The organism is Mesorhizobium sp. DxT (assembly GCF_058448885.1).
This window is the reverse complement of sequence record NZ_JBZFLJ010000005.1, coordinates 56989-169387: the sequence shown is the minus strand read 5'-3', so window position 1 is coordinate 169387 and position 112399 is coordinate 56989. Positions and strand designations below refer to the sequence as shown.

Sequence of the window (112399 nt, the reverse complement as noted above, 5' to 3'; positions counted from 1 at the left end):
GAAGCTGGTCGTCGATGCGGCGACGCGGCGCGTTGTCGGCGCCCACATCCTCGGCGTCGATGCCGGCGAGATGGCACAGCTTCTGGGCATCGCCGTCAAGGCGCGGCTGACCAAGGACGCTTTCGACGCCACCATGGCCGTGCATCCGACCGCCGCCGAGGAACTGGTGACGATGTATCAGCCCACCTATCGCGTGAAGAACGGCGAGCGCGTCTAGGCCGCCCTGGTGCGGCCCAGCGTCATCTCTTCGCCTTGCAGCAGCCATCGGATCAGTGGCGGCCATAGCGTTTCGGCGAAGCGGGAGCGGAAGAAGCCGAGATGGCCGACGCGCCCGCCCGCTTCCTGCGGCGTAATCCAGCGTTGCTCGACCGGCGCGTTGGTGTGGCGCGCCATGAAATGATCCACCGCCCGGGGCGTCGCCCATGGATCGTCGGTGAGGCCGATGGCCAGGATGGGACGCCGCACCTCGGCGTAGCGCGCAGTCTCGGGCAAATCCGGATCGTCGAAGAAATAGTTCTCCATCCGGCACCAGCGCGCCCAGTCGCGGAAGCAGGAGGAGGGCATCGGCTCGCCGATGCCCATCCAGCGCGGCGTGTCGCGGAAGCAGAGCGAGACCGGCACGCCGACAAGGTTCATCCGCGCCCACGCCCAGCGGTCGTCGAGCAGGCCGAGATAGCCCGACATGGTGGCGACCATGGCGTAGCGCGAAAAACGGTCCGAGACCCCGGACAGGCCGAACGCGTGCCCGCCATGCGACTGGCCGACCCCAACCATCTCGCGGCCAGGATCGACCGCAGCCAGCGTCCGGCAAGCGGCGGGAAAATCCTTGAGCGCCCATTCCTTGTAGTCGATTCGCCGCGACCAGCCCTGGGGCCGGGGAGACAGGCCGGTGCCGCGATAGTCGTAGGTCAGCACAGCAAGCGCGCCTGCCTCCATCAGTGCGGTCGCGAAGCGTGCATAGAGGCCTTGCGGCACGGCGGTGGCGGAAGAGATCAAGACCAGTGGGCCGTCACCATCGCCTTGCCACAGCGTGCCGCCAAGCGGAAAACCGTCCTCCGTGCTGATCGTGACAGGGTTTTTGGTGGCATCCACATGGACAGGTTCGGACGGCTGGATCACGCGGGCTGGTTTCTGCGACATCGGATCGTTTCCGGTTATGGAGCGGCTCCGGCTGCAAAGCCGAACAATGCATAACCGTAGCATTGACGTTAACGTCAAAATCAACAGAAAATGTTCAAGCCTGAACGGAAATGCCTGTGCTTGCGGCCAGCCGTCGGGACAGGCTAGCCTCCGGCCATGAATGACAACGCAATCGATGCCTCCGAACTTTCCGACAACGCCGTCGTCGCTTATTTCGGTTACGGTTCGCTTGTCTGCCGCGCCACCCACCGCACCGATATTCTGGCGGCCGTGCCTGCGCGGCTTAAAGGTTGGCGGCGGCACTGGCGGCCGCGCCCCGATATGCCGGGTTTTCCGGCAGCACTTCTTTCGGTGCGGCAGGATGAGAGTTCCATATGCGATGGACTGCTGGTCTTCGACCGCATGGAGAACCTCGCAGCCGTCGACGCGCGTGAAGCGCGCTACCGGCGCATCGAGATTGCCGACGGCGATCTCGAGCTCCTCGCTCCGGCTCCATATCGATGCCTGACATATGTCTACGTCGCTGAGGACCATCTGCCGCCGCATCCCGAGCCGCCACGCATATTGCGGTCCTATCTCGATGCCGTACTGCTGGGTTTCTTGTCCGAGCATGGCGAAGAAGGGTTGGCGCGTTTCCTGATGGAAACCGAAGGGTTCGAGGTGGGCATCCATGATGACCGAGCTGAGCCGATCTACCCGCGCGGGGTCAGCCTCGACGACGCGCAGCGGCGGCGGTTCGACGGCGTACTTTCAGGTCGCGGCTTGATTGCGGTCGAATCGCAGACGAATGCGGGGTAGAATAAACATTAGCTCTAGTGTAAGGAGCCGCGTTCCCGAAAAACCGGGCTCCCTGCGGGCGTAGGCCGCCCGCGCATGATGTAATGGGTGCGACGATGACGACGAAATGGTCCCCGAATTCCTGGAGAAACAAGCCGATCCAGCAGGTTCCGGCTTATCCGGACGCCGCTGTGCTTGCGGAGACCGAACGGCAGCTCGCCACCTATCCGCCGCTGGTTTTTGCAGGTGAGGCGCGCAAGCTGAAGCGCCAGCTCGCGGCCGTCGCCAATGGCGAGGCCTTCCTGATGCAGGGCGGAGACTGCGCCGAAAGCTTCGCCGAGCATGGTGCGGACAATATCCGCGACTTCTTCCGCGTCTTCCTGCAGATGGCCGTGGTGCTGACCTATGGCGGCGCCCAGCCTGTGGTGAAGGTCGGCCGTATCGCCGGCCAGTTCGCCAAGCCGCGCTCATCCGACAACGAGACCAAGGGCGACGTGACGCTGCCGAGCTACCGCGGCGACATCATCAACGGTATCGAGTTCGACGAGAAGTCGCGCATTCCCGATCCCGCGCGCCAGGAGATGGCGTATCGCCAGTCGGCGGCCACGCTGAACCTGCTGCGCGCCTTCGCGCAGGGCGGCTTCGCAAACCTCGAGAACGTGCACAAGTGGATGCTCGGTTTCGTCGCCGACAGCCCGCAGGCCGAGCGCTACGAGGCGCTGGCGACGCGCATTTCCGAGACGATCGACTTCATGCGCGCGGTCGGCATCACGGGTGACAGCCATCCGGCGTTGCGCGAGACGGATTTCTACACCAGCCACGAGGCGCTGCTGCTCGGCTACGAGGAAGCGCTGACCCGCATCGACTCGACCTCCGGCGACTGGTACGCGACCTCTGGCCACATGATCTGGATCGGCGACCGCACGCGCCAGCCGGACCATGCGCATATCGAATACTGCCGCGGCATCAAGAACCCGCTCGGCCTCAAATGTGGCCCGTCGCTGACGCCGGACGGGCTGATCGAGCTGATCGACCTTCTGAACCCGGAAAACGAGCCGGGCCGGCTGACGCTGATCGCGCGCTTCGGCGCCGATAAGGTTGGCGACCACCTGCCGAAGCTGGTGCGCGCCGTGCAGAAGGAAGGCCGCAAGGTCGTCTGGTCGTGCGATCCCATGCACGGCAACACGATCACGGCCGCCGGCTACAAGACGCGGCCCTTCGACCGTATCCTCAAGGAAGTGCAGAGCTTCTTCGAGGTGCATCGCGCCGAGGGCTCGCATCCGGGCGGCATCCATATCGAGATGACGGGCAAGAACGTCACCGAATGCACCGGCGGCGCGCGCGCCATTCGCGACGAGGAACTGCAGGATCGCTACCACACCCATTGCGACCCGCGCCTCAACGCCGATCAGGCGATCGAGCTGGCTTTCCTGGTGGCGGATCTGCTCAAGCGGAAGAACGCTGGCGAGGCTCCGCGACAGGTCGTCAACGGTTGATCGACCTGCCTTCATGACAATCGGACGGGCGCCTTTCGGCGCCCGTTTCCGTATCAGGCTAGGGGGCGAAGACTTCGATCGCCTGGGGTAGCACCTTGAAATGCGCCGGGGTCGAGGTGACGATCTCGCCATCGGCATTCACCGGCATTTCAGTGTCCGTTTCCACGTCGAATTCGATGCAGCGCGCGGTGCGCACCTCGCTCCATGCGCCGTGCGTGCCGGAGCGGAACGAGCGCATCATCAGCGCGAGCTTCCAGACGTTCTTCATTTCGAGGCTGTAGAGGTCGAGATGGCCGTCGTCGATGCTGGCAGAGGCCTCGATCACGTTGCCGCCGCCGTAATGGCGACCGTTGCCGACCGCGATCTGGTACGTGGACGTCTCGATCTGCTGGCCTTTCTCCGTGATCCGGGCAACGAAGCGGTCGGCCTGCCGCATCACCCGAGCGGCGGCGAGCGCGTAGCCGAAACGGCCGAAGCGCCGCTTGAGGGCGGGATCGAGCCCACGCGCGAGTGCGGCGCTGAGCCCGATGCTGGCAACGTTGAAAAAGGCGTGCCCGTTGACGGTGCCGACGTCGATACGCCGGGTCTGGCCGTTCGCGATGACGTCCGCCGCCTGCGCTAGGTCGACAGGAATGTTCAACGTGCGGGCAAGGTCATTCGCCGTTCCCATCGGAATGATGCCCAGCGGCAGCCCGCTCTCGACCGCTGCGAGCGCCGCAGACGAGACAGAACCGTCGCCGCCACATACGATCACGAGATCGGCGGTTTCGCGCAGGCGCACGATGTCGCGCGCGATTTCGGGCAAGGCCTCGAAGGATTCCACAGTCACCGAAAGCCCGCCAGCCTCGAGCCTGCCGGTTACCGGGCCGATGGCCTCGCTACCGCGCCTTGCCTTCGGGTTGACCAGCAGCAGCGCTCTTTTCGTCCCGTCTTGCATGGAGATACGACCATTTGGATTGCGCGTCGCACATAGGCAGGTGAAACGGGCATTGCGATGCCGCGCCGGGCGAAAAGCGACGTTCTTCCGTTAATTCTTGGTAATGTTGCGCTGCGTGATGCTGATCGTGTTTCGCTGAAAGAGGCGTCAAAATTCCGCGATGTTCCGTCCGATGGAGTCATGCGAGATGGGGCGGGAACAAAGCAGGGAGGAGATCATGAGCGAAACCCATACAGGCGCGTGCCTTTGCGGCTCCGTGCGATTCACCGCCAGGGGATCGTTGCGCGGCGTCGTCTATTGCCATTGCTCGCAATGCCGCCGCCAGACCGGGCATTATTACGCGGCGACCAACGTGTCGAACGAGAACCTGGAAGTCACCGGCGACGAAAATGTGAGCTGGTATCGTGCATCGGACTTCGCGCAACGCGGCTTCTGCAGGACCTGCGGCTCGGCGCTGTTCTGGAAACGCGACGACGCCGACTATGTCTCCATCATGGCAGGCAGTTTCGATGCGCCGTCCGGCCTGGAGGGCGAGGTCCATATCTTCGTCGCCGACAAGGGCGACTATTACGAGATCGCCGACGGATTGCCGCAGAGAAGCTAGGCGTGCGGGTTTAGGTGCGACCGTGAACGCATCGTTGATCGGCGTTCATCATTGCTGAACGAAGAGTCGCTGGTGCCGCATCTGCCGCCGGATCGTGCAGGGGCGTATATGATGGGAAAGGAGATTTCCCATGGCTTCGATGCCCACGCTCTTCATCTCTCATGGCGGCCCCGACATCGTCATCAACGACAGTGCAGCCCGCGACTATCTCGAAACGTTGTCGGAGCACCTGCCGAGGCCCAGGGCGATCGTGATCGTCTCCGCCCATTTCGAGACCGACGGCGTCGCCGTCGTCACCGATCCGGCGCCGGGAATGATCTATGATTTCGGTGGCTTCGCACCGGAGCTTTACGAGATGGTGTACCCGGCACCGGGCGAGCCGCGCCTTGCCGAGCGCGTGTTTGCGATGCTGGACGAGGCAGGCCTGGAGCCGAGCCGCCTTGCCGAGCGGGGATATGATCACGGCGCATGGACGCCGCTCAAGCTCGCGTTTCCGCAGGCCGATATTCCGGTGGTGCAGGTTTCCGTCGATGCTTCGCGCGATGCGGCGTGGCATTATGCGCTCGGTCGCGCATTGGCGCCGCTGCGCGAGGAAGGCGTGCTGCTGATCGGCTCCGGCCACATCACCCACAACCTGCGTGAACTGTTTCCGGTGATGCGCGGCGGCAAGCAGGCCGATCCCGAACTGGCAGCTCATGTCGATGCCTTTGTCGAGTGGTTTGCCGACAAACTGGCGGAAGGTAACCGCGATGCATTGCTCGACTGGAAGGCGCAGGCGCCGTTCGCCAGCGAAAACCACCCGACTGACGAGCATCTGATGCCGATCTTCTTCGCATACGGTGCGGCCGGCGAGGCGCCCCACGCAGAGCGCGCCCACGCGTCCCGCCAGCTCGGGTTCTTCGCCTACGATTCCTACCTGTTCCATTGATGGCAGGCTGTTCGCCGGGCATCGCTTTGGCTATGAGAAGCCGAAAGCGACAATTCAAGAACCGGCCTGCCGATGGAAAGACTGATCAACGCGACGAAGAATTCGGCCCGGGCTTGGGGGGTCCTTATCCGCCATGAAGCCGCTTTCCGCCTGGAAACGATCCTTCTCGGCGTTGCTTTGCCGGTTGCTTATGTGATCGCAACGACTTGGCGCGGCTTCGCGCTGCTGATCGGCGTCATCCTGTTCGTGATGGTCGTTGAAGTGCTCAACACGGCGGTCGAAGCGGCCTGCGACGCCTTTTCGCGTGAATTCAACACCGACATCCGGCTTGCCAAGGACTGTGGTTCGCTGGCGGTCGCGCTGTCACTCGTCATCGCCGGAGGTGTCTGGCTGCTGGCCTTGTGGGAGTGGATCGCCGGCGCGCCGGTTTGAGCATTTAACGCTTGCCGCGTCTGGAGAAATGATGTGCGGCAAGACCGGCGGCAACGGTGGTGGCAAGCCCTATCGCCAGTGCGGCGAGCAATCGCTGGTGGTTTGCGAGCTCCTTTCCGAGGAAATGTTCCACGCCCGCTCCGAACAGGTAGCCCGCGCCAAGAAACACGATGGCCCAAAGCGCTGAAGAAAGCGCGTTCACGGCGGCGAACTTGCCGGCGGGGATCGAGGAAAGACCTGCGGCTATGCCGCCGACAAGGCGAAAGCCATAGGCATAGCGGTTGAGCATCACATAGGCGACCGGCCGCTTGGCGATGAGGTCCAGCGCACGGCCGAAGCCGGGGCGCGCTGCCAGCCGCTGCACGAACGCATATGTGCCGAACCGTCGGCCGGCGAAGAAAAACAACGTATCGCCGAGGAAGGCGCCGGCAAAGGCCGCGAGAAATGCGCCCAGTGCCGGAAACACGTGCTGGTGCACGAAAAAACCCGCGAGCACCGCAGCACTTTCGCCTTCCGCGACGCAGCCGAGGAAGACGGCAAGCAATCCGTATTTCTCGATCAGCAGATGGATCGTCTCGGTCATTCGTCGGTTTTCCGGCCTGTCATCAGCGTCTCCAGTCTCTCCAGCCTTTCAGCGATCGCCCGGACTTCCGAATGCATGGCGACGATTTCGCTCTGCCGCAGGGCATCCATCTTTTCGTGCAGCGCCATGATCTCGATCTCGGCCTTGAGGTTGACCTCATAGTCATGCGCTGCATCGAGCCGGTCTCGCTCGGTCTGCCGGTTCTGCGACATCATGATGACGGGAGCCTGGATGGCGGCAAGCATAGAAAGCACGAGGTTGAGGAAGATGAACGGGTAGGGATCGAACGCGTCACGCGTGAGCAACCACGTGTTGGCAAGCGTCCAGACAAGCAGGAAGGCCAGAAAGCTCAGGATAAAGCTCCATGAACCGCCGATCCGTGCGATCGCGTCTGCCAGTCTCTCGCCGAAGCCGGCATGGTCGGCAATATGCCGGTTCTGGTCTCTGGCCAGCGGACGCCGGGCCGCGGTGCTTTGAAGAACACGGTGTTCGGCGTCGCCGAGCTTTTTGCCCGGGAACCAGCGTGACGCAAGTTCCTCGACTGTCTTTGCCATGCCCATTCTCCTGCTTGGCTGGAACGTTCCGGTGAAGCATGATCGCAACGATTCAGGGAGGCCGCCATGCTTTCATTCAAATCTATCCGCGCCCGCGCGGCAGACCGCAAGGGCGGTGATGAGGTGCTGGATTCTCTGCTGGGGCCGGTGCCAGACAATGCGGCACTCGCGGCCGTGCCGGACGACCGCATCCTGTCCACCATGGCCAGTCGCGTGTTCTCGGCCGGCTTCGTCTGGTCGGTGATCGAGCAGAAATGGCCGGGCTTCGAGGAGGCGTTCCTCGGCTTTGAGCCGAAGCCGCTTCTGTTTCAGCCGGAAGACTTCTGGCACGATCTGGCGAGCGACAAGCGCATCGTGCGCAACCCGCAGAAGATCAAATCGGTTCGCGACAACGCAGCCTTCGTCGACCGCGTCTCGGCCGAGCACAGCGGGTTCGGCAAGTTCCTGGCGGATTGGCCGGCCGACGACCAGGTCGGGCTGACGGCGTATTTCGGCAAGCACGGCAGCCGACTTGGTGGCAATACAGGGCAATACCTGCTGCGCTGGCTGGGTTGGGATACGTTCATCGTCTCCAGCGACATGGCCGCTGCCATGCGTGATGCCGGGCTGGAGATCGCCGAAAGCCCGACTTCCAAGAAGGACCTCGCAGCCATTCAGGCGCAGATGAATGCCTGGGCTGCGGAAACCGGTTTGCCGCGCGCCCACATCTCGCGCATTCTTTCGATGTCGATCGGGCCCAATCGATCGGTGGAAGAGTTGCGCGGCTATGTCAGCGACTAGGCTGCCCCTGCGCCATTGCGATGCGGCAACCGCCGCGCTACAGGCTTTTGCATGACCAGCAAAGCTCCAGACATCCTCCGCATCGCCGTTGCGCAGCTCAATCCGGTCGTCGGCGACGTTGCCGGCAACCTCGCCAAGGCCCGCGAGGCGAGGGCGGATGCAGCCCGCCATGGCGCGGACCTCGTCTTCTTTACCGAGCTCTTCATCGCCGGCTATCCGCCGGAGGACCTGGTTTTGAAGCCGGCCTTCGTGGCCGCCTGCGAACGTGCTGTCGCGGAATTCGCTCGGGATACCGCCGACGGCGGGCCGGGGGTCATCATCGGCACGCCGCTGCGTCGCGACAGCGGCCTGCACAACGCCGTCATGGTGTTGGACGGCGGCAAGGTCGTTGCCGAACGCTACAAGCTCGATCTGCCCAACTACGGTGAATTCGACGAGAAGCGTGTGTTCCAGTCCGGCCCCGACGTGCCCGGTCCGGTCAATTTCCGCGGTATCCGGCTCGGCATTCCGATCTGCGAGGACATCTGGGGCGAGCTTGGCGTCTGCGAGACGCTGGCCGAGAGCGGCGCCGAGATGCTGCTGGTGCCGAACGGATCGCCCTATTATCGCGGCAAGGTCGATGTTCGCCATCAGGTCGTGCTGAAGCAGGTCATCGAGACCGGCCTGCCGCTGCTCTACGCGGCGCAGCTCGGCGGGCAGGACGAACTCGTCTTCGACGGTGCAAGCTTCGCCTTCAACGCCGACAAGTCGCTGGCCTTCCAGATGAGCCAGTTCGAGGAAGCGGTCGTCGTCACGACCTGGAAGCGGGAAGCAGACGGCTGGCGCTGCACCGACGGCCCGATGTCGAAGATCCCGGAAAAGGAGGAGGCCGATTACCGCGCCTGCCTGCTGGGCTTTCGCGACTATGTGAACAAGAACGGCTTCAAGAATGTCGTGCTCGGCCTTTCGGGCGGCATCGACTCGGCGATCTGCGCGGCGATTGCGGTCGATGCGCTCGGCGAGGAGCGGGTGCGCTGCGTAATGATGCCGTATCGCTATACCTCGAAGGATTCGCTGAAGGACGCCGAGGATTGCGCGCGCGCACTCGGCACCCGCTACGACATAGTGCCGATCTTCGAGCCGGTCGATGGCTTCTCCAACGCGCTCGGGCAGATGTTCGCGGGCACCAAGGAAGGCATCACCGAGGAGAATTTGCAGAGCCGCGCGCGCGGCACGATCCTGATGGCGATCTCCAACAAGTTCGGTTCGATGGTGGTCACCACCGGCAACAAGTCGGAGATGTCGGTCGGTTACGCCACGCTTTACGGCGACATGAATGGCGGCTTCAATCCGATCAAGGACCTCTACAAGATGCAGGTCTATGCGCTGGCGCGTTGGCGCAACGACAATGTGCCGCCCGGCGCGCTCGGCCCCTCGGGCGAGGTGATCCCGCAGAACATCATCGACAAGGCGCCGTCGGCCGAGCTGCGGCCGGACCAGACCGACCAGGACTCGCTGCCGCCATATCCGGTGCTGGACGACATTCTGGAATGCCTCGTCGAAGGCGAGATGGGCGTCGACGAGATCGTCGCGCGTGGACACGACCGCGAAACCGTGCATCGCATCGAACATCTGCTCTACATCGCCGAGTACAAGCGCAGGCAGGCCGCCCCGGGCGTGAAGATCACCAAGAAGAACTTCGGCCGCGACCGCCGTTATCCCATCACGAACCGGTTCCGAGATCGGAGCTGACTGTAAATGGTTCGCGCGCGGGCCGTTGACGGTTGCAAGAAATTCTCAGCGTGATTTTTCGCGACCATTCCCCGATAGATTAGCGGAAACGCAACGGTTTCGTGCTTGATACGGACAAGTACGATCGCGAGGGAGGTTGCTCGTTGCCTGTCGCTGTCGGCCATCGACAAATCTACGGATCGTTTCGCGAGGCGATGCTCGCTGTCAGCATCGTCATGGCCGCGGTTTTCGCAGCGTCCCTCTTCGGCATACTCACCCGTCCCGTCGGCTTCCTCGCTGCGTTCTGGCCCGCGAACGCGATCCTGTTGGGGCTGATGGTGCGTTATCCGCGGTTCTCCACCCCTTGGGGCTGGGCCGGCGCGACACTTGGCTATCTGGCTGCCGACCTGCTGACCGAGGGCGATCTGGGCCTCACCATCTGGCTGACGATGGCCAACCTTATCGGCGCGATGACCGGCGTCCTGCTTTATCGGAGGCTACGAGAGGAGGACCGCCGTCTGCGGCGGCCGCAATCGGTGCTCTTTCTTTTCGCGGTGTGCGTGGCGGCGGCGGCGGTTGCCGCGGTGGCAGGCGGCGGCGCTGCAAGGATCGTCTTTGGGCGCGACTTCCTCAGCGGGCTGGAATTCTGGTTCGTCACCGAACTTGTGAACAATCTCGTCGTCCTCCCATCGATCCTGACCTATCCGGGCTGGCTGGCGGTGCGCCGCGAATTGTCGGGGATGCGGGCCGATTACACGACGTTTCTGCACAAGGTGGCGCCGGTGGTGGCGTTGGTGCTTTCGGCACTCGCCGCTTCGTTTGTCGGCGGGCCTGGAGCGTTAGCGTTCCCTGTACCTGCGCTTTTATGGTGCGCCCTGTCATACAGCGTCTTCGCAACTGCTGTCCTGACCATGGTTATGGGCGGCTGGCTGCTGGTCGCCGTTTCGACCGGAGCGGTGCAGATTCCCGCCGTCGCCGACTTCTTCTCGGCGTCGACATCAGTCCGCCTGGGCGTAGCGCTTCTGGCGCTTGGGCCGCTCACCGTTGCCAGCATCAATTCCGCCCGAACGGAACTGCTGGCACGACTCACCTACACAGCCAGTCATGACTCCCTTACTGGCGTATTGGCCCGTCAGGCCTTCATGTTGCTCGGGAGACAACTTGTCACGAGGAGCCAGGCTGCACCCATCTCCGTTCTGATGCTCGACGTTGACCACTTCAAGGAAGTCAACGACCGCTTTGGCCATGCTTTTGGAGATAAGGTGCTGATCGAGTTTTCCATGACGGTGAGCGACAGCTTGCGCCCGACAGACCTGCTCGGTCGCACCGGCGGCGAGGAATTCGCCGCGGTGCTTCCGGATACGGGACTGGCGAGCGCCGAACGCATTGCGGAACGTGTCCGCAGGGCAGTGGAGGGCACGATTGTCGTGAGTCCAAACGGGGAAGGCCACGCCGTCACCGTGAGTATCGGCGTGGCCGCTGCCGAAAAAGGTGATAGCAGTACTCTCGAAACACTTCTTTCAACCGCAGATGCTCGGCTCTATCGCGCCAAGGCTGAGGGCAGGAATCGCATCGCGGCCTAGCGGGCGCTGAGGCCGGTGTACCTCAGCTTGCGCCGTTCTGGTTCTCCACGATTTCCCGCTGGTCGTAGACGTGGTCGACAAGCCCCCATTCCTTGGCTTCCTGCGCCGTGAAGAAAAAGTCGCGGTCGAGCACGCGTTCGACCTCCGCTTCGGTCTGGTTGCAATGCTGCGCATAGAGGCTCGTCATGCGGCACTTGAGTTTCAGGATGTCCTCGGCATGGCGTTCGATGTCCGAGGCCTGGCCGCGAAACCCGCCGAGGGGCTGGTGGAGGACGACGCTGGCGTTGGGCAGGGCGATGCGACGGCCCGGCGCTCCCGAGGCAAGGAGGAATGACGCCATCGATCCGGCCGTGCCCATGCAGAGCGTCGAGACCGGGCTCGTGATGAAACGCATCGTGTCGTAGATCGCAAAGCCGCTTGTCACTACGCCGCCCGGCGAATTGATGTAGAAGGAGATTTCCCGCTTGGGGTTCTCAGACTCAAGAAACAGAAGCTGCGCGCAGATCAACGAAGCGGATGCGTCGTTGACTTCGCCATTGAGGAACACGATCCGCTCGCGCAGCAACCGTGAGAAGATGTCGAAGGAGCGTTCGCCGCGCGGCGACTGCTCGACGACCATGGGGACGAGATTCATCGTTTCGCGCATCGCGCGATCCTCCTTGTTTGGATGTGAAAGGTTTTGAAGCTGCCGTCAGGCGGCCATGGCCGTCGGCGGACGGTTGGAGTTGACCGCAACCGGTATCGCGCGCTCGGCCACGCTGTGCGTCAGGCGAAAACGGGTGCGGCCGTCAGGCGCGGGTGATAGGTCTATGGTGACGACCGTATCGGGCTCGCTCGCGGTCTCGTCCCGCCATGCGTAGCGCACGCGGTTGCAGGGTTCTGCCTCGATGAGGGCGTAGCTGCGTTCACCGGCGGCGTTTTCTCCCGCGCGATCGGTTTCCAGCCATTGCGCGGCAAGCTCCGGCACGGTGAGCGCCCGCCAGACCTTTTCAGGTGCGGCGTCGAGCTCGCAGTCAACCATCACCTCGACGGTGCTGTCCGCGTCGTCCGAAAAACCGTCGGTCATTGATCCATTTCCTTGAGGAGTGTCTTGAGCCTTTCGACGCGCGTCGGCCAGAAGGCGCGATAGCGGACGAGCCAGTCGAAAAGCGGCGTCAGGCCATCAGGGTTGACGCTGTAGTTTACGTGACGGCCGGCGCGGGTTTCGTTGACGAGGCCGGCACCACGCAAAACGGCGACGTGCTGCGAGATGGCGGGTTGCGAGATCGCCAAGCCCTCGCGCAGCTCGGTCGCGTTCTTCTCACCGGCAAGAAGTCGCTCGAAGACCGCGCGACGCGTCGGGTCGGCAAGGGCGCGAAAGATGTCAGATTCGTTCATGGGTTGAGATAAGCACAGACTTATCTTTTAGGCAAGCGTCGCTTTGGCCCCCCAGGAGAGATGGTCAGTGCCATTGCGGGCCGACGAGAGTCGGATAGAGTGCGCGGCATTCCAAACGCAGGGCCCCGCATGCCCCGGCGGGGTCGGCAAAAGAGCGGCTTTCGACCCCCATGAATTTCCTTGCCTTTATCCGCAATAACGCGCGCTGGCTGGCCGGCGGCTTCCTGCTGACGTTCTTCTCGTCCTACGGCCAGACATTTTTCATTTCGCTGTCGTCGGGGCATATCCGCGCCGAATACGGGCTGAGCCATGGCCAGTTCGGCACGATCTACATGCTGGCGACGCTCGCCAGCGCCGCGACGCTGACCTATCTCGGCCAGATCGTCGACCGACGCTCGCCGCGCGGGGTGACCTTCATCATCGTTCCGATACTCGCCTTCGCCTGTGTGCTCATGGCGTTTTCGCACCATATCGTCCTGCTGCTGCTCGCCATCTACCTGCTGCGCCTGTTCGGGCAGGGCATGATGAGCCAGAACGCATTCACCGCCATCGGGCGCTGGTTCGTCGCGCAAAGGGGCAGGGCGACATCGCTGACGGCGATTGGCGTCAATGCCGGCGAGGCATCATTTCCGCTGCTGTTCGTGCTGGTGGCCGGCGCGCTCGGCTGGCGCAACGCCTGGCTTGCCGGCGCGGTTACGCTGCTGGTTGTCGCGCTGCCGCTGATTTCCTGGCTGGTGGCGAAGGACCGGATGCCGCAGGCATCCGACCCAGCCGCACCTGTCGCTGCGGCGCGCGACTGGAGCCGGGCGGAAGTGCTGCGTGACCCGCTGTTCTACATGGCGATGGCCGGTGTGCTCGCGCCGGGCTTCATCGGCACCACGGTCTTCTTCCACCAGATCTATCTGGTGGAGCTGCGCGGTTGGTCTCTGGAAGCCTTCGCCGCATCCTTCGCGTTCATGGCGGCGACGGTCGTCGTGTTCTCGCTGGTGGCCGGCCAACTGGTCGATCGCTATTCGGCCAAGGCGATGCTGCCGACTTTCCTGATACCTCTCGGTCTCGCCTGCCTTGTCCTCGGCTTCGTTGAGGCGCAATGGGCGGCCTTCGTTTTCATGGGGCTGATGGGCATCAGCTACGGCTTCACCAACACGGTCTTCGGCGCGCTGTGGCCGGAAATCTATGGCGTGCGCTATCTCGGTGCGATCCGCGCGGTGACCATGGCGCTCGGCGTGTTCGCAACGGCGCTCGGTCCTGGCCTGACAGGCTACCTGATCGACGCGGGTGTGAGCTTTCCGGCCCAGGTCGTCGTGATGGGCATCTACTGCCTTGCCGCCTGCGTGATGTTTGTCGGCGTGTCGCGCAGGCTTTTCGCGCGCAGTTTGCCGGCTACCGCCTGACCCAACGGAATCGGCCGATCTGGACTTGGCAGGAACAACTTCCGCGATTATAAGCGCGATCCTTGCCATCCCTGAGGAGGTTCGAATGCCAGCATTCTCTTCTACGTCCCAGGGCAGCGCCATGATCGCGGGTCGCAGCGCCTAGGTTCGATTTCGAACCGGTCCTGACCCCGCCTTTTCAAGGCGGCTGCCACCGGTTTCCGTTCCGCTCGTGCGGATCAGGGGACCGTGTCCGGCACCGTCAATCCGCGACGGCAAGACCGTCGCCGGCGCCGAACTTTTCCTGATTTCATATTTTGGGACCGGAGTGCTTAGCCGCCTCCGGCGATTGACATGACTCCTTTTCCCAAGTCGCGGCGCGGCAATGCCTTCCGTCGCGTATTCCAGTTCACCGGCGCACACTGGCGCCGCCAGCCGGTCAGGCTGACGCTGATCGTCATTGCCGTGCTGGCTTCGACGGCGGCTGACGTCCTGACGCCGCTCTATTCCGGCCGTCTCGTCGACGCGGTCGCGCGCGGCGCGGCAACAGACGAGCTTGCCTGGAACGCAGCGATCGCGGCGTTCTCGATGCTGATCGCGCTGTCCGCGATGGCGATCACGCTGCGCCACGTCGTCTTCCAGGCGATCGTGGGGCTGACGCTGAGGATGATGTCGGACATTTCCGCCGACGCGTTCGCACGTGTGCAGCGCTTTTCGACCGACTGGCACGCCAACAGCTTCGCCGGCTCGACAGTGCGCAAGGTGACGCGCGGCATGTGGGCGCTGGATTTGTTGAACGACACGATCCTGGTGGCGCTGCTGCCCTCCACGGTGATGTTGCTGGGCTCGACGCTGCTGCTCGGCTGGTACTGGCCGATGATGGGCGTCATCGTGGGCACGGGGTCGCTGATCTATATCGCGATCACGGTGTCGCTGTCGCTGTGGTATGTTGCGCCGGCTGCGAGCCTTGCCAACGCGTGGGACACCCGGCTGGGTGGCGCGCTCGCGGATGCGATCTCCTGCAACGCGGTGGTGAAGGCTTTCGGTGCCGAACAGCGCGAGGATGCGCGGCTGGCCAAGGTCGTCGACAAGTGGCGCCACCGCACCCATCGCACGTGGACGCGCGGAACCGTCAACGGAACGACGCAGGGCGTGACGATGCTGTTCCTGCGCGCGGCCGTCATCGGCTTCGCCATCGTGCTGTGGAGCGAGGGCAGAGCGAGCGCCGGCGATATCGCCTTCGTGCTGACCTCGTTCTTCGTGCTGCAGGGCTACCTGCGCGATGTCGGCATGCATGTGCGCAACGTTCAGCGTTCGGTCAACGACATGGAGGAACTGGTCGATATCCACGCCCAGCCCGTCACCGTTGCCGACCTGCCGGGCGCGCCGCCGATCGTCATCGAGGAAGGTCGCATCGCCTTCGAGAACGTGACGTTCCACTATGGCGGGCATATCGAGCCGCTCTACCGCGATTTCTCGCTGGAGATCCGTGCGGGCGAGCGGGTCGGCCTCGTCGGCCATTCGGGTTCGGGCAAGACGACCTTCGTCAAGCTCATCCAGAGGCTGCATGACGTCACCGGTGGCCGGATCGTGATCGACGGGCAGGACATATCGGCGGTCCAGCAGGCATCTCTGCGTGCGCAGATCGCCATCGTCCAGCAGGAGCCGATCCTGTTCCACCGGTCGCTGGCGGAGAACATCGCCTATGCGCGGCCGGGTGCGAGCCAGGCGGAGATCGAGCGGGCGGCGAAGCTTGCCAGCGCGCACGACTTCATCGAACGGCTACCGAAGGGCTATGCGACGCTCGTCGGTGAGCGCGGCATCAAGCTCTCGGGCGGCGAGCGCCAGCGCGTGGCGATTGCCCGTGCGTTCCTTGCCGATGCGCCGATCCTGATTCTGGACGAGGCCACGTCGAGCCTCGATTCGGAATCCGAGGTGCTGATCCAGCAGGCGATGGAGCGACTGATGGTCGGCCGCACGACGCTGGTGATCGCCCATCGGCTTTCGACCGTGCGCGCACTCGACCGTCTGCTGGTGTTCGACAAGGGCGAGGTGATCGAGGAGGGCGACCACGTCTCGCTGATCCGTCTCGAGGGTGGCATCTACCGCCGCCTGTTCGAACGCCAAGCACTGGAGCTGACGAAGGGGTTTGTGTGAACCGAACCCCTCACCTGGGGTCGCGCATAGCATACCCCCACCCCTTACCCCTCCCCACAAGGGGGAGGGGCATTCTGGAACGGGGATGCTCGGGGTTAACATATCCGAAGATTGCGGGACGCCAAGGTCTCCCTCCCCCTTGTGGGGAGGGTAAGGGGTGGGGGTACGAACGCGCCGCGGCGTTGCCGTTTCATATGCGCTACCCTTCCCATCAAGGGAGGAGCGAAGGTGCGGCGCCTTGCCAATGCCTGACCCTTCGGCTAGGCGAACAGCCATGACAGTCACCGTTCGTTTCGCGCCGTCGCCGACCGGCCATATCCATATCGGCAATGCCCGGACCGCGCTGTTCAACTGGCTGTTCGCCAGACAGCGCGACGGCCGCTTCATCCTGCGCTTCGACGACACCGACACAGCGCGATCCCGGCAGGAATATGCCGACCAGATCCAGACGGACCTGCACTGGCTCGGAATCCGCCCCGACGTGACGGCGCACCAGTCGGCACGCTTCGATACCTATGCGGCAGCCGTCGAAAGGCTGAAGGCCGCTGGGTTGCTCTATCCTTGCTGGGAGACTTCAGAAGAACTGGAGCGGCGGCGCAAGATCAGGCTCTCGCGTCGGCTGCCGCCGGTCTATGGCCGCGAGGCGCTGAAGCTCGATGAAGCCGACAGGAAGGCGTTCGAGGAAGAGGGCCGCAAGCCCCACTGGCGCTTCCTGCTGCCCAACTTTTCCGACGATCCGTTTTCGCCGCATCGCACTGAGGTGCAGTGGGACGACGTGGTGCGCGGCACCCAGACCGTCGACCTCGCCTCGATGTCCGATCCCGTGCTGGTGCGCGAGGATGGAACCTATCTCTACACCCTGCCGTCCGTTGTCGACGATATCGACCTCGGCGTCAGCCACGTCATCCGCGGCGACGACCACGTCACCAATACCGGAGCGCAGATCGCGCTGTTCCGGGCGCTCGGTGCGCAGCCACCCGCGTTTGGCCACCACAATTTGCTGACGACCTCTTCAGGTGAAGGGCTTTCCAAGCGCAGCGGGGCACTGTCGATCAAAAGTCTTGCGGACGACGGCATCGAGCCGATGGCGGTCGCCTCGCTGGCGGTTCTGATCGGTACGTCGGAAAGCGTGTCGGCGGCGCGCTCGATGGACGAGCTTGCCGAGCGCTTCGACCCTGCGGCGACGTCCAAATCGGCCGCGAAGTTCGATCCGGCGGAGCTCGTGACGCTGAACAAGGTTCTGATCCATGCCATGCCGTTCGAGGAGGCTTGCGACAGACTGGCGGAGCACGGCATTTCCGGCGCGCTCGCCGAGCCGTTCTGGCTTGCGGTGCGCGGCAATCTGGAAAAGCTGGCTGACGCCGAGGTCTGGTGGAAGATCGTGGAGAAGGGACCGCAGGAGCGGCCTGACCCGGCACCGGAAGACGCCGAATTCCTCGCGGTCGCCTTCGACAATCTGCCGCCGGAACCCTGGGATCGGATGACCTGGAAGATCTGGACCGACCGCCTGAAGGAAATAACCGGGCGCAAGGGCAGGGCGCTGTTCATGCCTTTGCGGCTGGCGCTTACCGGGCGGGAGCAGGGTCCGGAACTCGCAGATCTATTGCCTCTTCTGGGTCGGGAAGGAACCTTGGCCCGACGACCCTGACGGCACGATCGTCGTTTTCGGTGCCGGCTGTCGAAGGCCTGGGCCGGCGCGGCGGGGTCGCCAGCCGTTTCAGCGCCGCGGCGTCCAACCCGCCCTCGCGTGAGGAAAGCGTCTCGGGATCCTCGGCCGCATCGGGCCTTCCCAAAGGCATGGGGATTGCCTGCTGCTGGGCGGGCTCCTCTTCCGGCAAACCGGAGCCATGATCGCCACCGATGATTTCGAAGCCGCGCCCGGCAGTTGTCGATGCCGACGATGATGTCGTGCAGGAACATCCGGGAGCGGTCGCGGCATTGCGTTCGCGATAGCGGAACGCGTTCCGCATCTGGCTGTAGGGAGTGCCGGTCACCGCAGAAACCATATCCTTCGGCTCCTCGCCGGACGAGCGGTGATAGTGAAGCTCGACCTGTGTGCCGGGGCACATGGCTGCGCATGCGTTCTGGTCGCGCGTGAAGGCGGATTGTGGGACGGACCACGAGACCGGGAAGAAATAGCCGTCGCAGGTGCGTACGCAGAGCGTGCGGAACTGGCCGGAGAGATTGCCGACGCGCAGGCCCGTGCGGTTGTCCACCGCGGCCTGATCCTGCGGCGCAGGGTCAGACTTTTTTGCGCGGCATCCATTGGCATCGAGCGCAGCGGTGATGCGGGCGCGCTCGCGCCGTGTATCGCCACCACCGCCCATGCGCTGGCGTGTCCGGTTCAGCTCGGCAAGGTTGCGCTCCATGCGATCGAGCGTGGCGTTGAGGTTGCCGCAGAACGAAACCGCGGCACCAGACATGAACCGTCCGCAGCCAGCCTGGCGGCCCTGGTCGCGCGCCTGTCGTATCTGCTCCTGCTGGCGCGCTATGGCCGCGTCGTAGCGCCGCGATTTTCCGCCACCGCCGGATGACAGTCCGGCTAGCTGTCCTTCGAGCTGGCGGCACACGCGCGTGCTCGCCTCTGCCGGCAGCAGCGCCAAGGCCAGCATGATCGCGGCAACGGCGAAAGCGCACCTAAAGATGCGCTGAAATCCGCCTGAAGCACCGCCCGTCATCATGGGCGGTACCTTACTGGAGGCGGGTTAACCTTCTGTTTAGGCTGTCGCCGTCTCCGCTTTGGAACTTGCCTCGACGATTGCCAACGCAGTCATGTTCACGACGCCGCGTGAGGTGACCGACGGCGTGAGGATGTGCGCCGGCCGTGCTGTGCCGAGCAATATCGGTCCGACATGCAGCGCGTCCATCATCGTCTTCACCGTGGTGAGCGCGATATTGGCCGCATCCAGGGTTGGGAAGACCAGCAGATTGGCTTCGTCCTTGAGCGATGAGTGCGGATAGACGCGCTGGCGCAGCACGGCGGAGAGGGCCGAATCGCCGTGCATCTCGCCGTCTGCCTCGAGGTCGGGCGCGGTCTTCCTCAGGATAGCCGCCGCTTCGCGCATCTTCAGCGCACTTGCCGAGTCGCGTGAGCCGAAATTCGAGTGGGACAGCAGCGCGGCCTTCGGTGTGAGCCCGAACCGGCGGATTTCTTCCGATGCAAGGATCGTCATCTCCGCGATCTCCTGCGCCGAGGGATCGACGGAGACGTAGGTGTCGGTGAAGAAGGTGACACCGCGCTGCGAGATCAGCATCGAGAGCGCCGACAGGTCGCGCACATCCGCCCGCCGGCCGATGATGAGGTCGACATTGCGCAGATGACGCTCGAACCGGCCCTCCAGCCCGCAGATCATCGCGTCGGCCTCGTCGCGCATCATGGACAGCGCGGCGATCACCGTATTGTTGGTGCGCACCATAGTGCGCGCCGCTTCCTGGGTCACGCCACGGCGACCGCCGAGTCGGATCAGGAGATCGACATAGTCGCGGTAGCGCGGATCGTCTTCCGGATTGACGATCTCGAAATCGGTGCCGGGCCTGATCTTGAGACCATAGCGCCGCAGGCGCACATCGATGACATGCGGCCGGCCGATGAGGATTGGCTTGGCGATGCCTTCCTCCAGCACCACCTGCGCGGCCCGCAGCACGCGCTCGTCCTCGCCATCGGCATAGACGACGCGCTTCGAGGTCGCAGCACGCGCTGCCGAAAAGACCGGCTTCATGACGAGGCCCGACCGGAAGACGAAGCGCGTCAGCCGGTCGATATAAGCGGTCATGTCCTCGATGGGACGCGTTGCGACGCCGGTCTTGCAGGCTGCCTCGGCAACGGCTGGCGCTATGCGCAGGATCAGGCGCGGATCGAACGGCGATGGGATCAGGAAATCGGGTCCGAAGATCGGCGTTTCGCCGGAATAGGCGCGCGCCGCGACGTCTGACGGCTCCTCCCGGGCAAGTCCGGCTATGGCACGCACGGCGGCCATCTTCATTTCCTCGTTGATCGCCGTCGCGCCCACGTCGAGCGCGCCCCGGAAGATGTAGGGGAAGCAGAGCACGTTGTTGACCTGGTTCGGGAAATCCGACCGGCCGGTGCAGATCATCGCGTCTGGCCGCGCCTCGCGGGCAACTTCGGGCATGATTTCGGGAACGGGGTTGGCGAGCGCCAGGATCAGCGGCTTTTCCGCCATCTCCTTCAGCAGTTCCGGCTTCAGCACACCCGCCGCTGAAAGCCCCAGAAACACGTCGGCGCGCCCGATCACATCGGCAAGCTCCCGCGCCGGCGTGTCCTTGACGTACGGGTCCTTCCACCGGTCCATCTCGTCGACGCGACCCTTGTAGGCGACGCCGAACCGGTCCGTGACCCAGATGTTTTCGTGCTTCGCGCCGAGCGACACGAGCAGGTTGAGGCAGGCAAGGGCGGCAGCGCCCGCGCCCGAGGTCACGATTTTCGCGTCCTCGATCGACTTGCCTGCCAGCTCCAGCCCGTTGAGCACGGCTGCGGCAACGATGATCGCGGTTCCATGCTGGTCGTCATGGAAGACCGGGATCTTCATCCGCGCCTTGAGTTGCTCTTCCACCTCGAAGCATTCGGGCGCCTTGATGTCCTCGAGATTGACGCCGCCGAAGGTGGGTTCGAGCGCGGCCACGGTCTCGACCATGCGCTCGATCTCGGGCGCGTCCATTTCGATGTCGAACACGTCGATGCCGGCGAACTTCTTGAACAGCACCGCCTTGCCTTCCATCACCGGCTTGGAGGCGAGCGCGCCGATGTTGCCGAGACCCAGCACGGCTGTGCCGTTGGAAATCACCGCGACGAGGTTGGCGCGCGCCGTGTAGTGGGCGGCGGTCGACGGATCGTCGCGGATGGCGAGGCAGGGTGCTGCGACGCCCGGAGAATAGGCCAGCGCAAGGTCGCGCTGGTTGCCCAGCGGCTTGGTGGCCTGAATCTCCAGCTTACCCGGCGCCGGATAGCGGTGGTAAAACAGGGCGCTTTCGTCGAGATCGGAAGGCGCTTTCGCGGGATCCGGCGCGTTCATGTTGGCATCGCCTCCTGTGTCGTCGCTTCAGCGCGCGACGACTGTCTGTTTCTGCTCGCCCAGCCCGGCAATGCCGAGGCGCATGGTGTCGCCCGCCTTGAGGAAGCGCGGCGGCTTCATGCCGAGGCCCACGCCGGGAGGCGTGCCGGTGGTGATGACGTCGCCGGGCTCCAGCACCATGAACTGCGACAAGTAGGAAACAATGTGCGCCACGCCGAAGATCATCGTCTTCGTGTTGCCGGTCTGGCAGCGCTCGCCATTGACGTCGAGGAACATGTCGAGGTTCTGCGGATCGGCGATCTCGTCGCGGGTGGCGATCCACGGTCCGAGCGGCCCGAATGTGGGCGCGCTCTTGCCCTTCATCCACTGGCCGCCGCGCTCAGCCTGGTATTCGCGCTCCGAAACGTCGTTGCAGAGCGCGTAGCCGAGCACGTGATCGAGCGCGTCCTTTTCCTCGACATAGTCGGCGCGCTTGCCGATCACGATCGCAAGCTCGACCTCCCAGTCGAGCTTCTGCGAGCCGCGCGGCATCAGCACGTCTTCATTGGGGCCGCAGAGGCTGTTTGGCGCCTTGGAAAACACGATCGGCTCGGAAGGGATAGCAGCGCCCGTTTCGGCGGCGTGGTCGGCGTAGTTAAGCCCTATCGCGATGAAGTGACCAATGCGGGAGACCGGCGAGCCGATACGGACGCCCTCGGGCGCGGCCGGCAGAGAGCCGAGATCGGCCGAGGCGAGCTTGTCGAGGAGTTCGGGCGAGAGGGTCTCGGGGCCGTAATCGCTGACGATAGACGAGACGTCGCGGATGGTGCCGGCAGCATCGATGATGCCTGGCTTTTCGTTGCCCTTGTCGCCAAAACGAATGAGTTTCAATGAATTATCCTCTTCACTTCGATAAATACGGAAAGTCGATCAGAAGGCACTTGGATAGTTGCCGCCGTCCAGGATCAGGCTCTGGCCGGTGATGTAGCCGGCATGGACCGAGCATAGAAATGCGCAGGCCTGGCCGAATTCCTCCGGCGTGCCAAGCCGGCCGGCCGGAATGTCGGCGGCCTGGCGGCTGGCCTGTTCCTCGAAGCTGGTTCCGGCCTTCTTGGCGGCGAATTCGATGCTGCCGCGGATGCGGTCTGTGTCGAACTTGCCGGGCAGGATGTGGTTGATGGTGACGTTCTTCGCCGCGACGGTGCGGGCGACGCCGGCGAGAAACGCGGTCAGGCCCGCCCGCGCGCCGGACGACAGGTCGAGCCCCGGGATCGGCTGGTAGACCGACAGCGACGTGATGTTGACGATGCGGCCGAACCCGCGCTCGGCCATGCCGTCGATGACGGCCTGGATAAGCTCGATCGGCGTGATCATGTTGTTGGTCACGCCGTCCATCATCGCCTGATGCGTCAACTCGCGGAAATCGCGAAAGGGCGGGCCGCCATTGTTGTTGACCAGGATGTCTGGCCTTGTGCAGGCCGCCAGCAGCGCCTCGCGCACCTTCTGGTCGGCGACGTCTCCGGCAATCTCGATCACGTCGACGCCGTACTTTTCCCTGATCTCGCTGGCTGTTGCCGCAAGCACCGCGCTGTCGCGACCGTTGACGACGATGTCGCAGCCGGCTTCCGCCAGTGCCATCGCGCACCCGCGCCCCAGGCCACGGCTGGACGCGCATACGATCGCCTTCTTTCCGCGAAGTCCAAGATCCATGCGCTCCTCCCATTCAATACGGCCGGCAACCGGGCCGGGCACCATTCCGTCTAGCCCCGCGCGGCATGATGCACAACCGTCATCATGCCATGCGATGAAGGGATCGGCCGATACGCACGGGGTGCGTTTCGCGCCACGCCACACAAACGCCGGCAGCACGCCAAAGTACCGACCGCCTGCCATGCAGATATTCGCAGCCATGAAACACGATCATCCACGGAATCAGGGCTGCATGGAAATCGAGATGGACTGGTTGAACACTACCGACTGCCGCACGCAGGCTGCCGAAGCGGGCAGGGCACATTTGGCGGCCGGCATGCGGCATGCGGTGAGGATCGGCGCCGTCGATACACCTTATCTTGGAACGCAACAGTCCAAGGCCGATGCGGCTGAACGCTACGCGAGACGCGCCGGGATTTTTCGCTGACTCAGTATCGGGGATGGAGCACGGGTGCTAACCTGCCTGCACTCCCAGCCCGGATTCTTCTCCGCATATGTCGCTGCCGCCCCTTACGCCGGACCAGTCGGTCAAGCCGCCTCGCTTCGAATTGCGCCTGTCGCTGCTCTACGCGGCCATCTTCCTGCCGATGGGAATCCACCTGCCATATTTCCCGCTCTGGCTTGAACATGTCGGCTTCGGCGCAAGGGAGATCGGCATCGTGCTGGCCGCACCGATGTTCCTGCGGGTCGTCACCACCCTGTTGATCACGGCGTCGGCCGACCGCGCACGCGATCGGGCGAATGTGTTGCTGGTGCTTTCGGTTTCAACGCTCGTGCTGTCGTTCGGCTATTTCCTGCCGCCCGGCTATCTGTTGATCCTGGGTGTCTCACTGGCGCTGGCCGTCGTGTGGACCCCGCATGCGCCGATAGCCGATTCGCTGGCGCTTTCGGGTGTGCGGCGCTTCGGCAGCGACTATTCGAGGATGCGCATCTGGGGTTCGACGGCGTTTCTGGTCGCGAACTTTGGTGGAGGATTCCTGCTGTCGTTCACCGGCATCGGCGCCGTGCCTCTTTTGATTTCGGTCGGGATGGCGACGGTGGTCGCCGCCTCGCTGGTCGTGCCGCGGCTCGGCCGTCCGCGCAAGGCATCGCCACTGTCCGCCACCGAGTTGCAGCAGGGCGCGCCGTCTTTGCTGAGGCCGGCCTTCCTCTATTTCGTCGGCGGCTGCGGGCTGGTGGTTGCCAGCCATGGCTTTCTCTATGCGTTCAGCTCGATCTACTGGCAGTCGCTCGGCATCAGCGGCGGCGTCATCGGGCTCCTGTGGTCGTGGAGTGTCGTCGCTGAGATCGCCATGTTCGCGATCTTCACGCGATTGTTCGGCCGTACCCCGGCATGGCGGCTGGTGGCTCTGGCAGGTTTGGCCGCTTTCTTGCGGTGGGTCGCGTTCCCGCTGATCTGGCCGGCGGGCCTGGGGATTGCCGGCTTCTTCGCGGTGCAGACGCTGCATGCGCTGTCGACCGGCCTGATCCTGATCGGCCTGCAGAAGATGATCGCCGAGACGATTCCCGAGGATCGCACCGGCGCGGCGCAGGGCATCGCCTTCTTCGCCAACGGTTTTTCGATGGCGGCGGTGACGCTCGGGTCCGGCCAGCTCTACGCTGCGCTCGGCGTCAACGGCTTCTACGTGATGGCGGTCATTGCGCTGGCGGCAGTCGGTCTCGTGCTGCGTGGCAGCCGGCTAACCCCATAAGGCGGGCTCGGGCGGCGAGACCTGCGATCCATCATAGGCGAGCGGCGTTTCCCGGTCGCGTGCCAGCAGCAGCGGGCCGTCCAGATCGACGAAATCGGCATCCTGAGCCACCAGCAGCGCTGGTGCCATTGCCAGCGACGTGCCGACCATGCAGCCCACCATGACGCCGAAACCCAAGTCACGCGCGCGGTCGCGCAACTCCAGCGCGGCGGTGAGACCACCGGTCTTGTCCAGCTTGATGTTCACCGCGTCATAGAGGCCGAGAAGCTCTTCGAGGTTTTCGGCGGTGTGGACGCTCTCGTCGGCGCAGATCGGCACGGGATGTGGAATGCGGCGAAGGATCTCGTCCTGCCCGGCTGGCAGTGGCTGTTCGATCAGCGCTATGCGATGCCGCGCCGCCGTCAGCATATGCTTGACGATGTCGGTCTCGCTCCACCCCTCATTGGCGTCGAGAATGATCCGACTGCGCGGCGCGGCCTCCGCAACCGCTGCGATCCTCGAAGTGTCGTCGGAGGTGCCCACCTTGACCTTGAGCAGCGACCGATGAGCGTGTTCACGCGCCTGAGCCGCCATCGCATCCGGCTCGCCGAGCGAAATCGTATAGGCCGTGGTCAGCGCTTCGGGGGGCTTTGCGCCGACACGCTCATGGGCGCGCTTGCCATCGGATTTTGCTTCCAGGTCCCACAGGGCGCAATCGATCGCGTTGCGCGCGGCTCCCGCTTTCATCTTCGCCTTGAGTTCCTCGCGCGACATGCCGTCCGCGATCGCGCCGCGCATGGCTTCGATCTGGCCGAGCACACTTTCGATCGTTTCGCCGTAACGTGCATAGGGAACGCATTCGCCGCGCCCGGCGTTATTCCCCTCGCGGATCGTGCAGGTCACGACCGCGGCTTCAGTCTTGGATCCGCGCGAGATGGTAAATGCGGCCGCCAGGGGGAATCGCTCGGCTTCGACAAAAAGGTCACGCTTCATGAAAGAACTCCGTTTGCAGCCGGTTGCAGGCCGTCACGCAAAGTGACAGGGCCGGTCCGACCGATTATGACTGGCCCGATGTTGACCAAAGACGCGGACGAAGCAAGCGACAAGCGGCGTGCCGGTGGCGACCAGCCGCCGCACATCGATGTGCGCGAACAAGCCGGGCGCTCTGTCTGGGCGCTGTCTGGCGTCTGGAACACGCGTTCCGTGCATCTGGTGGACGCGCAGATGCGCGAACTGGAAGCAGGCCCCGCGCGCGAGGGCGTTGTTCTCGATATTTCGGCTGTCAGCCGCATGGATACGGCAGGCGCCTGGCTGATCGAACGGCTGGCGGAAGCCCGGCGCGAGGCCGGCGCAGAGGTCGAGATCGTGGGGGCTTCGGCGGCAGCGCAAATTTTGCTTCCGGCGGTCCGCGAAGCACTGGAGCCGATCGGCGCGGCCAAGCCTGCGAAACGGCCATTCTTCGTGATCCGGTGGCTCGAGGCCCTTGGCCGCGCGACCGAGGCCGCCTGGCTCGATTTCATGGCGGGCATGTATATCCTCGGCTCCACAATTCGCGGCGCACAGATGAAGCTCGGGCGCGGCCATGCCGTCAACCCGGCTGCGATCTTCAACCAGATCGACCGTATGGGCGTCGGCGCAATCCCCGTCGTAGTGCTCATTTCGTCGATTGTGGGTGCGATCGTCGCGCAGCAAGGAGCCTATCAGCTCCGGTGGTTCGGCGCCGAGATCTTCATCGTCGATCTGGTCGGCATCCTCGCCTTGCGCGAACTGGGCGTGCTTCTGACCGCCATCATGGTCGCAGGCCGCTCCGGCAGCGCGATCACCGCTGAGATCGGGTCGATGAAGATGCGCGAGGAAGTCGACGCGCTGAAGGTTATCGGGCTTAACCCGATCGGCGTGCTGGTCTTTCCGCGCCTCGTCGCACTGGTGATCGCGGTACCGTGCCTGACGATCATCGCCAACGCAGCCTCATTGGGAGGCGGCATGATTGTCGCCTGGATCTATTCCGAAATCCCGCCGCAGGCGTTCATCGACAGGTTGCGCGCGGGCATCGACCTCTCGACGATCTTCGCCGGTCTCATCAAGGCGCCGTTCATGGCCTTGATCATCGGCATCGTTGCGTCCATCGAGGGCATGAAGGTCGGCGGCAGTGCCGAGTCGCTCGGGCGTCACGTCACCTCGGCGGTGGTCAAGTCGATCTTCGTGGTTATCGTGCTCGATGGCCTGTTTGCCATGTTCTACGTGGCGATCGACTTTTGAGCGGGGCGGTGATGAGCGAGATGGACATCCGTCAGGCCAATGGCCAGTTTGCGCCGCTTGCGGGAGAGGAGCGTGACGTCGTGCTCTCGGTACGCGACGTGACCGTGGCTTTTGGGGACAATGTCGTCCTCGACAAGCTTTCGCTGGACGTCTACCGGGGCGAAATCCTCGGTTTCGTTGGTGCCTCAGGGACAGGCAAGTCTGTGCTGCTGCGCACCGTGCTCGGACTGACTCCGAAGCGATCCGGCACGGTATCCATTTTCGGTTTTGATCTGGACCGCCTCGACGACAGGGAACGAATGGTCGTCGACATGCGCCTGGGGGTACTTTTCCAGCATGGCGCGCTGTTTTCCGCGCTGACTGTGAAGGAAAACGTGCAGGTCCCGATGCGCGAATATCTCGACCTGCCCAAGAAGCTCATGGACGAGCTTGCGATGCTCAAGATCGAGCTGGTGGGCCTGTCTGCGGACGCGGCCGACAAGTTTCCCTCCGAACTGTCGGGCGGCATGATCAAACGTGCAGCGCTGGCGCGCGCCCTGGCACTCGATCCCGACATCGTGTTTCTGGATGAGCCCACATCGGGACTCGATCCTATCGGTGCGGCGGATTTCGACGAACTTGTCGCCAAGCTGCGCGACACGATGGGCCTGACCGTTTACATGGTCACCCATGATCTCGACAGCCTGTTCTCGGTGTGCGACCGGATCGCGGTGCTCGGCCAGAAAAAGGTGCTGGTTGACGGCACCATCGAGGACATGATGCAGGTGGAGGACCCTTGGGTGAAGTCGTACTTCCGGGGCAAGCGGGCACGGCAGATCGACCTTCAGGCCAGGCAGGGAGCGTAGGAAAGAGCGTATGGAGACACGGGCCAACTACGTCATTGTCGGCATCTTCACGCTGGCTGCGGTGCTGGCGGCGTTCGGTTTCGTCTACTGGACATCCGGCGTCGGCGATCGCGGTGAGCTTGCGACGCTTCGCTTCCGTATTCCGGGGTCGGCTTCCGGCCTGACGCGCGGCAGCGTCGTTTCGTTCAACGGCATCAAGGTCGGCGATGTCACCCGCGTCTACATCGACGTTTCCAATCCCTCGGTCGCCATCGCCGATGCGCAGGTCGACCGGCTGACACCGATCACCCAGTCCACTCAGGCTGACGTTGGCCTCGCCGGGCTCACCACCGGCCAGGCCAATATCGAATTGCGCGGCGGCAACCCTGCCGAACCAAATCTGCTGGACCTGGCGGAAGAGCAGGGCACGATCGCTGAAATGACAGCAAATCCTTCGGCCGTCAGCAACCTGCTTGAAAGCGCGCAGAACATCTTCAAGCGCGCGGATTCCGTGCTGAGCGATCTGGAAGGCCTTGCCTCTGAGGCACGCGGACCGATCGTGCAGACCCTGCGCAATGTGGAGGAGTTTTCGTCCGCCCTGAGCCGCAATTCCGACGGGATCGACGCTTTCCTCGAAAGCGTGACGGCCATGTCCCAGACATTGACGAGCGTTTCCGACAAGCTGGATTCGTCACTGACAGCGGTCGACCAGCTTATCAAGGCGGTCGATCGCGATCAGGTTTCCGAGACGGTTGCCAATATTCAGAGCTTCACCGCGCGCCTCGACGAGGCAAGCGCCGGCCTCGGCGAGATCATGGAGGGCGTGAACACCTCCGTCGCGTCGATTTCGAAATTCGCCAACTCGGCCAACGATACGCTGGCCAAGCTGGATCGCGTGGTGAGCGAAGTCGATCCCGCCGCAATCAGCACTGCGCTGACCAACTTCGAGCAGGCCAGCACAACGGTCAACACGGCGGTCAACGACGTGTCCAAGGTGACCGAGCGGATCGGCGAGCGCGCAGAAGACATCGACGGCATCATCACCGACGCGCAGCAGCTCGCAGCGCGTCTCAACCAGGCATCCGAGCGCATCGACGGTGTGCTGGCCAAGGTGGACGGCCTTCTCGGCTCCGGTGAGGCCGAAGGTCTGATGGCCGATGCCGGCGAAACGCTGAAGGCCTACCGCCAGGTCGCCGATACGCTCAATGCACGCATGGGCACCATCACCGACGGGCTGGCTCGGTTCTCGGGTCAGGGGCTTCGTGACGTCGAGACGCTGGTGCGCGACGCCCGGCGCTCCATTACGCGGATCGAGCGCGCCGTGACTGATCTCGAGCGCAATCCGCAACGTATATTGAGCGGCGGCGAGGGCGAAGTTCGGCAGTATGACGGGCGGGCACGGCGTTGACATCGATGCCGCGCCCCGACAGAAATTATCGGCCTTTCAAGGGCATGGCGTATGCGTGCCGGTGGGACAGGGTAAGCGATGAAGCGTAGAAACCTGATTGTGTGGGCGATGGCTGCGATGCTCCTGCCCGGATGTGCCGCACTGCCCGGTGGCGGTCCCGCGCCTCTCGATACGTACGATCTGACGAGCGCTGCCGCGCAAACAGACGGACCGCGCCGATCCCGCACCCAGATACTCATCGCCGAGCCCACGGCGCTCAAAGTGCTGGACGGCGAGAACGTCGTGATCAGGCCCTCGGCCGGCACGGTCGAGTTCCTGAAGGGTGGGCAGTGGGCGGATCGTCTGCCGCGCATCGTCCAGTCGCGCCTTGCCGAGACAATGCAGGCATCCGGCCGCTATGGAGGCGTGGGAAAGCCGGGCGAGGGGCTGGCGATCGACTATCAGATCGTCACCGAAATCCGCGCCTTCGAGATTCGCGTCGATGGATCGTCGCGTGCCGACATTCGCCTGTATGTGAAGGTGCTCAACGACCGCAATGGCGTGGTGCGCGCCGCCCGGACCTTCCAGGCGCAGGCGCCCGTGGGCGGTGCCGGAAACGACGCCTATGTCGGCGCGCTCGACAGAGCATTCGGGCAGGTTTCGGGGGAAATCGCTTCCTGGGTCGCGTCGACCATCTAGCCAGTGCTCAAGGCTCGATGCCTGCGCGCTAGCTTGCCAGCTTCCGGGCGGCAAGCGCCGCCATTGCGGCCGGCAACGTCATGCGCCACGTGGCGTTCACGTAGGCGCGGAAGTCGAAGCACGGAAGGCCCGGGCAAACCTCGAACTCCAGCAGGGTCAGCCGCCCATCGGGACCGAGCCTGAAATCCAGCGAGAAAACGTCGCGCAGGCCAAGCCCGTTCACGAGCCGCGCCGCCGTTTCGGCCACCGCATTCGCTGCACGCGGATTGTTCGTGGCGATATCCACGAGGGTGGGCTCCCGGTAAAAGCCCGCCGATTTCGCCTGCGCACCCGTGTCGCCGTAGAGGGCAAGGCTGTCGCTCATGGTCTGGAAGTCCTCGCCGGACTTGACCAGCCATGTCCCGAGACGTGCGAGATCGCCGGTGCCGTCGACATCGAGCCAGCTTGCCCTCACGTTTTCTCCCGGCACATAGGATTGCAGGACGGCGTCATCGCCATAGGCCGCGTAGATGCGTTCGGACAGGGCCAGCGCCTCCTCGATGGAATGGCAATGCGAATCCGCAAAAATGCCGATCTTGGCACCGAGCCGATTGGGCTTCACGAACCAGCTCGTCCCACCTTCAATGGCGCTGCGTGGCGAGATGAACGTGCCGTTGCGAGCGAGCGCGGTCGGCGGTGTGGCGATGCCGAGCGCCTGCAGCACGGCGCCGGAGAGGAACTTGTCCTGACAGAGCGCAAACAGCGCATCCTCGCAGCCAACCCGCCGAAGCATGCCGAGGCGAGCGAGGCCGGGGGATACGCTGCCGCTGAAATAGGAGATGCCGTCCGTCAGCGTCCAGACCAGGGTCTGTTCGGGACGATAGTCCGAGAGATTGGCGGCGAATGCATCCAGCGTCACCGCCGAGAACCGAATCTGCCGTTCGGCGCAAGCCTGTTCCAATGCAGGAAGTTCGGGTTCCATGTCGATGGATTGCGCCAGATAGGATGCAATCTCTCGAGCGCGTTCTGCCGGATGGCCTTCGGCGATCAGCCGTTTCAGACAGTCCTCAGGCCGCTCATATACGAGCACCAGTGTGCTGCCCGCCATCCGCGGCTCCCTTGTCCCTGCGATGGCGCACGATTGGCGTCGCCACATCCGCCGCCCATATTATCGAACCGTGACCGGAGCAGACCCGCAGAAAATCGACTGCAGGAAGACGTGAAAGAGACAAATACAGCAGCTCAGCCTTTGCCGCAGGCGCGCCGTTGTATGGAGCGGTTCATCGCGGTGATTTCACCGATCGCGCGCGCACGTGCACGTTCCGCATCGCTGCGCCCGTCGGGCAGCACGATGCCAAAACCGGGCGTCGTCGATTCCTTTGGTGGCGTGCGCTCGATGTCTGGTGAAACGCCATGCTGCGCGGCCAGCGCGTTGCGTCTGCCCTGCAGGTCGGCGCAGGGTATCGTGTCATACTGGATCGAGTTGAAGACCTCGGCCTCCTGCTGCACGGCCACGGAGTTCTGACAGGCGGTGCTGCCAAGCGCCACTGCAGTGAGGACAAGGATTATGCGCACAATTTCGCTCCGGTAACGATGAGCCCCGCGCCCACTATAATGCGATGAAGTTGGCTATCGTAGGCCGTATCGTCATCTTTCCCGCACGGCAGCGGAAATAAATGAAGGCGGGACAAGCCCGCCTTCAGGAAGTGCATCGGTGGTTTCGCCAGGCCTACTTCAACCGGCCGCTCGCATGGGCCAGCATGGTGTAGACCTTGCCGGTGTCAGAGGTCAGGTAGGTCTGCGTCATCATGTTGTCTCGGTCGTTGCGGCCGACATCCTGCAGGAGCTTCTCGAAGTCGCGGCAGTAGCGGTCGACGGCAGTGCGGAACTCCGCGTCCGACTGGTACTTGCGGCGGATTTCCTCGAAGGTCTGCTGGCCCTTGAGCGTGTAAAGCCGGCGCGTGAAGACGTTTCGTTCGCCACGGCGATACCGGTTCCAAAGCTCGATGGACGCTTCGTGGTCGATCGCGCGGGCGATGTCGACCGAAAGCGAGTTGAGCGACTCAACCAGATGCAGCGGCGAACGCTCGCCGGCCGGCGCGGCCGTGGCGGGCTCCTCGTCGCGCGAAGCGCCACGCAACAGATCCTTTACCCATCCGCCTGACGGCGCCTCGGTTGCACGCTCCTTGACGGGGGCGTCGAGACCACCGCGCAGCGGGGTGTCGGCAAGCGGCGCAGCCGGCTGGCTCAGGGGAGCAGCAGGTGGAGGCGGCAGCGAGGGACCGTTTCCACGGGCAGGGGCCTTGCCATCCGAAGCATCGAAGGCGCGGCCGGACTTGGCGACGATGTCGGCCAGTTCCTTCAGCGCATTGATCTGCTCGCTGACGGCACGACGCATCGCGGACGTCGACTGCTTGGTCTCCTCGGGCAGTTCCATCACGCCCTTCTTGACCTCGGCGCGGGTCTGCTCAAGTTCGCCGCGGATGCTGCCGACCGAGCGACGGATTTCCTCGGTCGCCTCGGCAAAGCGCTTGGCGGCACCGTCGACCACCTCGGCGATGGACGAGCGAATCTGCTCGGTCGAGGCACGGGTGCGGGTCTCCGCCTTTTCCAGCGCGCGTCCGACCAGATCCTCGAACGACTGCATGACCCGTTCGATATCCTCCGACTTCTTGACGAGGCCGACAGCGAGCTTTTCGAGCGCCTCCTGGCGTCCGTCGAGCGTCGATGCGAGGCCGTCCTGTGCGGATCCGAGCATGTCGGACGCGGAGCTGAGGACCTTCGCGTGATCGTCGAAGCGCGTCGCAATGGCCGCGATGTCCTTGAGCGTCGAAGTCGACAGATCGGTTAGGCGACCAGCATTGGAGTCGATGAGACGCGCGGAACTGGCGAAGGACTGCGCCGCCCGCTCGGTGCTGCTTGCGAAGCGCTCGGTCGTGCCGAGGACCTTCTCGTCGAGGCTGACGAGGTTGTTCGCTGCCAGGTCGACCAGCTCATGCAGCCGGTCGTTGGACGAGGTCAGCCGGTCGATGAGGCTGGTGACGTTGTCCGACAGGCTGTTGCTGGCAGCGTCCACGGCGGTGAGCGTCTCGGCCGTGCGCGTTGCGAGCGCGTTGACCAGAGCGGCGTTCTGCTGGCGTAGGCGTTCGGTTGCCTGCTCCGTGGCGATCTCCAGGCTCTTCTGAAGCTCGCCGCCGCTTTCGGCGAAACGCTGGACCAACGGGGCCGCGCGCTCGTCGAGGATACGCGACAGCTCGGTTGAACGGGCAGCAAGCAGGGCGTTGAGCTCACGCGTGCGATCATCGATCGCGGCGGTCGCCTCGTGGGTCGACTGCCCGATCTGCTCGTTGACCGAGGCAAAGCTGGCGGAGACGGCACTGGCACGGGCGGCGAGGCCGGCCTCCACGTTGCCGATCTGCTCGTGCAGCTTGTCGCCAATCTGCGCCACACCGGCATTGAGGCGTTCCTCGGCGCGCGCGACATCGTCTTCGATGCGTGCGCCAAGCATTCCAGCGCCGGCGGCAAGACGGCGATCGGCACCTTCGAGGCTCTCGACAATGGCGGACGCGCGTGCCTCAAGCTCCGCTGCCGTCTGCTGCGTACGCGACAGGATCGCGTCGTCAGCCCTTGCGAACACGTCGCTGAACGCTGAGGCGTGCTGGGCGAGCCGCTTGTCGGCGCCGTCGAACGAAGCGGCGATCTCGGATGCGCGAGCCGTCAGCGACTGAGCCAGTGCGTCGACCTCGCTGCCAAGCTGCGAGCCGGAGAGGCTGATGCGGTCCGCGAGGCGCTTGTCGATCTCCTCGAACGAAGCAGAAATCTCGGCTGTCCGGGAAGCCAGCGTATCCCCAATCGTGTCGACCTTGCTGCCAAGCTCGGCTCCGGAGACCGCGATGCGATCGGCCAGCCGCTTGTCGGCATCGTCGAAAGCGATGCGGATTTCCGCCGCCCGTGCGGTGAACATGCCCGCGGCATGGTCCGCGTGGCCGCGCAGCTCTTCGCCAGTCGTGCGGGCACGCTCGGACAGACGGCGGTCTACATCGTCGAAGGCCTCGGTGACTTCACCCACCCGCGCCGACAGCGCCTGCGCAGTCTCTTCGGCGCGTGCGGCGATGCGCGCATCTGCTTCGGCGACGGCCTTAGCCGCTTCTTCGCCAAGCGATGCGGTGGCTTCCAGCACCTTGTCGCGCAGCGAGCCGGCGACAACTACGGCACTGCCTTCGAGTGCGCTGCGAACATTGTCGACGCCGACATTGAGCGCGCGCTCCATGGTCTGCGTGCGCTCCTCGATGACACCGGCCTGACGGGCGAAGGTTTCCTCGATCCGGGAGAGGTCTTCGCCCAGTGCACCGCGAACCTGTTCCGCGCCCTGATGCAGGGCATCGGCGAGGGCACTCGTGCGGGCTTCGATGACACCGCTCTGCTTGTTGAAGGCGTGTTCGATGCGCTCGATGTCGTCGCCGAGGGCATTGCGAACCGCTTCGGCACCGCCCGACAACGTGTTTTCGAGCGCCTTGGTCCGCGCCTCGATGACGCCGGTCTGACGGGCGAATGTCTCGTCGATACGCGTCAGGTCCTCGCCGAGCGCGTTGCGCACGCTTTCGGAGCCACTGATGAGGGCATCGCGAAGCGCCTGGGTGTGGGCGCCAATGACACCGCCCTGGCGCGCGAACGTTTCCTCGATCTTGCCAAGGTCTTCGCCGAGCGCCTCGCGCAGGCTTTCGGAGCCGCCGGCAAGCGTTTCCCGAAGCACCTGGGTGTGGCCCTCGATGACGCCGCCCTGGCGTGCGAAGGCTTCCTCGATCTTGCCGAGGTCGTCGCCAAGTGCGTTGCGGATGTTGTCCGCACCCGCATAGAGCGCGCTTTCGATCGTCTTGGTACGGGTTTCGATAACGTTCTGCTGATGCGTGAAGGCTTCGTCGATCTTCGTGAGGTCGGCCTCCAGTGCGCCGCGCACGCGTTCGGCACCGGCCGACAGCGTGCCTTCGATCGCCTGTGCGCGTTCGTCGATGCGAGCGAGATCGGCATCGAGCGTGCCGCGCAGGCGCTCGGCGCCAGCGAAAAGCGCGCCTTCGATGGCCTGGGCACGTTCGTCGATCTGACCGACATGGCTTGCCAGAGCCTCGTCAATGCGGGTGACCTCGCTGCCAAGCGCACCGCGCATCTGGTCGACGCTGCGGCCGAGTGCGGCCTGCAGATCGAGCGTGCGTTCGCCGATCACATTGGTCTGCCGGTCGAATGCGTCCTCGACCTTCGCGATGTCGACCGAGATGGCTGTGGTAAGGTCCTTCTGCCGCGCTTCGAGCGCACGCAGATGCTCGCCGGCCACCGTATCGAGGCCGTCGCGGGCCTGCTTGATGCGGGTGAGATCGCTGTCGAGCATGTCTGCGATCTGTTGACGACCTTCGGCAAACTTCTCCACGTGGCCGGTAACTGCAGCATCCACCGCCGCGCGAGCCTCGGTCAGCTTGCGCAGGTCGTCGTCCAGCGCCTTGACCATCATCTCACGACCTTCGGCCAGCTTTTCGACATGGCCGGTCATGGCGCCGTCGATGCTCTGGCGCGACTGCTCGATCCGCTGCAGGTCAGCTTCGAGCGCCTGGGCGATCATGTCGCGACCGCCGGCAAGGCGGGCCGCAAAATCGGAGGCGCGTCCTTCGAGCATGGTCGAGGTCGACATGACCAGCTCGGCCATTTCCGAACCGATGCGTGCTTTCGTCTCGTCGATGAGGCTGCTCACGCCGTTCTTGCCGTCGGTGAAGGTCTGCGCGATCTCGCGGGAACGCTCGACCAGCGTCTCGTTGATCTGGCGGGCGCGGGCTTCCAGCGCAGCGTTGAGCTTCTGCGTGCCGGTGTCGAGCGCCTCGGCGCGCGTCTGGAACTCGTGGATAAGTGCCTGACCGCGTTCCCGCAACGTCGCTTCAATGCCCTCGAGGCGGGCGTTCAGCTCATTGTTGAGCGACGTCGTAGCACCGCCCAGCAGCGAAACCATGCCGGTCGTGCGCTCGTCGAGCATCTGCGACAGCGAGCGGGTCACGTCGTCGGTGCTTTCCGTCAGGCGCGCGATGCGGGTGTCGAGCAGGCTCGCGAAGGCTTCGCCGGACGTGGTGATGCGATCGGAAATCGTTTCCAGGCGCTGGTCGATAGCGTCGTACATCGACGAGCCGCTTTCGTTGATGCGGTCGACGAGTTGGGCGCCGGAATCGGAAATGGTGTTGCTGAGCCGCGACGAGACGCCGAGAATGTTCTGGCGAATGACGTCGCTCGCCGAATCGAGCTCCTCTTTAAGCGTTTCGTGGGCGCCAGAGATCGACGCGCGAACGCGCTCGGCATGCGTGACGACCGCCTCGCGCTCGCTCCCGAGACCGTCGATGAGCGTGCGGATGCGGCTCTCATTGTCGGTATAGGCGCGCTCCAGCTCGTTGACTTCCGTATGGACCAGCGTTTCGAGCTCGACTGCACGGGCAAGGGTGCGCTCGATGCCTTCACCCATTGCCTGAACTTCGCGGCGCACTGCCTGGCCAACCATCATGACGCGGTCGGTGGCCAGATGCTCGGGCTCGGCAAGGCGGAATGCGACCTCGGTCATCGACTGGGCGGCCAGGCGCATTTCCTGCGCGCGGCGGATCATGACGGCAAAGCCCCAGAACAGGATGATGGGAACGATGATCGCCACGATGAGGCCGAGGATCTGCGGCGTCGCCATCAACTGCTGGATGGAGCGCACTTCCCAGATGGCCGGGGCAAACAGCATGTGGCCCATGACCATGCCACCCGCGACCCATGCGAGCGAAAGCAGGGTGACCAGCCAATAGATCGCACCGGGGCTCGACCGGCGCAGTTGCTGTTGCAGCGAACGGTAGTCTTTCTGTCGGTCGTCATTGGCGTGGGCGAATGCGGACGGCGTTGCTGCTGCCGGCGGGTCCAGCGGCCGCAGATCGGATGCGGCGGCGTTCGCTGCGGGCTTCGGGCCGGCCGGTGCTGGCTTGGTCGCGGCGACAGCGGGCTTTGCCGGCTGCTCGACTTTCTTCTCCGGTGCAGGCGCCGCTTGGACCGCGCTGGCGCGCGAGTCGCGCGCGAGGTCTTCAGCCGCCTTGGATATCTGGGCCTCGAACTCCGCCATTGAGCCGGCTACATCCAGGCCGCCCGGCTCGTCATCGACGAACAGATCGATGTCCAGAGCGTCTTCGAGTTCCTTGGCCACTTCGCTGTCGAGAGTGGTCGTCGTCGTTGCTTTACGCGCCATGCCGCTACTACCCTGTACTCGTTTGGCGGGTCGCCTTACCGGCGCCTCGTTCCCGCTCTTTGGGCCTGATACGGGCCATAGCGTATCGTACTGGGACAGGCCGACAAAGGAAACTGCGTTTCGGCGCCATGTGTAAAACTTTAAACATAGGGTTAACAGCCGGGCACCAAACAGGTTTTCGCAATCGTTACCTTCATGCGGAAAGGCCGTATCCGCAGACAGCGCGTTAACCGCTTCTCTACCCCGAAACGGCATACTCGTTCCCCACCTGCAAACGGCCGGCAAGGGGATTGGGACGGTGAAGGATCTGGATAGTGCCGCGTTCGGCAAGCCCGGCGGCGAAACATGCGAACCGTCGAAGGCGAGACCGATAGATCTCGTTCACCTCTCGCGGCAGACGCTTGGAGACCGTGCGCTCGAGCAGGAGGTGCTGGGCATGTTCGTGGTGCAGCTAGCTGCCGCGCGCGAAAACCTCGCCGCTGCAAATGAGGCCGATCGACGGATGATCGCCCACACGCTTAAGGGGACGGCCCGGGGCTTGGGTGCATTCAAGCTCGGTGACTGCGCAGCCGCCATCGAAGATACACCGGAGAACGAGGCGCTGATCGCTCGCCTGTCAAAGGCTATCGACGAGGTTCGTGACTTCGTGGCTGCGATCAACAGATAGAGAGTGGGCGGCCGTGCGGATGCGCCACGGTTGACTTGAGGTGGCAGGTGAGTATCTGTCGCGCCGAAACTGGCCGATGGCCAGTGCGACCAAGGCAACTCAATGACGAAGATTACCTACATCGCCTTCGACGGCACGCGCTTCGAAGTGGACGCGGAGAATGGCTCCACGGTCATGGAAAATGCGATCCGCAACTCCGTTCCGGGCATCGAGGCCGAATGCGGAGGCGCCTGCGCCTGCGCAACATGTCACGTTTACGTGGACGAAGCCTGGACGGACGTTGTCGGTCCGCCCGAGGCCATGGAAGAGGATATGCTGGACTTCGCCTACGAGGTCCGGCCGACGTCCCGACTTTCGTGCCAGATCCGGGTGCGTGACGAAATCGACGGCCTGGTCGTCAGCATCCCCGAGCGGCAGGGCTGAACGCCGCGGCCGATCAGCTTGGCGGAATCTTTCCCGATTCGATGCGCTCCATCCGGTAATCCATCAGGCGCATCAGCCGACGCTCGAAGTTGATCCCCTCGATCCTGTCGAAATCGTCCTGCGCCTTGTCGTGAGCGGCAAGTACGCGCGCAGTCGTTGCCGCGGCCTTCTCCTGCGCGGCCTCGCAGCCCGCTTCATTGCGGATATTCAGCAGTTCCTGCTCCATCTGGCGGGCGTGGTTGCGCGCGATGACGACGTGGCTTTCCTCATGCCGGCGAATATCGGCCGAAAGCGTATCCCACACGAAACGCGTCTCGCCGTTTGCGCCCTTGCGCCTGTTCCAGCGTGGCAGGATCATGTTCGCCTTGACCTGCACATTCGCCTCGACGACGTTGCAGCGGCCTTTGCTTTCGCTGTAGCCGACGCGGGTCGTGAACTCCATGCGCGTTGCGCCAGGGTGCCGTGACCCGGCGCTGCCGACCTGCGGCCCACGCTTCCTTAGTTCGCCTTCGATTTCCTCAAGCGTCGTCCCGCCAATGGTGAAATAGGTGTAGGTTCGCGACATGCTCGCGCCATGCGAGGGCAGGCTGGCAAGCGCCACGATGCCGGCAGCGAGGACAAGCTTCTTCATGGCGTCTCCTTATCGAGCGGCACTGTGAGCCGCGCATGGCAGTCAAGGCAATCGACATTGTCGCACTGCTTTGTAACGAGCCCGTTATCGCAGCACTGCGCCGCCGAGTGCAATGTTGGCGATAACAACATTGCATTTGCCGCTGCCCGGCCTCAAAACGCGTCCGTAGCATTTTCCGGAAACACCGATGTTCGAACGCTATATCTGGCCACTCGCTCACGGACGCTCCCTCGAACTGGGGCCGGAGGCAAGGATCATGGGCGTGCTGAACGTCACGCCGGACAGTTTTTCGGATGGCGGACGCTATGCACAGGCCGATGCCGCGCTGACCCAGGCGCGACGCATGGTGCACGAGGGCGCATCGATCATCGATGTCGGGGGGGAATCGACGCGCCCCGGAGGTACCGCCGTGTCGCCGGCCGAGGAGCAGGCCCGTATCCTGCCGGTGATCGAAGCCCTTGCCGCCGAGGGCGATACGCTGATTTCGGTCGACACTTACCGCGGGGAGACTGCCCGGCTTGCCGTGCAGGCCGGCGCGCACATCGTGAACGACGTCTGGGGCCTGCAGCGGGAACCCGGCATCGCGCGCGTGGCGGCAGCCACCGGGGCAGGGCTTGTGGTGATGCAAACCGGGCGCGAGCGCATGAAGCTTGCCGACCCTATCGCGGATCAGGTTGCCTTCCTGTCGCGGTCGCTGGAGATCGCGCGTGACGCGGGTGTGGATGAACAACGCGTCCTGCTCGACCCCGGTTTCGGCTTTGCCAAGGAGACACCAGAAGAGAATCTGGACTTGATGGCGCGGTTTTCCGAGTTGTCGTCACTCGGCCGGCCGTGGCTGGTCGGGACGTCGCGAAAGCGCTTCGTGGGCGCGGTGACCGGACGCGAGCCTGATGAGCGCGGGCCGGGGACAGCTGCCACGAGCGTTATCCTGCGGCTGCAAGGTGCCGTCATTTTTCGGGTGCATGATGTCGCAATCAACAAGGACGCGTTGCGCTTTGCCGATGCTATGGTTGCGCGTGGCATGGCAGCAGGCAGGGGTGCCGCCGGCTGACGGCGCGGAGGAATGTCGATGTATACGATCCGGATGAAGAACTGCGCCTTTTTCGCTCGCCACGGCGTGCTGGACGAGGAAGAGACGCTGGGGCAGCGCTTCTATGTGGATGCGGTCCTAGACGTGGTGCCCGATAGTGCCCTTGAGAGCGATTCAATAGACGCGACAGTCGATTACGGCGTTGCCTTCATCGAAATCGAGAAGATTATCACCGGCAAGCGCCGCTTCCTGATCGAGGCGCTGGCGCTCGATGTGGCCAAGGCCCTTTGCCGCTCGTTCCCGCAGATCCGTCGGGCGGAAATCACCGTACGCAAGCCGAATGCACCGGTGCCGGGCGTGCTGGATTATGTCGAGGTCACGGTTGTCTGGCCCCAGCAGGGTTGAAACCCCGTCACTTCCGGATTGTGTCGCATGAACACGGTAACAGACCGTACCCGGGCCTATCTCGGGCTGGGGGGAAATCTCGGAGATCCGGCGGCCGCCATGGCATCCGCGCTGCGCGCGCTCGATGCGAATGCGGCAGTGTTGGTCGTGGCTGTCTCGTCGCTCTATCGCACCCCGCCATGGGGGAAGACCGATCAGCCGGACTTTATGAATGCCGTCGCCGCCGTCGATACGACACTGTCGCCGCGCGCGCTTCTCGACCTGTGCCTTGAAACGGAGCGCGCGCTCAAGCGTGTGCGGGTCGAGCGCTGGGGCCCGCGTGTGATTGACATGGATATTCTGCTGTTCGGCAGTGAGCGGATCAACGAAGAGGGGCTGCAGGTGCCGCACCCGCGTATGGGCGAGCGCGCGTTCGTATTGGCGCCTCTGGCGGAGATCGCGCCGGACGTGATCGTGGACGGCGAGCCCGCGGCCGGGCGGCTCGCTGGCGTGGACACGGCTGGCATCGATCGGTTGCCGGGCGGCAGCGACTGGTGGCGGCGCCTCTGAACCCCCTCAAGGCTGCAATCAGCCGGGCGCGGCTTCTTCTCCCGATGCCGCCGCGCGACGGATCGCTTCGGCAGCCTCCTCGTTGCCGGCGCTGCCACCGCGTTTTGGCGTTGCCAGCGGTGTCGGTGTCGGCTGATTGCCCTTCAGAAGCTGGTTGCCGGCATAGATTCCGCCGACAACCTGGATTTCCAGCCGTTCCGCATCCCGCCGGCGCACCTCGTCCATCAACTCGTCCGCTTCCTCGTCGGGTACGCCGAGCGTCTCGAGCGTTGCGCGACCGAAGGCAAAGGCCGAATGCAGGGTCTCGCGTATCTGGTAATCGACGCCGGCCTTGATCAGCTCGATTGCCGCGCCACGATCGAATGCGCGGGCCATGACGGTTGCCAGCGGGAACTCGGCCTTGATGTGCTCGACGATGCGCAAAGCCGCCTCGGGCTTTTCGACGCAGACGAGAATGGCCTTGGCATGGTCGGCGCCGGCAGCGTGCAGAATGTCGAGCCGCGTCCCGTCGCCGTAATAGACCTTGAAGCCGAATTCCGCAGCCGCCTGGATCATCTCGACGTCGTCGTCGATGATCGACACCTCCTCGCCGCGCAAAAGCAGCGGTTGGCTGACGATCTGGCCGAAGCGGCCGAAACCTATCACGAGAACGCTGCCGCGCATGTCGTGGGCGACTTCGATGCCATCCATGGATTGTTCAGGCTCCGGGGTCAGGCGCTTCAGCGCCATCATCGCAAAGGGCGTCAGCACCATCGAAACGATGACGGTCGAGGTGAAGATGGCGTTCACTGTCGCGTCAATAAGCCCGACATTGGCGGCCGTCGCGTAAAGCACGAAGGCGAATTCGCCGCCCTGCGCCATGATGACGGCGCGTTCCAGGGCTTCCGAATGGCTCGTCTTGAGCAGCCGCGCGACGACGTAGATGCCGATCGCCTTGACGATCATGAAGGCCAGGACCGCCGTAGCGATCAGGCCCCAGTTCTGCGCGATGACACCGAGATCGAGTGCCATGCCGACGCCAAGGAAGAATAGCCCCAGCAGGACGCCGCGGAATGGCTCGATATCGGCCTCGAGCTGATGGCGAAAGGTCGATTCCGAAAGGAGCACGCCAGCCAGAAAGGCGCCCATCGCCATGGAAAGCCCGCCGAGCTGCATGGCAAGTGCCGAACCCAGCACCACCAGCAGGGCCGCTGCCGTCATCACCTCGCGGGCGCCAGCCTGCGCCAGCACGCGGAACAGCGGGTTGAGCAGGAACCGCCCGACGAGCACAAGGCCAGCGATGGAGCCCAGTGCGATGGCAATCGAAATCCAGCGCGACCCGGCTTCCGCCTCGCCAGAGCCCGGCGCGATGAAGGCGACGAAGGCCAGCAGCGGCACGATGGCAAGGTCCTCCAGCAGCAGGATGGACACGATGCGCTGGCCTTTGGGGGTCGACATCTCACCGCGTTCGTTGAGCACCTGGAATACGATCGCAGTCGAGGTCAGAACGAAGCCGACGCCAAAGACGAACGCAACGGCGGGATCGTAGCCGAGCAGAATGCCGACGCCTGTAAGCAGCAGTCCGCATGTCGCGACCTGCAGCATACCGAGGCCCATGATTTCGCCGCGCAGGCTCCACAGGCGCGACGGCTGCATCTCCAGGCCGATCACGAACAGGAACATGACGACGCCAAGCTCAGCGACGCTGATGATCGTTTCCGGGTCGCTGAACAGTCCGATGCCGAAGGGGCCGATCACAAGGCCGGCGGCCAGATAGCCGAGCACTGAATCGAGACCGAGGCGCTTGAATAGCGGAACCGCAACGACACCCGCGGCCAGCAAGGCCACGACCGGAACGAGATCGACGCCGTGATGCGCTGCTTCAGCCGCCATGCCATGCCTCCTGATGTTTGCGCGGAACCACTCCGCGCGCAGTATCAAGCGCTATTTGTAGGCGGATGACAGGCGTGAGGGAATAGGCGGTCGAATGCGGAAGGTGGCGGTGTCCTTGCCGCCGGAGTCAGCGGTTGCTGACCGAGCCAACCGAGCGGGTGTCGACCCGCTTCAGGTTCATCCCGATGACCGGAACCATTTCCTTGTCGACCTTGACCGACACGGTGACGTGCATGGTGTCGTCGTCGGGCAGGCGCGCCAGCATCGCGCCATTCAACTGGTTGCGGTTGAGTGTCAGCACGACCTTGCCGTTGCTGACATCGCCACCGACAACATCGAGCCCTTCGCCAAGCGCACCATCCATGAAGGTGCCGCGATAACCCTGCCGGCCCTTGTGTTCGATCTTGGCCGACATCTTCTGCGTGAACAGGCCGACGCGGCAACCGCCGTCGAGCGACATGCCGAGCTTGCCGTCCGGCGTAGCGCCCTTGAAGTTGCAGTTGAAACGGGTGCCCTTGTATTTGCCGGCGACGATTTCGCCAGGCCCGGACCATTCACCCTGAACCTTGCTGAAGAAGCGCTTGTCCTTCTCGGATGCAAGCGCGGGCGCAGCCACCAACGAGGCAGCCGCAAGCGGCAGGAATGCGGTCAGAAATGCGCGTGCGATCATGGGACACCCGGCTACGGCTTGACTGGGAACAGCGAGGCAAACCATGGCGAAGAATGGTTAACGCTTCGTCTACCCGTCTTTGGGCGGAGAATGGTCGAACGCGCCGAAAGACGCAAGGTCATTCCCCGCTTTTGGTTTCCGTCGCGTTCTTCCTGCGCACAAAAGTCGTCAGAGCCGCTAGAAAGTCGGTCATGCCCGGCCGTCGGGCGGCCGCAAAGGGCAGGGGGCGCACGGTTTCCATGGCCGCGACGCCGATTCGCGCCGTCATCATGCCGTTGACCACGCCTTCGCCGAGCTTGGCCGAAAGCCTCGCGGCCAGCCCCTGGCCGACGATCTGGTGGACAAATTCGTCACCCGCAGCGATCGCGCCGGTCACTGCGAGGTGAGCCAGCACGTCACGCGCCAGCCGGATGAAGCCGAGCGTGCCGGGACGCCCGCCGTAGAGTTCGGCCAGCCGCCGAATCAGGCGGCCGGCCTCGAAGAGGACATACGCGATGTCGACCAGCGCGCGCGGGCTGACCGCGGTGACGACGGAGACACGCTTGGCAGCGTCCAGGATGAGCGTCTGCGCGCGGGCGTCGAGCGGCACCAGCAACTCTCTCTCCGCGAGGCGGACGAGGTCCGAACCGTCGATGACATCGTCCTCGAGTTCGGCAAGAGCGCGCCTGCCGGCCGCCGTTTCCGGCCTACTGGAAACGAAGCGGGTCAGCTCGCCGACCACCTTGCGTGCCTCGCGGGCATCGTTATTGGCAAGCGCGTCGGCTCCACGCCGCCGCAATGATTCCACCGAGTTAAGTCTGGCAAGCCCTACCAGTTCGCGCGCAAGGATCACGACCAGCGCGAGCGCTGCTACCGTTGCAACGCCGACGGCAAACCATCCGAGCCAGTCGGAACGCGAGAAGAGTTCGCGGATCAGGCTTTCGGTCCACAGGCCGAGAGCCATCGAAACCAGAATGCCAAGTGCGGCAATGAAGATCGCGCTGAGCCTGGAGCGCTTTCGGGGCGGCGAGGCGGGCGGAGGTTCGGCGATCGCGGCGTCCGGCTCGTCGAAAATGTCGATCTCGGCGGGCGTGACGACTGCCGCATCCGGTTTCACGGCGCGGGGCGCGCGCGGCGCTTCGGCCTTGGGGCGCGGTTCGGGCTTGCTGACCGGTTCGATGCGGAAGGCCGCGGGGCGTCTGGGTTCCTTCATGCGAGCTGGTCCCCGATGAGGAACTGCAGGGCGCGGTCGAGGCGGATGTGGGGCAGCGACAGGGTCAGCCCCTCTGCCGTTCTCTCCAGCTTCGGCGGGCGGAAGCGCACGAACCGGATGGGGGCGTCTGCCGCGCCTCCGGAATCCTTCCATGCCGCATCAGCTTTTTCCGGCAAATCACCGGGAAATATGGCCGTTTCCGTTCCGCCATCGAAGGTGTCGCCGTTGATTCGTTCGCCGGCAATCGGCGTTCCGATTATGACCGGCAGCGTATCCCGGCCCTGCTTGACCGTGCCCTCACGCGTCGCGCGCACGGCCGCCATGGCAAGGACGTCAACCTCCGCGCCCGAAAAGCTCGCGCGCTCGATCGCCCGGTCTGCGAGGCGGCGCACGATGGCCTGGAGCCGGTCGTGGCTCTCATGATGGATATGGTCGGCCTTGGTGGCAGCGATCAGAATGCGGTCGATGGTTCGCGAAAACAGGCTGGTCAGCATGTTGCCGCGCCCCTGGCGGAAACAGGCAAGGATCTCGGTCAGCGCGCGCTCTAGGTCAGTTACGGCTTCGGGTCCGGCATTGAGCGCCTGCATGGCGTCGATCAAAACGATCTGCCGGTCGAGCCGCGCGACATGCTCGCGGAAGAACGGTTTCACGACATGCGTCTTGTAGGCCTCGAAGCGGCGCTCCATCATCGCGCGCAGCGAGCCGGGCTTGGCCCGGTCACCGCCGAGTTCCGGCAGAGGCGAAAACGTCAGCGCCGGGGAGCCTTCAAGGTCGCCGGGCATCAGGAACCGGCCGGGCGGCAGGGTCGACAGCGCCCGCTCGTCTTCCTTGCAGGCCTTGAGGTAGGCGGCAAAGGCCTCGGCCAGCCGCCGCGCAGTCATCTCGTCGGCCGGTGCGTCGGGGTCGGCGGCGCCTGCAAGCGCCGCCCATTCGGCAGAAAGGTCCGCGCGCACCGGCAGCCGGGCGAGATCGCAGGCGTCGCGGGAGAAGTCGGCATAGTCCTTGCCGACAAGCGGCAGGTCGAGCAGCCATTCGCCCGGATAGTCGACCACGTCCAGCGACAGCCGTCCGCGCGAGAAAAGCCGTCCCCAGCCGGATGCGGATTCATAGTCGATGGTCAGGCGCAGTTCGGATATCGCACGGGTGGAATCCGGCCAGATACGTTCATCGACGAGGGCTGCGACATGATCCTCGTACTGGAAGCGCGGCACGGCGTCGTCCGGCTGATGTTCGAGATAGGCCCGCGAGATGCGCCCACTTTTCTGCGCCTCGAAGAGGGGCAGGCGACCGCCGTGGACGAGATTGTGAACCAGCGCGGTAATGAAAACCGTCTTGCCCGCCCGCGACAGACCCGTCACACCCAGCCGCAACGACGGCGAAACCAGGCCCGCCGCCCGTCCGGTCAGCGTGTCGAGCGCGATGCGCGCCTCGTCGCCGATACTGGTCAGGGCAGCCAAAAGAAATATCTCGTGCTCATGGCAGCCGATATAGGTGCTGCAGGCCCCAATTGGAAAGAGCCATGGGAAATATCGCTGTTACGGGCGAAAGCTGACCGTCACAGATCGCGTGGAGCGACGAACTCCTCGAGGTAGCCGTCTTCGGGCGCTATGGACGAAAGGGGCGTCGAAAAGCGGATGACGGCAAGTCCACAGGTCGGAAAGCCACCAGCTACGGTTGCCAATGCATCTTTTTCGCCGCCGCATGACAGCGCCATGGCCAGGTCCTCCATCATTGGATTGTGGCCGACGACCAGCACAGAGCCGTCACCGCCGGCACTGCGGATGATGTCGACATAACCCGTGGCGTCCGAACTGTAGAGCTCGTCCATGTAGCGTACATCGGTGACAGGCAGATGCCGCGCCGCCGCCTCCCAGGTTTCGCGCGCACGCTTGGCGCCGGAACACAGCACGCGGTCCGGCATGTAACCGGCAAGCAGCATAGAGGCGGCAATGTTGTCGGCGTCGGCTTTGCCGGAAAGTTCTAGCGCGCGATCATAGTCTCGCGAGCCGGGTTCCGCCCATTTTGCCTTGGCGTGGCGCAGAAGATAGAGCCGGGACATGGGGACCTCACCGTTCCGGCCCCGCCGGAATGGCGATACCGGGCCCACGCACTGGATTTAGCGGCCCGGCCAGCATCGCGCAACTGGACGCCGGGAGGACGGTTTCAGCGCGATCCAGCGTTGGAACCGGCGCGCAATAAGTGATTTCAGCGCTGTCGAACACTGAACGAATCGCTTTGACAAATGCGTGAATGCCTTTGCGTTAGCGCTTGTGCGGCTCCTAGCCCGCGAATATATAGGCGCCCGGACTGAAGTTTTGGGATTGAGTCGAATGTCAACAACTGTTCAAGCCGATTACGTCCCCACCGAAGACGAACCGTTCATGAACGAGCGTCAGAAGGCGTATTTCCGGGCCAAACTGGTTACCTGGAAGAACGACATACTGCGCGAAGCGCGTGAAACCCTCGAAATCCTGCAGCAGGAAAATGCCAACCTCCCCGATCTCGCCGACCGCGCGTCGTCCGAGACCGACCGCGCGATCGAGCTGCGTGCTCGTGATCGTCAGCGCAAGCTGATCTCCAAGATCGACGCGGCTCTGCAGCGGATCGACGAGGGTACCTATGGTTACTGCGAGGAGACCGGCGAGCCGATCGCGCTTCGGAGGCTGGATGCGAGGCCCATCGCTACGCTTTCAATCGAGGCGCAGGAACGTCACGAGCGCCGCGAAAAGGTCTATCGGGACGACTAAGGCAATTACCTCAGCGGCTTGAAGCCGCTTTTTTTTCGTCTCGCGCAGGCGTTGCCGGGCAAATTCGCGGCCCGCGAGGTGTTTGACGCTTTAGCGCTTGCTGGAGAGGTCCCCCAGCAGCCGACTCATTTCGTCGTCGAGCGAGATTTCCGGGCTGACCGTGGCCTGGCGGCGGTGGTCGCCGTCCAGCGTGACCTGCAGTTCTTCCAGCAGCGCATCATCGATGTCGTCAACTTTTGTCGCCTCTGCCCGATGCGTTTCGGGGTCGGCGACAACCGGCCGAAGCGTTTGCACAGTCGGCGCGGGGGCGGGCGAAGGTGCTGGTTGAGGCGTCTGAGGCTGAGGTATCGGCGCAGCGGAAGCATTTGTTGCCGGAGAAGCCGGGAAACGCGGCTCAGGCGTTGCGGCGGGCGCGGGCTCCGCAACCGGTACCCTTTGAGGGGCGGGCTGTTGCTGCGGGCGCGGCGGCGTTGCACGAACGGCGAGCTCCGACCGGGGGGCATGCGGCCTCTCGACCGCCGGTTGGGGCGGCGTGGCAGGTGGCTGCGCAACCACAGGCATGTCGTCAGCCGGTTTGCGCGCTGGCGGCAGGAGGCGAATGTTCTGCTCGACGACGACGTCGCTCGGCCCGCCGATCAGGATGAGGTGCTCGACATCGTCGCGCCGCACCAGCACCAGACGACGGTGGCTGTCGACGGCGGTTGCGTCCATGACCGCAAGGCGCGCCTTGCGATTGCGCCCGCCGGCGACGAATGTACCGAATGTGAAACCGCGTACGATCCGGATCACGATCAGTAGAACCAGCAGGACGATCAGCGCGACCACGGTCCACATAAGCGCCGGTGCATAATCCGGCCCGGCCACACTCTCCAACCATGCCTGCATGTCGCGTTCCCTTTGCTGCCGCGTGCTCCGCCTGCGCTTCTATGGTTTGAAACAGTAGACGGGGTGATTGGTTGCGGCAAGCGGCGCTGTATGCCCAGCGGCCTGGTTTCCCGGTGAAACTTGAGCGAAACCTGCCGACCTGACGATGAAGCGTGGACCGCGCCGCCGCTGCCCTTGCAGTTTCCGACAGCCATGATGTATGCCGGATCGATCCTTGGGCCGCGCGGGCATGGCAGGCAGGAAACGAATGGCGACACCCACCGGCGGCGAAACCCGCCCCGCACCGATCGTTGACCAGAGCACACGCCCCGGCGCGATAGCCCGCCTGCTGATCTTCTTCTTCGTTGTGCTGGTCTTCGTGGCGGTGGTCTTCACGATCTTCCGCGACTGGCTTGGCGAACCGTTCCTTCTGGGCCTGCTCGGCGTGCTCGCGATGATCGGCATCGGTTTTCTGTTCACGGCGGCGGTCGGCTTCATCCATGTCTCGCCACGCTCGACCGCCGACGAATTGTCCCGCGCCTTCGTCGACACGATGGGGCAGGGGCTGATCGTCGCCGACATCAAGGGCAGGGTGATCTACGCCAACCGCGCTTATGCCGAAATGACGGGCGCGACCTCGGCGGTCGACGTGCGCACCGTCGAAGGGCTTCTCTCCGACAGCCCCGAGGCATCGTCGACCGTCTACAGGCTTGCCGCGGGACTGCGCGACGGCATTGCCGGCGACGGCGAATTCCGGCTGAACAGTTCGGTTCGACCCGGCGCCGAACCCGGCGCGCACTGGTATCGCTTGCGCGCCCGGACATTCAAAGTGCCGGGCTACCGCCAGCCTCTGTCTGCCTGGCAGATCTCCGACATTTCCGCGGAGCGCGCCGAACAGGAGCGCTTCTTCCTGGATCTGCAGAAGGCGATCGACCATCTCGATCATGCGCCTGCGGGTTTCTTCGCCGCCGACGCCTCGGGCCGCGTCACCTACATCAACGCCACGCTTGCCGAGTGGCTGGGCATCGACCTCGCCAGCTTCACGCCGGGTGCGACCACGCTTTCGCAGATAGTGGCTGGCGACGGCATGGCCTTGATCAATTCGGTCAAGGCCGATCCCGGCTCGACGCGAAACGCCGTCATCGACCTGGATCTGTCGACGGTTTCGGGCGCTGCCGTGCCGGTTCGCTTCATGCACCGCGTGACCGCCAGCCGCGAAGGCGCGCCTGGCCCGTCGCGTACCATCGTGCTCAACCGCAACCAGGGCGAGGACGCCTCCGCGGACCTGCGCGCCTCCGAGGTGCGTTTCACGCGGTTCTTCAACTCGACGCCGATGGCGATCGCTGGCGTGGATGGTGACGGCAGGATCCTGCGCACCAACGCGCCTTTCCTATCGCTGTTCTCGACGGTCGTGGACCGGGACATGCTCGACCGGCGCATCAAGCTGGAAACGGTGATCCATCCGCGCGACCGCGCAGCCTTCGAGACCGCTCTCGCAAGCGCCCGCGCGCACCAGGCCGATATCGCGCCCATCGACACCGTGCTGCCGGAAAATGAGGACCGGCATATCCGTTTCTATGTGAGCGCCGTCGCCGATGCCGGCTCGGGCGAGGGCGCCGAGGAAGCGGCGATCGTCTACGCCGTCGAAACCACGGAACAGAAGGCGCTCGAGGCGCAGATGGCGCAGAGCCAGAAGATGCAGGCGGTGGGGCAGCTTGCCGGCGGCATCGCGCATGATTTCAACAACGTGCTGACTGCGATCATCATGGCGTCGGACCTGCTGCTGGCCAATCACCGGCCTTCGGACCAGTCCTTCCCCGACATCATGAACATCAAGCAGAACGCCAATCGTGCCGCCTCCCTGGTGCGGCAGCTTCTGGCGTTCTCGCGCAAGCAGACGATGCGTCCCGAAGTGCTGAACCTGACCGACGTGCTGGCCGATCTGCGCATGCTCCTGTCGCGTCTTGCCGGACCCGACATCAAGCTGACGATCGATCATGGTCGCGACCTCTGGCCTGTGAAGGCGGATATCGGCCAGTTCGAGCAGGTTATCGTGAATCTGACGGTAAACGCGCGCGACGCGATGCCGGATGGCGGCGAGCTTGCCGTGCGGACGCGCAACGTGCTGGAAGCCGAATGCAGGTCTTTCGGCTATCGCGAGCTTGCGCCGGCCGACTATGTGCTGGTCGAGGTTGAGGACAGCGGAACCGGTATTCCGGCGGATGTGCTGGCGAAGGTGTTCGAGCCGTTCTTCACCACCAAGGAAGTCGGCAAGGGCACCGGTCTCGGCCTGTCGATGGTCTACGGCATCATCAAGCAGACCGGCGGCTTCATCTTCTGCTCGTCGGAGCCGGGCAACGGCGCGACGTTCCGCATCTTCCTGCCGCGCCACGTGGCCGAGGCCCGCCCGGAGCCGGGTACGCAGATCGAAGGCACGGCGGTCGAAACCGGGCAGCCGGTTGCGGAAAAGGCCGCCTCCAGCCAGGACCTTTCGGGCACGGCCACGGTGCTCCTGGTCGAGGACGAGGACGCGGTGCGCATGGGCGGCGTGCGGGCGCTGTCGTCTCGCGGCTATACGGTGCATGAGGCCTCGTCGGGCGTCGAGGCACTGGAAATCTTCGAGGAGCTGGAAGGTGCCGTCGACATTGTCGTGTCGGACGTCGTCATGCCCGAGATGGATGGACCGACGCTTCTCGGCGAGCTCTTGAAGCGCCAGCCGGACATCAAGTTCATCTTCGTGTCGGGCTATGCCGAGGACGCCTTCGCCAAGAACCTGCCCCAGGAGGCAAAGTTCGGATTCCTGCCGAAGCCGTTCACGCTCAAGCAGTTGGCGACCACCGTCAAGGACATGCTCGACTCCTGATGCATGGCATTTGAATCAAACTGACACGGGGTCATAAACCGCGTGGCGAGATGATTGCGCTAGACCTGCTGCCGGGACATTTCGGACGCAGCGGGGAAGCAGATGATCGTCGGTGGATTTTCTTATGTCGGGACGCTAGCACGGCCCGCCCACGCGGTCGTGACGCCGCAGCCCCCGGCTGAGCGGCAGGGCGATCAGTCGAAAGCGCAATCTAGAGAAGCCGCCGGTGAGCCGACATATTTCCGCTCCATCTCGGCGATCAGCCCGGGATCGCTTGCAGGCGTTTATCAATCGATGCGGGCGCAGGAAGCCTCATCGGGCTTCGATGCCGGCGGCGTTGAACCCGTCAGGTCCGAAGCTGCCGCGGCAATCCTCTCCGGCGCCGGAATTCCGGCTGCGATGACCGCTTATGGAGAGGTTATGGAGACACAAGGCGAGTGACGTAAAATACGCTGTTGCTCTGATGCAACAGAAGTGGGTCGTCACTTTTCCGCCCTATCTCGCCCAACTGTTGGCCACGTTTGACACGCACTGACTGAACCTCGGCGCTTAATCGCGCGGCAACAACAAGCAACGTCTCAGGTTCCGTCTTATGTGTGTCAATAATGATCCGAAGGGTACCACGCCCGGTCGCCTTTCCCGCCGCTTTTTCATTGCCTCGATGCCGCTTTTTCTGGCGGCATGCACGAAGACCGGAGCCGTACTGGAATCGGTCACTCCGGCAGGCCCCGACCCGTATTACGTTGCCATGTATGGCGCCAAACCCGACGAACAGTTTCCGCTGCCCGCCACCGACATCCGCAAGGTGGAGGAACGCTTCTTCCGTCAGCAGGTCGACTATCATCGCTCGGAACCGGCGGGAACGATCGTCATCGATACGGCCAACCGCTTCCTTTACCTCGTGCAGGAAGGCGGCAAGGCGATGCGCTACGGCATCGGCGTCGGCAAGGCCGGCCTTGAGTTCGAGGGCACGGCACGCGTAGCCCGCAAGGCCCAGTGGCCGCGCTGGACGCCTACGCAAAGCATGATCGCGCGTGAACCCGATCGCTATGCGCAATATGCCGGTGGCATGGAGCCGGGGCTCAACAACCCGCTGGGCCCGCGTGCGCTCTACCTGTTCCAGGGCAACCAGGATACGCTTTATCGTATTCACGGCACCTCAGAGCCGTGGTCGATCGGCCTCGCCGTATCGTCGGGCTGTATCCGCCTGTTCAACCAGGACATCATCGATCTCTACAACCGCATCCCCGTGGATACGGTCGTCGTCGTGCTTCAGAACGAGCCGTTGATGTATCCCCAGCGGCAGGTGCCGGAATGGGTGGCGAGGCAGATCAACCCCCGCCAGCCGGCCGTACAGCCTGCGAGTGAAGCCGCGTCTTTGCCGCAGGGACAAGCCGGCGCCGGGCAGCCGCGCCGTCCGGCAATGGACATCTGAGTCATCCGAAGGAGGCTCAGCTTTCGTCCGCGCGTGGCGGCCGGCCCCGGCTGCCGCGGCCAAACGTGTAGCCGGTTTCCACAGCTTTGCCACCGAACTTGGCGCGCAGGGCATCGATGGCGCCTTCGGCCATCGCACGCTTCCTCGATCCGACATCGACCAGATCGGGCGGGTCGGCCCGTCCGTCATCGCTCAAATCGCTGACACCGATACCGATCAGCCGGTAGCGTGTGCCGTCGGCTTCCTTGCGCAGCAGGTCCAGCCCGGTCGAAAAAATGCGGTCGGCGAGCCGCGTCGTATCCGGTAGCTGTCGGTTGCGCGTCCTGATGCGGAAATCGGCGCTCTTCAGCTTGAGTACTACGGTGCGGCCGGCGATGCCGGATTTCTTCAGCCGCGCGGAGACCTTCTCCGACAGCGCCCGCAGGATCGGCACAAGGTCCTCGAAGGTCGCAAGATCCGTGTCGAACGTCGTTTCGGCCGACACGCTCTTGGCGTCATGGTCGGCATGGACCTGCCGATCGTCCATCCCACGCGACAGCCGGTAGAGCCGCATGCCCATGCTGCCATAGCGGCGCATCAGCTCATCCTGCTCCATAGTCTGGAGTTGACCGATGGTACGGATGCCGTCCTGCGCAAGCGTGGCGGCGAAGGCCTTTCCCACACCCCAGATGAGCGTGACCGGCTGGGCTGCCAGGAACGAGACGGCTTCTGCCTCGCCGATAACGGAGAAACCCCGCGGCTTGGCGAAATCGGATGCGACCTTTGCCAGGAACTTGCAGTAGGACAGCCCGACCGAAACTGTGATGCCGATTTCCGCCTCGACCTGTTTGGCGAACGAAGCGAGTACCAAAGCGGGCGGGCGGCCGTGCAGTTTCTGCGTGCCCGCGAGATCGAGAAACGCCTCGTCGATGGAGATCGGCTCGACCAGCGGCGTCAGCGCCTGCATCATCGCGCGCACCTGCCGCCCGACGGTGACGTATTTCTCCATGTCCGGCTTGATGACGATCGCGTCCGGACAGGCTTCCAGCGCCTTGAACATCGGCATCGCGGACCGCACGCCACGAATGCGGGCGATGTAGCACGCGGTGGAAACCACGCCGCGCTTTCCGCCACCGATGATGACGGGCTTGTCGCGCAGCTCGGGACGGTCGCGCTTCTCTACGGCCGCGTAGAACGCATCGCAGTCGATATGCGCAAGCGACAGTGAATAGAGCTCGCCATGATGGACAACGCGCGGCGATCCGCAGGCTTCGCAGCGCCTGCGGGCAACCTTCTGCGGCGCGAGGCAATCGCGGCAGAAGCCGTGCTCGGGGTCGTTGACAGCGGCTGGCATCGATGCGAACATAACAAGAACAATCGCAATCTTAATCCATGAGCGGCGTCGCAACAAGGCGGTGGCGCGAAGGTATTTGCTGGAGGGGACGATGGCCGGATTGCAGGCAGAAGAACCGGAAATCGTGCCGCTGACACCGGAACGCTGGCCGCTTTTCGAAGACCTCTTCGGAAAGCAGGGCGCGTGCTACGGGTGCTGGTGCACACATTTTCGGCTGCGTCCGGCAATCCGGCGCGAGAACGACCGCCAGCGCAACAAGGACTTTATCCATGCGCGTATCGAGGCAGGGCCGCCGCCGGGTCTTCTGGCTATCGAGGGTAGTCAGGCCATAGGCTGGATGCAGATAGGCCCCCGTGCCGACGTTCCGGAGTGGAACAATGCCGGAAGGGTGTCAGCACCCGTCGATCCGGGCGACGCCGCCGATTCCGCCGTGTGGGCGATCTCCTGTTTCTTCGTACGCACGAAAGCGCGCGGCAAGGGACTGTCCCACCGGCTGGTTGCTGCCGGCATCGATTTCGCGACACGCTCCGGTGCGCGATGGCTCGAAGCATGCCCGATCGACCAGTCGCGCGATTCGCGCTCGATCGGACTGTTCGGCGGCTCGACGCGTGTCTTCGAGAAGGCGGGGTTTTCGGAAGTGGCGGTGCGCAAGCCCGGCCGTCCGCTGATGCGGATCGAACTCGCCGAAGTTTGAAGGACTTTTGTGCCCGGCGACAATCAGAGGCCGAGCGCGTCTGCGATCCGTCCGCCGGCTTCCGGCCAGTCTTCAACGACCAGAATGTCGTCGGTTACCGGCGGAAGCAGCGCACGCAGCGAGTTGTCGGCCATCAGATGGAACAGATGTGCGTCGGGCACGAACTGCCGTGCCGAAACGAGATTGTGCGGCATGTCGTCGACAAACGCCACCGGTCGCTCGCTCTCGCCGCGCAGGCGCAGGATCGCCGGCCCCTTGGCCATCTCCGTGGTCAGAAGCGGGTAGGGCAGGCCCAGTTCGTCGAGGTGCTTTCGCCGCACGTCGCGATGGCGGTGCGGCATGGCGGTCAGGAGCACGATCTCCGCGTCGCGGGAGATCGTATCGAGCGCATCGGCAGCACCCTCGGTCAACGTTTGCCACAACGCCTGGCTGTCGAAAAAATTGCCAAGCAATTCGCTTACCTGGCGCTGCTCGGCAGCCACACCGGTTTCCAGGTGGAAGACATTGCCGGTCAGCCGGAAGCTACCCATGTCCAGCCGGTAGCCTTGTTCGCTCAGGTAACGCGGGAAAGGTCTGATGAATTCGAGCAGCACATCATCGACATCCAGAACCAGAAGCGGTCGGTCGTCATGCGACAGTTCCTCGATCTGGCGCAGTGTTTCCGGATCGACACTGCTCATGTCGAGGCCTCGAAGTGGTCGTCGCCGAAGGGAAGGGCACGCAGCGCCGCCGATACACGTGTGGGCTCGGTGGCAGTCGCTTCACAGAATGCGGTAAGCGTCGGCTCGTGGGCCAGTATGAATTGCAGGACGCCCGCCAGAAAGCCGGGTTCGCCCGCGGCCTGGCGTATCTGCGATGCCTCGATGCCGGAAAGCGCGAGGAACCGGGGCAGCAAGGCCGGGTCTGCGGCGACGAAGCCAAGAGCGGAAATAGCCAGCGCCTCGGCCTGGCTTGCATCCATTCGTTCAAAACGGGAGACTGGTAGTCTGGACATGAAGCAGGCTGTAACGCAACCGGGCGGCTTGCAGCAAGCGGGTGCTGCAACTGGGTTTTCCTTTCGTCAATCAAATTGCGTTAGGCTATCCGTCAGAGTCGTTGTTTCATGCAGCGAACGAGGGCGGGCTGCGTTAACGAAGCCATGCGGGCAGGGCTGATATGTCGAAGAAGGTGATGATCGTCGAGGACAACGAGCTGAACATGAAGCTCTTCCGCGACCTCATCGAAGCAAGCGGATACGAGACGGTGCGCACCCGCAACGGGCTCGAGGCGCTGGATCTGGCGCGTGCGCACAAACCCGATCTCATCCTCATGGACATTCAGCTTCCCGAGGTTTCGGGACTGGAAGTGACAAAATGGCTGAAGGAAGATGACGAGTTGCATCGAATCCCGGTCATTGCCGTCACCGCTTTCGCGATGAAAGGCGATGAGGAGCGCATTCGCCAGGGCGGGTGCGAGGCTTACATTTCCAAGCCCATTAGCGTTGGCAAGTTCATCGAAACCATCAAATCCTATCTGGGCGACGCCTGATGACCGCGAGAATCCTTGTCGTCGATGACGTCCCGGCCAATGTGAAGCTCCTGGAAGCGCGTCTGCTGGCCGAGTACTTCGAGGTGCTGGTCGCACACAATGGCGCCGAGGCGCTTGAAATCTGCGAAAACAGCAAGGTCGACGTCGTCCTTCTCGACGTGATGATGCCGGACATGGATGGCTTCGAGGTCTGCCGCCGGCTCAAGGCCGACCCGGCAACGCATCACGTTCCGGTTGTCATGGTCACCGCTCTGGATCAGGTGTCGGACCGTGTGCGCGGCCTGGAGGCCGGCGCCGACGATTTCCTGACGAAGCCGGTGAACGATCTGCAACTGATGACACGGGTGAAGAGCCTCGTGAGGTTGAAGACCCTCACAGACGAATTGCGCCTGCGCGCCGCGACGACCCGTAACATCGGCATCGAGGAGCTGCTGAGCCGCCGTGACATCGCGGCCGATGGCGAGGCGAACGTGCTGCTGGTGGAGACGCGTAAGACGGCTGGCGAGCGCATTGCCAGGATGCTGCGTGGCCGATGCACGCTGTCCATTGCCGACGATCCGCAGGCTGCCTTTTTCCAGGCCGCCGAGGGCGGCTTCGACTGCGTGATCATTTCGACGGACCTGGCGGGCTACGATCCGCTTCGGCTCTGCTCGCAGCTTCGTACGCTGGATCGCACGCGCTTCGTCCCGATCATGCTGCTCGCTGACGGAGGCGAGGAGGAGCGGCTGGTGCGCGCGCTCGAACTTGGCGTCAACGATTACCTTGTTCGCCCCATCGACCAGCATGAGCTGATCGCCAGGCTGGCAACGCAGGTCAAGCGCAGGCGCTACAACGATCACCTGCGGGCAAGCGTGGCCGAGACGATCGAGATGGCGGTGACGGATGGCCTGACCGGCCTGCACAACCGACGCTATCTGGACAGCCACCTTGCGACGCTGTTCGATCGTGCGCGCAGCCGCCGCCGGCCGCTGTCGATGATGATCGCCGACATCGACCGCTTCAAGTCCATCAACGACACCTGGGGCCACGACGTCGGTGACGAGGTCTTGCGCGAATTCGCGAGCCGGCTTCGAAAGAACGTACGCGGCATCGATCTCGCCTGCCGGATGGGCGGTGAGGAATTCGTCATCGTCATGCCGGATACGGATGGCGTGGTCGCGGAGAAGGTGGCCGAACGGATACGAGCACAGATAGAGCAGACCGCGTTCTCGATCGGTGCGGACGGAAAGACGATCCCCGTCACTGTCAGCGTCGGCGTCTCAGCAATGGCAACGACCGCTCCCGATACTGTCGAGGCGATGATGAAGCGTGCGGATGTGGCGCTCTACGAAGCCAAGAACGGCGGGCGCAATCGCGTGGTGGCTGCCGCGGCATAACTTGCCGGATAAAGAAGCCGGGAACGAATCGCTCGGTGATGGCTCCCAAAAATTTACCGTAATCAATAACAGCATGCGGCGATAGTTAAGAAACTATTGCTTTCTTTGGCCTGTTGAGCGAGTGTCACCTTGGGTAAGGCGGACGGGCAGAGGGCTGTCCGCTTACGCCCAGCAAACACCCCATGATGCTCAGGTCCGCCGCATCTCCTGGGTCCGTGGGGTCGGCCGGCCGGCGCTGGCGACAAGTGGCCTCCTCGTACCGCTGCCAGCTGCCGACCGGCCCCCTTTTCTCAATAAGACTGCTTCGAGAGAGATACGAACGGCCCTCCAACGCTTCAGAGCCGTTGGATGCTGGTACGTGTGGATACTTGTCTGTCGGCTCGCGGAAGTCACCAACAAAAAAAAGCCGCCCGGAGGGCGGCTTTTTTCTGTCATCCGAAAGCGCGAGATTACTTGATCTTCGCTTCCTTGAAGTCGACGTGCTTCTTGGCGATCGGGTCGTATTTGCGCTTGGTCATCTTCTCCGTCATCGTCCGGCTGTTCTTGCTGGTGACGTAGAAGAAGCCGGTGTCGGCGGTCGACAGAAGCTTGATCTTGATGGTCGTAGCCTTGGCCATGTTACCTGTCCGCTATCCTAAGGGTGGGGTCGCCGCATCGATACGGGCGGCAGCCCGGTTGCGGAAAACTCGCGCGGACACATAAAGAACACTGGCGGAAAGTCAAGCCCGATCAGCCGAAGGCGAGCGAACCGCGAGCCTGAAAGCGGCAAGCGCGAGATAAAGCGAGAAGAACAGTGCGATCGACCACGCAAATCCGTCTGGCCCGGCGATGTCCATCCCGATGCCGATCGCCTGCGGGCCGATAAGCATACCGATGCCGTAGCAGAGCACGAACGCCGCGTTGGCTGACGCAAGGTCGCGGCCTGAGAGACGCGCGCCCAGATGCGCAAGCCCGATCGTGTAGAGGCCGGCCACGACGCCGCCCCACAGAAACAGGATTGCGGCGCTGGCATACCAGTTTCCCGACACCGAGGGCAGGGCCAGCACGCCGACCAGACCCACCAGAGCGCAGATGATCAGCAGATGCCTGCGGTCGCGCATGCGGTCGCTGAGAAGCCCCAGCGGTATTTGCAGCACGACGTTGCCGAGACCCACCGCGGTCAGCAGCAGCGCGGCATCCGCCTCGGAATAGCCGATGCGCGACCCATAGACGGGAAACAGCGCAAAACCGCCGGTTTCGACCGCCCCGAAGACCAGCACGGCGGCTGTGGCCATCGGCACCATCCAGATATAGCGGGCAAAGCCACTGGCGACCTGGGTTGCCGGACCGGACAGTCGCGGGCTTTCCCGCCAGGCGCTGGCGACAGGCAGCGCTGCCAGCATCACCAGCGCGAAGGTTATGCCGAACGGTGCGAAGCCTGTGGAGCCGACGACGGAGAACAGAAATGGCCCGAACGCGAAGCCGAGCGAAAGCACGGTGGCATAAAGCCCAAGGACAAGACCGCGGCGGTGAGGCGGTGCCGATGTGGAAATCCAGAACTCCGACAGGATGAAAAGAACCGTCAGCGCGAAGTGCAGGACGGCGCGCAGCGGGAACCACATCCAGAAGGCCGGCGCAAAATAGAAGCCCACGAAAGCCAGCCCTCCGGCCACGATCATGCCCAGCATGGTCGGCACCACGCCGAAGCGGATAGCGAGCGGCGTCGCGAAGGGAGCTGCGAGAATCGAGGCGATACCGGCTACAGCCGTGTTTGCGCCGATCATCGTCGCCGAATAGCCGCGTGATTCGAGGATGACAGACAGCAGCGGCACACCGAGGCCGATGGCGATGCCGACGACGCTGATCGACGCGATCGCCGCGCCTATCGAGAGCCATCGCATAGCGACTTCGGGCTCATGCTGCGGAGCGGCCGGCGCAGTCGCCATGGGGGTCACCTGCGATTGTGGGAGGGGTCAGAGGACGTCGCGGCAGAAGCGGTTGTGACGCATGTAGTAGAACGGCGCCGGGCAGCCGGGCGAAAGCTCGGGATCTTCCTTCAACTGCGCTTCGAGATCGCCCAGCACGGTGCGCGTGATCGCGGGAATGTCGGCTTCCTTGGCCTGGCTGATAGGCAGCCACACGATTTCTTCCAGTTCGTTTGTCGGGCCGCCATCCGGCAGCTCGACCGCCACATCGTCCTTGAAGGCGGCCAGAAAGCGCGTGTCGAAGCGACGGACGCGGCCGGGGGGCGTGATGGCGCGTGCGATGAAACGAAGCCTGTCGAGCGACGGACAGACACTGTTTTCCGCAAAACCCGCCCAGTCGGCCTTGCCCGTCTCGAAGGCGCCTTTGCGGCCGATCAGAAGGCCGGCTTCCTCGTATGTCTCGCGCAGGGCCGACATGGCGATCGCACGCGCCCGAGCCACTGTTGTGCGGGCGTTGACCAGCTTGCTTTCGACTTCAGGGTGAAGGCCGGCAGCCACGGGAATGCGGCTGTCGGCGGGATCGGTCCGGCCGCCAGGAAACACAAACTTGCCGGGCATGAAGGCGTGGCGCATATGGCGCCGGCCCATGAGCACGCGCACGTCACGCCCGTCCCGGTCGAGCAGGATCAGCGTCGCAGCATCACGCGGCCGCTTGGGGCCCGCGCCGAGCGCGAAATCCTTGTTCTCGACCTTGTCGACTTCAGCGCGCGTCATGCCTTCCATGGCCCGACCCTCTCTCACCACGTCTTCAGAGTTCCGGATGCGTTTCCAGCGCGTCTGGACGGCCGGAGAAGCCGTGCATGCGCAGGGCCCATTGTAGCCCGACAACCGCGCCCTTGACGGGCTGAAGCAGCGCAATGGTGGAAATGAGCGTCAGCGGCGTCCAGATCGCCAGGTGCTGCCAGGTCGAAAGCTCGACCATGCGCTCGACACCCATGAATGCACCAACGACGATATGGCCGACGATGAAGATCACCAGATAGGCCGGCAGGTCGTCGGCGCGGTGATGATGATACTCTTCGCCACAGGCATCGCAGCGATCGGCAACTTTCAGGAAGCGACCGAAGAGACGACCTTCGCCGCAATGCGGGCAGCGGCCCATGAAGCCGCGCGCCATGGCGCGCATGAGCTGGCGGTCGTTCGTCGCGGCGCGGCCAAAAACCTGCTGTTCCATCATCGTCTCCTTGCGCGGCCACGGCTCTGCGTGCGGCGCGATTGCGACTTGCCACGGCGCGCCTTGTGGAAGGATTGCTTCGAACCGGGCAGGGGCTTCGGCTCGCTCAGCATCTCGAAGCGCATCGAGCCTGCCAGCGGCGTCACTTCCACCAGTTTCACCTCCACAGAATCGGCGAGCTGGTAGCCCTTGCCCGAGCGTTCACCGAAAAGCGCGCGCGCGGCTTCGTCAAACATATAGTAGTCGTCACCCAGTGACGACACCGGGATAAAGCCGTCGGCACCGTATTGCGGCAACTGGACAAATAGTCCCGCCTTGGTGACGCCGGAGATGCGGCCGTGAAACGCCTCCTCGACGCGCGTGGCGAGATGGGCCGCAATCAGCCGGTCCACCGTTTCGCGTTCTGCCGCCATGGCGCGGCGTTCGGTTGCCGAAATCAGCGCTGAAATCTCCTCCAGACGCTCTTCCTCGCCCTTGGAAATGCCTTCCTTGCCAAGGCCCAGCGCACCGATCAGGGCGCGATGCACGATCAGATCGGCATAGCGGCGGATCGGCGAAGTGAAGTGGGAATAACGGCGCAGGTTGAGGCCGAAATGACCGATATTCTCCGGCGCGTAGACGGCCTGGCTCTGTGTGCGCAGCACCACTTCGTTGACGAGCGCTTCCTGATCGGAGCCAGACACCCGCGACAATATGCCGTTGAAGGAAGACGGCTTCATCTGCGCGCCGCGTGCCAGCGAGAGCCCGATCGTCTGCAGGAACTCGCGCAGCGATTCCTGCTTGGCGAGCGACGGCGCGTCGTGGATGCGATAGATGAGCGGCTGGCGTTTTGCTTCCAGCGTCTCGGCGGCCGCCACATTCGCCTGGATCATGAATTCTTCGATCAGCTTGTGGGCATCCAGCCGGTCCGGCACGATCACGCGATCGACGGTTCCGTCTTCCTTGAGCAGGATCTTGCGCTCCGGCAGGTCGAGCTCCAGCGGCGCGCGCTCGTTGCGGCCACGCCGCAGGGCAGCATAGGCGTCCCAAAGCGGACGCAGCACCGTTTCCAGCAAAGGCGCCGTCTTGTCGTCGGTTGTGCCGTCGATGGCGGCCTGCGCCTGCGTATAGGCGAGCTTCGCGACCGAGCGCATCATGACGCGGTGAAAACTGTGCCGGATCTTGCGCCCTTCGGCGGAAAACGTCATCCGCACGGCGAGGGCAGGGCGATCTTCGCCTTCCCGCAGGGAGCAGAGATCGTTCGAGATGCGTTCGGGCAGCATCGGCACGACCCGGTCCGGAAAATAGACGGAGTTGCCGCGCTTCAGCGCCTCGCGGTCGAGCGCCGAGCCAACCGTGATGTAGGCTGCGACATCGGCGATCGCGACGGTGACGATATGCCCGCCCAGGTTCTTCTCGTCCGTATCGGGCTCGGCATGAACCGCGTCGTCGTGATCCTTGGCATCGGCGGGGTCGATGGTGAGAAGCGGCAGGGATCGGAAATCCTCGCGGCCCTGGAGCGTCGCTGGCCTGGCGGCTTCCGCCTCTTCAAGCACTTCTGGCGGGAAGATGTGGGGAATGTCGTGCGCGTGGATGGCGATCATCGAGACCGCCTTCTCGCTTTCCAGCGAGCCGAGCACGGTGAGTACCTTGGCCTTCGGCAGTCCGTAACGGCCGCTCGAAACCTGCTCTACCTCGACTAGGTCGCCGCTCTTCGCGTTGGCGGCGTAGTCTGGATCGACGATGAGCTCAGCCTGGCGCCGTTCGACCGGCTCGATACGGAACGTGCCGTCGCGTAGCTTGCGGAAGACACCGAGAACGGCTTCGCGCCGCTTCTCGAACAACTTCATCACACGGCCGGTGTAGGCCGGGCCGCCTGCCTCCTCGGCAGGGAAAACCTTGGCCAGCACACGTTCGCCAACGCCCGGCACGCGCGCCTTGTCGGCGCGGCCTGGGCGGATCGAAACGGTCGGGGCGGTACCATTTGCCTCCGGCCACTCGGTCGGGCGTGCCAGAAGCAGGCCGTCGGCATCGCGCGAGAAGATGTCGAGCACCACGACATGCGGCAGCGCGCCGGGGCGGGTAAAGCGCTTGGCCCGCTTTTCCAGGAGCCCCTCGTCCTGCAATTCGCCCAGCAGGTCCTTCAACCAGACACGATCCGGGCCCTTAAGGCCGAACGCGCGCGCAAGCTCACGCTTGCCGGCCTGATCGGGGTTTTCCTTGATGAAACGGAGGATGTCCTCACGCGAGGGGCGAAAGCTGCGCGAAGCGTCACCGCCCTTGCTGCCGGGAATGCGCTTCGCCAAGTCGCCTTATTCCTCTTTCTTCGCGGACTTCTTGGCCGCAGGCTTCTTCTTCGCTGCCGGCTTCTTCGCAGCCGTCTTCTTGCCAGACGCCTTTTTCGTGCCGCCGCCCTTGGCCGCGATCAGCTCCAGCGCCTCCTCGACGGTGACCGAGGTTGGTTCCTTGCCCTTGGGCAGCGTCGCGTTGATCTTGCCCCAGTTGACATAGGGGCCGTAGCGTCCGTCACGCACGGTGATCGGCCCGCCGTCGGGATGATCGCCGAGTTCCTTCAGTGCGGCCGGCGTCGCGCGACCCTTGCCGTTGGCGAATTTCGACTTCTTCTCGGCAATGACCGTCACGGCGCGGTTGAGGCCGATGGAGAAAACGTCCTCGATCGATTCGAGATTGGCATAGGTGCCGTCGTGCAGCACGAATGGGCCGTAGCGTCCGAGGCCCGCCGAGATCATCTTGCCGCTCTCCGGATGCTGGCCGACGTCACGCGGCAGTGAAAGCAGCGCCAGCGCCTTTTCATGATCCATCGTGTCCGGCGTCCAGCCCTTGGGCAGGCTGGAGCGCTTGGCCTCCTTGCCTTCGCCACGCTGGACATAGGGACCGAAGCGGCCGCTCTTCAGTACGATCTCTTCGTTGGTGTAGGGATCCTTGCCGAGCAGCCGGTCGCCGCCGTCACCACCCTCGCCATTACCGTTCGCCGCTTCGCCTAGCTGGCGCGTGTAGCCGCATTCCGGGTAGTTGGAGCAGCCGACGAAGGCGCCGAACTTGCCAAGCTTGAGCGACAGGTTGCCGTTGCCGCATTTCGGGCAGATGCGCGGATTGGAGCCGTCTTCCCGCTCCGGGAACACCAGCGGTGCCAGTTCTTCGTTGAGCGCGTCCAGCACCTCTGTAACGCGCAGTTCCTTGATCTCGTCGACGTGGCCGGAAAAGTCCTTCCAGAAGTCGCGCAACACGTCCTTCCAGGACAGCTTGCCGTCGGAAATCTCGTCCAGCTTCTCCTCGAGTGCGGCGGTGAAGTCGTACTCCACATAGCGCTCGAAGAAGTTTTCCAGGAAAGCCGTGACCAGCCGTCCCTTGGCCTGCGGCATGAGCCGGCGCTTTTCGATGGCCACGTAGTCGCGGTCTTCGAGGGTCTTCAGCGTGGCCGCATAGGTTGAAGGCCGGCCAATGCCGAGTTCTTCCATCTTCTTGATGAGAGAAGCCTCGGAATAGCGCGGCGGCGGTTCGGTCGTGTGCTGGGTCACCGTCACCGATTTGCGCGACAGCGTCTCGCCCGGCTTGATCTCGGGCAGGCGGCGCGCGTCCTCGTCCTCGGCGTCTTCGTCCTTCTGCTCGGTATAGGCCGCCAGGAACCCGTCGAAGCGGATCACCGAGCCGATGGCCCGCAGATTGGCCGTGCGGGAGCCGTTCGATGCCTCGATCTCGACCGTCGTGCGCTCGATCTCGGCTGGCTGCATCTGGCTGCCCATCGCCCGCTTCCAGATGATTTCATAAAGCCGCGCCTGGTCCGGCTCGAGATATTTGCGGACCTCGGCGGGCGAGCGGCGGAAGTCGGTGGGGCGTACCGCCTCGTGCGCTTCCTGGGCGTTCTTGGCCTTCGTGGAATAGATCCGCGGCTTTTCGGGCAGGTATTTGTCGCCGTATTCCGCGCCGATCATCGAGCGGGCGGCTTCGATGGCCTCGGGCGCCATCTGCACGCCGTCGGTACGCATATAGGTGATCAGGCCGGTGGTTTCGCCGCCGATCTCAACGCCTTCGTAGAGCCGCTGCGCCACCTGCATGGTGCGCGATGCCGAGAAGCCAAGCTGCGAAGATGCGGCCTGCTGCAGGGTGGACGTCGTGAAGGGCGGCGCCGGGTTGCGCCGGGTCGGCTTGGCCTCGACGGAAAGCGCCTTGAACGCCGCACCTTCCAGCATGGCCTTGATGTCGGCTGCCTGTTCCGCGCTCTTGATGTCGAGCTTCTGGAGCTTCTTGCCTTCGAACGCGGTCAGGCGCGCCTCGAAGTCTTCCAGTCGCGGCGTCGCGAGCAGCGCTCCTATCTGCCAGTAGTCTTCGCGCACGAAGCGCTCGATCTCGGCCTCTCGGTCGCAGACGAGACGCAGCGCGACCGACTGGACGCGGCCGGCGGAACGTGCGCCCGGCAGCTTGCGCCACAGGACGGGCGACAGCGTGAAACCGACGAGATAATCGAGAGCCCGGCGCGCCAGATAGGCGTCGACCAGCGGCGCGTCGATCTCGCGTGGGTTCGCCATCGCGTCGAGCACCGACTTCTTGGTGATCGCATTGAAGACGACACGGCTCACCGGCTTGTCCTTCAGCGCCTTCTTTTGCCGAAGCACCTCAAGCACGTGCCAGGAGATGGCTTCGCCTTCGCGATCCGGGTCGGTTGCGAGGATGAGACTGTCGGCCTCCTTCATCGCCTTGGCTATATCGCCAAGCCGCTTGGACGAGGGCCCATCGACTTCCCACGACATGGAAAAGTCGTCGTCAGGCCGCACCGACCCGTCCTTGGCCGGAAGGTCCCGGACATGGCCGAACGAGGCCAGAACCTTGTAGTTCGAGCCGAGATATTTGTTGATTGTCTTGGCCTTTGCAGGCGATTCGACGACGACGACGTCCATGTGCTGGCGTATTTCCCCAAGGCGCAGATAGCTTCCGCGCCGCTCAAACAATCGAAAAAACAGCCCGTCACATGGCCGTGCTTTGCTGTCCGGTCAAGGCCCTTGGGGTATTTCACCAAATGGCCGGACTGAAATACAACCAGAAAATGCAACGTGACCCGTTGCAATTTTAGATAAATTGAATAGCCTCTAATTAACGCAAGGGTTGCTTTGACGAAATCATGCAACCGCGTAGCCACGGGCTGCGGCAGGCCCTGGCAAATGTGCGAAACGGGGTAGTAGATGCAACAGCAACTCAACCGACGACGTACCGATACGCTGGACTATATGCAGTCCATGCTTGGCCAGATGCGAACGATGGCGCAGGCCGAACGCTGTGACATGCTGGCGTATCTGATAGAGATGGCCTACGTGGAAGTCAGCGACATCATCCGCGGCGATCGTCCCTTACGGGTCGGCGGCGAGCAGCGAAACCCAGCCACCGCTGTGCCTTTCGATCCTGCCAGCAAGGTCAAGTTCCAGTAGGATGAGAAACACCTGCGCCGGGTGAAGCCCCGTGTGATGAATGATCTCGTCTATCGGCGTCGGCACCGGACCAAGCGCCTCCATGAGGCGCGTACGGTCGCTGTCGTCTGGCGGGGGCGTGGAGAAGTCGGGCGGTTCCTCGAGCGGTGACACGGGCGAGATGGACGGTGATCCGGCCAGCGGCGCCAGAACGTCCAGCACGTCGCGCGCCTCGGTGACTATCGACGCGCCGTCCTTGAGCAACCCGTTGGCCCCGGCCGCGCGCGGATCGAGCGGCGAACCGGGAACGGCGAAGACGATGCGGCCCATTTCGCCCGCCAGCCTGGCGGAGATAAGCGAGCCGGACCGCATCGCTGCTTCCACGACCACAAGTCCGAGGCCGAGGCCCGCGACGAGCCTGTTGCGGCGTGGAAAGTCGCGGGCGCGCGGCTCCCAGCCGAAGGGCATTTCCGTTATCAGCAGCCCGCGCTCTCCGATCTCGGCGGCTAGGCCGACATTCTCCGGCGGGTAGGGGCGGTCGAGCCCGCCGGCAAGGACTGCAATGGTGCCCGTGCCGATACTGCCGGTATGCGCAGCGGCGTCGATTCCGCGCGCCAGTCCGGACACGATTGCGTAGCCCTCCCGCCCGATCTCGCCGGAAAGCATGCGCGCCATCCGCACGCCCGCCGCTGAAGCGTTGCGTGCGCCGACGATGGAGATTGCAGGCATGTGGCCGATGGCTGCTTGTCCTTTCACCGCGATGATCGGTGGCGGCAGGTCCATGCGGCGCAGCATCGGCGGATAGTCGGCCTCGCCGACTGCAACGAACCTGGCTCCGTAGCGCTCCGCAACCTCCAGTTCGGCTTCCGCTTCCTGCTCGGATGGAATGCGCGATTGCCGCTTCGCGCCGCCGCGCGACGCAAGTTCCGGCAGCATGGCGATTGCCGCTTCGGCCGATCCGAAACGATTGATGAGGTCGCGAAAGGAGGCAGGCCCGACATTTTCGGTGCGAATCAGGCGAAGCCAGTGGAGCCGCTGCCGGTCGGAAAGCCTGGGGCCTGCCGACGGCGCGTCGTTCATCCCTTCGCCCCGATCTTCGATTCCGTGCCGGCAAGCAATCTGGAAATGTTGGCGCGGTGCTTGATGAAGACCAGCACGCTCATGAGGGCGACGGCGGCGGCATAAGCGGGCAGGCCAAGCAGGTAGAACGCGACCGGCGAGACGACGGCGGCGACAAGCGCGGCAAGCGACGAATAGCGCGACAGGAACGCCACCGCGAGCCATGCAGCCGCGAAAGCCAGCGCGCCTTGCCAGGCAAAGGCGATCAGCACGCCGAGATAGGTCGCGACACCCTTGCCACCCTTGAAGCCGAGCCATGCCGGAAAGAGATGGCCGAGAAAGGCGCCGATGCCGGCGGCTATTCCGGGTTCCAGCCCCCAGCGCGCCGCAATAAGCACCGCAACCGTGCCCTTGAGCGCATCGAGGAGCAGGGTCAGCGCCGCCAGCTTCTTGTTGCCGGTACGAAGCACATTGGTCGCGCCGATATTGCCGGAGCCGATCTTGCGCACGTCGCCCAGGCCGGCGGCGCGCGTGATCAGCAGTCCGAACGGGATCGACCCGAGCAGATAGCCGAATGCGAGCGCGATGATGACGGACGTCAGGGTCAACCTTCCCCCTCCCGGCGAGCTGTCAGTTCAAAGCCGATGGACTGTGCGGCCAGCAACGAGCGTTTGCAAGACCCTGCCTTGAAGGCGCGCGCCTTCGAAGCAGGTGTTCTTCGACCGCGACCGGATGTCCTGCTCGCGAACGAGCCACGGCTCGTCCAGATCGACCACGATCAGGTCGGCCGGTACGCCCGGCGCAAGCGTGCCGCCCGGCAGGCCGAAGCGTTTGGCGGGTGCAGTCGAAATCGCATCGACAAGGCGCATCAGCGGCACATCACCGTTGTGATGCAGCCTCAGCGCTGCCGCCAGCAGCGTCTCGAGCCCGATCGCGCCGGAAGCCGCATCTGCAAAGGGCAGGCGTTTGGTGTCGACGTCCTGCGGGTCGTGCGACGACACCAGAATGTCCACCGTGCCGTCGCGCAGCGCCTCCACCATGGCGAGCCGGTCTTCCTCGGCGCGCAGCGGCGGGGATAGCCGGAAGAAGGTGCGATATTCGCCGACGTCGTGCTCATTGAGCGACAGGCTGGCTATGGATGCGCCAGCCGTCACCGCCGCGCCGTCATCCTTGGCACGTGCGATCGCCGCCGCCGACATCGCCGTCGAAATCTTGGCTGCGTGATAGTTGCTGCGCGTCAGCCGTGCGAGCATGAGGTCGCGCTCGAGCGGGATCGCCTCGGCCTCGCGGGGAATGCCGGCCAGGCCCAGCCAGCTCGCAAACAGCCCTTCGTTCATCACGCCGGCGGCCGCCAGGTCGGGATCCTGCGTTTCATGGTCGATGACCGCGCCGAAGTCGCGCGCATAGGTCAGCGCGCGGCGCATCACGAGCGAATTGGCGATTGTGTGCCGGCCTTCGGTGAAGGCGACGGCGCCAGCCTCGCGCAGCAGGCCGAATTCAGTCATTTCCCGGCCCTTGAGGCCGCGTGTGACGGCGGCGGCCGGAAAGACGTTGACGATCGCCGTGTCGCGGGCCGTGCGCAGCACGAACTCGACCAGCGCCACGTCGTCTATGACTGGATCGGTGTCCGGCATCATGACGATGGAGGTAACGCCGCCTGTCGCCGCTGCCACACTCGCCGACGCTATGGTTTCGCGATGCTCGCCACCTGGCTCTCCGATGTGGACGCGTGCGTCGACGAGGCCGGGCAGGATCGCCTTGCCGGTACAATTGACGACCTCCGCGCCCTCGGGCGTGCCCTGATTAAGCGCCGAGGCACCGGCGGCCTTGATCGTGCTGCCGTCGACGATGACGGTACCGGTTTCGTCCAGACTGCGAGAGGGATCGACGATGCGGGCGTTGTGAAAGACCGTGACGCTCATGCCGCTTGCCCTTCCGGGTTGCGGCGTGGGTCGAGCAGCGCCTCCATCACCGCCATGCGCACGGCGACGCCCATCTCCACCTGTTCCTGGATGACGCTCTGCGGTCCGTCGGCGATTTCGGAGGCGATCTCGACGCCGCGGTTCATCGGGCCGGGGTGCATGACCAGCGCATCGTCTTTTGCCGCCTTGAGCTTCTCGGCATCGAGCCCGTAGTAGCGGAAATATTCGCGCACCGACGGTACGAATGCGCCCTCCATGCGCTCGCGCTGCAGCCGCAGCATCATCACGACATCCGCGCCGGCAAGACCTTCCTTCATCGTTGTGAAGACCTCGACGCCCATCTCGCCGATGCCCGCGGGTAGCAGCGTCGAGGGGGCGACCACACGGACCCGCGCGCCAAGAGCGTTGAGAAGAAGAATGTTGGAGCGTGCAACGCGCGAGTGGCGCACGTCGCCGCAGATCGCCACGGTCAGCCGCGCGATCTTGCCGCGCGCCCGGCGGATCGTCAGCGCGTCGAGCAGCGCCTGCGTCGGGTGCTCGTGCGCGCCGTCGCCCGCATTGACCACGGAGCAGCCGACCTTTTGCGCCAGCAATGCCGCAGCGCCCGCCGAAGCGTGGCGAATGATGAGGATGTCCGGCCGCATGGCATTGAGCGTCATCGCCGTGTCGATGAGCGTTTCGCCCTTCTTCACCGACGACGAGGACACCGACATGTTCATCACGTCGGCGCCGAGCCTCTTGCCGGCCAGTTCGAAAGACGACTGGGTGCGGGTCGAAGCTTCGTAGAAGAGGTTGATCTGGGTCCGTCCGCGCAGCGTCGACGTCTTCTTTTCCGACTGCAGCGAAATCGCGACGGCTTCGTCGGCGCGATCGAGCAGCAATTCAATATCGGAAGGAGACAGGTCCTTGACGCCGAGCAGGTGGCGGTGCGGAAAAAGCGGGAAGGCGGCGCGCTCGGTCATATCAAAGCCGTGCTATAGGCAAGGGTGGGCGACGCCGCAAGCGCGCTTGCGCGCATCCACCGGAATTTCCTCGCAACCATGGGCGTTTTGCCTGTAACTGTGAGGCATCCTTCTGGAATCGTCTCATCCCGGAGTTGACGACTTGACGCATGAGGTACTGAACCAAAGTCCGCCGCTGGCCGGGACGAGCGCGTGGCGCGCCGACCCGCTGCTGGTCCAGTTGGCGGAGACCTATTCGGAGCCGGTTCGGCGCGAACTCGACCAGATCGGCCGCTATGTGCGTTCGGCCGAGGCGCAGGAGTTGGCCCGGCTCGCGAGCACGGAAACGCCGAAGCTCAGGACGCACGACCGGCAGGGTCGGCGCATCGATCTCGTCGAGTTTCATCCGGCCTATCATGCGCTTATGCGCCGTTCGGTGGCTGTCGGCCTACATTCTTCGGTGTGGGAGAACAACCCGGCCGAGAGCGGCAAGCGCCATCAGGTGCGCGCGGCGCGATTCTACCTGACCGCGCAGCTCGAATGCGGGCATCTTTGCCCCATCACCATGACGAGCGCGTCGCTGGCCGCCCTGATGGCGAACACCAAGCTGTTCCGCGAGTGGGCGCCACGGGTGACGACGCGCAAATATGACCAGAGCCAGAAGCCGCCGGTGCAGAAGACCGGCCTGACGCTCGGCATGGGCATGACGGAGAAGCAGGGCGGCACCGACGTGCGCGCCAACACCACACGCGCCGAGCGCGCCGGTGGCGGCTTCTATCGGCTCACCGGCCACAAATGGTTCATGTCGGCGCCGATGTCGGACGCCTTCCTGATGCTGGGGCAGGCGAACGAGGGCCTGTCGTGCTTCCTCGTGCCGCGCATACTCGGTGACGGGTCCGACAACGGGCTGCACTTCCAGCGCCTCAAGGACAAGCTCGGCAATCGCTCCAACGCCTCTTCCGAGGTCGAGTTTTCAGGTGCTATCGCCGAAATGGTCGGCGAACCCGGCGCCGGCATCAAGACCATCATGGACATGGTGACGCTGACGCGGCTCGACTGCGCCGTGGCCAATGCCGGCCTGATGCGGGCCGGTCTTGCCGAAGCCGTCCATCACACGCGCCATCGCCATGCCTTCGGCACACCGCTGTTCGAGCAACCGCTGATGCAGCGCGTGCTGGCCGATATGGCGCTCGACGTGGCCGGCGCGACCGCGCTGTCGCTGAGGCTGGCGCGCGCCTTCGACGAAGCGGCCAACGATCCGGGCGAGGCGGCTTTCGCGCGCTCGATGACGCCTGTGGTCAAATACTGGGTCTGCAAGATCGCGCCGTCGCTGCTCTACGAGGCGATGGAATGCCTGGGCGGCAACGGCTATGTGGAGGAAGCGCCGCTGGCGCGCTACTACCGCGAGGCGCCGGTCAACGCGATCTGGGAAGGCTCGGGCAACGTCATGGCGCTCGACGTGCTGCGCGTCCTGCGCCGCGCGCCGCAGCTCTTCGACGAAGTGCTGGGTGGTATCGGCCGGGACCTTGGACCGGCTGGCAAGGGCACCGTGGGCGTGCTGCGCGCGGCCTTGCAGGTGGCAAGCTCGGACGAAGGTTCGGCCCGCATCCTGACCGAGCAGCTTGCCATTTCGGCGGCGGCTGCGGAGCTTCGCAGGCAGGGGGCAGGGCAGATCGCGGATGCGTTCGTGGAATCACGCCTCGCCGGCCAGTGGCGCACCACCTACGGCATGCTGGACGCCCGCCACGACGCGCGCGTCATCGTGGATACGCTCTATCCCGAGCTGAGCTGAGTGGCGATGGCGAGCGCTGCCGGCATCGTGAGCACCGCCAGCACCGTCTGCAGCGTCGTGACCGCGGCGTAGAACTCGGCGTCGCCGCCGAGCTGGCGAGCGAGCATGTAGCCGTTCATGGCGGTTGGCACCGAGCCGCACAGCACCAGATAGACGAGTTCCGGGCCGCGCACGCCGAGCCCGTAGCCGATCAGGCAGAGAATGGCCGGAAGCACTGCGAGCTTGAGCACGACCGGAAACCAGATCGCCAGCCGGGGCCGGAACATGTCGGCGGGCCGCAGGCCGGCGCCGACCGAGATCAGCCCCATGCCGATGGCGGCCGAGGCGATGAGCCCGATCGCGTCGTCAAGCGGGGCGTAGAGGCCGCCGGGGAGGAAGCGCAACACGATGCCGACTGCGACGCCGACGATGAGCGGGTTGGTCGCCGTCGCACGCATGACCTTTCCCCAGTCCGCATCCCTGCTGCCGAAGCGCGCGACGACGGCGACCGACATCACATTGAGCGGGATGATGATGACGGCCATGGCTAGCGCGACCACGGCGCTCGCGGCCGGCGGAAACAGTTTTTGTGCAACGGCAAGCGCAATGAAGCCGTTCCAGCGCAGCGCGCTCTGGAACATGGACGAGAACTCACCGGGCGTCGCAGCGCCGCTGGGCCGCCACAGCGGCCAGCTCCCCAGCACCAGCACTGCCATGATCGCGATCGTGGCCAGAAGCGCGATGAGCATCGCGTCGAGCCGCAATCCCGAGAAGTCCGCGTGAATGATCGTGGCGAAAAGCAGGGTGGGGTAGAGAACCCAGTAGCTGACCTGTTCCAGTCCGCGCCAGCCGTCGTCGCTGGTGATCGACGTGCGGCGCAGGAGATTGCCCAGCACGATGATGAGAAAGATGGGGAGGATGCTTTCGAAGATGGCGAGCATGGCAGGCAAGGCGGACCGGACAGGAGGGATAGACCCCCGGCATAGGCAGCGTCATCCGCCCTGTAAAGCGTGGCAGCGGCACAAGCCTGATAGCCCACCAGGGGATAAACGCTCCCTCAAGCCCGCACGTTAACCTTAACGAATGGTTTCAATTGCGGTTAACGCGGCCAGCGTCCAGTTTCGATTCTCGCCGAGCAGGGACCCGCATGCAGAAGATTCTCATCACAAGTCTGGCAGCCTATTGGACGGTCGTTTTCGCGGTCGGTGCCTGCGGCGTGGCCGGGCTGTCGGCGGGCATTCACGCACCCGATCTGTTCGATACGGCCATGGCTGTAGCGCAGGCACTGGTGGCGCTGCTGTTCCTATGGACTGCATTCGCCGCCCTCGGACACCGCGACGAGGGCGTGGACGATGTGGCAAGGCTGGCCCTGAGCGCGGCCGTTCTGGTGTCCGGCGCGGTTGCCGTGGAGCAGGCGGTCGTGGCGGGCTCTTCAACGCCCGGCGCGGCATCCACCATGCAGCTCGCTGCCCTAGCGGCCACTTATCTTGTGATCCGTGCCGAGGCAGCGGAACGCAAACCGCGGTCCGTGGATTATTCGAGCGCCGTTGCGCGCCGTCTCGCCGTTGGCGCCGCCCACGGCTCGATGCTGTCGCGACTGTCGCGGCGAGGACCCGAGATCGTGGAGAGCGACGGCTGATGCGCTACATTCTTCTTTTCTGGGCCGTGCCGATGGGCCTCTTCTGGGGCTGGTTCTACCTGTCGTACAACGACATCAATTTCGGCCTGACATTCCTCAGCCGGCCGGTGCATGACTTCGCCTTCGGCTTCTACGGCAATCTGCTGGGCATCGACCCGCAGACGATCCCGCCGCTGGTGGCACGTGCCTGCGTCGTCGATACGGTGGTGATCTTCGCGATCTACGCCTTCCGCAGGCGCCGCGACATAATTGCGTGGTGGAACGCTAGTCGGCAGCCGAGCGTAGCGCCCGAAGCCGGTCCAGTGCCCCCTGCAGAATGAAGGCTGCCGCCGCCGAATCGATCCGTTCGTCGCGCTTGCGTCGGGATACGTCCATTTCAAGCAGCGCCCGCTCCGCGGCCACTGTCGACAGCCTTTCGTCCCAGTAGACGAAGGGCAGTTCGGTGAGCCTCTCCATGTTGCGCACGAAGGCGCGCGTCGCCTGCACGCGCGGCCCCTCCGACCCGTCCATGTTGACTGGCAGGCCGATGATGACGGCGCTGACCACCTCTTTCTGGAGCAGGGCCAGCAGCGCCTGGGCGTCCTGCGTGAACTTGCGGCGCGCGATCATGGGGCGCGGATGGGCAAACGAGAGCGCCGCGTCGGAAACCGCCACGCCGATGGTCTTGGTGCCGAGGTCGAGGCCGGCGAGCCGTCCACCCGGCGTGATGAGGGCGGGAACCTCGCCTATATCCGCAACAGCCACGTGATTGCCTTCCTCTTTCACTTGCACAAGCGCGGTTCTATCCTTCACGGTATCGAAAAGCGAGTTGCAGAGGTGTTCTGATGAAGCTGACCTGGTACGGCCATTCCGCATTCCGCGTTGAAGCAGGCGGAGCGACAATCCTGATCGATCCGTTCCTGACCGATAACCCGTCATGGGATGGCGGCTGGGAGGGGCCGGCCGAGGGTGTTACCCACGTTCTCATCACGCATGGCCACAACGACCACCTGGGCGACGCGCTGCCGATTCTGAAGAAGACCGGCGCGATGCTCGTCTCCAGCTTCGAGATCTATGAGTATCTGGTTGGCCAGGGCGTGGACGAGAGCAAGGTCAACCCGGGCAACCACGGTGGGACGGTCGATTGCGGCGGGTTCACGACGACATTCGTCAATGCGATACACTCCTCGTCGTTCAGTCGGGAAGGGGGCATCAACGTCTATCTCGGCAATCCGACCGGCCTCGTCCTCCACTTCCCCGACGACAAGACGCTCTATCACATGGGCGATACCGACATCTTTTCGGATATGGCGCTGATCAACGAACTGCACCAGCCGGCGGTCGGCATCGTGCCGATCGGCGACCGTTTCACGATGGGCGGCGCGGTGGCGGCTCTCGCCTGCCGGCGTTTCTTCGACTTCGAGACGGTGATCCCGGCGCACTACGCTTCGTTCGGCATCATCGACCAGACGGCGGACAAGTTCGTCGCCGGCATGGAGGGGGCGTCGGCCAAAGTGCTGACGCCAAAGATCGGCGAGCCTTTCGAAGTGTGACCGGCGGCGGCGGCCGGCTTGCATGTTGCGCTGTGCCGGCTGCGCCGGTATAGCGCGGGCTTGTGATTTTCCTTTCCAATCGCCGGAGCGCATCATGTCCGTCGACATCGACACCGTTAAGCGCGTGGCGCGTCTCGCCCGCATCGCCGTGACCGAAGAAGAAGCCGGCCGCATGACCGGCGAGCTCAACACGATACTGGGTTTCGTCGAGCAGCTCGGCGAGGTGGATGTGAGCGGCGTCGAGCCGATGACCTCCGTGATCCCGATGGAGATGAAGAAGCGGGAAGACCGCGTCACCGATGGCGGCAAGGCTGCCGACATCGTCGCCAACGCGCCCGCCACGGAAGACAATTTCTTCCTCGTTCCCAAGGTTGTGGAGTAGCTTGCCATGGCCGTCGAGATCGCGGTCGAGACGCCGTTGCAGGACGATGTCCGCGCGCTCATTGCAGAGCTGAATGGCGCGATCAGCGCGCAGGAGCCCGACACGCCGGAAGAATTCAACTTCCGCATGACGGCGGACGAAATGGCGGTGCCCGAAATGACCGTATGGGTGGCGCGGCTGGACGGCGAGGCCGTCGGCTGCGGCGCACTGCTACGCCACGCCGGTGGGTTCGGCGAGATCAAGCGCATGTATGTCCGGCCTTCCGCCCAGGGGCGGGGCGTTGCCGGCCTGATGCTGGCGGCGATCGAGGAACTGGCCGCAGCCGAGGGCCTGGCGCATCTGGCGCTCGAGACCGGAGGCGAGGGCTATGGCGCCGCGCGGCGCGTCTATGAGCGCGCCGGCTACCAGCGCAGCGGTGCATTCGCCGACTATCCGGACAATCCCTATTCGACATTCTATCGCAAAGACCTGACCGCCGCGCCCGCGGCAGCCTGAACGGACGATTCATGACCGATCTGACGCACCTGACCATTGCAGAAGCCCGCGACCGCCTGCACACCAAGGACATCTCGGCGATCGAGCTGACCGATGCCTATCTCGGCGCGATCGATGCCGCCAACGAGACGTTCAACGCCTATGTCGCCGTCACCCACGACAAGGCGCGCGAGATGGCCAGGGCGTCCGACGAGCGGCTGGCCGCCGGCAAAGGCGGCGCGCTGGAGGGTATTCCGCTCGGCATCAAGGACCTCTTTGCCACCGAAGGCGTCCACACGCAGGCTGCCAGCCATGTTCTGGATGGCTTCAAGCCGCGCTACGAATCGACCGTGACGGCCAATCTGTGGGCCGACGGCGCAGTGATGCTCGGCAAGCTCAACATGGACGAGTTCGCCATGGGCTCGTCGAACGAGACCTCCTATTACGGCCCGGTCAAGAATCCCTGGCGGGCGAAGGGCTCCAACGTCGACCTCGTGCCGGGCGGCTCTTCGGGCGGTTCGGCCGCGGCGGTTTCGGCCTTCCTCTGCGCGGGCGCGACCGCGACCGACACCGGCGGCTCCATCCGCCAGCCGGCGGCCTTCACCGGCACGGTCGGCATCAAGCCCACCTATGGCCGCTGCTCGCGCTGGGGCACGGTCGCCTTCGCCTCGTCGCTCGACCAGGCTGGGCCGATCACCCGCGACGTGCGCGATGCGGCGATCATGCTGAAATCAATGGCTTCCGTCGACGCGAAGGACACGACCTCGGTCGACCGGCCGGTGCCTGACTACGAGACCGCGCTTGGCCAGTCGGTCAAAGGCATGAAGATCGGCATTCCGAAGGAATACCGCGTCGACGGCATGCCGGAGGAGATCGAGGCTCTGTGGCAGAAAGGTATCGCCTGGCTCAAGGATGCCGGCGCCGAGATCGTCGACATCTCGCTGCCGCACACGAAATACGCCCTGCCGGCCTATTATATCGTTGCGCCCGCTGAGGCGTCGTCCAACCTCGCGCGCTACGACGGCGTGCGTTACGGGCTGCGCGTTCCCGGCAAGGACATCATCGACATGTACGAAAAGACCCGCGCCGCCGGCTTCGGCCGCGAGGTCAAGCGCCGCATCATGATCGGCACCTATGTGCTGTCGGCGGGCTATTACGACGCCTACTACGTACAGGCACAGAAGGTTCGGACGCTTATCAAGAAGGACTTCGAAGATGTCTTTCACGCGGGCGTGGACGCGATCCTGACGCCGGCGACACCGTCGGCAGCCTTCGGCATCGCAGACCAGGAGATGGCGGCCGATCCGGTGAAGATGTACCTGAACGACATCTTCACCGTGACGGTGAACATGGCGGGCCTGCCCGGCATCGCGGTGCCAGCGGGCCTCGATGGCAAGGGCCTGCCGCTCGGTCTGCAGCTCATCGGGCGGCCGTTCGAAGAAGAGACGCTCTTCCGCGCCTCCCACATAATCGAGCAGGCTGCCGGCCGATTCGAACCGGAGAAGTGGTGGTAGTGCGTTGATTCGATGTTCTTCACGCTCTCCAAGCTCTTCTGGATTGTGGCGCAGCCGATCAACCTGATCGGCATACTGGTGCTGCTGGGCATCGTCTGTGCATTCTTCCGGTTGCGGCGGATCGGTTTGTTCTTCTCCATCTGCGGCCTGCTCGTGCTGGCGCTCGGCGGCTGGACGAGCACCGGCGCGCTGCTGCTGCATCCGCTGGAGGATCGCTTCGCCAGACCCGACCCCGCGCCGCAGGATGTCGCCGGCATCATCGTCCTTGGTGGGGGCTTCGAAGGCGCGATCAACCTCGCGCGTGGCGGCTATGAGCTCAACGCCAGCGGCGACCGTTTTGTGGAAACGGCGGTCCTTGCAAGGCTCTACCCGCAGGCGCGGGTCGTCGTGACAGGTGGCACCGGCACGCTGATCCTCGAAGGTGAGGGCGACGGCGATACCGCCCCACGCCTTCTGACGGCGCTCGGCGTCGAAGCGGACCGCCTGGTGCTGGAGAACCGCTCGCGCAATACCTACGAGAACGCGCTTTTCACCCGCGAGATGGTCGAGCCGAAACCGGGAGAAACCTGGCTTCTGGTGACCTCGGCATTTCACATGCCGCGCTCAGTCGGTCTTTTCCGCAAGGCGGGGTTCGACGTTGTGCCGTGGCCGGCGGACTACCGCACGGCCGGCAACGAGCCCGTGGGCCTTGCCCGCGACAACGTATCCGATTCCCTGCAGAACCTGACGATTGCCATACGCGAATGGATCGGGCTCGTGGCCTACCGGCTCACCGGTCGTATAGACAGCATCTTCCCGGAGCGCTCCTAGCCGCCGCCTTCGAGCACGGCGCGTCGCGCGGTGGAGAAGAACTGCCGGCGGATCAGGACGCCCAGGATGAAGGTCGTGGTAGCGATGAACACCCACGGGCCGACGAACCAGCCCAGATAGCCGATCGAGAAGAAGATCGCCCGCAGTCCGGCGTTGAAGTGCTTGCCGGCGAGCATGTTCATCTGCGCGGCCCGGGCCACCGAAGCGTCGATCTCGGCATCAGTCTGGCCGTCTTCCCGCGCCACCGGCACAGCGCCGATCAGGATCGAGCAGTAGTTGAACAGCCTGTAGGACCAGCCAAACTTGAAGAAGGCGTAGCAGAGGACGGCGACCAGCCCGAGCACCTTGGCCTCGAACACCGGCCGCGCATCGGCATCCGTGGCGGGCAGTTCGCCCAGCACGTCGAGCACAGCGTCGGTTGAACCCAGGAGAGCGAAGCAGCCGCCGATGGCCAGCAGGCAGCTCGACGCGAAGAACGCCGTGCCCTGCTGAAGCCCGCCCATGATGCTGGTATCGACCATGCGCATGTCGCGCCGCGCCATTGTGCGCATCCACGCCTCGCGTTGCCGGTTCATCGCCGAAGTCAGCGTTTCGCGCGAGACGATGCGGCCTTGCGTCGCGTGCGAAAACAGGGTCCAGCCGATCAGAAAGAAGGCGAGCGCGGCAATGTCGGGAGGGGAGCGGAACAGGGAATCGATCAACATGCCGCTATCCTATCGCGAAAGGCTGTGCCGCAGGCCAACTTTTGCGCCTCAATTTGGCCGTCTATGTTGAAAAGCGATGAATATCTGTGGCCGCCTCAAGCCCTTGAAAAGGAATAATTTTAATCGGTTTGCGCCATTCAGGCAAAAGGCCTTGCCTTGCTTTCGCCGTTTTTGCATTGCGGATGGCGCGCCGAACGGCTATCTAGCGGCCAGACGGGTGGGACCGTCGCGGCGTTTCGAGAGCTGCATTTCGGGATGAAATCTACGGAAACAGGACAAAAATGGACGAAACCGTTCAGAAATCCTGCTGGGGCGTAACCGCCAAGGCAGTGATCGGCTTTGCCGGCATCATTCTTCTGGCTTGGCTTTTCAGTGGTCCGGCGTCTGCGGCGATGATCGTCGCCGGCTAGACCCTCCCGGCAATCTCAGGGATCTGAAAAGGCGCGGTTTCGACCGCGCCTTTTTCTTTTGCGGGCAGGAATGTCGCAGCCTGATCAGATGAGGTCGGCAGCCTGCTTGCTTCTCATGCCGAAAGCCGCGAAACATCGGGGCCAACCCAGTCGGAGCGCTTCTCGATGTTCCTTTCCGTCTTCGATCTGTTCAAGATCGGCATTGGCCCGTCCTCGTCCCATACGATGGGGCCTATGACGGCGGCCGCGCGCTTCCTGTCGGAACTGTCCGGCGACGACTGGCCAAGACCGGCAGGCGTCGCCGTGGCGCGACTTGCAGTCAGCCTCCACGGTTCGCTTGCCTTTACCGGCGTCGGACACGGAACGGATCGCGCGGTTATCCTGGGGCTGACCGGACTTACGCCGGTCACGGTCGATCCGGACAATGTCGACGCAACGCTCGCCGACGTTCAGGCGCAGAAGCGCGTCAGCCCGCCCGGCCATCCGACCTACCGTTTCGATCCCGCGACCGATCTGGTGCTCGACAAGAAGACGCCGCTGCCCGGCCATGCGAACGGCATGGCGTTTTCAGCCTTTGACGCCGACGACCGGCTGCTCCTGCGCCGCATCTATTATTCGATCGGGGGCGGTTTCGTCGTCTCCGACGAGGAACTGCAGCGCATGAAGGCCGAGGGGCCGGTGCGGGGCAGCGGCGACAAGGGCGTTCCTTATCCCTTCGGGAAAGCGAAGGAGATGCTGGCAATGGCGGCACGCAGCGGTCTTTCGATCGCGGCGATGAAGCGCGCCAATGAGGAGAAGTTCGTCTCCCGTGAGGCGCTGAATGCCTCGCTCGACGGCATCTGGGATGCGATGCGCAGCTGCATCGAGCGTGGCCTGTCGCAGGAAGGCATCATGCCCGGTGGGCTGAAGGTCAAGCGGCGCGCGCGCCAGCTTCACGACAAGCTGCAAGACGAATGGAGCCGCAACCGACCGAACCCGCTTCTGGCCAATGACTGGCTCTCGATCTACGCCATGGCCGTCAACGAGGAGAACGCCGCCGGCGGGCGCGTGGTAACGGCGCCGACAAACGGCGCCGCGGGCGTGGTGCCCGCCGTCATGCGCTACTGGCTGCATTTCCATGTCGAGGCCGATCAGGACTCGATCCGCGACTTCCTGCTGACGGCGGCGGCGATCGGCGGCATCATCAAGCACAATGCATCGATCTCGGGCGCCGAGGTTGGCTGCCAGGGCGAGGTTGGGTCTGCGTCGGCCATGGCTGCGGCCGGGCTTTGCGCCGTCATGGGCGGCACGCCAGCCCAGGTGGAGAACGCCGCCGAAATCGCCCTGGAACATCATCTGGGCATGACCTGCGATCCGGTCGGCGGTCTGGTGCAGGTGCCCTGCATCGAGCGCAATGCGCTGGGCGCGGTCAAGGCGGTCACCGCCGCCTCGCTGGCGATCAAGGGCGACGGCACCCATTTCGTGCCGCTGGATGCCGCGGTCGAGACCATGCGGCAGACGGGCCTCGACATGAACGAGCGCTACAAGGAAACGAGCCTCGGCGGGCTGGCCGTCAACGTCGTCGAATGCTGAGCCTGTGGAAAGTGCGGACCGGCGCTGTAAGGCGCGCCGTTAAGCGCTAGATTAGGCGCATGGCTCTCAATCTCATCAAACTATGCGTCGGCGCCGAAAGCGTCGAGGATCTCGAAGACTGGATCGCGCTGCGGCTCGAGGAGAAGCGGCGAGCCGGCCTTCCCGTTGAGCATTTCCATACCACCCGTATGGTGCCCAAGCGCGTCGACGAGCTGCTTGATGGCGGTTCGCTGTACTGGGTGATCAAGGGAGGCGTTCAATGTCGCCAGCGTCTGGTCGACATACGCCCCTTCACGGATGGAGAAGGCATAGGCCGCTGTCACCTCGTCTTCGACCCCCAGGTCGTGCGGACGCAGTGGCAGCCCCGCAGGCCCTTCCAGGGCTGGCGCTATCTTGTGCCGGCCGATACGCCGACCGATCTTGGCGGTGCGGACGCAGGCGAGGAACTGCCGCTGAACCTGCGCCGTGAGCTCTCCGAGCTGGGCCTGCTTTAACCCAACTTCGCACGACCTGCCGCCGATGCCTCGCGACGGATTGTAACGCAACGGCAAACCGGCGATGCTGCGTGCGAAGTATGGAGTTGCGGTCACATGAACGTGTCCGGTGTATCAGCGAGCGTTTCCGCCGCGCCACGTCGCGCCCACGTCATCGTGTGCGGCAACGCGAAGGGCGGCACCGGCAAATCGACTTTTGCCATGCATATCGCGGTGGCGCTGCTCCGCGCCGGCAATCGAGTCGCAACGATTGATCTCGACACCGCCCAGCAATCGCTGACACGTTACGTCGAAAACCGCAGGCGATGGGTTCGGGCGACTGGTATCGCAGTCGCATTGCCCGATCATCGCGACGTCCCGCATCACGCGCGTGACGCGGCCAGCGAAGGCGCTGCCTTCGCTGCTCTTGCACATGCGCTCGCTGGCGTCGATGCCGCGTTCGATTTCGTCGTCATCGACACCGCAGCCGGTGACACGTTCCTCGGCAGGCTTGCGCATCGGCTTGCCGACACCCTGGTCACCCCGCTGAACGATTCTCCGATCGATCTGGAAGCGCTCGGCAGCCTCCAACCCTTGGCGCGCAGGCCGCTATCCGGTTCGGGTTACGCGCTGGCGGTCGCACAGGCACGCGAAGAGCGCCGACGTGCCGATGGCAAACTGTTCGACTGGATCGTCGCCTGCAATCGCGTGCCGGTGACGGCAGCGGGCGAAGCCAGGATCGCGCCGCGCTTGCGCGATATGGCGTCCAGGCTTGGCTTTCGCTTCGCAGACGGTATCTCGCAGCGGTCGCTGTTCGACGAACTCTTCGCAGCGGGCCTCACGGCGGTTGACGAATACGACGGACGTTCGGCGTCCTCCCGGCCGAACCTCGCGCATCTGGCCGCGCGGCAGGAGATGCGGCGGCTGATGGATCGAATGGATCTGCTTCATACCAAGCCTTCGTTACCAGTGGGCGAGCCCGGGACGAGCCCGACCGAAGCCGCGATCACGCCCGCGCTGTGACGCTTTCGCCCAACGCGCTTCAGGCCTTGCAAGCAGTCCGTCACGGCCACATGTTCTTGGCATGAGCAACGACAAGACGCCGGCACCCCGCAAGGCCGACCAGAAACCTGCCGCGGCGCGATCCGACAGCACCGCGATTGATGCGTTTGTGCGCCATGCGCGCGCTTTGGCACAGCCCACCGGGGCCAAAGATGGCGGGCGGCTGATTCTGGCGCTCGACGCGACGATGAGCCGGCAGCCGACCTGGGACCTCGCATGTTCGTTGCAGGCTGAGATGTTTGACGCCGTATCCAGGGCAGGGGGCCTCAACGTCCAGCTCGTTTATTTCCGTGGCTTTGGCGAGTGCCGCGCATCGAGGTTTGTGCGCGATACCAGCTCGTTGAAAGACCTGATGGTGAAGATCGACTGCCGGGGCGGACATACGCAGATCGGCAAGGTGCTTTCGCACACGCTGAAGGAGACGGAACGGACCAAGGTCAACGCGCTGGTCTATATCGGCGACGCGATGGAGGAAAATGTGGACGACCTGGCCGACAAGGCCGGCCGGCTCGGTCTGCACGGCGTTCCCGTGTTCGCCTTCCAGGAAGGGCACGATCCGGTCGCCGAAACCGCATTCAAGGAAGTCGCCCGGCTTTCGAAGGGGGCTTGGTTCCGCTTCGACCGTAACGCGGCTTCCACCCTGTCGAAGCTGCTTTCGGCGGTTGCCGTCTACGCAACAGGCGGGTTGAAGGCGCTGGAAGCCAGAGGCCGCGCCGAGGACCGCCTGATGATCGAGCATCTGAAGAAGTCCGGCGGACGGGGATGACGGTCCTTTTCTATCTCGCCGCCGCCGTTCTTGTGTTGACCCTGCTGGGCGCAGCCTTTGTGCGCATGGACGCGAGGCGAATCGCTGGCAGCATGAGGCTTGTTGGCCCGATCGCGGTCGGCGGGCTTGGTGTTGGCTTGCTACTGCTCGGGCGTGCAGGGCTTGGCGGGATGCTGATCTCCACAGCACTCGCATGGCACCTATCGGGCCGCATGCGCCGGCAGGCCCGTCCGACGCCTGGAAAGCACTCCACTGTGCGCACCGCCGCGTTGGAGATGGAATTGGATCACGATTCCGGATCGCTTGAAGGGATTGTGCTTGTCGGGCGTTTCGAGGGGCGCGAGCTTGGCCAGCTCGAGCTCGACCAGTTGTTGCAGCTCGGCGGTGAATTCTCCGCCGACCCGGAAAGCATGCAGCTACTTGAGACCTATCTTGACGGCCGTTTTCCCGGCTGGCGTGACCACGCGCAGTCGGACATGGGCGGCGGGCAGGGTGGCGCGCCAGCTTCTGGCCCCATGACTAAGCAGGAGGCCTACGAGATCCTTGGTCTTGAAGCTGGTGCCAGTGCGGCGGAGATCCGCAAGGCGCATCGCCGCCTGATGCAGCGCCTGCACCCCGACCTCGGCGGCACTTCTTTCCTTGCGGCGAGGATCAACGAGGCCAAGGAAGTTTTGCTGTCTGATCACAAATAGTCCCCTTCGACGTAGTGCTGACCCGGGCAGCCCGCGGCGCGGGCTGGTCCGAAGGTCCGCTTACGACCCCACTGCGTAGCAATCGATCTTCTGCTTCTTGAGCGCGTTGCAGGCGTTCCATGCCTGGTTCTTCGAAGCAAACCCGCCGAAGCGCGCGCGATAGTAGACAGTGCCCTTGTTGTCGAATTCCTCGATGAAGGCGTTCGCGGTGTTGAGGATGCGGGGCGCTTCCTTGCCGGTGCGCACGAGCGCGGCAAACGCGTCGCTTTGCGACGGTGACGAAGCAACCTGCACCACCCAGCCGGAGGGCGCCGTGGACGAAGTCATAACGGGATCGATGTTGGCGTCCCCTTCGGCGGCGAAGCGGGCCTCAACGGCTGCTGCCGGTGTCGGCACCGGAGCAGACGGTATGGGTGCAGAAGGCGTCGGTGTCAGCGCGGCAACGGCTGCGGGCGTCGTCTCCTGCGCATATGCCACCAACGGCGCGCTGACTTCTTCGCGCGGCCGGAAGTCCGGTGTCGGAATGTTGCGGCTTGGCAGCGAGAAGGCGCTTGCAGCCACCGCGACGGCGCCTGGGGTCGGACGCTGGGACGCGATCAGCGCTCCACCACCGCTGCGGGAGGCTTTCGGCAAATAGTCGCGCAGCAGCGCCGCCATGTGATCGTCGCGGCTGCGACCGCTCTTGCCGCCCATAACCACGGCGACGACGCTGCGACCGTTGTCTTGCACGGAAGTCACCACATTGAACCCAGACGCGCGGATGTAGCCGGTCTTGATGCCGTCGACACCCTTGATTCGGCCGAACATCCGGTTGTGTGTGGTGATCGTCTGCTTGCCATATTTGAAGGATCGGGTGGAGAAGTAGTCGTAGTACTGCGGGAAGTGCTCGCGCAGGGCTACGCCGAGAATCGCCATGTCGCGCGCGGTCGTGTGCTGGGCACTGTTGGGCAAGCCATGAGCATTGCGAAATTGCGTCGAGTTCATTCCGAGCTGGCGCGCCTTGGCCGTCATCATCCGTGCGAAGTTCGCCTCCGAGCCACCGAGCATTTCGGCAACGGCGGTCGCGACATCGTTGGCCGAACGTGTGACGAGCGCGCGGATGGCTGTGTCCACGGTGATGGAGCCACCGGCCTTCACGCCCAGCTTCGTTGGCGGTTCAGCCGATGCATTTTTCGAGAAGGGGATGGCGGTCTTGGTCGAGATGCGCCGCGCGTTCATCGCCTCGAAGATGAGATAGACGGTCATCATCTTCGTCAGCGATGCGGGATAGCGCCGCGCATCTGCATTGCGCGAGAACAGCACCTGACCGGTGCGCGCATCCATCACATAGGCCGCATAACGGGAATTGGCCGAAGCCGACCCTGCTCCTGCGACCGTGAACATGACGACCGCCAGCATGGCGACGAAAATGCTGCGAGTGTTCGAGATTTGCGAGATAAAGCCTGCCAACGCCTGACGCACAACCATAGCTACACTTCTACTGATACTGACTGATGCCCAAACCCGCCCCCGGGATTGTCAGCCACGATAGAGGCGAGCCCGTTACCAATCCGTTTATGGTAACCGGCCCGTTCACCAATTTCGTCAACTTCTAGGAAAGAAAGCGGCCTCGACAGCCAGCTGTTGATCGGCCCCAAGGCGGCATATTGACTTTTTGTGCACTGCAACATAAATAGAGTGCAACGCATTAGGGATGCGGGAAACCCCACCTCCAACGGAAGGTAGCATTCAGATGATTCAGTCGTTCGAAGACGCCAGCAAGGCTGGCAAGGAATTCATGGACACCGGCCTCAAGAGCTTCGCCGCCCTGTCGAAGAACGCGCAGGCGATCACCGTAGAGGCCACCGAGTACTCGAAGAAGGCATTCGAGAACGGCACCGCCGCTTTCGAGAAGCTGACCTCCGCCAAGTCGCTCGACAAGGCTGTCGAGATCCAGACCGACTATGCCAAGCAGGCTTACGAAGGCTTCGTCGCACAGGCCACCAAGATGGGTGAGCTTTATGCCGAGATGGCCAAGGACGCCTACAAGCCCTTCGAATCGGTCGTCGCCAAGGCGAAGTAATCCGCTTCGAAATCGTTGTCGCGCGGGCTTTTGCCCGCCGATATGCCCGGTCGCGGCTTCGCGGCCGGGTTTTTTGTCGTTTCAGGGTTCGAAGTGCGCTACGCCGCACCCGAATTCGCGCGTCTGTGACGTGAGCCGTATTGTCAGCAAGAAAGAAGGCCTTAAAATTTCATGATGAGTGCCTACATGACGTGCCTTGAAGGAAGCGCGCGCAACTGGAAGGATGCGGAAACGAGTGGCGGGGTACCCATGCCGGAACTGGTGACGAGGATGCAGGGTGACGACGACCGGGCCAACGGTCCCGGACGCGGCACCGCAGTCATCACCCGTACCAAGCCGAAAACCAAGAAGCCGTCGCTCTACCGCGTGCTCATCCTCAACGACGACTACACCCCGATGGAATTCGTGGTCCATGTGCTGGAGCGTTTCTTCCAGAAGGATCGCGAGGCCGCGACCCGCATCATGTTGCATGTTCACAATCACGGTGTCGGTGAATGCGGGGTCTATACATATGAGGTGGCTGAGACCAAAGTGACTCAAGTCATGGATTTCGCCCGCCAGCACCAGCATCCGCTGCAATGCGTGATGGAAAAGAAATGAGGTTCTGAATGCCGGCTTTCTCGCAAGGCCTCGAACGGGCGCTGCATCAGGCGCTGACCTTTGCAAACGAGCGTCACCACGAATATGCGACGCTCGAACACCTGCTGCTCGCGCTCCTCGACGACGGTGATGCCGCCGCCGTGATGCGCGCCTGCAACGTCAATCTCGAAGAGTTGAAGCAGACCGTCCTGTCCTACATCGACACCGAGCTCGACAATCTCGTCACCGGCTACGATGAAGATTCCAAGCCGACGGCAGGCTTCCAGCGCGTGATCCAGCGCGCGGTCATCCATGTCCAGTCATCCGGTCGCGAGGAAGTGTCCGGCGCCAACGTGCTCGTCGCGATCTTCGCCGAGCGCGAAAGCCACGCCGCATATTTCCTCCAGGAACAGCAGATGACGCGTTACGATGCGGTCAACTACATCAGCCACGGCATTGCGAAGCGGCCGGGCTCGTCGGAGGCTCGCGCGCCGCGCGGAGCCGAGGACGAGCAGGGCGGCCAGCCCGGCGTGGGCGAGGGCGAGGACGGCGGCAAGAAGAAGCAGCAGGACGCCCTGACGGCCTACTGCGTGAACCTCAACGCCAAGGCCCGGCAGGGCAAGATCGATCCTCTGATCGGTCGCGAGTCGGAGATCAACCGGACGATCCAGGTGCTCTGCCGCCGCTCCAAGAACAATCCGCTTTATGTGGGTGACCCCGGCGTCGGCAAGACGGCGATCGCCGAAGGGCTCGCCAAGCGAATCGTCGAAGGCGACGTGCCGGAAGTGCTTCACGATGCCACCATCTTCGCGCTCGACATGGGCACGCTGCTGGCAGGCACGCGTTACCGCGGCGACTTCGAGGAGCGGCTGAAGCAGGTCGTGAAGGAGCTTGAAGATTACCCCGGCGCGGTCCTCTTCATCGACGAGATCCACACGGTGATCGGCGCCGGCGCGACGTCGGGCGGGGCGATGGATGCCTCCAACCTTCTCAAGCCGGCCCTGTCGTCGGGCGCGATCCGCTGCATCGGCTCGACCACCTACAAGGAGTTCCGCCAGTTCTTCGAGAAGGACAGGGCTCTTGTCCGCCGCTTCCAGAAGATCGACGTGAACGAGCCTTCGGTCGAGGACGCGATCTCGATCATGAAGGGGCTGAAGCCCTATTTCGAGAAGTTCCACAAGGTTAAGTACACCAACGAGGCCATCAAGGCCGCGGTGGAGCTGTCCTCGCGCTACATCAGCGACCGCAAGCTGCCCGACAAGGCGATCGACGTGATCGACGAGACGGGTGCCTCGCAGATGCTGCTGCCCGAATCGCGCCGCAAGAAGACGATCTCCATCAAGGAGATCGAGGCTACCGTGGCGACGATGGCGCGTATTCCGCCCAAGACTGTCTCCGCCGATGACGAGAAGGTTCTCGCCAGCCTGGAGGAGGAGCTGAAGCGCGTCGTCTACGGGCAGGATACGGCAATCACGGCGCTGTCGTCGGCGATCAAGCTGGCGCGTGCCGGGCTGCGCGAACCGGAGAAGCCGATCGGCTCCTACCTGTTCTCGGGCCCCACCGGCGTCGGCAAGACCGAAGTCGCCAAACAGCTCGCCGCCTCCCTCGGCGTCGAACTGCTGCGCTTCGACATGTCGGAATATATGGAGCGGCACACGGTCTCGCGTCTGATCGGCGCACCTCCCGGCTATGTCGGCTTCGACCAGGGCGGGCTCCTGACCGACGGCGTCGACCAGCATCCGCATTGCGTGCTGCTGCTGGATGAGATCGAGAAGGCGCATCCGGACCTGTTCAACATCCTGTTGCAGGTGATGGACCACGGCAGGCTGACGGACCACAACGGAAAGCAGATCGATTTCCGCAACGTGATCCTCATTATGACAACCAATGCGGGCGCGGCCGACCTTGCGAAGGCTGCGATCGGCTTCGGCTCGTCCAAGCGCGACAGCGACGACATGGAGGCGATAAACCGGCTGTTCACGCCGGAGTTCCGCAATCGTCTCGACGCGATCATCCCGTTCGGCTCGCTGCCGGTCCCGGTGATCCACCAGGTGGTGCAGAAGTTCGTGATGCAGCTCGAGGCGCAGCTCGCCGAGCGCCGCGTCACCTTCGACCTCACGCCGGAAGCAATCGCCTGGCTTGCCGACAAGGGTTACGACGAGCGCATGGGAGCACGTCCGCTCTCTCGCGTCATCCAGGAGCACATCAAGAAGCCTCTGGCCGACGAGGTGCTTTTCGGCAGACTGAAGAAGGGCGGCACGGTGCGCGTCTCGGTGATCAAGACCGACGCCGGCATCGAGGTTCTCAACCTCGAGGCGCTTGCCGATGAGACACCGGTCAAGCCGAAGAAGGAAGACCCCGAGGAACGGCCGGTAAAACGTAAGGCGGCCAAGAAGAAGGCACCGGCAAAGGCGACGGCATCTGCAGCCAAGCCGAAGAGCGAGCCCAAGGGCAAGCAGCCCCCCAAGCGCAGCATCGTTCCGCAACTGCCGCGCAAATAACGATGGATCCGTGACGGGCCGCAAAGCCCGTCACGGCCTCTCGCGCTGCGCCCGCGAAAGTTGCGGGATCGGCGACGAGCCATATCGCGCTGAATCGTTCCGTGTGATATGCGGCCACCAGATATGGCCGAAGACCTCCCGAATTCTCCCCGCAAGGCTTCCGATTACCGACGCTGGTTCCTGAAAGGCGTCGTCGCATCGGCGTCGATACCGGCGCTGATCCTGATGAGTGCGTTCGTCGGCTTCGCGGGCCTTGCACGCGAGGCGGGCATCACGCTGCCGCAGGCGGTGTTCATGACCGGCATGGTCTGGGCGCTGCCGGCGAAGGTGGTGCTGATCGGCGCGATCATCTCCGGAAGCTCGCTGCCCGCGGCCGCCTTTGCGGTCGCACTCTCCTCGGTGCGGCTGACGCCAATGGTTGTGTCCCTCGTTCCCGAAATGAAGACCGAACGGACGCGGCCGTGGGTGCTTTACCTGCTTTCGCATTTCGTGGCGGTAACGTCCTGGGTGCTTGCGATGGAGCATCTACGGACCGTGCCGCGCGACATGCGCACGGTCTATTATGGCGGCCTCGGCGGGACACTCGTGGTCACCAACATGATCGTGGTGACGGTCATGTATGCGGTTGCGGGCAGCCTGCCGCCGGTGCTTTCGGCAGCGCTGCTGATGCTGACCCCGATCTATTTCCTGACGTCTCTGTGGGGCTCGGCGCGCGAAAGTGCCGGTCATTTCGCGATGATCTTCGGGCTCGTGCTCGGCCCGCTGTTCCACGTCGTCCTGCCCGGTTTCGACCTGCTGGCCGCTGGCGTCATCGGCGGGGCCGCTGCGTATCTGGTCCACAGGATGCGCAAGGGCAGGGGAGCAGCGACATGACTTTCGATGCTTTCGACGCCTGGTGGTGGCCTTACCTGTTCATCCTCGTCGGCGGCTGGCTGGCGACAGACGCATGGCGCTTTCTTGGTGTCTATCTGGGCGGACGGCTGCGGGACGATACCGATGCGCTGGTTCTCGTGCGCGCGCTGGCGACCGCCCTTGTCGCGGCCGTCATCGGCAACCTGATTGTCTTTCCGAGCGGGGCGCTGGCAGCCGCGCCGCTGGCGCTGAGGCTGCTGTCTGCGGCTGCGGGTTTCGGCGCCTACCTACTGGTGCGCAAGAGCGTGGTGGTGGGCATCCTGACGGCGGAGGCCGTGCTGATTGCCGGCCTCTATGCGATCGGGTTCAACGGCGGATAATCATGCTGAACCGAGCGCAGCCCTGATCTTTTCGGCATTGGCCGCCAGCACGGCCTGATCCTCCATCTGCCCGGTATGGGGCTTGAGGCTGACACCGTCGAAGCGCGGGATGATGTGGACGTGCAGGTGGAACACCACCTGTCCGCCGGCCGCTTCGTTGAACTGCTGCACAGTGACGCCATCGGCCGAAAACGCTTTCATGACGGCGCGGGCGACCTTCTGCGTCGTGGCAGCCACTGCCGACAGGCTGGCTGGCTCGACGTCCAGAATGTTGCGCGACGGCGTCTTAGGAATCACCAGGCAATGACCGTCCCCGCGCGGCATGATGTCCATGAAGGCAAAGGTGTCGGCGTCTTCGTAGACTTTGTGTGCCGGCATGTCGCCGCGCAGGATCTTGGCGAAGACGTTGTCGGGATCGTAGGCGGGCTGGATCATCGTTTCCTCGGTGATTGCAAAATTGTCGCCGCATGTTTCGGTGCTAGCGTTCTTCGCGTCAACCTCGGTCGATTCGCACAGGTGCCGTCATGAACTACGTTTTTCTCTCGGTCGCGATCGTCTTCGAAGTTATTGCCACGACAGCGCTCAAGCAGACCGAAGGCTTTACCCGGTTGCTGCCATCGCTGGTGACCGTCGGCGGCTACGCGCTCGCCTTCTATTTCCTGTCGCTGCCGCTCAGGGCGCTACCGGTGGGCATCATCTATGCAATCTGGTCCGGTGTCGGCATCGTGCTGATTACCGCCATTGGATGGATCTGGTTCCGCCAGGTGCTGGACCCGGCCGCGATGATCGGTATCGCCCTCATCATCGCCGGCGTTCTTGTCATCAACCTGTTTTCGGACACGCTCGCCCACTGACCCGCTCAGGTCTTCTTGAATGGCGCGCGCTCTTCCAGGTAGCCGCCGATCATCTCGACCTCGCGGCGTTCGCGGTCGAGATAGTCCGCCACAGCATGGCGCAGCCCCGGATGGGCGATGTGGTGCGCGGAATGTGTCCTCACCGGACGGTAGCCGCGCGCCAGCTTGTGCTCGCCCTGCGCGCCGGCTTCCACGGTCTTGAGTCCCTTTGCAATCGCGAAGTCTATGGCCTGATGGTAGCAGACCTCGAAATGCAGGAACGGATGGTCCTCGATGCAGCCCCAGTTGCGACCGTAAAGCGTCTCCGAGCCGATGAAATTGATGGCACCGGCGACATAGCGGCCGTCACGGCGCGCCATTACCAGCAGGATGTCATCGGCCATGCGCTCGCCGACCAGCGAGAAGAAGCGGCGGTTGAGATAGGGGCTTCCCCATTTACGCCCGCCGGTATCCATATAGAAGGCATAGAAGTCGTCCCACGTCGCCTCGGTCAGGTCGCTTCCCGTCAGCCAGTCGATCTCAATGCCGGACGCCAGTGCTTCCCGTCTTTCGCGCTTCAGCGCCTTGCGCTTGCGTGAGGCGAGCGTGTCAAGGAAGTCGCCATAGGCGCTATAGCCTTCATTGAAGAAGTGGAACTGCTGGTCGGTCCGGTGCAGGAAACCGGCCTGTTCGAGGACCTCAACATCGCGGGTGTCGGCGAACGTGACGTGTACGGATGACGCGCCGATCCGCGCGCAAAGCGCTTTCAGACCTTCAGCAAGAGCCTGCCGGGCCGCTGAACCGTCACTACCGCGCGGGATCAGCAATCGAGGTCCGGTCGCAGGCGTGAACGGCACCGAAACCTGCAGCTTCGGATAATACGCTCCGCCGGCCCGCTCGAAAGCATCGGCCCAGCCATGATCGAAGACGTACTCTCCCTGGCTGTGGTTCTTCAGATAGCAGGGTACCGCGCCGATGAGCGTGCCGTCCGGTGTCTCCAGCCTCAGGTGCTGCGCTAACCAGCCCGTGCGGCGGTCGGCACACCCGCTCTCCTCAAGAGAAAGCAGAAAGTCATATGATATGAACGGGTTGTAGGGTGTTGTTGAATCGCCGCGCGTGGTCCCGGCGAGAGCGTCCCATTCACTGCGGGAGAACGCCGCCATGCTCGGCACGACGCGAATGACGAATTCGCCGCCGGATTGCGCTTCCTCGTCGCAACTATCGCTCATGGGTTCTTAGATACGACAGCCGTTGTGCGATGCAAGATCGGCTGGCTCGATTTGCCGCGCTAGGCCTCAAAACCTTCGAACGTCATCTGATCCGCATGCGTGAACGTTACGTCACGCGCCTGATCGTTTCGCACGGTCCAGGTTATGACGGGCATGGCGAGCTTTTCCCGCACGAAGCTGACGAACGGATTGGGCAGGTCATGCACGCCGAAAGAGACGAACGAGATCGGGTGCGCCAGCATCGAGAAATGGGCTTCGAGATCGCGGATAGTTCGCCCGTGCGCCGTCAATCCGGCCGGGATGCCGGGTGCATCGCTCGCGAATTGGCGAATGAGCCAGTGGTCGAACGACATGATCGCGGCATGACCCCGATATGACGACAGCGTTTTCGCGACGGCGGCGACCAGCCCATCATCCTTGCCCTCGGTGCCCTTCAACTCGATCACCACCGGCACGCGACCGTCAACCAGTTCCAGCATCTCGGCAAGCGTCGGCACATGGTCGGCCGTGCCGCCGATCTGCATCTGAGCGAGGCTCGCGACGGTCTGTTCGTAGACGAAGCCCTCGCGGCCGACGAGCCGGTTGAGGACAGCGTCGTGGAAAACGACCGGCACACCATCGGAGGAAAGGTGCACGTCGCATTCGATCGCGTAGTTCCTCTCCGCCGCGGCATCGAACGCTGACAGGGTGTTTTCCCAACGCGCGTTATTGAGGTCGTGGTAGCCGCGATGGGCGATCGGACGGCTGGTGAGCCAGGCGATGTCGGTCATGGATGTCGTGATCGCTATTTGAGTTCGGCGATGGCTTCGATTTCCACCGCTGCGTTGAGCGGCAGCACCGCCACGCCGACGGCCGAGCGCGCATGCTTGCCGCGTTCGCCAAGCGCCTCGGCCAGAAAGTCCGACGCGCCGTTGGCAACCAGGTGCTGTTCCGTGAAGTCCGGGGCCGAGGCGACAAACACAGTGATCTTCACGATGCGTGCAATCTGCTCGAGATCGCCGGTCGCTGCCTGGATCTGCGCCAGAATATTGATGGCGCAAAGCTTCGCCGCCTTCTTGCCGGCCTCGGTGTCGAGGTCGCGGCCAAGCAGGCCGGTTACCAGCTTGCCGGCTTCGAACGGCAACTGGCCTGCCGTCATCAGCAGCTTGCCGCTTTGGGCATAAGGCACATAGTTGGCCGCAGGCGCAGCCGCCGCGGGCAAGGTCACGCCCAGCGCCTCGAGGCGTTTTTGGATTGTGTCCGACATGGTCTATTCCTTATGCTGCTGGGCAGGCGAGGGAACGGCTTCCGATAGCGCCCTGCTTCTGCCACGAATATTTCCTGTGGTGAATAGAAAGAATGCGGACCTCGCCGCGCTTCGGAGATTTGTTCATGCGCATTGTGCGCCTTGCCCTGCCTGCCTTCCTGTCCGCCATTCCGGCAACCGTGGTGCCCGCCCATGCAGGCGCCCTGATACCGCACCGTGCCGTCTACGACCTGACCCTCGACGAGGCATCCGACCGCTCGGGAATCACCGGCATCACTGGCCGCATGGTCTATGAGTTCAATGGGTCCGCCTGCGAAGGCTATACGGTCACGTTTCGCTTCGTCACGCAGATTGACACCGCGGATCTGTCGCGCGTGACCGACCAGCAGACGACCACCTACGAGGATGGCGATGGCGAGAGTTTCCGCTTCGTCACGCGCTCCTTTGTCGACGAGGCGCTGGACACGGAACTGCGCGGGACCGCGCGGCTGACGCCGGCGTCCAAGCCGGATGCGACCGTCGTTTCCATCGAGAAGCCGGAGACCCAGGAGATTCGCCTTGCGGCGACCCAGTTCCCGACGCAGCACCTTCTGGAACTGTTGAAGAAGGCGGAAAGTGGCGAGACTTTCTACGAGACGACACTGTTCGACGCGTCCGACAAGGCCGACCAGGTCATGACGACGACCGTCATCATCGGCCGCGAGGCCAAGGCGTCGGCGAACGACCCCGAGCAGAAGGCGCTGGCGCCGATGGCCGAGGAGCCGTTCTGGCCGGTGGACGTGGCGTATTTCGACATGAAGGACGAGCAGGGGGAGGAGCTTCCGACCTACCGCATCAGCTTCAAGCTCTACGAGAACGGCGTAACCCGCGATCTCGTCATGGATTACGGCGATTTTTCCATGACCGGCCGGCTTGTCGACCTGGCGCTGTTCGACGAACCGCAATCCTGCACCGAATAACAGGCGGCAGCGGCACGAATGGCGGTCTATGTCGACAATGCGATCTGGCCCTGGGCAGGCCGGCGCTGGTGCCATCTGCTTGCCGATGACGAGGCCGAGCTGCACCGATTCGCTGCCCGAATCGGCGTGCATCGCCACTCCTATCAGGGCCCGCCGAAGACGTCGGCGCCGCATTACGACCTGACGGGCTTCGAGCGCGACCGCGCCGTGCGCATGGGCGCGCTGCCGGTCGGCCGCGACGTGATCGTCGATGTATTCCGCCGTGTCCGCCAGCCGAGGACGGTATCCGGCGCCGCGGCCATTCCGGCTGCGGCGGAATGACCTGCCACACATCAGGTTGCGTTTTGCGCGCTTAGCCTCTATATGCGCGCACATTCCACACACGGGCTTTGGCCTCTGTCCGGGAGAAATCCGGCTGAGACCTCCGGTGGCGGAGCGGGAGCGATCCCATCCGTCAATGGTCCGTGGAGGCAAACCGGAAAAGGATAAGACAATGGCTCTGCCTGATTACAGCATGCGCCAGCTTCTCGAGGCTGGTGTTCACTTCGGCCACCAGACCCACCGCTGGAACCCGAAAATGGCGCCCTACATCTTCGGCGCCCGCAACAACATCCACATCATCGACCTCTCGCAGACGGTTCCGCTGCTGCACCAGGCGCTGAAGCTGGTTTCCGACACCGTGGCCCGTGGCGGCCGCGTGCTCTTCGTCGGCACCAAGCGCCAGGCTTCGGACATCGTCGCGGATGCGGCCTCCCGTTCGGCGCAGTACTACGTCAACTCGCGCTGGCTCGGCGGCATGCTGACCAACTGGAAGACGATCTCGAACTCGATCTCCCGTCTGCGCAAGCTCGACGAACTCCTCGCCGGCGACGCCCAAGGCTTCACCAAGAAGGAGCGCCTCAACCTGGAGCGCGAGCGCGAGAAGCTCGACAAGGCCCTCGGCGGCATCAAGGACATGGGCTCGACGCCGGACCTGATGTTCGTGATCGACACCAACAAGGAAGCGATCGCGATTCAGGAGGCCAAGCGCCTCGGCATCCCGGTTGTGGCGATCATCGATTCCAACTGCGATCCGGACAAGGTCGACTACCCGATCCCGGGCAACGACGACGCCGCCCGCGCGATCCAGCTCTATTGCGACCTGATCTCCAAGGCTGCCATCGACGGCATCGCCCGCCAGCAGGGCGCCATGGGCGTGGACGTCGGCGCTTCCGAAGAAGCTCCGACCGAGCCGACCCTGGACGAGACGCCCGCAGAGGAAAACAAGGGCGCGTGATCCTGCCGGCCGCTTCGGCGGTCTTGAAACCTGAACCTTCGGCAGGCGCACCTGGAAGAACCCACGGTGCGCCTTGCCTTTTGAACGATACGGAAACTGAAGAGGCGACAATGAGCATTTCTGCTGCACAGGTCAAACAACTGCGCGACATGACCGGCGCGGGCATGATGGACTGCAAGGCGGCCCTGGCCGAAACCAATGGTGACATCGAGGCCGCCGTCGACTGGCTGCGCAAGAAGGGTATCTCCAAGGCTGACAAGAAGGCCGGACGTACCGCCGCAGAGGGCCTGATCGGCGTCGCGTCCGAGGGCACTTCGGCGGTCGCCGTCGAGGTCAATTCCGAGACGGACTTCGTTGCCCGCAACGACGCCTTCCAGGACATCGTGCGCAATGTCGCCCAGGTTGCCCTTGCAACCGACGGTTCCGTCGACGCCGTTGCCGCCGCGACCTATTCGGGCTCGCAGAAGTCGGTCTCCGACACGATCAAGGACGCGATCGGCACGATCGGCGAGAACATGAGCCTGCGCCGTTCCGCCAAGCTCTCCGTGTCCAACGGCGCGGTCGCCACCTATGTGCACAACTCCGTCGTCGAAAATCTCGGCAAGATGGGCGTCCTCGTGGCGGTGGAAACCACCGGCGATGCAGACGCTGCGCGTGCCTTCGGCCGCCAGGTTGCCATGCACGTGGCCGCGACCAACCCGCTGGCACTGACCGCCGACGAAGTCGATGCGGGCGCGGTTGCACGCGAGAAGGACATCTTCGCGGCCCAGGCGCGCGAATCCGGCAAGCCGGAGAACATCATCGAGAAGATGGTGGAAGGCCGCATGCGCAAGTTCTACGAGGAAGTCGTGCTCCTCAAGCAGGCCTTCGTGCTGAACCCCGATATGACTGTCGAGCAGGCCCTCAAGGCCGCCGAGAAGGACATCGGCGCGGAAGCCAAGATCTCCGGTTTCGTGCGCTTCGCGCTCGGCGAAGGCATCGAGAAGGAAGAGAGCGACTTCGCAGCCGAGGTCGCAGCTGCAGCCAAGGGGTGAGAAGCCGGTTCGCCGCAGGCGAGTTCGTCATGCCGGTGGCATGACGAAAGGCTTCGAACGCCGGGGAGCTGCCGTAGGTAGCCGGACCCCGGCCGAAGATCATCGCAACTGCTCGAAGGGCGCCGCGTGACATCGCGGCGCCCTTCGTGTATCGCAGCTTCGCATCAGCCGACAAAGAGGACCCCATGCCCCCCAAACCCGCCTTTCGCCGTGTCCTTCTCAAAGCCTCCGGCGAGGCGCTCATGGGCGAACAGGGCTTCGGTATCGACGTCTCGGTCGTCGATCGCATTGCCGCCGACATCAAGCAGGCGCGCGACATGGGCGTCGAGGTTGGCGTCGTGATCGGTGGCGGCAACATCTTTCGCGGCGTCGCCGTAGCGTCCAAGGGCGGCGACCGCGTGACCGGCGACCATATGGGCATGCTGGCCACCGTGATCAATTCCCTCGCGCTGCGGACGTCGCTGGTCAAGATCGGCGTCGAAGCGGTGGTTCTCTCGGCGATAGCCATGCCGGAGCTTTGCGAAAGCTTCTCGCAGCGCCAGGCAACAGCCTACATGAACCAGGGCAAGGTTGTGATCTTTGCCGGCGGAACGGGAAATCCGTTCTTCACGACCGATTCCGCAGCCGCGCTGCGCGCCGCCGAGATCGGCGCCGATGCGCTGTTCAAGGGCACGCAGGTGGACGGCGTCTATACGGCGGACCCGAAGAAGGATCCGGCCGCCAAGCGCTACGACCGCATCACCCATCAGGAAGTGTTGCGCAACGGCCTGTCGATCATGGATACGGCCGCAATTGCACTTGCACGCGAGAACAACATTCCGATAATCGTCTATTCGATTCATGAAGAAGGTGGTTTCGGTGCCATTTTGCGTGGCGAAGGCCGCTGCACAGTCGTCAGCGAAGCCTGACGGCATCCGCCGAAGAACACCACAGAGAACGACCGGCGACGCCGGAAGCGGAGGGTTGAGATGAGCACCGGAATTGATTTCAAGGACCTGCAGCGGCGCATGGAAGGTGCGATCGGTGCGTTCAAGCACGATCTGGCATCGCTGCGCACGGGCCGCGCTTCCGCGAACCTGCTCGACCCGATCCAGGTTCAGGCTTACGGCGCGCCCATGCCCATCAACCAGGTCGCGACGGTGACGGTGCCCGAACCGCGCATGATCTCGGTTTCGGTGTGGGACAAGCAGCTTGTCGGCGCCGTCGATCGCGCCATCCGCGAATCCAATCTTGGCTTCAATCCGATCGTCGACGGTACGAACCTTCGCATCCCGCTGCCGGAGCTCAACGAGCAGCGCCGCAAGGAGCTGGTCAAGATCGCGCACCAGTACGCGGAAAACGCGAAAGTGGCGGCCAGGCATGTTCGCCGCGACGGCATGGAAAATGCCAAGAAGGCGGAGAAAGACGGCGAGATCAGCCAAGACGACTCGCGCGTCCAGTCGGAACGTGTGCAGAAACTGACCGACGACACGATCACCTCGATCGACAGCCTTCTGTCCGAGAAGGAAGCGGAGATCATGCAGGTTTGACCGCGCCTGTGCCGGAGCGTCGCTCCGGCGCGCGGGACCCGCGGAAAGGAAACGGGATTTGAAGCCCGCCCATATCGCGATCATCATGGACGGCAACGGCCGCTGGGCCAAGGCACGCGGCCTGCCGCGCGCTGCCGGCCATCGCGCCGGCGTGGAAGCACTGCGCCGCACGGTGAGGGCCGCAGGCGACCTCGGCATCGAATGGCTCACCGTTTACGCGTTCTCTTCGGAGAACTGGTCGCGGCCCAAGGCCGAGGTCAGCGACCTTATGGGCCTGCTGAAACTGTTCATTCGCCGCGACCTCGCCGAAATCCACCAGGCAGGCGTGCGCGTGCGCATGATCGGTGAGCGGGCAAGCCTCGCCCCCGACATCCGGGCGCTCGTCGAAGAAGCCGAGACGCTGACCGTCGCCAACCGGTCGATGAACCTCGTGATCGCCTTCAACTATGGTGCCCGCGACGAGATAGCCCGCGCGGCAGCGGCGATCGCGGAATCCGTCCGGGCCGGCACCCTCGATCCGGCCGACATCACGCCGGAGGCATTCGGCCAGTTCCTCGACACGAAACTGATACCGGACCCTGACCTGATCGTCCGCACGAGTGGAGAGCAGCGCCTCTCCAATTTTCTGCTTTGGCAGGCGGCCTATTCCGAACTGGTGTTCATGCCCTGCTACTGGCCGGACTTCGGCCTTGCCGAACTCGAACAGGCAATCGAGAGCTTTGCCGCGCGCGAGCGTCGGTTTGGCGGCGTGACCGCCCGCGACGTCGCCCTATGACAAAGGGCGCAGGCCGGAGCAATTTGCAGCAGCGCGTCTTGTCCGCCATCGTGCTCGTAGCGGTGGTGCTGGTCCTGACCTGGGCCGGCGGGTTCTGGTATCGCATTCTCTGTGCAGGGATCGCCGGTGCGGTCCTTTATGAATGGACGGCAATGGCGTCGCCGCGAGATGCCACCGCACACCGCACCGTTCTGTGGGGCCTTCTTGCTGTCGTTCTTGCCATGCTGCTGGCTGGCGTGCCGGCGGCAACGCTGCTTATCGCCCTCGTGGTGGCAGTTATCGTCGGCGCAGCGCATGCGGCCTACGACCGGCGGGGGTTCTGGCCGGTTGCTGGCGTGGCGTATGCAGGGCTCTCCGCGATCTCGCTTGCTGCACTGCGTAGCGACGATGGGGCTGGGCTCGCCGCGACGCTTTTCCTTTTCGCCATTGTATGGGCGACCGACATTCTCGCCTATTTCGTCGGACGCGCGATCGGCGGCCCAAAGCTCGCGCCATCGATTTCGCCGGGCAAGACCTGGAGCGGTGCTATCGGCGGAACGATTGCCGGTATCGTCGCCGGCGGTGCGGTCGCGCTCTATGCAGGCATAGTCTGGGGTGTGCTGGCGACTGCAGCTCTGGCCTTGATCCTTTCGATCGTCTCTCAGATTGGCGACCTCTTCGAATCGTCGCTCAAGCGCCGGTTCGGCACCAAGGATTCGAGCGGACTCATCCCGGGTCACGGTGGTGTGATGGATCGTGTCGATGGGCTTGTCGCCGCTGCCTTCATGCTTTTCGTCATCGGTGCGGCTGCTTCCGGACTGGACGTGCCCGCAAATGCGCTGTTCGGTCGCTGACGCTCAAGCGTTTGCAGCAACGAAAAATCGCGTCAGTTTCGGACACGGATTCGCCAGTATTGTTGCGCTAAGAGACGACAGTGTTGCGTGCCAAAAGGGTAAGGGGACGTCTTGAACGAATTTCTGACCACATTCTTCAGCTTCGACAATATCGTCATCACGACCATAATCCCCTTTCTGTTCGTGTTGACCGTGGTCGTGTTCGTCCATGAGATGGGTCACTACCTTGTCGGCCGTTGGTGCGGCATCGGGGTACGAGAGTTCTCGATAGGCTTCGGGCCGGAACTTCTGGGTTTCAACGACAGGCGTGGAACGCGCTGGAAGCTTTCCGCGATTCCACTGGGTGGATACGTCAAGTTCGTCGGTGACATGAGCGTCACCAGCGAACCGTCGAACCGCGAGGAAGACGACTCGCTGAGCGCCGAGGAACGCAAGGTGGCGTTCCATCTGCAGCCGGTCTGGAAACGTGCCGCGACCGTTTTTGCCGGCCCTCTGTTCAATTTTCTGCTGGCGATCGCCGTGTTTACGGTGATGTTTTCGATGTATGGCCGTTATGTCGCCGAACCGACCGTTGCGGAGGTGCGGGTCGACAGCCCGGCCGATGTTGCGGGCTTCCAGCCAGGCGACCGGTTCGTCTCGGTTGACGGGCGACGTATCGACACGTTCGGCGATGTACAGCGCCTGGTCTCGGGTCGCGCCGGCGACTCCATCGTTTTCGTCATGCTTCGCGACGGCGCGGAAGTGACGCTGACGGCGACGCCGGAAGTCGTGGAACAGGAAGACGCGCTCGGCAATACCATCCGCGTCGGCGTCATCGGCGTTGTCAACAATGCCGAGCTCGGCCAGCCGCGACACCTGACGTTCAATCCTGTTGAAGCGGCCGGTGAGGCGGTCAAGGAGACCGGATACATCATCGCCCGGACCGGCCAGTTCCTGCAGCGCTTTGCGGTGGGGCGCGAAGACCGCTGCCAGCTCGGCGGCCCCGTGAAGATCGCCGATATGGCGGGCAGGGCGGCCGCACTTGGCTTCGAATGGCTTGTGCAGCTTGTTGCCTTGCTCTCCGTGGGCATCGGCTTTCTGAACCTGCTGCCGATTCCGCCCCTCGACGGCGGGCATCTGGTGTTCTATGGGGTCGAGGCCGTCATGAGGCGCCCGGTGTCGGAGCGGATCATGGAGATGGTCTACCGAATCGGCCTGGTGCTTGTGCTGGCCTTTATGGTGTTCGTGTTCTGGAACGACCTATTCGGTTGCTGAAATGTGAAGAAAATGCGTGACTTGGCGTTTCGGTTGACCGCTCGTTTACCATGGGGTCGAATTGGAGTGACGTGAAAGCCACGCTCGGGGATTTAGTAAACGCATGTTAACCCGAAGCCTTGCGTGTATGGAAAATACGGGTAATACGGTAGCAGAATTGACCGCGACGTCCGGGTTTCTCGCCGTGGGGACTACGAGAATAAAAGGTTTTAAAGCCCAATGAAGGCAGCTTCCAGTTTGTTGAGCGCCGCTTCGGCGGCCGCCCTTTCGGTCGGATTCATAGTATCCGGCGCCGGCGCGTTGCAGCTTGCATCGACGACGGTCGCGCAGGCCGCCGTCGTGAGCAGCATCGAGGTTCGCGGCAACCGCCGCGTGGATGCCGAAACCATCCGCAACAACACCGGCATTCGTCCTGGCCAGAATTTCAGCAACGCCGATGTCGATGAAGCGGTCAAGCGGCTGTTCTCGATGGGCATGTTCTCGGATGTGCGCATCAACCAGTCGGGCTCGACGCTGATCGTCAGCGTCGACGAGAACGCGATCGTCAATCAGGTTCTTTTCCAGGGTAACCGGCGTCTGAAGGATGCCGACCTCGGCCGTCAGATTCAGCTTCGTCCGCGCGGCGCTTATTCCAGCGCGATGATGGAAGCCGACGCCGAGACGATCCGTCAGGCATACGGCCGTACCGGCCGTGAAGACGCCACCGTTTCCCCGGAGGTCGTCGACCTCGGCCAAGGTCGCGTCAACGTCATCTTCAATATCCAGGAAGGCGATCGCACGAAGATTGCTTCGGTCACCTTCGAAGGCAACAACACCTTCTCCGACGGTCGCCTGCGCGAGGTGATTTCGCTCAAGCAGTCGAACGTCATGTCGTGGCTGACCCGCAACGACATCTATGACGAGGACCGGCTGCGTGCCGACGAGGAAGCGCTACGCCGCTTCTACTACAATCGCGGCTTCGCTGACTTCCGTGTCATCTCGGCCTTTGGCGAGTTCGACGAGGCGGCGAATTCCTACCGCGTCAGCTTCACGGTGGACGAAGGCCAGCGTTATCGCTTCGGCTCCATCGAAGTGGAGAGCACTGTCGAGGGCCTGGATGGTCAGGCACTGCGCAACCAGCTCGAATCCCGGAGCGGCGACTACTACAGCGCCAAGGCGGTCGAGGATTCGCTGGTCGGCCTCTCGGAGCGTGTTGCCGATCTCGGTTATGCGTTCGCGCAGGTAACCCCGCGCGGCGACCGCAACTTCGAGAACCAGACGATTTCCGTCGTCTATACGATCGACCAGGGGCCGCGCGCCTATATCGAGCGTATCGAGATTCGCGGCAACCAGCGCACGCGCGACTATGTGATTCGTCGTGAATTCGACTTCAGCGAAGGCGACGCGTTCAATCAGGTTCTCATCCAGCGCGCCAAGCGCCGCCTGGAAAGGCTTGATTTCTTTGAGACCGTCAACATAGCAACCGCGCCCGGTTCCGAGCCGGATCGTGTTATCCTGGTCGTCGACGTCATCGAGAAGTCGACCGGTGAGCTGTCCGTCGGCGGTGGCTACACGACCGGCAATTCGGCAACCTCCGGCTTCAGCGTCGAAGGCTCGATCGCCGAGCGAAACTTCCTTGGCCGCGGCCAGTCGATCCGCCTCTCGATGGCGGGCGGCAGGAATTCTCGCGACTACACTGTCTCGTTTACGGAGCCGTATTTCCTCGGGCGTCGTATCAGCGCTGGCTTCGATATCTATCGCCAGACGCGCGAGTACAATCAGGGTTACGACAGCGAACTGACCGGCGGTACCGTACGTTTCGGCCTGCCGATCACGCAGGCGCTCAGCACGCAGTTTGCCTATAACCTGACGCAGGAAAAATACGTCTACAGCGGTGTTTGCCTGGATGATCAAGGTAATCCCAGACGCGACCATGAGGACTGCACGCTCTCGGATTATCTGAAGGACGCCATCGACAACCAGAGCCCCTGGACCAAGTCCTCGGTCAGCGGCACGCTGCTGTTCAACACCATCGACGACATGCGCAACCCGCGCGAAGGTCTCTATCTCAACGGCACCGTCGAGGTGGCAGGCATCGGCGGCGACGCACAGTGGACCAAGCTGACGGCGCGCGGCAGCTACTACCACCTGCTGTCCGAGGAGATGGATCTCGTCGGCCTGCTGTCCGCGGGCGCTGGTCACATCGCCGCCTACGGCAATGACGGACTGCGCGTGTTCGATCATTTCCAGAACAATGATCGCATGATCCGTGGCTTCAAGAGCAACGGTATCGGTCCCTACCAGACCACGCTCAATGCCAATGGTGACACGGTTTACAACCATCTCGGCGGCACCACCTATTTCAATGCGTCCGCCGAAGTGCAGTTCCCGATGCCGTTCATTCCGACGGGCATCGGCCTGCGTGCTGCCGCCTTTGCTGACGCTGCGACCCTCTACGGCAACAAGCTGACCGGCCAGGGTGCTGTTCTCGGGAGCGAGATGGAGTGGCGCGCATCGGTGGGTGCGAGCTTGATCTGGGCGTCGCCCTTCGGTCCGCTGCGTGTCGACTACGCCGTGCCGGTCATGAAGGAAGAGGGCGACCAGATTCAGAACTTCAGCTTCGGTATCTCGACCCGTTTCTAGCGCGTCGTGCCGGCATTGTGGCGGCTTCGGCAGGTCCGTTGCGCAACGAACGATGATGAGCGCGGCCTGGACCCATGGGGAGCGGGCCGTGCCCTGAAAACGGGCAAGGCGCTTCCGGGCTGGCAACCGGCCCGGAAGAGAAGGTTTGCATGACCGATCCGGTATTCTTCGAACCGTCGCGCCGGTTTACCGCGGTTGAGATCGCGACGCTGACGGGCGCGGAACTCCGCACGCCCCAGCTGGCTCAGAACGAGGTGTCGAAGCTCGTTTCAGCCGGCGAGGGCGGTCCCGGTGCCCTGATCTTCATCGACGGCAAGCGCAACGCGGCGAAACTCGAGGTCATCGAGGCTTCGGTCGTGCTCTGCACTGAAGACGTTGCCGGTTCCGTGCGCGACGGCAGTGCGATCGTCGTTTCAGCGAGGCCGCAATCCGATTTTGCTGCGATCGGCAGGATCATGTTTCCTGCCGCCGTGCGCCCTGCGCCGTTGACGGGCGAAACCGGCGTGTCGCCGGGTGCTCATGTTCATCCCGATGCGCTCATCGAGCCCGGCGCTATCATCGAGGCTGGCGCTGTCGTGGGACCGCGAGCCGCGATCGGCAGCGGAACCGTGATTGCGCCAACAGCCGTAATCGGATCGTCCTGCCAGATCGGGCGTGACAGTTTTGTGGGACCGGGGGCTTCGGTTCAGAACGCGCTGATCGGCAATCGTGTGATCATCCATGCCGGGGTACGGATTGGACAGGATGGCTTCGGCTTTGCCGCGGGCCGGTCCGGGCCGGAAAAGATCCCGCAGATCGGACGGGTCATCATACAGGATGACGTCGAGATTGGGGCGAATACCACGGTCGACCGCGGCACGCTTTCCGACACAATCATCGGCGAAGGCTCGAAGATCGATAATCTCGTCCAGATCGCCCACAACGTCCGGATCGGTCGGTTCTGCCTGATCGCCGGTCTTTGCGGTTTGTCCGGCTCGGTACAGCTGGGCGATGGGGTAATGCTGGGCGGCAGTGTCGGCCTTGCCGACCACATCAGCATCGGCAGTGGCGCCGCCATCGCGGCGCGCAGCGGCGTGATGAACGACGTTCCGGCCGGCGCGCGCTGGGGTGGTGCACCTGCACAGCCGCTGAAGAGCCTGTTCAGAGAGATCGCGACGATCCGAAAACTCACAAACGACCAGACGGGAAAGGGACCGCGGGATGAATGACACCGCAGCCGCCAACTCGCTCGACAGCCTCGACATACTTGGCCTGATGCGGCTGCTGCCACATCGCTACCCGTTTCTGCTTGTCGATCGGATCGTGGAGATCGACGGAGACAATTCGGCGATCGGCATCAAGAACGTCACGGCGAACGAGCCCCATTTTCAGGGGCACTTTCCCGAGCAACCGGTGATGCCGGGGGTGCTTATCGTAGAAGCAATGGCACAGACGGCCGGCGCTATCTGCATTCGCTCAACCGGCGAGGACAAGCCGTCGCTCGTCTATTTCATGACCATCGACAACGCCAAGTTCCGCCGTCCGGTGGTGCCGGGCGATCGCCTGGAAATCCACGTCAAGAAGCTCAAGCAGCGCGGCAATATCTGGCGTTTCGCCTGCGAGGCAATCGTCGAGGGAACCAAGGTTGCCGAGGCGGAAATATCGGCGATGATGTCGCCCAAGCCGGCAAACTGAGCCGCCCAGGATCATGACCAGCGAAACATTCATCCACCAGACCGCCTTCGTGGAGCCAGGAGCGCAACTGGGCGCCGGTGTCCATGTCGGACCCTTCTGCCATGTGGGCGCGGAGGTCGTGCTCGGTGACAATGTACACCTTGCCGGCCATGTCTCGGTAACGGGCGCCACCACCGTCGGTGCGGGCACCCGCGCGCAGGCATTCGCCGCGCTGGGTGGGCCGCCGCAGGATTCCAAGCACAAGGGCGGCCGCACGACGCTGACCATCGGCGAGAACTGCGACATACGCGAATCCGTGACGATGAATGTCGGCACCGATAGCGGCCGCGGTGCCACGACCGTCGGCGCGAACGGCTTCTTCCTTGCGTACTCGCATGTGGCCCATGATTGCATCGTCGGCGACAACGTCACACTGACACACGGCGCGACGCTCGGCGGCCATTGCGAGATCGGCGACTACGTCATCATCGGTGGCCTGACCGCAGTCCATCAGTTCGTCCGGGTGGGGCGCCGTGCGTTCCTTGGCGGCTGCTCTGCCGTCGTCGGGGACGTCATCCCCTACGGCATGGCTGTTGGCAACCGCGCGAAGCTGCGCGGCTTCAATGTCGTGGGCCTGAAGCGCTCGGGCATGGCGCGCAGCGACCTTGCAAACCTGCGCGCGGCCTATCGCATCCTGTTCTCGCCGGAAAAGCCCCTGCTCGAAAGTGCCGAGGACGTGCGGGCGCTGTTTGCCGGCTCGCCGGCGGTCATTGAGATCGTCGACTTCATCACGCAGCGCGGCAAGCGCCACTTCGCCGTACCGCCGCTCGATGGCGACGATGCCGCGGATGATGACCAGGGCTGACCAACCGAAAGCGCAGGCAAGCCGTGACGGCCGCATCGCCGTCATCGCCGGCGGCGGAGCACTGCCGGTCGCGGTCGTCAGAACGCTTGTCGATCGCGGAGAAAAGCCTTTCGTTATCCTGATTGCCGGGGAAGTCGACGACAAGCGGGCCTTTAATGCGGCAGATCCGGCCGTGCTCGCAGTTGAGGATTTCGGCCAGGCGTTGCCGCTTCTCAAGAAGCACGGTGTGAGACGACTGGTCATGTCGGGCAACGTCGTCCGGCGCCCGAATTTGCGCCGGGTACGGTGGAACCTGTCCACCCTGGCGCTGTTGCCGCGCGTGGCCGCCGGCCTCTTGCGCGGAGACGACGGGCTCCTGCGCACGATCATCGAGATTGCGGAGGCCAACGACATCACGGTGGTGGGCCCACACGAAATCGTACCGGACCTGCTGGCACCGGAAGGTACATTGACGCGCATGACGCCAACGTCGCACGACCGCCGCGACCTGGAAGCGGCGTCCGAAGCCGCCCTTGCCATCGGACGACTCGACATCGGCCAGGCGGCGATTGCGATAGGCGGGCGTGCCATCGCTCTCGAAGGCATAGAGGGCACGGACGGACTGCTTGAACGCACGGCGCAGATGCGCGGCCATGGAAGGCTGGCTGGCAAGAAGCGGGGTGTTCTCGTCAAACACTGCAAACCTCTTCAGGAGCGCCGCGCAGACCTGCCCGCCATAGGCCCACAGACAGTGGAGGGCGCCCACAAGGCGGGTTTGGCGGGCATTGCCGTCGATGCCGGGCGCTCTTTCATCCTCGATTTTGACAGGACGATTGCCCGCGCCGATGAGCTCGGCCTGTTCGTCGTCGGAATGCCCGCGAAACCGGAGGACGATCAATGACCCCGGCCAGGCCCTTGCGAATAGCAGTCGTTGCCGGTGAGGAATCCGGCGATCTGCTTGGCGCGGACCTTGTGAGGGCATTGGCAGCGCGTACCGGACATGAGGTGGAACTGGTCGGCGTCGGCGGCAGGCATCTACAGGCGCTCGGCCTGGACCCCTTGTTCGACGGCTCCGAGATTGCATTGATGGGCGTGAGCGCTGTTGTCGCGAGCTTGCCTCGCCTTATGCGCCGCCTCAACGATACAGCACAGGCTGTGGTGCGCGCTGCGCCCGATTGCCTCGTGACCATCGACAGCCCCGATTTCTCCTTGCGCGTCGCGAAGAAGGTGAGAGCGGCGGACCCGTCGATCCCGATCATCCATTATGTGTGCCCCAGCGTCTGGGCCTGGCGACCCGGACGGGCTCCGGCCATGCGGCCTTATGTCGACGAGGTGTTGTGCCTGCTGCCGTTCGAGCCGAAGGCGTTGGCCGATCTCGACGGGCCGCACGGCACCTATGTCGGTCATCGGCTGGTGCGCCACCCAGGCATTGTCGCCGCAGCCGAGGGACAGGCGGCGCAGGTACGCGCAACGGATCAACCGAAAAAGCTGCTGATCCTGCCCGGCTCGCGTCGTAGCGAGGTCAAGCGGCTGCTTGAGCCCTTCGGCGAGGCCGTGCGAATCCTTGCCGCGCGCGGCAATTTGTTCGATGTGGCGATCCCGACAGTGCCTCATGTCGCGCCTCTGGTGGAAGCGGGCACGGCAGACTGGCCGGTGCGTCCGCGCGTCGTCCATGGGGACGAGGAGAAGTGGCAGGCGTTTGCCGAGGCCGATGCCGCAATTGCCGCATCTGGTACCGTGACGCTGGAGCTGGCGCTGTGTGGCGTGCCATTCGTGTCGTGCTATCGCACCGACCCCGTCATCGGTTCGGTGATGGCCCGCATGATCACGGCATGGTCGGCTTCGCTGCCAAACCTGATTGCGGACTGGCCAGTCGTGCCGGAATATTACGACGGCCAGCTCCGGCCGGGGCGGCTCGCACGCTATACTGAGCAGCTCACCGCAGATACGCCAGCCCGCGCTGTCCAGATGGCCGGCTTCGCCGACATCCGAAAAGCCATGGAAACGGACAGGCCATCAGGCGAACTTGCAGCCGAAGCGCTGCTGGCGGTTCTCGAGAAGAAGCCAGGCTGAACGAAAAAGGGCGCCGACGGCGCCCTCTTCTTTTTGTCTCGAAAGTATCGATCAGCGCTTGGCGATCGGCACGTAGTCGCGCTCGCCATGGCCGGTGTAGAGCTGGCGAGGACGGCCGATCTTCTGGTGCGGATCCTCGATCATCTCCTTCCACTGGGCAATCCAGCCGACCGTACGGGCGACTGCGAAAAGCACGGTGAACATGGTGGTCGGGAAGCCGAGCGCCTTGAGCGTGATGCCGGAATAGAAGTCGATGTTGGGGTAGAGCTTCTTCTCGATGAAATACTCGTCCGTCAGCGCGATCTTTTCCAGCTCCATCGCCACGTCGAGAAGCGGGTCGTCCTTGATGCCGAGTTCGCCCAGAACCTCATGCGTGGTCTTCTGCATGATCTTGGCGCGCGGATCGTAGTTCTTGTAGACGCGGTGGCCGAAGCCCATCAGGCGGAACGGGTCGTTCTTGTCCTTGGCGCGGTCGATGAACTCGGGGATGCGGTCGACGGAACCGATCTCCGCCAGCATGTTGAGGGCAGCCTCGTTGGCGCCGCCATGCGCCGGCCCCCACAGACAGGCAATGCCGGCAGCGATGCAGGCAAACGGGTTGGCGCCGGAAGAGCCAGCGAGCCGAACCGTCGAGGTCGACGCATTCTGCTCGTGGTCGGCATGCAGGATGAAGATGCGCTCCATCGCGCGCGCCAGCACCGGATTGACCTTGTAGTCCTCGCAAGGCACGGCGAAGCACATGTGCAGGAAGTTGGCGGCGAAGTTCAGCTCGTTCTTCGGATAGATGAAGGGCTGGCCGACATGGTACTTGTACGCCATCGCGGCGATCGTCGGCATCTTCGCGATCATGCGGATCGAGGCGACCATACGCTGGTGCGGGTCGGAGATGTCGGTGGAGTCGTGATAGAACGCCGACATAGCGCCGACGACGCCGCACATAACCGCCATCGGATGCGCATCGCGGCGGAAGCCGGTGAAGAACCGGGTCATCTGCTCATGCACCATGGTGTGGCGCGTCACGCGGTAGTCGAAATCGTCCTTCTGCGCCTTCGTCGGCAGTTCGCCGTAGAGAAGCAGGTAGCACACTTCCAGGAAGTCGCCGTGCTCGGCGAGCTGGTCGATCGGATAGCCGCGGTGCAGCAGCATGCCGGCATCGCCGTCGATATAGGTGATTTCCGATTCGCAGCTCGCGGTGGACGTGAAACCGGGATCGTAGGTGAACAGCCCCGTGTCCTTGTAGAGCGAGCTGATGTCGATGACCTCTGGTCCGACCGAGCCTTTTCGTACCTTGAATTCGCTGGCTTTGCCGTTCAATTCAAGCTTTGCAGTCGAACTGGTCATCCCTATCACCTCTCAATGTACGTTAGCCCGCCCTCGACGCCGATCAGCTATGACGCATAACAACCGCGCTCCGATTGCGCGCTCTTGCTATCCGATTTGCGGGAGCGTGCCAAGCTATCCCAAGGTCACATTGTTGCAACGCAAAAAACGCGACTTCGCCACAATCGTTCAGACGCTTTGATCGCGCAGCCGGCCGAGGCTTTCTTCCCGGCCAAGCACGGCAAGCACGTCGAAAACGCCGGGCGATGTGGCCCTGCCGGTCAGCGCCGCGCGCAGCGGCTGCGCAACCTTTCCAAGCTTGAGGCCCGCCTTTTCCGCATAGGCGCGCACGACGGCTTCCGTTGTTTCTGCGGACCATTCGCCAAGCGCCTCAAAATCCGGCAGCAGCGCGGCGATCACCGCGCGTGCGTCGCCGTCGAGAATCTGCGCTGCCTTCTCATCGAGCGATAAGGGGCGCTGGACGAACAGATATTGCGCGCTGTCAGCCAGTTCGACGAGCGTCTTCGCGCGCTCCTTCAAGCCGGGCAGGGCGGCAAACAGCATCGCCCGCTGCGCGGCGTCCGGCTCGCGCGGAATGGCGCCGGGCTCCTCGATATAGGGCAATGTCGCGATGAACTGCTCCAGAAGATCGGCGTCGTCGCTCTGGCGCATATGCACGCCATTGAGGGCTTCCAGCTTCTGATAATCGAAGCGCGCGGCCCCCTTGTTGACGTCCTCGATCTCGAACCACTCGATCATCTGCGCAGTGGACATGACCTCGTCGTCGCCATGGCTCCAGCCGAGGCGCGCGAGATAGTTGCGCAGCGCTTCCGGAAGATAGCCCATCGCGCGATAAGCCTCGACACCCAGTGCGCCGTGGCGCTTGGAAAGCTTCGCGCCGTCCGGCCCGTGGATCAGCGGGATATGCGCCATCACCGGCACATCCCAGCCCATCGCGTTGTAGATGACCGTCTGGCGCGCCGCGTTGGTCAGGTGATCGTCGCCCCGAATGATATGGGTCACGCCCATGTCGTGATCGTCTACGACGACGGCGTGCATATAGGTCGGGTTCCCGTCGGACCGCAGGATGATGAAATCGTCGAGATCCTTGTTGGGGAACTTGACGTCGCCCTGCACTCGGTCGCGCACGATCGTCTCGCCGTCCGTAGGCGCCTTGATGCGGATGGCGGGCTTCACGCCTGCCGGGGCCTCCGAGGGATCGCGGTCGCGCCAGCGTCCGTCATAGCGCGGCGGACGGCCCTCGGCGCGCGCCTTCTCGCGCATCTCCTCAAGCTCCGCCTGCGTGGCGTAGCACCGATAGGCCTTGCCGTTGCGCACGAGCTCTTCGGCCACCTCGCGATGACGCTGCGCGCGTTCGAACTGGGAGACGGGTTCCCCGTCCCAACCCAGACCGAGCCAAGAGAGGCCGTCGAGGATCGCTGCCGTTGCCGCATCGGTCGACCGCTCGCGGTCGGTATCCTCGATACGCAGCAGCATCTTGCCGCCGGTGTGTTTGGCGAACAGCCAGTTGAAAAGCGCGGTGCGCGCGCCGCCGATATGCAGGTAGCCGGTGGGTGACGGCGCAAAACGGGTGACGACCTTGTCGGACATTTCTTCTTCCCCGGAAACGGATGAGGGCGCGCAGCGGCTGCGCCTGTGGTGTTTTGATGGGGCTCATGTAGCATAGAGGCTTCGGCGTGCAAGCGATTACCGGGTGGGGAACGCCGCATGGACGGGGAGACGGCGACGCGACAGGACGAGCGCCTTCAGTTCGGCGCGCGTGTCGTCGCGCCTGAAAATGCTGCCCCCGAAGTCCATCTTCCGCAAACCCTGCGAGCGCCGTCGCTACCCGTACCGACAAGCAGTCTCACTCCGCTCGCCAGGCTCGGTCCTGTGCTGCGCAGCAGCTTGGACAGCGAGCTTGAGCATGGCACCGCGTTCGTCTTCGTGCCGGTCTTCATCGCGCTGGGCGCGCTTTTCTACTTCTCGGCACCGACCGAGCCAGGACTTGGCGGCCTGCTTCTGACCACTGGTCTGCTCGTGGCCCTGTCACTCGCGCTCGCAAACCGGCCTGGACTACGGATGGCGTCTCTCGCGGTGTTGATCACGCTCACAGGCGTTCTTGCCGCGAAATTCGAGACATGGCGGGCCAGCACGCAGATGCTCGGCTCCGAGATTTCAACGCGCCTGACCGGCCGCGTCGTCCGCATCGAGCAGCAGGCATCGGGCCGCATCCGCCTGACGCTCGATGTCATCGCGACCGAGCGGCCGGCGCTTCGGTATGCGCCGGATCGCGTTCGTGCAACCGCCCGCGAAGTGCCGGAAACATTGCGGCCTGGAGATGCCGTGCAAGGTCTCGTCCGGCTGATGCCTGCTTCCGGGCCAGTCCGCCCGCAGAGCTATGACTTTGCCTTCAACAGCTACTTTGACGGTATCGGCGCGGTCGGCTTTTTCCTCAGAAATCCGGAGCTCGTGGAAACGGCAGACAAACCCGGGTTGATGACTGCCGCCGCCGCATGGGTGGAGGGCTGGCGTACACGCATGGCGCAGGACATCGCGGCCAGCATCGGCGGCCCTGAGGGCGCTATCGCGGCCGCCCTGATTACCGGTATCCGCGCAGGCATACCGGAACAGATGAACGAGGCGCTCCGCGTAGTCGGGCTCTATCACGTCATCTCCATCTCCGGCCTGCATATGGCCTTGGTGGCCGGGACTGTGATGTTCGGCTTGCGCACCGCCTTTGCGCTTGCACCGGGCTTTTCCTCGCGACAGCCGGCGAAGAAATATGCCGCC

At 63.9% G+C, this 112399-nt stretch carries 111 protein-coding genes (2 of these 111 running past the window's edge); 66 read left to right on the top strand and 45 right to left on the bottom strand.

Annotation, left to right across the window (positions count from 1 at the left end):
• Positions 1–217 carry the end of a glutathione-disulfide reductase gene (gor, locus tag ACVJNE_RS11615; protein ID WP_499565714.1) on the top strand. It extends 1172 nt beyond the left edge of the window, so the window shows 217 of its 1389 coding nt (coding positions 1173–1389); its start codon lies off the left edge, out of view; the stop codon is at positions 215–217.
• Here gor and ACVJNE_RS11610 read toward each other — a convergent pair.
• Complete coding sequence (locus tag ACVJNE_RS11610) at positions 214–936, bottom strand: alpha/beta hydrolase family protein (RefSeq protein WP_499565955.1); 723 nt, start codon at positions 934–936, stop codon at positions 214–216. The two genes, gor and ACVJNE_RS11610, sit on opposite strands and share 4 nt — an antisense overlap.
• 360 nt (positions 937–1296) lie before the next feature.
• On the opposite strand from ACVJNE_RS11610, the gene ACVJNE_RS11605 reads away from it, so the two are divergent.
• Both ACVJNE_RS11605 and ACVJNE_RS11600 read left to right on the top strand, forming a co-directional pair.
• The gene (locus tag ACVJNE_RS11605) at positions 1297–1938 is read left to right on the top strand and encodes a gamma-glutamylcyclotransferase family protein (RefSeq protein ID WP_499565713.1); all 642 of its coding nucleotides are present in this window, start codon (positions 1297–1299) and stop codon (positions 1936–1938) included.
• Positions 1939–2033: 95 nt separating this feature from the next.
• Positions 2034–3413: a class II 3-deoxy-7-phosphoheptulonate synthase gene (locus ACVJNE_RS11600; protein ID WP_499565711.1), complete on the top strand. Its 1380-nt coding sequence runs from the start codon at positions 2034–2036 to the stop codon at positions 3411–3413.
• A gap of 58 nt (positions 3414–3471) precedes the next feature.
• On the opposite strand, the gene ACVJNE_RS11595 is transcribed toward ACVJNE_RS11600, so the two are convergent.
• Positions 3472–4350, bottom strand: coding sequence for a lipid kinase (locus tag ACVJNE_RS11595; protein WP_499565709.1), 879 nt, complete (start codon positions 4348–4350; stop codon positions 3472–3474).
• Between the two features lie 217 nt (positions 4351–4567).
• Between ACVJNE_RS11595 and ACVJNE_RS11590 the strand changes: the two genes are divergently transcribed.
• The 3 genes from ACVJNE_RS11590 to ACVJNE_RS11580 all read left to right on the top strand — a co-directional run bounded on the left by ACVJNE_RS11590 (position 4568) and on the right by ACVJNE_RS11580 (position 6314).
• Positions 4568–4954, top strand: a complete 387-nt coding sequence (locus ACVJNE_RS11590) for a GFA family protein (protein WP_499565707.1) — start codon at positions 4568–4570, stop codon at positions 4952–4954.
• Between the two features lie 130 nt (positions 4955–5084).
• The gene (locus ACVJNE_RS11585) at positions 5085–5882 is read left to right on the top strand and encodes a DODA-type extradiol aromatic ring-opening family dioxygenase (RefSeq protein WP_499565705.1); all 798 of its coding nucleotides are present in this window, start codon (positions 5085–5087) and stop codon (positions 5880–5882) included.
• 72 nt (positions 5883–5954) lie between these two features.
• Positions 5955–6314, top strand: coding sequence for a diacylglycerol kinase (locus ACVJNE_RS11580; protein WP_499565703.1), 360 nt, complete (start codon positions 5955–5957; stop codon positions 6312–6314).
• Between the two features lie 4 nt (positions 6315–6318).
• On the opposite strand, the gene ACVJNE_RS11575 is transcribed toward ACVJNE_RS11580, so the two are convergent.
• Together ACVJNE_RS11575 and ACVJNE_RS11570 are read right to left on the bottom strand one after the other, a co-directional pair.
• A complete protein-coding gene (locus tag ACVJNE_RS11575; RefSeq protein ID WP_499565701.1) occupies positions 6319–6897 on the bottom strand; it encodes a DedA family protein in 579 nt (192 codons plus the stop codon).
• Positions 6894–7451 (bottom strand): DUF1003 domain-containing protein, encoded by a 558-nt coding sequence (locus tag ACVJNE_RS11570; protein ID WP_499565699.1) that lies wholly within the window; start codon positions 7449–7451, stop codon positions 6894–6896. The genes ACVJNE_RS11575 and ACVJNE_RS11570 overlap by 4 nt, the downstream gene beginning before the upstream one ends.
• 66 nt (positions 7452–7517) lie before the next feature.
• Here ACVJNE_RS11570 and ACVJNE_RS11565 point away from each other — a divergent pair, with 66 nt between their 5' ends.
• The 3 genes from ACVJNE_RS11565 (at position 7518) to ACVJNE_RS11555 (ending at position 11524) form a co-directional block, all read left to right on the top strand.
• Complete coding sequence (locus ACVJNE_RS11565; RefSeq protein ID WP_499565697.1) at positions 7518–8231, top strand: DNA-3-methyladenine glycosylase I; 714 nt, start codon at positions 7518–7520, stop codon at positions 8229–8231.
• A gap of 51 nt (positions 8232–8282) precedes the next feature.
• On the top strand, positions 8283–9962 hold the full coding sequence (locus ACVJNE_RS11560; protein ID WP_499565695.1) for an NAD+ synthase: 1680 nt from the start codon (positions 8283–8285) through the stop codon (positions 9960–9962).
• A gap of 194 nt (positions 9963–10156) precedes the next feature.
• A complete protein-coding gene (locus ACVJNE_RS11555) occupies positions 10157–11524 on the top strand; it encodes a GGDEF domain-containing protein (RefSeq protein ID WP_499565954.1) in 1368 nt (455 codons plus the stop codon).
• Positions 11525–11546: 22 nt separating this feature from the next.
• On the opposite strand, the gene ACVJNE_RS11550 is transcribed toward ACVJNE_RS11555, so the two are convergent.
• From ACVJNE_RS11550 to ACVJNE_RS11540, 3 genes are read right to left on the bottom strand one after another with little or no spacing between them, the layout of a single operon-like run.
• Complete coding sequence (locus tag ACVJNE_RS11550; protein ID WP_499565693.1) at positions 11547–12170, bottom strand: ATP-dependent Clp protease proteolytic subunit; 624 nt, start codon at positions 12168–12170, stop codon at positions 11547–11549.
• Between the two features lie 45 nt (positions 12171–12215).
• Complete coding sequence (locus ACVJNE_RS11545; protein WP_499565691.1) at positions 12216–12590, bottom strand: SRPBCC family protein; 375 nt, start codon at positions 12588–12590, stop codon at positions 12216–12218.
• Positions 12587–12901, bottom strand: a complete 315-nt coding sequence (locus ACVJNE_RS11540; RefSeq protein ID WP_499565689.1) for an ArsR/SmtB family transcription factor — start codon at positions 12899–12901, stop codon at positions 12587–12589. Before ACVJNE_RS11540 ends, ACVJNE_RS11545 begins: the two co-directional genes overlap by 4 nt.
• Before the next feature lie 170 nt (positions 12902–13071).
• Between ACVJNE_RS11540 and ACVJNE_RS11535 the strand changes: the two genes are divergently transcribed.
• From ACVJNE_RS11535 to gltX (ACVJNE_RS11525), 3 genes are all read left to right on the top strand, one after another.
• Positions 13072–14295, top strand: a complete 1224-nt coding sequence (locus ACVJNE_RS11535) for an MFS transporter (RefSeq protein ID WP_499565687.1) — start codon at positions 13072–13074, stop codon at positions 14293–14295.
• Positions 14296–14628: 333 nt separating this feature from the next.
• Positions 14629–16431 carry an ABC transporter ATP-binding protein gene (locus ACVJNE_RS11530; protein WP_499565685.1) on the top strand — a complete coding sequence of 601 codons (1803 nt, stop codon included), beginning with the start codon at positions 14629–14631 and terminating at the stop codon, positions 16429–16431.
• A gap of 274 nt (positions 16432–16705) precedes the next feature.
• Entirely contained in the window at positions 16706–18079 is a 1374-nt protein-coding gene (gene gltX / locus ACVJNE_RS11525) for a glutamate--tRNA ligase (RefSeq protein ID WP_499565684.1), read from the top strand.
• Here gltX (ACVJNE_RS11525) and ACVJNE_RS11520 read toward each other — a convergent pair.
• Genes ACVJNE_RS11520 through ACVJNE_RS11505 form a run of 4 tightly spaced genes read right to left on the bottom strand, consistent with a single transcriptional unit; the run spans position 17997 to position 23150 of the window.
• Positions 17997–19112 (bottom strand): DUF2865 domain-containing protein, encoded by a 1116-nt coding sequence (locus ACVJNE_RS11520; RefSeq protein ID WP_499565682.1) that lies wholly within the window; start codon positions 19110–19112, stop codon positions 17997–17999. The two genes, gltX (ACVJNE_RS11525) and ACVJNE_RS11520, sit on opposite strands and share 83 nt — an antisense overlap.
• Positions 19113–19148: 36 nt before the next feature.
• Entirely contained in the window at positions 19149–21461 is a 2313-nt protein-coding gene (locus tag ACVJNE_RS11515; RefSeq protein ID WP_499565680.1) for an NADP-dependent malic enzyme, read from the bottom strand.
• 27 nt (positions 21462–21488) lie between these two features.
• Positions 21489–22331 (bottom strand): fumarylacetoacetate hydrolase family protein, encoded by an 843-nt coding sequence (locus ACVJNE_RS11510; RefSeq protein ID WP_499565678.1) that lies wholly within the window; start codon positions 22329–22331, stop codon positions 21489–21491.
• A 39-nt stretch (positions 22332–22370) separates the two neighbouring features.
• Positions 22371–23150, bottom strand: a complete 780-nt coding sequence (locus tag ACVJNE_RS11505; protein ID WP_499565676.1) for an SDR family oxidoreductase — start codon at positions 23148–23150, stop codon at positions 22371–22373.
• Positions 23151–23382: 232 nt separating this feature from the next.
• Here ACVJNE_RS11505 and ACVJNE_RS11500 point away from each other — a divergent pair, with 232 nt between their 5' ends.
• On the top strand, positions 23383–23577 hold the full coding sequence (locus ACVJNE_RS11500; protein ID WP_499565675.1) for a hypothetical protein: 195 nt from the start codon (positions 23383–23385) through the stop codon (positions 23575–23577).
• 67 nt (positions 23578–23644) lie between these two features.
• The gene (locus tag ACVJNE_RS11495) at positions 23645–24841 is read left to right on the top strand and encodes an MFS transporter (protein WP_499565673.1); all 1197 of its coding nucleotides are present in this window, start codon (positions 23645–23647) and stop codon (positions 24839–24841) included.
• On the opposite strand, the gene dgcA is transcribed toward ACVJNE_RS11495, so the two are convergent.
• Positions 24830–25813: an N-acetyl-D-Glu racemase DgcA gene (gene dgcA / locus ACVJNE_RS11490; protein WP_499565671.1), complete on the bottom strand. Its 984-nt coding sequence runs from the start codon at positions 25811–25813 to the stop codon at positions 24830–24832. The genes ACVJNE_RS11495 and dgcA overlap by 12 nt on opposite strands.
• A 78-nt stretch (positions 25814–25891) precedes the next feature.
• Here dgcA and ACVJNE_RS11485 point away from each other — a divergent pair, with 78 nt between their 5' ends.
• The 4 genes from ACVJNE_RS11485 (at position 25892) to ACVJNE_RS11470 (ending at position 29989) form a co-directional block, all read left to right on the top strand.
• Positions 25892–27079 carry an ABC transporter permease gene (locus tag ACVJNE_RS11485; protein WP_499565669.1) on the top strand — a complete coding sequence of 396 codons (1188 nt, stop codon included), beginning with the start codon at positions 25892–25894 and terminating at the stop codon, positions 27077–27079.
• A gap of 20 nt (positions 27080–27099) precedes the next feature.
• Positions 27100–27924, top strand: a complete 825-nt coding sequence (locus tag ACVJNE_RS11480) for an ABC transporter ATP-binding protein (protein WP_499565952.1) — start codon at positions 27100–27102, stop codon at positions 27922–27924.
• Between the two features lie 10 nt (positions 27925–27934).
• Positions 27935–29311, top strand: a complete 1377-nt coding sequence (locus ACVJNE_RS11475; protein WP_499565667.1) for an MlaD family protein — start codon at positions 27935–27937, stop codon at positions 29309–29311.
• Positions 29312–29389: 78 nt separating this feature from the next.
• Entirely contained in the window at positions 29390–29989 is a 600-nt protein-coding gene (locus ACVJNE_RS11470; RefSeq protein WP_499565665.1) for an ABC-type transport auxiliary lipoprotein family protein, read from the top strand.
• 28 nt (positions 29990–30017) lie between these two features.
• Here ACVJNE_RS11470 and ACVJNE_RS11465 read toward each other — a convergent pair whose 3' ends face one another.
• The 3 genes from ACVJNE_RS11465 to ACVJNE_RS11455 form a co-directional block, all read right to left on the bottom strand.
• A complete protein-coding gene (locus tag ACVJNE_RS11465) occupies positions 30018–31076 on the bottom strand; it encodes an ATP-grasp domain-containing protein (protein ID WP_499565663.1) in 1059 nt (352 codons plus the stop codon).
• 134 nt (positions 31077–31210) lie between these two features.
• Positions 31211–31543: a hypothetical protein gene (locus ACVJNE_RS11460; RefSeq protein ID WP_499565661.1), complete on the bottom strand. Its 333-nt coding sequence runs from the start codon at positions 31541–31543 to the stop codon at positions 31211–31213.
• Between the two features lie 154 nt (positions 31544–31697).
• A complete protein-coding gene (locus tag ACVJNE_RS11455) occupies positions 31698–37214 on the bottom strand; it encodes an apolipoprotein A-IV repeat region-like domain-containing protein (RefSeq protein ID WP_499565659.1) in 5517 nt (1838 codons plus the stop codon).
• Positions 37215–37512: 298 nt separating this feature from the next.
• Between ACVJNE_RS11455 and ACVJNE_RS11450 the strand changes: the two genes are divergently transcribed.
• Both ACVJNE_RS11450 and ACVJNE_RS11445 read left to right on the top strand, forming a co-directional pair.
• A complete protein-coding gene (locus ACVJNE_RS11450; protein WP_312860618.1) occupies positions 37513–37881 on the top strand; it encodes an Hpt domain-containing protein in 369 nt (122 codons plus the stop codon).
• A 102-nt stretch (positions 37882–37983) separates the two neighbouring features.
• Positions 37984–38304, top strand: coding sequence for a 2Fe-2S iron-sulfur cluster-binding protein (locus tag ACVJNE_RS11445; protein ID WP_173191305.1), 321 nt, complete (start codon positions 37984–37986; stop codon positions 38302–38304).
• 13 nt (positions 38305–38317) lie between these two features.
• On the opposite strand, the gene ACVJNE_RS11440 is transcribed toward ACVJNE_RS11445, so the two are convergent.
• Positions 38318–38935, bottom strand: coding sequence for a DUF922 domain-containing Zn-dependent protease (locus tag ACVJNE_RS11440; RefSeq protein WP_499565656.1), 618 nt, complete (start codon positions 38933–38935; stop codon positions 38318–38320).
• Positions 38936–39122: 187 nt separating this feature from the next.
• Between ACVJNE_RS11440 and folP the strand changes: the two genes are divergently transcribed.
• From folP to folK, 3 genes are read left to right on the top strand one after another with little or no spacing between them, the layout of a single operon-like run.
• Complete coding sequence (gene folP / locus ACVJNE_RS11435; protein ID WP_499565654.1) at positions 39123–39986, top strand: dihydropteroate synthase; 864 nt, start codon at positions 39123–39125, stop codon at positions 39984–39986.
• A gap of 18 nt (positions 39987–40004) precedes the next feature.
• On the top strand, positions 40005–40370 hold the full coding sequence (gene folB, locus ACVJNE_RS11430) for a dihydroneopterin aldolase (RefSeq protein WP_173191308.1): 366 nt from the start codon (positions 40005–40007) through the stop codon (positions 40368–40370).
• Positions 40371–40397: 27 nt separating this feature from the next.
• On the top strand, positions 40398–40919 hold the full coding sequence (gene folK, locus ACVJNE_RS11425; protein ID WP_499565652.1) for a 2-amino-4-hydroxy-6-hydroxymethyldihydropteridine diphosphokinase: 522 nt from the start codon (positions 40398–40400) through the stop codon (positions 40917–40919).
• Between the two features lie 18 nt (positions 40920–40937).
• On the opposite strand, the gene ACVJNE_RS11420 is transcribed toward folK, so the two are convergent.
• The 5 genes from ACVJNE_RS11420 to ACVJNE_RS11400 form a co-directional block, all read right to left on the bottom strand.
• Positions 40938–42791 (bottom strand): monovalent cation:proton antiporter-2 (CPA2) family protein, encoded by a 1854-nt coding sequence (locus ACVJNE_RS11420; RefSeq protein WP_499565650.1) that lies wholly within the window; start codon positions 42789–42791, stop codon positions 40938–40940.
• Positions 42792–42918: 127 nt separating this feature from the next.
• Positions 42919–43461, bottom strand: coding sequence for a hypothetical protein (locus ACVJNE_RS11415; RefSeq protein ID WP_368803005.1), 543 nt, complete (start codon positions 43459–43461; stop codon positions 42919–42921).
• A gap of 118 nt (positions 43462–43579) precedes the next feature.
• On the bottom strand, positions 43580–44653 hold the full coding sequence (locus tag ACVJNE_RS11410; protein ID WP_499565648.1) for a YcjF family protein: 1074 nt from the start codon (positions 44651–44653) through the stop codon (positions 43580–43582).
• A complete protein-coding gene (locus ACVJNE_RS11405) occupies positions 44650–46110 on the bottom strand; it encodes a YcjX family GTP-binding protein (protein ID WP_499565646.1) in 1461 nt (486 codons plus the stop codon). The genes ACVJNE_RS11410 and ACVJNE_RS11405 overlap by 4 nt, the downstream gene beginning before the upstream one ends.
• Before the next feature lie 98 nt (positions 46111–46208).
• The gene (locus tag ACVJNE_RS11400; protein ID WP_368803008.1) at positions 46209–46712 is read right to left on the bottom strand and encodes a SixA phosphatase family protein; all 504 of its coding nucleotides are present in this window, start codon (positions 46710–46712) and stop codon (positions 46209–46211) included.
• A gap of 271 nt (positions 46713–46983) precedes the next feature.
• On the opposite strand from ACVJNE_RS11400, the gene dksA reads away from it, so the two are divergent.
• Positions 46984–47400: an RNA polymerase-binding protein DksA gene (dksA, locus tag ACVJNE_RS11395; protein WP_173191326.1), complete on the top strand. Its 417-nt coding sequence runs from the start codon at positions 46984–46986 to the stop codon at positions 47398–47400.
• A gap of 90 nt (positions 47401–47490) precedes the next feature.
• Here dksA and ACVJNE_RS11390 read toward each other — a convergent pair whose 3' ends face one another.
• Entirely contained in the window at positions 47491–48285 is a 795-nt protein-coding gene (locus ACVJNE_RS11390; RefSeq protein WP_499565644.1) for a hypothetical protein, read from the bottom strand.
• 247 nt (positions 48286–48532) lie between these two features.
• On the opposite strand from ACVJNE_RS11390, the gene cckA reads away from it, so the two are divergent.
• From cckA to ACVJNE_RS11375, 3 genes are all read left to right on the top strand, one after another.
• A complete protein-coding gene (cckA, locus tag ACVJNE_RS11385; protein WP_499565642.1) occupies positions 48533–51127 on the top strand; it encodes a cell cycle histidine kinase CckA in 2595 nt (864 codons plus the stop codon).
• Between the two features lie 102 nt (positions 51128–51229).
• The gene (locus tag ACVJNE_RS11380) at positions 51230–51568 is read left to right on the top strand and encodes a hypothetical protein (protein WP_499565641.1); all 339 of its coding nucleotides are present in this window, start codon (positions 51230–51232) and stop codon (positions 51566–51568) included.
• Between the two features lie 220 nt (positions 51569–51788).
• The gene (locus tag ACVJNE_RS11375) at positions 51789–52562 is read left to right on the top strand and encodes a L,D-transpeptidase (RefSeq protein WP_499565950.1); all 774 of its coding nucleotides are present in this window, start codon (positions 51789–51791) and stop codon (positions 52560–52562) included.
• A gap of 16 nt (positions 52563–52578) precedes the next feature.
• On the opposite strand, the gene ACVJNE_RS11370 is transcribed toward ACVJNE_RS11375, so the two are convergent.
• Complete coding sequence (locus tag ACVJNE_RS11370) at positions 52579–53907, bottom strand: DNA polymerase IV (protein WP_499565639.1); 1329 nt, start codon at positions 53905–53907, stop codon at positions 52579–52581.
• A 79-nt stretch (positions 53908–53986) separates the two neighbouring features.
• Between ACVJNE_RS11370 and ACVJNE_RS11365 the strand changes: the two genes are divergently transcribed.
• Positions 53987–54589 carry a GNAT family N-acetyltransferase gene (locus tag ACVJNE_RS11365; RefSeq protein ID WP_499565637.1) on the top strand — a complete coding sequence of 201 codons (603 nt, stop codon included), beginning with the start codon at positions 53987–53989 and terminating at the stop codon, positions 54587–54589.
• Positions 54590–54612: 23 nt separating this feature from the next.
• Here the strand turns inward: ACVJNE_RS11365 and ACVJNE_RS11360 are convergent, their stop codons facing one another.
• Entirely contained in the window at positions 54613–55269 is a 657-nt protein-coding gene (locus tag ACVJNE_RS11360) for a hypothetical protein (RefSeq protein WP_499565635.1), read from the bottom strand.
• Positions 55266–55550: a DUF3572 domain-containing protein gene (locus tag ACVJNE_RS11355; protein WP_173191338.1), complete on the bottom strand. Its 285-nt coding sequence runs from the start codon at positions 55548–55550 to the stop codon at positions 55266–55268. The genes ACVJNE_RS11360 and ACVJNE_RS11355 overlap by 4 nt, the downstream gene beginning before the upstream one ends.
• 194 nt (positions 55551–55744) lie before the next feature.
• Here ACVJNE_RS11355 and ACVJNE_RS11350 point away from each other — a divergent pair, with 194 nt between their 5' ends.
• Together ACVJNE_RS11350 and ACVJNE_RS11345 are read left to right on the top strand one after the other, a co-directional pair.
• Entirely contained in the window at positions 55745–56116 is a 372-nt protein-coding gene (locus ACVJNE_RS11350) for a response regulator (protein ID WP_173191340.1), read from the top strand.
• Positions 56116–57492, top strand: a complete 1377-nt coding sequence (locus ACVJNE_RS11345) for a PleD family two-component system response regulator (protein ID WP_368803016.1) — start codon at positions 56116–56118, stop codon at positions 57490–57492. Before ACVJNE_RS11350 ends, ACVJNE_RS11345 begins: the two co-directional genes overlap by 1 nt.
• 449 nt (positions 57493–57941) lie before the next feature.
• Here the strand turns inward: ACVJNE_RS11345 and rpmG are convergent, their stop codons facing one another.
• The 10 genes from rpmG to ACVJNE_RS11295 form a co-directional block, all read right to left on the bottom strand.
• Complete coding sequence (gene rpmG / locus ACVJNE_RS11340) at positions 57942–58109, bottom strand: 50S ribosomal protein L33 (RefSeq protein ID WP_173191344.1); 168 nt, start codon at positions 58107–58109, stop codon at positions 57942–57944.
• 102 nt (positions 58110–58211) lie between these two features.
• Entirely contained in the window at positions 58212–59417 is a 1206-nt protein-coding gene (locus tag ACVJNE_RS11335; RefSeq protein ID WP_499565632.1) for an MFS transporter, read from the bottom strand.
• 27 nt (positions 59418–59444) lie between these two features.
• A complete protein-coding gene (locus tag ACVJNE_RS11330) occupies positions 59445–60179 on the bottom strand; it encodes an NUDIX hydrolase (protein WP_444725806.1) in 735 nt (244 codons plus the stop codon).
• A 25-nt stretch (positions 60180–60204) separates the two neighbouring features.
• Positions 60205–60630, bottom strand: coding sequence for a DUF983 domain-containing protein (locus ACVJNE_RS11325; protein WP_173193529.1), 426 nt, complete (start codon positions 60628–60630; stop codon positions 60205–60207).
• Positions 60630–62915, bottom strand: a complete 2286-nt coding sequence (gene rnr, locus ACVJNE_RS11320) for a ribonuclease R (RefSeq protein ID WP_499565630.1) — start codon at positions 62913–62915, stop codon at positions 60630–60632. The genes ACVJNE_RS11325 and rnr overlap by 1 nt, the downstream gene beginning before the upstream one ends.
• A gap of 6 nt (positions 62916–62921) precedes the next feature.
• The gene (gene topA / locus ACVJNE_RS11315) at positions 62922–65525 is read right to left on the bottom strand and encodes a type I DNA topoisomerase (protein ID WP_499565628.1); all 2604 of its coding nucleotides are present in this window, start codon (positions 65523–65525) and stop codon (positions 62922–62924) included.
• Between the two features lie 447 nt (positions 65526–65972).
• Positions 65973–67109, bottom strand: a complete 1137-nt coding sequence (gene dprA / locus ACVJNE_RS11310; RefSeq protein WP_499565626.1) for a DNA-processing protein DprA — start codon at positions 67107–67109, stop codon at positions 65973–65975.
• Complete coding sequence (gene plsY / locus ACVJNE_RS11305) at positions 67106–67696, bottom strand: glycerol-3-phosphate 1-O-acyltransferase PlsY (protein ID WP_499565624.1); 591 nt, start codon at positions 67694–67696, stop codon at positions 67106–67108. Before plsY ends, dprA begins: the two co-directional genes overlap by 4 nt.
• Before the next feature lie 27 nt (positions 67697–67723).
• A complete protein-coding gene (locus ACVJNE_RS11300) occupies positions 67724–69010 on the bottom strand; it encodes a dihydroorotase (RefSeq protein ID WP_499565623.1) in 1287 nt (428 codons plus the stop codon).
• Positions 69007–69972, bottom strand: a complete 966-nt coding sequence (locus tag ACVJNE_RS11295; RefSeq protein ID WP_499565621.1) for an aspartate carbamoyltransferase catalytic subunit — start codon at positions 69970–69972, stop codon at positions 69007–69009. Before ACVJNE_RS11295 ends, ACVJNE_RS11300 begins: the two co-directional genes overlap by 4 nt.
• A 142-nt stretch (positions 69973–70114) precedes the next feature.
• Here ACVJNE_RS11295 and ACVJNE_RS11290 point away from each other — a divergent pair, with 142 nt between their 5' ends.
• The gene (locus tag ACVJNE_RS11290; RefSeq protein ID WP_499565619.1) at positions 70115–71743 is read left to right on the top strand and encodes an acyl-CoA dehydrogenase family protein; all 1629 of its coding nucleotides are present in this window, start codon (positions 70115–70117) and stop codon (positions 71741–71743) included.
• On the opposite strand, the gene ACVJNE_RS11285 is transcribed toward ACVJNE_RS11290, so the two are convergent.
• Complete coding sequence (locus ACVJNE_RS11285) at positions 71725–72663, bottom strand: AEC family transporter (protein ID WP_499565617.1); 939 nt, start codon at positions 72661–72663, stop codon at positions 71725–71727. The genes ACVJNE_RS11290 and ACVJNE_RS11285 overlap by 19 nt on opposite strands.
• A gap of 206 nt (positions 72664–72869) precedes the next feature.
• Between ACVJNE_RS11285 and ACVJNE_RS11280 the strand changes: the two genes are divergently transcribed.
• Together ACVJNE_RS11280 and ACVJNE_RS11275 are read left to right on the top strand one after the other, a co-directional pair.
• Complete coding sequence (locus ACVJNE_RS11280; protein ID WP_499565615.1) at positions 72870–73361, top strand: hypothetical protein; 492 nt, start codon at positions 72870–72872, stop codon at positions 73359–73361.
• Entirely contained in the window at positions 73361–73681 is a 321-nt protein-coding gene (locus ACVJNE_RS11275; protein WP_499565613.1) for a DUF6105 family protein, read from the top strand. Before ACVJNE_RS11280 ends, ACVJNE_RS11275 begins: the two co-directional genes overlap by 1 nt.
• Here the strand turns inward: ACVJNE_RS11275 and ruvX are convergent.
• A complete protein-coding gene (ruvX, locus tag ACVJNE_RS11270; protein ID WP_499565611.1) occupies positions 73626–74105 on the bottom strand; it encodes a Holliday junction resolvase RuvX in 480 nt (159 codons plus the stop codon). The two genes, ACVJNE_RS11275 and ruvX, sit on opposite strands and share 56 nt — an antisense overlap.
• Before the next feature lie 80 nt (positions 74106–74185).
• Between ruvX and ACVJNE_RS11265 the strand changes: the two genes are divergently transcribed.
• From ACVJNE_RS11265 to ACVJNE_RS11245, 5 genes are all read left to right on the top strand, one after another.
• Entirely contained in the window at positions 74186–74893 is a 708-nt protein-coding gene (locus tag ACVJNE_RS11265) for a metal-dependent hydrolase (protein ID WP_499565608.1), read from the top strand.
• Positions 74894–74987: 94 nt separating this feature from the next.
• A complete protein-coding gene (gatC, locus tag ACVJNE_RS11260) occupies positions 74988–75275 on the top strand; it encodes an Asp-tRNA(Asn)/Glu-tRNA(Gln) amidotransferase subunit GatC (protein ID WP_368803031.1) in 288 nt (95 codons plus the stop codon).
• Positions 75276–75281: 6 nt separating this feature from the next.
• Positions 75282–75770: a GNAT family N-acetyltransferase gene (locus ACVJNE_RS11255; RefSeq protein WP_499565606.1), complete on the top strand. Its 489-nt coding sequence runs from the start codon at positions 75282–75284 to the stop codon at positions 75768–75770.
• An 11-nt stretch (positions 75771–75781) separates the two neighbouring features.
• On the top strand, positions 75782–77263 hold the full coding sequence (gene gatA, locus ACVJNE_RS11250; RefSeq protein WP_499565603.1) for an Asp-tRNA(Asn)/Glu-tRNA(Gln) amidotransferase subunit GatA: 1482 nt from the start codon (positions 75782–75784) through the stop codon (positions 77261–77263).
• A 12-nt stretch (positions 77264–77275) separates the two neighbouring features.
• On the top strand, positions 77276–78073 hold the full coding sequence (locus ACVJNE_RS11245) for a YdcF family protein (RefSeq protein ID WP_499565601.1): 798 nt from the start codon (positions 77276–77278) through the stop codon (positions 78071–78073).
• Here ACVJNE_RS11245 and ACVJNE_RS11240 read toward each other — a convergent pair.
• On the bottom strand, positions 78070–78774 hold the full coding sequence (locus ACVJNE_RS11240) for a DUF599 domain-containing protein (protein ID WP_499565948.1): 705 nt from the start codon (positions 78772–78774) through the stop codon (positions 78070–78072). The two genes, ACVJNE_RS11245 and ACVJNE_RS11240, sit on opposite strands and share 4 nt — an antisense overlap.
• 284 nt (positions 78775–79058) lie before the next feature.
• On the opposite strand from ACVJNE_RS11240, the gene ACVJNE_RS11235 reads away from it, so the two are divergent.
• The 6 genes from ACVJNE_RS11235 (at position 79059) to ACVJNE_RS11210 (ending at position 83752) form a co-directional block, all read left to right on the top strand.
• Positions 79059–79187, top strand: coding sequence for a hypothetical protein (locus tag ACVJNE_RS11235; RefSeq protein ID WP_280515712.1), 129 nt, complete (start codon positions 79059–79061; stop codon positions 79185–79187).
• A gap of 165 nt (positions 79188–79352) precedes the next feature.
• Complete coding sequence (locus ACVJNE_RS11230; protein WP_499565598.1) at positions 79353–80759, top strand: L-serine ammonia-lyase; 1407 nt, start codon at positions 79353–79355, stop codon at positions 80757–80759.
• A 59-nt stretch (positions 80760–80818) separates the two neighbouring features.
• On the top strand, positions 80819–81253 hold the full coding sequence (locus tag ACVJNE_RS11225) for a DUF1489 family protein (RefSeq protein WP_499565596.1): 435 nt from the start codon (positions 80819–80821) through the stop codon (positions 81251–81253).
• Positions 81254–81349: 96 nt separating this feature from the next.
• A complete protein-coding gene (locus tag ACVJNE_RS11220) occupies positions 81350–82255 on the top strand; it encodes a division plane positioning ATPase MipZ (protein WP_499565594.1) in 906 nt (301 codons plus the stop codon).
• A gap of 61 nt (positions 82256–82316) precedes the next feature.
• A complete protein-coding gene (locus ACVJNE_RS11215; RefSeq protein ID WP_368803038.1) occupies positions 82317–83060 on the top strand; it encodes a VWA domain-containing protein in 744 nt (247 codons plus the stop codon).
• The gene (locus ACVJNE_RS11210; protein ID WP_499565592.1) at positions 83057–83752 is read left to right on the top strand and encodes a DnaJ domain-containing protein; all 696 of its coding nucleotides are present in this window, start codon (positions 83057–83059) and stop codon (positions 83750–83752) included. The genes ACVJNE_RS11215 and ACVJNE_RS11210 overlap by 4 nt, the downstream gene beginning before the upstream one ends.
• Before the next feature lie 60 nt (positions 83753–83812).
• Here ACVJNE_RS11210 and ACVJNE_RS11205 read toward each other — a convergent pair whose 3' ends face one another.
• Positions 83813–85219 carry a serine hydrolase gene (locus tag ACVJNE_RS11205; RefSeq protein WP_499565590.1) on the bottom strand — a complete coding sequence of 469 codons (1407 nt, stop codon included), beginning with the start codon at positions 85217–85219 and terminating at the stop codon, positions 83813–83815.
• A gap of 265 nt (positions 85220–85484) precedes the next feature.
• Here ACVJNE_RS11205 and ACVJNE_RS11200 point away from each other — a divergent pair, with 265 nt between their 5' ends.
• The 5 genes from ACVJNE_RS11200 (at position 85485) to ACVJNE_RS11180 (ending at position 90126) form a co-directional block, all read left to right on the top strand.
• Positions 85485–85814, top strand: coding sequence for a phasin family protein (locus ACVJNE_RS11200; RefSeq protein WP_368803040.1), 330 nt, complete (start codon positions 85485–85487; stop codon positions 85812–85814).
• 249 nt (positions 85815–86063) lie between these two features.
• Positions 86064–86414 (top strand): ATP-dependent Clp protease adapter ClpS, encoded by a 351-nt coding sequence (gene clpS, locus ACVJNE_RS11195; protein WP_376769168.1) that lies wholly within the window; start codon positions 86064–86066, stop codon positions 86412–86414.
• 8 nt (positions 86415–86422) lie between these two features.
• On the top strand, positions 86423–88894 hold the full coding sequence (gene clpA, locus ACVJNE_RS11190; RefSeq protein WP_368803041.1) for an ATP-dependent Clp protease ATP-binding subunit ClpA: 2472 nt from the start codon (positions 86423–86425) through the stop codon (positions 88892–88894).
• Positions 88895–89017: 123 nt separating this feature from the next.
• Positions 89018–89767, top strand: coding sequence for an AzlC family ABC transporter permease (locus ACVJNE_RS11185; protein ID WP_421925191.1), 750 nt, complete (start codon positions 89018–89020; stop codon positions 89765–89767).
• On the top strand, positions 89764–90126 hold the full coding sequence (locus ACVJNE_RS11180) for an AzlD domain-containing protein (protein ID WP_368803043.1): 363 nt from the start codon (positions 89764–89766) through the stop codon (positions 90124–90126). Before ACVJNE_RS11185 ends, ACVJNE_RS11180 begins: the two co-directional genes overlap by 4 nt.
• On the opposite strand, the gene ACVJNE_RS11175 is transcribed toward ACVJNE_RS11180, so the two are convergent.
• Positions 90127–90561 (bottom strand): HIT family protein, encoded by a 435-nt coding sequence (locus ACVJNE_RS11175; RefSeq protein WP_499565587.1) that lies wholly within the window; start codon positions 90559–90561, stop codon positions 90127–90129.
• An 89-nt stretch (positions 90562–90650) separates the two neighbouring features.
• Between ACVJNE_RS11175 and ACVJNE_RS11170 the strand changes: the two genes are divergently transcribed.
• The gene (locus tag ACVJNE_RS11170) at positions 90651–90980 is read left to right on the top strand and encodes a DMT family transporter (RefSeq protein WP_368803045.1); all 330 of its coding nucleotides are present in this window, start codon (positions 90651–90653) and stop codon (positions 90978–90980) included.
• A 5-nt stretch (positions 90981–90985) separates the two neighbouring features.
• On the opposite strand, the gene ACVJNE_RS11165 is transcribed toward ACVJNE_RS11170, so the two are convergent.
• The 3 genes from ACVJNE_RS11165 to ACVJNE_RS11155 all read right to left on the bottom strand — a co-directional run bounded on the left by ACVJNE_RS11165 (position 90986) and on the right by ACVJNE_RS11155 (position 93434).
• Entirely contained in the window at positions 90986–92122 is a 1137-nt protein-coding gene (locus ACVJNE_RS11165; RefSeq protein WP_499565946.1) for a GNAT family N-acetyltransferase, read from the bottom strand.
• Positions 92123–92247: 125 nt separating this feature from the next.
• On the bottom strand, positions 92248–92958 hold the full coding sequence (locus ACVJNE_RS11160) for a glycerophosphodiester phosphodiesterase (protein ID WP_499565585.1): 711 nt from the start codon (positions 92956–92958) through the stop codon (positions 92248–92250).
• A gap of 14 nt (positions 92959–92972) precedes the next feature.
• On the bottom strand, positions 92973–93434 hold the full coding sequence (locus ACVJNE_RS11155; protein WP_499565583.1) for a RidA family protein: 462 nt from the start codon (positions 93432–93434) through the stop codon (positions 92973–92975).
• Positions 93435–93559: 125 nt separating this feature from the next.
• Here ACVJNE_RS11155 and ACVJNE_RS11150 point away from each other — a divergent pair, with 125 nt between their 5' ends.
• The 15 genes from ACVJNE_RS11150 (at position 93560) to lpxB (ending at position 108286) form a co-directional block, all read left to right on the top strand.
• Positions 93560–94393: a cell envelope integrity EipB family protein gene (locus ACVJNE_RS11150; protein ID WP_444725782.1), complete on the top strand. Its 834-nt coding sequence runs from the start codon at positions 93560–93562 to the stop codon at positions 94391–94393.
• A gap of 18 nt (positions 94394–94411) precedes the next feature.
• On the top strand, positions 94412–94714 hold the full coding sequence (locus ACVJNE_RS11145; protein ID WP_499565581.1) for a DUF4031 domain-containing protein: 303 nt from the start codon (positions 94412–94414) through the stop codon (positions 94712–94714).
• 172 nt (positions 94715–94886) lie between these two features.
• Positions 94887–95669, top strand: coding sequence for a 30S ribosomal protein S2 (gene rpsB / locus ACVJNE_RS11140; protein ID WP_173191429.1), 783 nt, complete (start codon positions 94887–94889; stop codon positions 95667–95669).
• Positions 95670–95779: 110 nt separating this feature from the next.
• Positions 95780–96703, top strand: a complete 924-nt coding sequence (tsf, locus tag ACVJNE_RS11135) for a translation elongation factor Ts (protein ID WP_499565577.1) — start codon at positions 95780–95782, stop codon at positions 96701–96703.
• 185 nt (positions 96704–96888) lie between these two features.
• The gene (pyrH, locus tag ACVJNE_RS11130) at positions 96889–97611 is read left to right on the top strand and encodes a UMP kinase (RefSeq protein WP_368803051.1); all 723 of its coding nucleotides are present in this window, start codon (positions 96889–96891) and stop codon (positions 97609–97611) included.
• Positions 97612–97671: 60 nt separating this feature from the next.
• Entirely contained in the window at positions 97672–98232 is a 561-nt protein-coding gene (gene frr / locus ACVJNE_RS11125) for a ribosome recycling factor (protein WP_421925196.1), read from the top strand.
• 58 nt (positions 98233–98290) lie between these two features.
• On the top strand, positions 98291–99007 hold the full coding sequence (locus ACVJNE_RS11120) for an isoprenyl transferase (RefSeq protein WP_499565574.1): 717 nt from the start codon (positions 98291–98293) through the stop codon (positions 99005–99007).
• Positions 99004–99840 (top strand): phosphatidate cytidylyltransferase, encoded by an 837-nt coding sequence (locus tag ACVJNE_RS11115; RefSeq protein ID WP_499565572.1) that lies wholly within the window; start codon positions 99004–99006, stop codon positions 99838–99840. Before ACVJNE_RS11120 ends, ACVJNE_RS11115 begins: the two co-directional genes overlap by 4 nt.
• Positions 99841–99951: 111 nt before the next feature.
• Positions 99952–101094 (top strand): RIP metalloprotease RseP, encoded by a 1143-nt coding sequence (gene rseP / locus ACVJNE_RS11110; RefSeq protein ID WP_499565570.1) that lies wholly within the window; start codon positions 99952–99954, stop codon positions 101092–101094.
• 219 nt (positions 101095–101313) lie between these two features.
• The gene (gene bamA, locus ACVJNE_RS11105; protein WP_499565567.1) at positions 101314–103716 is read left to right on the top strand and encodes an outer membrane protein assembly factor BamA; all 2403 of its coding nucleotides are present in this window, start codon (positions 101314–101316) and stop codon (positions 103714–103716) included.
• 149 nt (positions 103717–103865) lie between these two features.
• A complete protein-coding gene (lpxD, locus tag ACVJNE_RS11100; protein WP_444725776.1) occupies positions 103866–104924 on the top strand; it encodes a UDP-3-O-(3-hydroxymyristoyl)glucosamine N-acyltransferase in 1059 nt (352 codons plus the stop codon).
• Positions 104917–105390 (top strand): 3-hydroxyacyl-ACP dehydratase FabZ, encoded by a 474-nt coding sequence (gene fabZ, locus ACVJNE_RS11095; RefSeq protein ID WP_173193543.1) that lies wholly within the window; start codon positions 104917–104919, stop codon positions 105388–105390. Before lpxD ends, fabZ begins: the two co-directional genes overlap by 8 nt.
• Before the next feature lie 13 nt (positions 105391–105403).
• Complete coding sequence (gene lpxA, locus ACVJNE_RS11090) at positions 105404–106234, top strand: acyl-ACP--UDP-N-acetylglucosamine O-acyltransferase (RefSeq protein ID WP_499565565.1); 831 nt, start codon at positions 105404–105406, stop codon at positions 106232–106234.
• Positions 106218–107114 (top strand): LpxI family protein, encoded by an 897-nt coding sequence (locus tag ACVJNE_RS11085; RefSeq protein ID WP_499565563.1) that lies wholly within the window; start codon positions 106218–106220, stop codon positions 107112–107114. The genes lpxA and ACVJNE_RS11085 overlap by 17 nt, the downstream gene beginning before the upstream one ends.
• Complete coding sequence (gene lpxB, locus ACVJNE_RS11080) at positions 107111–108286, top strand: lipid-A-disaccharide synthase (protein WP_499565561.1); 1176 nt, start codon at positions 107111–107113, stop codon at positions 108284–108286. The genes ACVJNE_RS11085 and lpxB overlap by 4 nt, the downstream gene beginning before the upstream one ends.
• Before the next feature lie 51 nt (positions 108287–108337).
• Here the strand turns inward: lpxB and gltA are convergent, their stop codons facing one another.
• Positions 108338–109627 (bottom strand): citrate synthase, encoded by a 1290-nt coding sequence (gene gltA / locus ACVJNE_RS11075; protein ID WP_173191447.1) that lies wholly within the window; start codon positions 109625–109627, stop codon positions 108338–108340.
• Between the two features lie 168 nt (positions 109628–109795).
• A complete protein-coding gene (gene gltX, locus ACVJNE_RS11070; protein WP_499565559.1) occupies positions 109796–111217 on the bottom strand; it encodes a glutamate--tRNA ligase in 1422 nt (473 codons plus the stop codon).
• A 117-nt stretch (positions 111218–111334) separates the two neighbouring features.
• Between gltX (ACVJNE_RS11070) and ACVJNE_RS11065 the strand changes: the two genes are divergently transcribed.
• On the top strand, positions 111335–112399 hold the 5' portion of the coding sequence (locus ACVJNE_RS11065; protein WP_499565558.1) for a ComEC/Rec2 family competence protein. Its footprint extends 975 nt past the window's final position; 1065 of the gene's 2040 nt are visible here — the first part of the coding sequence; the start codon lies at positions 111335–111337; its stop codon lies beyond the right edge, outside the window.

Coding starts and splice junctions, on each gene's coding strand:
- ACVJNE_RS11540 (WP_499565689.1), bottom strand. CDS start 12,901: ATGAACGAATCTGACATCTTTCGCGCCCTTGCCGACCCGACGCGTCGC.
- ACVJNE_RS11485 (WP_499565669.1), top strand. CDS start 25,892: ATGTTGACCAAAGACGCGGACGAAGCAAGCGACAAGCGGCGTGCCGGT.
- ACVJNE_RS11445 (WP_173191305.1), top strand. CDS start 37,984: ATGACGAAGATTACCTACATCGCCTTCGACGGCACGCGCTTCGAAGTG.
- ACVJNE_RS11560 (WP_499565695.1), top strand. CDS start 8,283: ATGACCAGCAAAGCTCCAGACATCCTCCGCATCGCCGTTGCGCAGCTC.
- ACVJNE_RS11165 (WP_499565946.1), bottom strand. CDS start 92,122: ATGGCGGCGTTCTCCCGCAGTGAATGGGACGCTCTCGCCGGGACCACG.
- ACVJNE_RS11180 (WP_368803043.1), top strand. CDS start 89,764: ATGACTTTCGATGCTTTCGACGCCTGGTGGTGGCCTTACCTGTTCATC.
- lpxD (WP_444725776.1), top strand. CDS start 103,866: ATGACCGATCCGGTATTCTTCGAACCGTCGCGCCGGTTTACCGCGGTT.
- tsf (WP_499565577.1), top strand. CDS start 95,780: ATGAGCATTTCTGCTGCACAGGTCAAACAACTGCGCGACATGACCGGC.
- ACVJNE_RS11160 (WP_499565585.1), bottom strand. CDS start 92,958: ATGACCGACATCGCCTGGCTCACCAGCCGTCCGATCGCCCATCGCGGC.
- ACVJNE_RS11245 (WP_499565601.1), top strand. CDS start 77,276: ATGTTCTTCACGCTCTCCAAGCTCTTCTGGATTGTGGCGCAGCCGATC.
- ACVJNE_RS11155 (WP_499565583.1), bottom strand. CDS start 93,434: ATGTCGGACACAATCCAAAAACGCCTCGAGGCGCTGGGCGTGACCTTG.
- ACVJNE_RS11355 (WP_173191338.1), bottom strand. CDS start 55,550: ATGGATGCAAGCCAGGCCGAGGCGCTGGCTATTTCCGCTCTTGGCTTC.
- ACVJNE_RS11235 (WP_280515712.1), top strand. CDS start 79,059: ATGGACGAAACCGTTCAGAAATCCTGCTGGGGCGTAACCGCCAAGGCA.
- ACVJNE_RS11205 (WP_499565590.1), bottom strand. CDS start 85,219: ATGGTTGTGCGTCAGGCGTTGGCAGGCTTTATCTCGCAAATCTCGAAC.
- ACVJNE_RS11600 (WP_499565711.1), top strand. CDS start 2,034: ATGACGACGAAATGGTCCCCGAATTCCTGGAGAAACAAGCCGATCCAG.
- ACVJNE_RS11380 (WP_499565641.1), top strand. CDS start 51,230: ATGATCGTCGGTGGATTTTCTTATGTCGGGACGCTAGCACGGCCCGCC.
- ACVJNE_RS11150 (WP_444725782.1), top strand. CDS start 93,560: ATGCGCATTGTGCGCCTTGCCCTGCCTGCCTTCCTGTCCGCCATTCCG.
- ACVJNE_RS11325 (WP_173193529.1), bottom strand. CDS start 60,630: ATGGAACAGCAGGTTTTTGGCCGCGCCGCGACGAACGACCGCCAGCTC.
- ACVJNE_RS11555 (WP_499565954.1), top strand. CDS start 10,157: ATGCTCGCTGTCAGCATCGTCATGGCCGCGGTTTTCGCAGCGTCCCTC.
- ACVJNE_RS11535 (WP_499565687.1), top strand. CDS start 13,072: ATGAATTTCCTTGCCTTTATCCGCAATAACGCGCGCTGGCTGGCCGGC.
- ACVJNE_RS11210 (WP_499565592.1), top strand. CDS start 83,057: ATGACGGTCCTTTTCTATCTCGCCGCCGCCGTTCTTGTGTTGACCCTG.
- ACVJNE_RS11145 (WP_499565581.1), top strand. CDS start 94,412: ATGGCGGTCTATGTCGACAATGCGATCTGGCCCTGGGCAGGCCGGCGC.
- ACVJNE_RS11335 (WP_499565632.1), bottom strand. CDS start 59,417: ATGGCGACTGCGCCGGCCGCTCCGCAGCATGAGCCCGAAGTCGCTATG.
- dksA (WP_173191326.1), top strand. CDS start 46,984: ATGTCAACAACTGTTCAAGCCGATTACGTCCCCACCGAAGACGAACCG.
- gltX (WP_499565559.1), bottom strand. CDS start 111,217: ATGTCCGACAAGGTCGTCACCCGTTTTGCGCCGTCACCCACCGGCTAC.
- ACVJNE_RS11470 (WP_499565665.1), top strand. CDS start 29,390: ATGAAGCGTAGAAACCTGATTGTGTGGGCGATGGCTGCGATGCTCCTG.
- cckA (WP_499565642.1), top strand. CDS start 48,533: ATGGCGACACCCACCGGCGGCGAAACCCGCCCCGCACCGATCGTTGAC.
- lpxA (WP_499565565.1), top strand. CDS start 105,404: ATGACCAGCGAAACATTCATCCACCAGACCGCCTTCGTGGAGCCAGGA.
- ACVJNE_RS11480 (WP_499565952.1), top strand. CDS start 27,100: ATGGACATCCGTCAGGCCAATGGCCAGTTTGCGCCGCTTGCGGGAGAG.
- ACVJNE_RS11500 (WP_499565675.1), top strand. CDS start 23,383: ATGGAAATCGAGATGGACTGGTTGAACACTACCGACTGCCGCACGCAG.
- ACVJNE_RS11440 (WP_499565656.1), bottom strand. CDS start 38,935: ATGAAGAAGCTTGTCCTCGCTGCCGGCATCGTGGCGCTTGCCAGCCTG.
- rpmG (WP_173191344.1), bottom strand. CDS start 58,109: ATGGCCAAGGCTACGACCATCAAGATCAAGCTTCTGTCGACCGCCGAC.
- folB (WP_173191308.1), top strand. CDS start 40,005: ATGTATACGATCCGGATGAAGAACTGCGCCTTTTTCGCTCGCCACGGC.
- ACVJNE_RS11465 (WP_499565663.1), bottom strand. CDS start 31,076: ATGGCGGGCAGCACACTGGTGCTCGTATATGAGCGGCCTGAGGACTGT.
- topA (WP_499565628.1), bottom strand. CDS start 65,525: ATGGACGTCGTCGTCGTCGAATCGCCTGCAAAGGCCAAGACAATCAAC.
- gltX (WP_499565684.1), top strand. CDS start 16,706: ATGACAGTCACCGTTCGTTTCGCGCCGTCGCCGACCGGCCATATCCAT.
- ACVJNE_RS11370 (WP_499565639.1), bottom strand. CDS start 53,907: ATGTTCGCATCGATGCCAGCCGCTGTCAACGACCCCGAGCACGGCTTC.
- ACVJNE_RS11295 (WP_499565621.1), bottom strand. CDS start 69,972: ATGACCGAGCGCGCCGCCTTCCCGCTTTTTCCGCACCGCCACCTGCTC.
- clpS (WP_376769168.1), top strand. CDS start 86,064: ATGCCGGAACTGGTGACGAGGATGCAGGGTGACGACGACCGGGCCAAC.
- ACVJNE_RS11230 (WP_499565598.1), top strand. CDS start 79,353: ATGTTCCTTTCCGTCTTCGATCTGTTCAAGATCGGCATTGGCCCGTCC.
- ACVJNE_RS11420 (WP_499565650.1), bottom strand. CDS start 42,791: ATGGCGGCTGAAGCAGCGCATCACGGCGTCGATCTCGTTCCGGTCGTG.
- ACVJNE_RS11455 (WP_499565659.1), bottom strand. CDS start 37,214: ATGGCGCGTAAAGCAACGACGACGACCACTCTCGACAGCGAAGTGGCC.
- ACVJNE_RS11170 (WP_368803045.1), top strand. CDS start 90,651: ATGAACTACGTTTTTCTCTCGGTCGCGATCGTCTTCGAAGTTATTGCC.
- gltA (WP_173191447.1), bottom strand. CDS start 109,627: ATGACCAGTTCGACTGCAAAGCTTGAATTGAACGGCAAAGCCAGCGAA.
- dgcA (WP_499565671.1), bottom strand. CDS start 25,813: ATGAAGCGTGACCTTTTTGTCGAAGCCGAGCGATTCCCCCTGGCGGCC.
- ACVJNE_RS11285 (WP_499565617.1), bottom strand. CDS start 72,663: ATGCTCGCCATCTTCGAAAGCATCCTCCCCATCTTTCTCATCATCGTG.
- ACVJNE_RS11185 (WP_421925191.1), top strand. CDS start 89,018: ATGGCCGAAGACCTCCCGAATTCTCCCCGCAAGGCTTCCGATTACCGA.
- fabZ (WP_173193543.1), top strand. CDS start 104,917: ATGAATGACACCGCAGCCGCCAACTCGCTCGACAGCCTCGACATACTT.
- ACVJNE_RS11550 (WP_499565693.1), bottom strand. CDS start 12,170: ATGCGCGAAACGATGAATCTCGTCCCCATGGTCGTCGAGCAGTCGCCG.
- ACVJNE_RS11580 (WP_499565703.1), top strand. CDS start 5,955: ATGGAAAGACTGATCAACGCGACGAAGAATTCGGCCCGGGCTTGGGGG.
- ACVJNE_RS11400 (WP_368803008.1), bottom strand. CDS start 46,712: ATGTCCCGGCTCTATCTTCTGCGCCACGCCAAGGCAAAATGGGCGGAA.
- ACVJNE_RS11225 (WP_499565596.1), top strand. CDS start 80,819: ATGGCTCTCAATCTCATCAAACTATGCGTCGGCGCCGAAAGCGTCGAG.
- ACVJNE_RS11265 (WP_499565608.1), top strand. CDS start 74,186: ATGAAGCTGACCTGGTACGGCCATTCCGCATTCCGCGTTGAAGCAGGC.
- ACVJNE_RS11515 (WP_499565680.1), bottom strand. CDS start 21,461: ATGAACGCGCCGGATCCCGCGAAAGCGCCTTCCGATCTCGACGAAAGC.
- ACVJNE_RS11215 (WP_368803038.1), top strand. CDS start 82,317: ATGAGCAACGACAAGACGCCGGCACCCCGCAAGGCCGACCAGAAACCT.
- bamA (WP_499565567.1), top strand. CDS start 101,314: ATGAAGGCAGCTTCCAGTTTGTTGAGCGCCGCTTCGGCGGCCGCCCTT.
- ACVJNE_RS11575 (WP_499565701.1), bottom strand. CDS start 6,897: ATGACCGAGACGATCCATCTGCTGATCGAGAAATACGGATTGCTTGCC.
- ACVJNE_RS11115 (WP_499565572.1), top strand. CDS start 99,004: ATGACAAAGGGCGCAGGCCGGAGCAATTTGCAGCAGCGCGTCTTGTCC.
- ACVJNE_RS11255 (WP_499565606.1), top strand. CDS start 75,282: ATGGCCGTCGAGATCGCGGTCGAGACGCCGTTGCAGGACGATGTCCGC.
- ACVJNE_RS11610 (WP_499565955.1), bottom strand. CDS start 936: ATGGAGGCAGGCGCGCTTGCTGTGCTGACCTACGACTATCGCGGCACC.
- ACVJNE_RS11545 (WP_499565691.1), bottom strand. CDS start 12,590: ATGACCGACGGTTTTTCGGACGACGCGGACAGCACCGTCGAGGTGATG.
- ACVJNE_RS11595 (WP_499565709.1), bottom strand. CDS start 4,350: ATGCAAGACGGGACGAAAAGAGCGCTGCTGCTGGTCAACCCGAAGGCA.
- ACVJNE_RS11495 (WP_499565673.1), top strand. CDS start 23,645: ATGTCGCTGCCGCCCCTTACGCCGGACCAGTCGGTCAAGCCGCCTCGC.
- ACVJNE_RS11300 (WP_499565623.1), bottom strand. CDS start 69,010: ATGAGCGTCACGGTCTTTCACAACGCCCGCATCGTCGATCCCTCTCGC.
- ACVJNE_RS11350 (WP_173191340.1), top strand. CDS start 55,745: ATGTCGAAGAAGGTGATGATCGTCGAGGACAACGAGCTGAACATGAAG.
- ACVJNE_RS11530 (WP_499565685.1), top strand. CDS start 14,629: ATGACTCCTTTTCCCAAGTCGCGGCGCGGCAATGCCTTCCGTCGCGTA.
- gatC (WP_368803031.1), top strand. CDS start 74,988: ATGTCCGTCGACATCGACACCGTTAAGCGCGTGGCGCGTCTCGCCCGC.
- ACVJNE_RS11200 (WP_368803040.1), top strand. CDS start 85,485: ATGATTCAGTCGTTCGAAGACGCCAGCAAGGCTGGCAAGGAATTCATG.
- ACVJNE_RS11585 (WP_499565705.1), top strand. CDS start 5,085: ATGGCTTCGATGCCCACGCTCTTCATCTCTCATGGCGGCCCCGACATC.
- ACVJNE_RS11280 (WP_499565615.1), top strand. CDS start 72,870: ATGCAGAAGATTCTCATCACAAGTCTGGCAGCCTATTGGACGGTCGTT.
- dprA (WP_499565626.1), bottom strand. CDS start 67,109: ATGAACGACGCGCCGTCGGCAGGCCCCAGGCTTTCCGACCGGCAGCGG.
- clpA (WP_368803041.1), top strand. CDS start 86,423: ATGCCGGCTTTCTCGCAAGGCCTCGAACGGGCGCTGCATCAGGCGCTG.
- ACVJNE_RS11330 (WP_444725806.1), bottom strand. CDS start 60,179: ATGGAAGGCATGACGCGCGCTGAAGTCGACAAGGTCGAGAACAAGGAT.
- ACVJNE_RS11415 (WP_368803005.1), bottom strand. CDS start 43,461: ATGATCGCACGCGCATTTCTGACCGCATTCCTGCCGCTTGCGGCTGCC.
- ACVJNE_RS11505 (WP_499565676.1), bottom strand. CDS start 23,150: ATGGATCTTGGACTTCGCGGAAAGAAGGCGATCGTATGCGCGTCCAGC.
- ACVJNE_RS11475 (WP_499565667.1), top strand. CDS start 27,935: ATGGAGACACGGGCCAACTACGTCATTGTCGGCATCTTCACGCTGGCT.
- ACVJNE_RS11590 (WP_499565707.1), top strand. CDS start 4,568: ATGAGCGAAACCCATACAGGCGCGTGCCTTTGCGGCTCCGTGCGATTC.
- rpsB (WP_173191429.1), top strand. CDS start 94,887: ATGGCTCTGCCTGATTACAGCATGCGCCAGCTTCTCGAGGCTGGTGTT.
- folK (WP_499565652.1), top strand. CDS start 40,398: ATGAACACGGTAACAGACCGTACCCGGGCCTATCTCGGGCTGGGGGGA.
- ACVJNE_RS11520 (WP_499565682.1), bottom strand. CDS start 19,112: ATGATGACGGGCGGTGCTTCAGGCGGATTTCAGCGCATCTTTAGGTGC.
- gatA (WP_499565603.1), top strand. CDS start 75,782: ATGACCGATCTGACGCACCTGACCATTGCAGAAGCCCGCGACCGCCTG.
- folP (WP_499565654.1), top strand. CDS start 39,123: ATGTTCGAACGCTATATCTGGCCACTCGCTCACGGACGCTCCCTCGAA.
- ACVJNE_RS11175 (WP_499565587.1), bottom strand. CDS start 90,561: ATGATCCAGCCCGCCTACGATCCCGACAACGTCTTCGCCAAGATCCTG.
- ACVJNE_RS11220 (WP_499565594.1), top strand. CDS start 81,350: ATGAACGTGTCCGGTGTATCAGCGAGCGTTTCCGCCGCGCCACGTCGC.
- ACVJNE_RS11605 (WP_499565713.1), top strand. CDS start 1,297: ATGAATGACAACGCAATCGATGCCTCCGAACTTTCCGACAACGCCGTC.
- ACVJNE_RS11365 (WP_499565637.1), top strand. CDS start 53,987: ATGGCCGGATTGCAGGCAGAAGAACCGGAAATCGTGCCGCTGACACCG.
- pyrH (WP_368803051.1), top strand. CDS start 96,889: ATGCCCCCCAAACCCGCCTTTCGCCGTGTCCTTCTCAAAGCCTCCGGC.
- frr (WP_421925196.1), top strand. CDS start 97,672: ATGAGCACCGGAATTGATTTCAAGGACCTGCAGCGGCGCATGGAAGGT.
- lpxB (WP_499565561.1), top strand. CDS start 107,111: ATGACCCCGGCCAGGCCCTTGCGAATAGCAGTCGTTGCCGGTGAGGAA.
- ACVJNE_RS11390 (WP_499565644.1), bottom strand. CDS start 48,285: ATGCAGGCATGGTTGGAGAGTGTGGCCGGGCCGGATTATGCACCGGCG.
- ACVJNE_RS11375 (WP_499565950.1), top strand. CDS start 51,789: ATGCCGCTTTTTCTGGCGGCATGCACGAAGACCGGAGCCGTACTGGAA.
- ACVJNE_RS11345 (WP_368803016.1), top strand. CDS start 56,116: ATGACCGCGAGAATCCTTGTCGTCGATGACGTCCCGGCCAATGTGAAG.
- ACVJNE_RS11360 (WP_499565635.1), bottom strand. CDS start 55,269: ATGAGCAGTGTCGATCCGGAAACACTGCGCCAGATCGAGGAACTGTCG.
- ACVJNE_RS11085 (WP_499565563.1), top strand. CDS start 106,218: ATGATGACCAGGGCTGACCAACCGAAAGCGCAGGCAAGCCGTGACGGC.
- ACVJNE_RS11565 (WP_499565697.1), top strand. CDS start 7,518: ATGCTTTCATTCAAATCTATCCGCGCCCGCGCGGCAGACCGCAAGGGC.
- ACVJNE_RS11410 (WP_499565648.1), bottom strand. CDS start 44,653: ATGAAGGAACCCAGACGCCCCGCGGCCTTCCGCATCGAACCGGTCAGC.
- ACVJNE_RS11275 (WP_499565613.1), top strand. CDS start 73,361: ATGCGCTACATTCTTCTTTTCTGGGCCGTGCCGATGGGCCTCTTCTGG.
- ACVJNE_RS11570 (WP_499565699.1), bottom strand. CDS start 7,451: ATGGCAAAGACAGTCGAGGAACTTGCGTCACGCTGGTTCCCGGGCAAA.